The sequence below is a fragment of the Caulobacter sp. AVps18 genome, assembly GCF_058681425.1.
Window position 1 is genome coordinate 340,510 of sequence record NZ_CM178737.1, and the last position, 109,321, is coordinate 449,830.

A 109,321-nucleotide genomic window follows, 5' to 3' on the forward strand; every position below is an offset into this window, starting at 1 on the left:
AGCAGGCCCGCGAATATCTGGGCGAGCCGGTGCTGATCGGCCGCACGCGCGCCGGCCAGGCCTATGCCATCCGCGACATCTGCCCCCACCGCGCCGCCGCCCTGTCGGCCGGCCGGGTGTTTCACGAGAAGGACGGCACCGACAGCGTCGAGTGCCCCTATCACGGCTGGCGTTTCGGCTCGGACGGGGCCTGCACGGCCATCCCTTCGCTCACCGCCGATAGCGATTTCGACATCAGCAAGGTGCGGGTGCGGCGCTATCCGATCGTCGAACAGCAGGGTCTGGTCTGGATCTGGATGTCGTCGGACGCCCGCTTCAACGGCGAGCCGCCCGAGGCCCCGCCGGTCATCCCCGGCATTGTGGGCGGCAAGCCCAAGCTGATCGACCATCTGGACTATGACATCCATATCGACCACGCGGTGCTGGGCCTGATCGATCCGGCCCACGGCCCCTATGTGCACCAGCAGTGGTGGTGGCGCACCACCGCCAGCCAGCACGAAAAGAACAAGCGCTTCGCCCCGTCGCAGGCCGGTTTCACCATGGTGCGGCACGAGCCGTCCAAGAACTCCAAGGCCTATGCCATTCTCGGCGGCGAGCCCCTGACCGAGATCACCTTCCGCCTGCCCGGCCTGCGCTGGGAGCATGTGACGGTGGGCAAAAAGCAGGTGCTGGCCCTGTCGGCCATGACCCCGATCAACGCCCACAAGACCCGCATGAACCAGATCATGTGGTCCGATCACTGGGCCTTCACGGCGCTCTATCCGATCATCCGCGTCGCGGCCCGCGCCTTCCTGCGCCAGGACGGCAAGATCGTCGAGGTCCAGACCCCGGGCCTGAAGGCCAATCCACCGCTGATGTGGGTCGGCGACGCTGACCAGCAGGCCCGCTGGTATCACCAGTGCAAGCGCGAGTGGAACGCCAGCCGCCGCGAGGACCGCCCGTTCGTCAATCCGGTCCAGGACCAGATGCTGCGGTGGCGGACCTGAGTGGGGCGTGCATGAACAGTCCTGCGCCTGGCAAAGATCCAGATGCGGCCTTTGCAGCCATGTTCGAACCTTACGGAGACGGCTATCTCGTGCAAGCGGCGCATGGCGGCGTTTTGTTCACAGCCGCTGAACGCGATGCTCTGATTACAGGCTACCGAAAAGGGAAGCCAAGCAGGATAACAATCTTGGTAGCGACGCTCGGCACTTTAGCCGGAAGCGTCACACTTGCGATCGCTCTAATCAATCTGCAATTCTGGCTAGCAGGACCGCCCAAGACGGACACTCTACTTTATGGAATAGTAGCAATCTTTCTTATCACCCCTGCCGCCCTGCTGGCAGTCCTATTGAAAATAGCACGTCGCCAAATTGGCGTCGTGCGCCGAGAAGCAGCCCGACGTCCCGCTGTGACACCGCCGCGCCCGATACCCACACTTTGGCAAAGGCTGGACCTTCCCGTTCTCACCGGATTGGTGGCGATTGGCGGCCCACTTGGCGCTATCCAAATGGGATGGACATCCCCGGCTTGGCCATGGATCGCGGTATGGAGCGGTATAGTCGTTGTCTTGATTGTGCTGAGCGTATTGCAAGCCCGGGATCGGAAGCGAGGCTTCAAACCGCCAGGTGAAATCTGAGCGCGCTCGAGACCCTTACTCCATATCGCTGATCGCGAGCCACCAGCATGAAGCCAGTCGCCCGCCTGACCACTGCCCTCACCACCCTGCCCACGGCGCGCGGCTGGGCCCTGACCTTGGCCGTCTCGACCGTCACCCTGACCACCATGGCCGCCATCGGTTTTGCGACCGGGCTCTATCACCTGACCCCCACCCAGCCGGGCCTGGCCCTGCGGCTGCTGACGGTGATCCTCATCCCGGCCCTGGGCGAGGAGGCGGTGTTCCGGGGCCTGCTGGTGCCGGGCCGCAGCGAGACCGAGCGGCCGGCGCGGGCCATAGCCGTCTCGACCACGCTCTATGTCCTCTGGCACGTGGTGGAAGCCCTGACCTTCCTGCCCGGCGCGGCGGGCGTGTTCCTGCGGCCAGACTTCCTGCTGTGCTGCGCGGTGCTGGGCGTCGGCTGCGCGATCCTGCGCTGGCGGACCGGCTCGCTGTGGCCGGCGGTGATCCTGCACTGGGCGCTGGTGGTGATCTGGCAGACCTGGCTGGGCGGGGTCAGCGCGCTGGGCTGAGACCGCAAAAAGCCCGCCGGGCCGGGGGGCCAGGCGGGCTCTGCCGTGGAGCGCGACTGAGGGACGGGACGTCGCGCTCCGGACCTCAGTGCGCCTTAAGCGCGGTAGACATAGGCGCTGCTGACATAGCCGACGCCGACACCGTCCTGACCGACCAGGATCCAACGGCCGTCGCGGGTGCGGCCCAGGGCCTGGAAGGTCTGGCCCGCCTCAACCCCGCCGACCTTCTGACCGCGAGTCGAGGCCGAGGCGCGCAGGTTCAGGTTCGAGCGGGCGACATACTTGCCCTTGATCTGGGTGACCGGCTGGGCTTCGACCGAGGTGGCGAAGTTGACGCCATAGGCCTTGTAGGCGCCGCCGGCGGCGTTGGCGGCTTCCGACTTCTGCATCGAGCAGCCGACGAAAGAGCCCGCGCCGGCCCCGACGACCGCGCCGATGGCGGTGCCGGTGCCCTGGTCGTTCTTGGCCAGGTTCGAACCGGCCGCCGCGCCCAGCAGGGCGCCGATCACCGCGCCGGTTTCCTGCTTCTTGCCGGAAGCCTTGCAGCCGACGACGCCGCCCAGGCGCTGTTCGACAGCGAAGGCCGAGGGGGCCGAGACCAGGGTCATAGCGCTGGCGGCCAGGCCCAGGGTCAGGGCGGCGGTCTTGATCTTGCTGGTGATGGTCATGGTCGTAAGTCCTTCGTCCCGTTTGAAAGTGTCCGGGGTCATCAACCCCGTGAGACAGACCATGACAGGGTGAAGCTGAACGCTGCCGTGGACCGCACCGACAGATTTCGTTCATGTTGGAAAAAAGTTTGCGGGCGGGGTGTGGGGGAGCCTTTGACGAGGAAACTCCGGCGAACCACGCCCCCGTTTTGCGAGAGCTGCGCGCTCGCCAGTCCGCCGTCATTCCTGCGCTGGCAATCCAAAGTGGCGCTTCCTCCTCGATAGTTGAGACGCTAAGCCTCGTTGATGCGCATCGTAGTTATCGGGGCCTATGGGCTCATCGGCTCATATGTATCCGCCCGGTTGGCGGCTGACGGGCATGCGGTCATCGGAGTGGGGCGCGACATTCAAGCGGCCCTGCGTCGCTTCCCTGCTCTGGAATGGAAGCGCGCCGATTTGGCCAAAGCCTCGGTCGCAGAATGGGCGACAATGCTCGCTGACGCCGATGCCGTGATCAACTGCGCGGGTGCCTTGCAAGACAGTCCTCGCGACGACCTGAGGGCCGTTCATGTCGAAGGGGTTCAACGCCTCATAGAGGCCTGCGAGAGGATCGGCGTTCGCCGACTCGTGCACATCTCAGCTGCGGGGGTTGAGCCGGGACGAAAGACGGCCTTCAACGCCACAAAGCTGGAGGCCGAGACCCTACTCGCGCAGAGCTCGCTAGAGTGGATCATCCTGCGGCCCGGCCTGGTATTCGCGCCGGCTGCCTATGGCGGTACGGCCTTGCTACGCGGCTTGGCTGGGTTCCCCAGCGCAAGCCCGGTGGTCTTTGGAGACAGCCGCGTCCAGATCGTGGGGGCAGAGGATCTGGCGGTCGCGGTGGCCCTCTGCCTGAAGCCGGAAGCGTCGACACGCGTCAGCCTGGACCTGGTCCATGATGAGGCGCTGACGTTGATCGATCTGGTGGGACGACTGCGTGGATGGCTTGGCCTGCCACCCGTGAGGACGATCCGCCTACCGCTGATCGTAGCCCGCGCGACTGCAGCGGCCAGCGACGCCCTGTCGTGGCTAGGCTGGCGTAGCCCAATGCGCACCGCCGCATTGGAGCAACTGAAGATGGGCGTTCGTGGCCAAGCCCAAGACGCGGCGCGCCTGGGATGGACGCCACGATCCTTCGACGCTCTGCTGGCCGCTGCTCCCTCGAGCGTGCAAGAGCGCTGGTTCGCCCGCGCCTATTTCGCCAAGCCCGCTATCCTGACTTGCCTGTTTGCCTTCTGGCTGCTGTCAGGGCTGATCGGCCTGACGGTAGGCTTGAAAGACGCCATTGCCGTTCTGACCGTCTCTGGCATGGACAGGGGGTTGGCGGCCAGCGCGGTGATCGCAGGCAGTCTGGTAGACATCGCTCTGGCACTGGCGCTGGTCTGGCGACCAACCGCTGGCCGAGCCTTGCAGGGCATGCTGCTGGTGACGATCGGTTATCTGCTCGGCGGTGCCCTTGTGCGCCCCGACCTATGGCTCGACCCGATGGGGCCGCTGCTCAAGAGCATTCCCGCCGCCTTTCTGGCTATGGCAGCATTGGCTACGCTGGACGAACGCTGATGGACCTCTACATCCTGCTGAAGATCGCCCACGTCATCGGCGCGACGGTGCTACTGGGGACCGGGGCGGGCATCGCGTTCTTCATGCTGATGGCCCACCGCACGCGCGACCCGGCACTGATTGCTCACACCGCCAGAATAGTCGTGCTGGCCGACACCGTCTTCACGGCCTCGGCGGTGATCCTGCAACCCGTTACGGGAGCGGGTCTGGCCCATCTGGCTGGCTATCGGCTGTTCTCGGGATGGATCGGACTAAGCCTGGTTCTCTATGTCGTGACAGGCTTATGCTGGCTGCCTGTCGTATGGATCCAGATCAAGCTCGGCGAGCTTGCCCGACAGGCCGTCGCCACCGGCACGCCTTTGCCGGACTCCTATTTCCGGCTGTTCAGGTTGTGGCTCGTCCTGGGCTTCCCGGCCTTTGCGGCGGTGCTGGGTATCATCTGGCTTATGGTGGCCAAGCCGAGCCTATAGGGGCGGCGAGCTGTGCCTTTGCCACGCTGAAGCGACGTGCGGCGTGTTTAGCTCTGACAATTGTCGCCCAGAGCCCCCAAACCCACACCCCCGCTTGCCTCCCCCCGATTCCCGCCCCACCTTCGGGGCATGAGCGACCGATCCGCAGGCCTCGCCCCGTCGAAATTGACCGCCGTGCTGGGGCCGACCAACACCGGCAAGACGCATCTGGCCGTCGAGCGCATGCTGGGCCACGCCAGCGGCATGATCGGCCTGCCGCTGCGACTGCTGGCCCGCGAGATCTATGACCGCATCGTAAAGCTGCGCGGCAAGGCGTCGGTGGCCCTGATCACCGGCGAGGAGAAGATCGTGCCGCCGCGCGCGGCCTATTTCGTCTGCACCGTCGAGGCCATGCCCCTGACCCGCGAGGTCGAGTTCGTGGCCATTGACGAGATCCAGCTGTGCGCCGATCCCGAGCGCGGCCACATCTTCACCCACCGCCTGCTGCACGCCCGGGGCCGGTTCGAGACCATGCTGCTGGGGGCCGGGACCATGGCCCCGCTGGTGCGCCGCCTGCTGCCCGACGCCGAGATCGTCTCGCGCGAGCGGTTCTCCAACCTGTCCTATGCGGGCTCCAAGAAACTGACCCGCCTGCCCCGGCGCAGCGCGGTTGTGGCTTTCTCGACCGACGCCGTCTACGGCATCGCCGAACTGATCCGCCGCCAGCGCGGCGGCGCGGCCGTGGTCATGGGCTCACTCAGCCCCCGCACCCGCAACGCCCAGGTGGCGCTGTACCAGTCGGGCGAGGTCGATTTCCTGGTGGCCACCGACGCCATAGGCATGGGCCTGAACATGGATGTCGACCATGTGGCCTTTGCCGGGCTGCGCAAGTTTGACGGTGTGCGCACCCGCTGGCTGCACGCGCAAGAGGTGGGCCAGATCGCCGGCCGGGCCGGCCGCTACACCCGCGACGGCACCTTTGGCGTGACGGGCGACTGCGACGAGATGGACGAGGATCTGGTCGAGAGCGTGGTCAACCACCAGTTCGAGCCGATCATCGCTGCGGAGTGGCGCAGCGCCCGGCTGGACTTCGGCTCTCTGCCCCTGCTGCTCAAGTCGCTGGGCCAGGGGCCGGGCCGCGCCGGTCTGACCCTGTCCAACGAGGCCCTGGACGAGCGCACCCTGCGCAAGCTGTCCCAGCAGGACGACGTGGTGGCCCGCTGCAAGGCCGACCGCTCGGCCCTGCTGCGCCTGTGGGACGTGTGCCAGACCCCCGACTTTCGCAAGACCACCGAGGACGACCACCAGCGGATGGTCCGCACCCTGTTCGACGACCTGACCACGGGCAGGAAGCGCCTGCCTGAAGACTGGATCAACACCCAGTTCAAGGCGCTGGACCGCACCGACGGCGAGATCGACAGCCTGGCGGCGCGGCTGTCGGGGGTGCGCACCCTGGCCTACATCGCCAACCGCGGCGACTGGCTGGCCAATCCCGTCCACTGGCAGGGCGTGACCCGTCAGCTGGAAGACCGGATCAGCGACACGCTGCACGAGAAGCTGATGGCCCGGTTCATCGACCGGCGCACCAGCGTGCTGATGCGCCAGCTGGGCGAGCGCGAGGTGATGCTGGCCGGGGTCGGGCAGGACGGCGCGGTGACGGTCGAGGGCCACGTCGTGGGCCATCTGGCCGGCGTGACCTTCACCCCCGAAAAGGGCGCCAGCGCGCTGGAGGAAAAGGCCCTGCGCAACGCCGCCGTGCGCGCGGTGGGTCCCGAGATCGCCCGTCGCCTGGGGGCCCTGGCCGCCGAGCCCGACGACGCCTTCGCCCTCAGCCCCGACGGCGCGATCCTGTGGCGCGGCGAGATGGCCGGTGCGGTGCGGTCTGGTCTGCCGCTGCTGTCGCCCCGCGCCCGGCTGCTGGGCGACCTGGGTCCCGCCACAGTGCGCGAACGGGCCGAGCGGCGGCTGGACGCCTTTCTGGCGTCTCAGGTCGACCGCCACCTGGCCCCGCTACGCCGGCTGGAGAGTGGTCTGGCGGGCAGCGCGCTTCGCGGCCTGCCGCGCGGTCTGGCCCACCGCCTGCTGGAGGCCGGCGGGGTGCTGGACCGGCGGCCGCTGGATCCTGAGCTCAAGGCCCTCAGCCAGGCCGAGCGGCGGGCCCTGAAGGGGCTGGGCGTCAAGATCGGAGCCTTCAGCCTGTTCCTGCCTGCCATCCTGCGACCCGAGGCCATCGCCTGCGCGCGGGCCCTGGCACCGGGCGGCTGGCGCGGCGATCTGGGCCAGCTGGCACCCCTGCCCTCCCCGCCACCCTCGCCCCACGCCCTGTCGGCCAGTGGCCTGCGGGCCGTCGGCGGCTTTACCGCCCCGGTCGAGATGCTGGAACGGCTGGACGACCTTTTGCGGGCTCAGCAGGTCCCCGGCGGGGTGGTGCTGACCGATGCGGCCCGCGAGACCCTGGGCTGGACCGCGCCCCAGGCTGCCGCCGTGCTGCGGGCGCTGGACTATACCCCCGCCATCCGGCCCAAGGCCGACGCGCCCATGGTCTGGAAGCGTCGCGGTGCCGCGCGGCCCGAGCCCAAGCTCGCGCCCCGCCCCGACTCGCCCTTCGCCGCCCTGGCCAGGCTCACCGAGCCGCCGCCGCGCCGCAAGCGCCCCCGTCGCCGCAAGGCCGCCGCTTCTTGAGCGAGGAGGCCGACGCCTGCCGCGCCGATGTCTGGCTGTGGCGCGCCCGGTTCTTCAAGACCCGGTCGCTGGCCTGCCGGTTCGTCGAGGAAGGCCGCATCAGGCTGACCCGCAACGGTGTCGAAAGCCGCATCGACAAGCCCTCGCGAACCCTGAAGCCGGGCGATCTGCTGGTGTTCGGGATCGGCGGACGCCTGGTCTCGGTGCGCGTGCTGGCGTCCGGCGAGCGCCGGGGACCCGCTGTCGAGGCCCGGGGACTGTACGAGACGGTGGAAGGCTGATCTCTCCCCTAACCCACAAACCCCGTCAAAAACCCCGGCACATCCGCTGCCGGCATCGGGCGGCTGAAGTGGTAGCCCTGCACCTGGTCGCAGCCGTGGCCGGTGAGGATGTCGAGCTGGGCCTGGTCCTCGACGCCTTCGGCGACGACCTTCATGCCCATGGAGGTGCCTAGCGTGATCACCGCCCGGACAATGGCGTCGTCCTCGGCGTTCTGAACGAAGGACTTGTCGATCTTCAGGCGATCAATGGGGAACTGGCGCAGATTGGCCAGGCTGGCATAGCCGGTGCCGAAATCATCGAGGGCGATCATCACGCCCACATCGTGCAGCTTGCGCACCGTGTCGCTGACCACGTCGGCGCCCCAGCCCATATAGACGTTCTCGGTGACCTCGATGGTCAGGCGGTCGCAAGGCACGTTCCAGCGGGCCAGGCGCTCCTGGATCTCCTCGGCCAGCCGGCCGCTGCGGAACTGGACCGACGAGATGTTGACGGCGACACGGCCAAATTCGACACCGGTGTCCAGCCACTCACGCATCTGCTTCAGTGCGGTCTCGAGGGCCACATCGCCCAACTTCAGCGACAGGTCCTGGTCCTCGAAGGCAGCCATGAAGTGGAACGGCGCCAGTATGCCCTGCTCGGGGTGGGCCCAGCGCATCAGGGCCTCGAAGCCCACCACGCCGCCGCCCGAGCGCACATCAACCACCGGCTGATAGAACAGCACAAATTCGTTGGCGGTGATGCCGGCCCGCACGTCGCGCAGCAGCTCGATCCGCTGCTCCAGCTCCGAACGCATTGAGGGCTGGAAGACCACGCTGCGATTGCGCCCTTCATCCTTGGCCCGATAGAGGGCGATGTCGGCGTTCTTGACCATGTGGCTGGGGTCGGCGTCGGGATCGCCGTGCAGGGCCGCGCCGATGCTGGCGCTGATCGTGAAGCTGCGCCCGCTGTGCTCAATCGGACGCTCCAGAAGGGACTGCAGGGCCTGGATCGGGCGAAGCATGTCGGCCTCACCGTGCAGGCCGCGCAGGATCACCGCAAACTCGTCGCCGCCCAGTCGGGCCACGGTATCGTTGCTACGGAAGGCATGCTGCAGCATGTCGGCCAGGCGCTTGAGCAGGGCATCGCCCGCGTCATGGCCCAGGGTGTCGTTGATGTCCTTGAAGTGATCGACGTCGATCATGATCAGGCCGAACATCTCGCCCAGCCGCTCGGAGGCGGCAACCGCCTCCTGGAACCGGTGCTGGAAAAGCGTGCGGTTGGGCAGGCCGGTCAGGGCGTCGCGGAAGGCCAGGCTCTCGACCGCCTCGATCTGGCGACGGCGGTCGGTGATGTCCTTGAACAGATTGACCAGCCGCTCGGGTTCGCCGTCAGGGCCGGCCAGAACCCGGCTGGCTGAGCGCACCCAGGTCTCTTCGTCATCGGGCCGGGCCAGCCGGAACTCAAAGACCCCCGTCTCGCCCAGCGGCCGGGCGGCCACGGCAGCGGCAATCCGGTCGCGGTCCTCGGGGTGGATGATATCCAGGGGATCGCCCTCGAACCTGCAAAGGGCCTCAAGTTCGGGCGTCGAGCCGATAAACGTCAACTCACCGGTCTTCAGGTCATATTCGCGCACCAGCAGGCTGTCCATCTGCAGCGCCATGCGCAGACGTTGCTGGTCGCGCTCGGCCCGCAGGGTGGCCTCGGCAACGCCGGTAACGTCGCGGGCGGTGACCATCACCGCATAGGGCTCCTGGCCTTCGTCGCGGCAGGCCGAGAACTCGGCGCGCCAGATCCGCTGCACCCCGGCGGCGTCGAGGATGGGCAGATAGCGTGAAAAGGCCTCGCCTTCGCGGGCGCAGCGCTGCAGCGACGCAGTGTCTTCCGGGCCGACCAGAAGGCCGCTGACCGCGTCGCCGGGCCGCAGGCCGCGCGAGAGCCCCTGCTCAATCCAGGCGGGGCTGGCGGCCAACAGACGCAGATCAACGCCGAGCAGGGCCGCAGCGAACGGCACCTGTTTGATGAAGCCGGCGAAAAGGCCAGCGCGCGATTCTACCTCGTGGCCCTGTCCGGGCATCGACTGGCTCCCGGCTCGTGAAGACCACCTGGCCTGCGCGCTGGACTTAATCATAGGGCCGGGTTCCCGACATTGTTTTTGTTGAACGTTTCCTCAACCGCAGAATGACGTTCTTTAGATAAGAAAGCGTGTGCGTGGGTGGAGGCCTCGGTGGCGTCCTGTCGCAGCAAGGACCGCGCTTCGGTCGCTCGCTGGCGCCCTCTCTGGCGCCTTGCCGAGAATTCCTGCGCCCCCTGCACGCCAAGCCGCATTGACAAGCGGGCCTGCGCCTTCGAAAACGCCCGCGCCGAACGCCGTCAGCACCAATCGAGTTCTCGATGACCTACATCGTCACCGACGCCTGCATCCGTTGCAAATACATGGACTGCGTCGAGGTGTGTCCGGTCGACTGCTTCTACGAGGGCGAGAACTTTCTCGTCATCAATCCGGACGAATGCATCGACTGCGGCGTCTGCGAACCCGAGTGCCCGGTGGACGCGATCAAGCCCGACACCGAGGACGAGGCCGACGGCAAGTGGCTGCGGATCAATTCCGACTACGCCAAGGTCTGGCCCAACATCACGGTCAAGGGCGAGCCGCCCGCCGACCGCGATGACTTCGAGCGCGAGACCGGCAAGTTCGAGAAATACTTCAGCGAAAAGCCCGGCACGGGCTCCTGATCGGGGCGTCTACGCCTCTGCAAACCGGTGCAAGCCTTTCATGAGGCTTAATTTTATGATACTGTCGCAGCCGACGTGACGGTTGCGATCCTTTGCGGCTGCCCGTCTCGTTGAAGAAAGCCGTTAAGCCGGCGCGCCCGATCGAAGGCGAAGGGTGTCTTAGAGGTTCATTTCCAAATCCTGACTGGCCTGGCTCCGCACCCCTGATTTCGCGGATGAGAGGCTGTCGCCATAGCGGATGCGGAATGACGGTGTTCCGGGCCCTTGGGGCCCGCATTGATGAGGACGAACATGAGCAAGAGCGGTCTGGAATTCTCGGTCGGCGATCACGTCGTTTACCCCGCGCACGGCGTGGGCAGCATCCAGGGCGTCGAGACCCAGGAAGTGGCCGGAATGTCGCTCGAGGTCTACATCATCACCTTCGACCACGAGAAGATGACCCTCCGCGTTCCGACGAAAAAGGCCAAGACGGCCGGCCTGCGTCCCCTGGCCGAAGGCAATGTGGTGAGCCAGGCCCTGACCACCCTGAAGGGCCGCGCCCGCGTCAAGCGCACCATGTGGTCGCGCCGCGCCCAGGAATACGAAGCCAAGATCAATTCGGGCGACCTGATCTCGATCGCCGAGGTCGTTCGCGACCTGCACCGCGCCGAGAACCAGCCGGAACAGTCCTATTCGGAGCGCCAGCTCTATGAATCGGCTCTGGACCGCATGGCCCGCGAGGTCGCTGCCATCGAGCGTATCGACCGCGAAGCCGCCATCGGCATCCTGACCAAGTCGCTGGTCAAGACCGTGGCCGCCGCCGCCTGATCCAGCCGCTTTGGCGGTTTCGACGTTCAAGACGCCCTCCGCCTCTGGCGGGGGGCGTCTTTGTTTGGGCTCATACCGACGGCCGTTGATCCTGACCTCGTAGGGCCCAAATCTGAAAACACCCCGTCACCCTGGGACTTGTTCCCGGGGTGACGAGGCATATGGAGCGCAAGGAGTCGAGCTCAGCGGCGCTTGGTATCAGGCTCTGGCCAGCTCAGACTCTGGCCAGCTCCGCCTCGACCTGGCCCAGGCGCTCCTTGCCGAAGAACATCTCGTCGCCGACGAACAGGGTCGGAATGCCGAACGCCCCGCGGGCCGCGACGGCCTCGGTGCAGGCCACCAGCTCGGCCTTGACCTCCGGATCGCCGGTCGCGGCCAGCAGAGCCGCCCCGTCCAGACCCGCCGCATCCGCCGTGGCCACGAATACCGCCGGATCGTCCAGCTTCAACCCCTGCTCCCACATGCCTTTCAGCATGGCCTCCAGATAGGCCGCCTCAACCCCGGCCCGCCGGGCCGCGACCAGGCCGCGCATCAGGATCAGGGTATTGACCGGAAAGTGCGGGTTGAACCGGAAGTCCGTAAGTTCGTGCGCGGCGATGAAGCGCCGGGTCTCCAGCATCTCGTACTCCATCTTGCCCTTGATGCCGCCGAACGCGAGCATAGGGGCCTGGTTGCCGGTCAACTTGAACAGGCCACCCAGCAGGCAGGGCACGATGCGGACCTGCGCGCCCTGACGGGCGGCGAGGGCCGGAAGCAGCCTCCACACCAGATAGGCGTTGGGGCTGCCGAAATCGAAGATGAAGTCGACCGTCTTGCTCATGATGATGCTCCTTACCAGGCCTCGGAATGGGGGCGCAGGTCGATCTCGTGGGTCCAGGCCGAACGGGGCTGGTTGTGCAGCCAGACATAGTTGGCCGCGATCTCGTCGGGCTTGAGAATCTCGTCGCGCTCCAGCAGGCCTTGCACGTCGGTGCGCATCTGGCGGGTGAACACGCCGTCGATCGCCCCGTCAACCACCACATGGGCCACGTGAAGGCCCCTGGGGCCCACTTCACGGGCCAGGCTCTGGACCATGGCGCGCAGGGCCGCCTTGGCCGAGGCGAAGGCCGCAAAGCCCTCCTTGCCCCGCAGCGAGGCGCTGGCTCCTGTAAACAGGATCGTGCCCCGGCCGCGCGGCAGCATCACCCGGGCCGCCTCGCGCCCGGTCAGGAAGCCCGCGAAGCAGGCCATCTCCCAGACCTTGGAGAACACCTGGGCCGTGGTCTCGACGATGCCGAAGCGCACATTGGCCCCGATGTTGAAGACCACCACCTCCAGCGGACCGACATCCGCCTCGATCTGGTCGAACAGAGCGACCATCTCGCCCTCCTGACGAGCGTCGACGCCATAGGCGTGGGCCCGGCCACCGCCGTCGCGGATTGTCTGGGCCAGGGCCTCCAGCTGGTCGAGATGCCGGGGACGGCGGGTCATGCAAACCGTGTAGCCCTCGGCTGCAAAGGCCCGGGCGATCGCGCTGCCAACCCCGTCGCCGACCCCTACCACCAGGCACGCGCCCTTGCCGGTCGTCGTCATGGCCATCTCCCTCAATCTCTTGCGATCAAGGTTCGTTTTTAATCAGAACGGAGTCAAACGCCGATTACGGACCAGACAGCAAAAACCCCGCGCCGTTGCCGACGCGGGGTTTTCGATAGGCTCTGCTCGGTAGGCGAAATCAGCTGATCTTTTCGACCTGGCTGTATTCCAGCTCGACCGGGGTGGCGCGGCCGAAGATCGAGACGGTGACGCGCAGGCGGGCCCGCTCTTCGTCGACCTGCTCGACCGAGCCGTTGAAGCTGGCGAACGGACCGTCGGTGACGCGAACATTCTCGCCGATTTCGTACAGGACCACCGTCTTGGGACGCTCGACGCCCTCTTCGATGGCACCGACGATGCGCTGGACTTCTTTTTCCGAGACCGGCTGCGGCTTGGACGCGCTGCCCAGGAAGCCGGTGACCTTCGGGGTATTCTTGATCAGGTGATAGGCTTCGTCAGACAGGTTCATCTTGACCAGCACATAGCCGGGGAAGAACTTGCGCTCGGCATTGACCTTGCGGCCACGACGGATCTCGACGACGTCCTCGGTCGGAACCAGGATTTCGGAGAAGCTGTCTTCCAGCCCCTGGCTCTTGGCCTGTTCGCGGATGCTCTCGGCCACCTTCTTCTCGAAATTCGAGTAGGCGTGGACGATGTACCACTTGTGGTTCGGGTTCGACGCGGTTTCGGTGCTCATCGTCTCTATCTTATCCCGAGGTGGCCAGCTTCAGCAGCTGGTTCACGGCGAAGCCCAGGCCACCATCGACGGCCAGGAAGAAAACCGACGCCAGAACCACCATCATGAAAACCATCACCGAAGTGATCCAGGTTTCCTTGCGGGTGGTCCAGGTGATCTTGCGGCCCTCGGCGCGCACTTCGCGGAAGAACTGCACCGGGCTGGTGCGCTTCTTCGGAGCCGCAGCGGCTGCGGGCGCCGAACCTGCGGGTGCGAGCGCCGCCGCCGTCTTCGCGGCGCGGCTCTTGATCGCGGACGGGCTGGAACCCGGTTTCCTGGCCATGCTCTTGAGGCTCACGACTTTCCAATACGACGAGAACGAAAAGCGTCCCGTCGAAGACATATAATGGCAGGAGTGGGGGGACTCGAACCCACGACTTTCGGTTTTGGAGACCGACGCTCTACCAGCTGAGCTACACTCCTGCAGACCATGGCCCCTTGCGGGTCCCGGTCTCTGAACAGATGGCAGCGCATCGGAAGCCTTCAAGGGCTGTCGGTGCGCGGGTCCATCGCCAGAGCCGCGCCATTTAGCAGGGTCGACCGCACCGGGCAAGCGGCCCTGCGGCTGAGTCTGGTCTGTTTGACGGTCCAGCGGTCAGAAAGCCCGGAAAGCCGGATCAAAACGCGGGCTCGAACGTTGGCTCTGCATGACCTCTTCACCCGATTCCAGGACCGCCGCGCCCGCTTCGAACGCGCGCCCCTCCAACCCCGAAGTCGAGAACGAGAATCAGCGTTCGCCCGGCCAGGACGGCAAGGCACCACGCCCGGCGACCGAGCCGAAGGGCGCGCAGGACTCCAGCCAGTCGCCCAAGACCCGCACCGATCCGGGCTCCGGCGAAGGTGCCTGACGACGTCAACCAGTCAGCCTGACAGGCAGGCGACACCGGCCAGAACGACTAACATCGCCCCGGCCGTCGCCAGATCGGGTCCTAGCCCGCCTTCTTTTCGGTCTTCTCGGCCGAGGCGGCCGTCGAAGGCGCGCCGCACTGGATGTTGAGGTACGACCAGGTCACGTCCGTCAGCTGGCGGCCGCACTCGGTATTCTTGCCCTGATCCTTGCCCTGCAGTGAGATCGCCACGCCCTTGGCCGGGTCCGGCGCCGGGCTGGCGGCGCTGATGTCGTAGTAGCCGCCAGCGCGCCCCTTCACGACCAGACACGACGTCGTCTCCACGGGGCGCACGCATCCCGAGGCGGTGACGGACTTTCCTTCGATAACCACTTGCTGGGCCATGGCGACCTTGGTCGTCGCCCCGCCGTCGCTGCAACCAGCCAAACCAAACGCCACCAGACCGGCCGCTGCGGCGGCCCCTGTGAACCACTTCCGCATACGTTCCTCCCGTATCGTTGGCTTCGCGAACGAAGCACCGTGACTCTGCGCCCGGATTCAGGGGTCGGCAATCACAATTTTGACACTTTCCAAAAAAGAGAACGACAGTTTTTGACACTGTTGCGAAATATTTTCCCGCCGTGCGAAAAGATGAGTGAAGTTGACATCCGCCCCCCTCTTCTCACATGAGACAGGCGTCGCCTCAGGGCCGTGGCGGCGCCCCCGGCATTATCGCGCCTGATGGCGCGCGACAGGATCGACACCCAAGATGACGGCCACCGCGATCAGCCCCCCAATCAAGGACTCCGCCCAGCACATCGAGACCGTGCTGTGGGTCAAGCACTGGACCGACCGCCTGTTCAGCTTCGCCATTACCCGCCCGGCCAGCTTCCGCTTCCGCTCGGGCGAATTTGTGATGATCGGCCTGCCGCCCCGCGAAGAGCTGGGCGAGAAGAAGCCGATCCTGCGGGCCTATTCGATCGGCTCGCCCAGCTTCGCCGAGGAACTTGAGTTTTTCTCGATCAAGGTGCCCGACGGCCCCCTGACCTCACGCCTGCAGCAGATCCAGCCCGGCGACCAGGTGCTGCTGGGCAAGAAGCCGACCGGCACGCTGGTGCTCGACGCGGTGCGCCCGGGCAAACGCCTGTTCCTGTTCGGCACCGGCACGGGCCTGGCGCCCTGGCTGTCGGTGGCCCGCGACCCCGACGCCTATAGCCGCTTCGAGCAGGTGATCGTCGCCCACGGCGTGCGCGAAGTGCAGGAACTGGCCTATCGCGACTTCTTCACCTCGGAGATCTTCGAGGACCCGCTGGTCGGCGACGAGGCCCGCGCCCAACTGACCTATCTGCCCACCGTCACCCGCGAGCCGTTCGAGCGTCAGGGCCGCTTCACCGACCTGATCGCCAGCGGCCAGCTGTTCCGCGACCTGGGCCTGGATCAAACCACCTTCGATCCCGAGCACGACCGCGCCATGCTGTGCGGCTCGATGGCCATGATCAAGGACACCGCCGCCCTGCTGGAAGCCCACGGCCTGACCGAAGGCTCCAACGCCGAACCCGGCGACTTCGTGATCGAGCGGGCGTTCGTGGGGTAGGGTTGAAGGCGGCTGTCGACCTGCCATTCCCTCTCCCAGAGGGAGAGGGCGGGGCCCGCCGCGACGCGGTGGGAGGGTGAGGGGTTACGAGGCTGGCCGGCGTGCCGGCACGCCGTCGAACGCCGTAACCCCTCACCCCAACCCTCTCCCTATGGGAGAGGGAGCACGGTCTGAAACCCGGCCCGGATCCGGTTTTTGTTCTGCCGCCAAGGAAAGCCCGCCGCCCCGTGACGACACCGCCCTCCCTCAAAAACCTCACCGTCGAGGACGCCCGCGCCCGGATGCTGGCCGGGGCCGCATCGCTGGGCGTCGAGACCGTCGAGCTCACCGCCAGCCTCAACCGCATCCTCGCCGCACCCGTCGACGCCACGCGCCACCAGCCGCCGTTCGACGCCTCGGCCATGGATGGCTGGGCGGTGCGGCGGCAGGACGTGGTTCCCGGCGCGGTGTTCGCCATTGTCGGCGAGAGCGCCGCCGGCCGGGCCTACGGCGGGACCGTGCAGGCCGGTCAGGCCGTGCGGATCTTCACCGGCGCCCCCGTGCCAGCCGGGGCCGACATGGTGGTGATCCAGGAAAACGCCGTGCGCGAGGGCGACGCCCTGCGCTTCACCCTGCCCGAGCGCCTCAACAGCAACATCCGGCTGGCCGGCGGTGACTTCAAGGCCGGCGAGCGGCTGCTGGAGGCGGGGCTGAAGCTCGATCCCTGGCGGCTGTCCCTGGCCGCCGCCGCCGGACGCGGCACGCTGGAGGTTCACCGCCGGCCCCGCGTCGCCATCCTGGCCACCGGCGACGAGCTGGTCGCGCCCGGTCAGACCCCAGCCGAAGACCAGATCTTCGAATCGGGCTCGTTCGGCCTGGCGGCCCTGGTCGAGGCCTGGGGCGGCGAGGCGGTCCGCCTGAAGGCGCAGGGTGATTCCCTCGAGGCCATCGCCGCCGCCGTGGCGGGCGCCGCCGCCGACCTGGTGGTGACCATCGGCGGGGCCTCGGTGGGCGACTATGATCTGGTCAAGCCGGCCCTTTCGACCCTGGGCCTGACCCTCAAGGTCGAGACCATCGCCATCCGTCCGGGCAAGCCGACCTGGTTCGGGGATCTGGCCCCAATAAACGGGGGAACCGGCCGCCGCGTGCTGGGCCTGCCGGGCAATCCGGCCTCGGCCCTGGTCTGCGCCGAGCTGTTCCTGCGTCCGCTGCTGGCGGCCCTGAGCGGCGCAGATCCTGCCCTGCCGATGATCGCCGCGCGCCTGGCCCGTCCCCTGCCCGGCAACGGCCCCCGCGCCCACTGGATGCGGGCCAGTCTCGAGATCGACGCCGAAGGGCGGGCCGTGGCCGCGCCGTTCGGCGACCAGGACTCGTCCCTGATCGGGGTGTTCTCGCGCGCCAATGCGCTGATGACCCGTCCGGCCGATGCCGAGGCCGCAGAGGCAGGCGATCTGGTGCAGGTGCTGCCGCTGGGCCGCGCCTGAAGCGCCTGACCCGCGACGCCGCCTTTAGGGCGTGCTAATCGCCTAGATGTTGTCCGGCAGCCGGCCGGACGCCACGAGACGAGGGCTAGGTATGGGTCGCGCCGGAAAGATCGCCACGCACGTCCTGCTGGCCTTTCTCGCCCTGCTCATCGCTCAGGTTCTGGCCACCGGCCACAGCCCCCTGGCCCTCGAGTCCCTGGCGCGCGGCGGGCTGTTTGCCGCCTGCGCCCTACTGGTCGAGCTGCTGTTCCGGGTCGAGAAGGCCCCCTGGCGGTTCGTGGCGGCCAGCGACATGCTGCGGCTGGTGCGCTCGGCCCTGCTGACGGTCCTGACCTTTGCCCTGGTCACCCACCTGATCTCGCCCGAGCTGGACGGCGGTTTGCGCACCCTGGCCGGTGCCTTCGTGATCCTGGTGGCCCTGCTGTCGGGCCTGCGCATCGGTCGCCGGGCCCTGCACGAGCGGGTGCTGTTGTCCTCGATCCTGACCCTGCGCCCCGCCCCCGCCCATCCGGCCCTGCCGCGCCTGCTGATCGTGGGCAGCGCCGCCGAGGCCGAGGAATTCCTGCGCGCCCCGGCCAGCCTGGGCGAGCGCTACAGCCCCGTGGGCATCCTGACCTCGAAGGCCCGCGATACCGGCGACGAGCTGCGCGGGGTCTGCGTGCTGGGCGCTATCGACGAGTTCGATACCGTGTTGGCCCAACTTCGCGACGGTGGCCTGTCGCCCTCGGCCGTGCTGTTTCTGGGCGAGACCCCGATGCCAGCCTTCGGGGCCGAGCGTCTGGGCCGGCTGAAATCCGAGGGCGTGCGCCTGCTGCGCCAGCACGGCGTCGTCGAGATGGGCCATGGCGGCGCGGCCCTGCGCGAGATCGGGCTGGAGGAGCTGCTCAGCCGCGCCCCGGTGCGTCTCGACCCTGAACCCATCCGCGCCCTGGTGGCCGGCCGCCGGGTGCTGGTCACCGGGGCCGGCGGCAGCATCGGCTCGGAGCTGTGCCGCCAGATCGCCGCCAGTGGCTGCGCCCAGCTGGTCCTGGTCGACGCGTCGGAAGCCAACCTCTTCCACATCGACCGCGAGATCGGCGAGGCCTGGCCCACCCTGCCCCGGCGCGAGGCCCTGTGCGACGTGCGCGATCCAGCCCGGCTGGCCGCGATCTTCACCGCCGAGAAGCCGCAGATCGTCTTCCACGCCGCCGCCCTCAAGCACGTGACCCTGGTCGAGAACCATCCCTGCGAGGGCGTGCGGACCAATATCCTGGGCACCCGCAATGTGGCCGCCGCCGCGCGCGCGTGCGGCGCGGCGCATCTGGCCCTGATCTCGACCGACAAGGCCGTGGCCCCCTCCAGCGTCATGGGCGCCACCAAGCGTGTGGCCGAGGCCGTAGCCCGCCAGCACGGCGACAAGGCCGGCCTGCGCGTCAGCGTCGTGCGGTTCGGCAATGTGCTGGGCTCGGCCGGATCGGTGGTGCCGATCTTCCAGCACCAGATCGCGCGCGGCGGGCCGATCACCCTGACCCATGCCGAGGTCGAACGCTATTTCATGACTATCCCCGAGGCTGTGCAACTGGTGCTGCGGGCCGTGGCCCTGTCAGCCGACGACGTCGCGCCGCCCGACAGCGTGCTGACCCTGGAAATGGGCGAGCCGGTCAAGATCATCGAACTGGCCCGCCGGATGATCGCGCTGCAGGGCCTGGTCCCCGAGCGCGACATCGCCATCCGGATCACCGGCCTTCGCCCCGGCGAGAAGCTGACCGAGACCCTGGTCGATATCAACGAGATCGCCGCGCCCAAGGCCCCCGGCATCCGCCAGGCCACCCCGGCCGCGCCCCTGCCCCATGTCGACGACGCCACCCTGGCGGGGCTGGAAGCCGCCGCCCTGGCCGGCGACGAGACCCGCGTCCGCACCCTGCTGTTTGCCCTGGTCGAACGCCTGCGCCAGACCCATCCGGGCCAGCCGGTGAAGGTGGTGGCGGGGGTTTAGAGCGGCTGCGCTGCCCCCTCAGTCGGCTTTGCCGACAGCTCCCCCAGAGGGGGAGCATCTAAGGCGCCGAGCAGATGCTCCCCCTCTGGGGGAGCTGTCCCGGAGGGACTGAGGGGGCCAGCGCCGCCTTTCGTCAGTGAAAATCCCGGCTCCGCTGCAACCGTCCTGACACCCGGGACCGCACGCGCGGCGCAGGTGCCGTCGGGTCTTCCTTCAGTCGCCCAAGCTCGGCCGTCAGGTCGGTGAAGCGTTCGGCCACCACGTGGATCACGCCATCGGCGGCCTGAACCTTGCCGTGCACCACCACGAAGCTGGCGGTCATCACCAGGCTGCGATCGGCCTCAAAGCGGTCCTTCCAGATCACGGCATTGGCCACGCCCGTCTCGTCCTCCAGGGTCATGAACACCACGCCCTTGGCGGTGCCCGGCCGTTGGCGGATCAGCACGATGCCCGCCACCGAAACCCGCCGCCCGTCCTTCAAACCCGGCAGAGCGGCGGCAGGGATCACCCCCATGCCGTCCAGCATCGACCGGAAGAAGCCGCACGGATGGGCCTTCAGCGACAGGCTGGTGGTGCGATAGTCCTCGGCCACCTCCTGGGCCGCGCTCATGACCGGCAGGGCGACGGCGGCCTCGAACAACGGCAGCCCCGCCAGCAGCGGTGCCTGGACAGGGGCCTTGGCCTCGCCCTTGACGCCCTTGACCGCCCACAGGGCCTCGCGCCGGGTCAGGCCCGCCCCGGCAAAGGCGTCAGCCTCGGCCAGCAGCTCCAGGGCCCGCTGCGGCACCCCCGCCTGGGCGAAGTCGGCCGGCGTGCGGGCCCCCTCGTCGCGGGCCTTTTTCAAGGGCGCGATGTCGAGCCCCTCCCGCAATCCCTTGATCTGCCGCAGCCCCAGCCGCACGGCCTTCCAGTGCGGGCGGGTTTGCGGGTTTGAGATCTTGTCGGGACGCCTTTGCTTTTCACCGTCATCCCGGGGCTTGTCCCCGGGACCCATGTCGCAGCTCTCACGGGAGGAGATCATCGGGCCCGATCCGTGCGGCGGACAAATGGGTCCCGGGGACAAGCCCCGGGATGACGGCGATAGAGGCTCCAGCGTACAGTCCCAGTCACTGGCCAGCACATCGACCGGCAGCACCACCACCCCGTGCTCGCGCGCATCGCGCACCAGCTGCGACGGCTGGTAGAAGCCCATCGGCTGGGAGTTGATCAGGGCCGCGCAGAACACGTCCGGCCAGGCCCATTTGATCCAGGCCGAGACATAGACCAGCTTGGCAAAGCTGGCCGCGTGGCTTTCGGGAAAGCCGTAGTGGCCGAAACCCTCGATCTGCTTGAAGCAGCGTTCGGCAAAATCGCGCTGATAGCCGCGTGAGGCCATGCCCTCGACGAACTTGTCGCGATATTCGGCCGGGGTGCCCAGGTTCTTGAAGGTGGCCATGGCCTTGCGCAGGCCGTCGGCCTCGTCGGGCGTGAACTTGGCCGCCTCGATGGCCAGACTCATGGCCTGTTCCTGAAACAGCGGCACGCCAAAGGTCTTGCCCAGAATGGCCTTCAGCTCGTCGGGCGGGCCATGCTCGGGCGAGGGCGCGGGCCACTCCACCGGCTCGATCCCCTGGCGGCGACGCAGATAGGGATGGACCATGTCGCCCTGAATGGGCCCCGGCCGCACGATGGCCACCTGGATCACCAGATCATAGAACTCGCGCGGCCTCAGCCGGGGCAGCATCGACATCTGGGCCCGACTCTCGACCTGGAACACGCCCACCGAGTCGGCCTTGCACAGCATGTCATAGACGCCCGGCACCTCGCGGGGCACGTCAGCCAGGTCGACAATCGGCTGGCCGTGATCGGCCCGCAACATGCCGAAGGCTCGCTGGATGGCGGCCAGCATGCCCAGGGCCAGGATATCGACCTTCATCAGCTTGAGGCTGTCGATATCGTCCTTGTCCCACTCGATGAAGGTGCGATCCTTCATGGCCGCGTTGCCGATCGGCACGGTCTCGTCCAGCCGCCGCTTGGTCAGCACAAAGCCGCCGACGTGCTGGGACAGGTGGCGCGGCGTGCCCAGCAGCTCGGACGCCAGGGCCACGGCGCGGGCGATCTCGGGGGCCTCGGGATCCAGGCCCGCCTTGCGGATATGCTCCTGCGGCATGCCGTCGCCCCAGCTGCCCCAGACCGTGGCGGCCAGCACGCTGGTGACATCCTCGGTCAGACCCAGGGCCTTGCCCACATCGCGAATGGCGCTGCGCGGCCGATAGTGGATCACCGTGCCGCACAGGGCGGCATAGTCGCGGCCATACCGGCGATAGACGTACTGCATCACCTTCTCGCGATGCTCATGCTCGAAATCCACGTCGATATCTGGCGGCTCGCCGCGATTTTCCGAGATGAAGCGGGTGAACAGCAGCCGGTGCTCGGTCGGATCGATCGAGGTGACGCCCAGGCAGAAACAGACCGAGGAATTGGCCGCCGACCCGCGCCCCTGGCACAGAATGCCCATGCTGCGGGCCTCGCGCACGATGTCGTGGACCGTGATGAAATAGTTGGGATAGTCCATCTTGCCGATCAGCCGCAGCTCCTCGACCAGCTGGATCTTCACCGCCTCGGGCACGCCGCCGGGATAGCGCCAGGCCGCGCCGGACCAGGTCAGGTCGGTCAGGTGCTGCATGGCGGTCTTGCCGGCTGGCACCCGCTCATCGGGATACTCCTCGCGCAGCTGGCCCAGATCAAAGCCGATGCGCTCGACGATCTCCAGGCTGCGCTCCACCGCGCGGGGCCAGCGCTCGAACAGACGGGCCATCTCGCCGGGGGTCTTCAGGTGCCGCTCGGCATTGGCCTGCAGCCGAAAGCCCGCCTCCTGCACCGTGCAGTGCTCGCGCACGCAGGTCATGACGTCCTGCAGGGGCCGCCGCTCGGGGCCGTGATAGAGCACGTCGTTGGTGGCGACCATCGGCGCGCCGGCCGCCTGGGCCAGGGCCTCCAGCCGGGCCAGCCGCTGCAGGTCGCGGGCCGCATAGGCCCGGCTGGCCGCCAGCCAGACCCGGCCGCGCAGGTCGCCGGCCATGCGGTTCAGGTCCCGGACAAAGGCCTCGTCCAGCTTGGCCGGCGGGACGATCAGGGCCAGCTGCTCCTCGGCATGGCCCAGGAAATCCTCCCAGTGCAGTTCGCACAGGCCCTTGCCCGCCCGCCTCTGGCCCACGGTCAGCAGCCGCGTCAGCCGCCCGAACGCCTCGCGGTCGGACGGGTAACACAGCAGGCTGGGCGTCCCGTCGGCGAAGTCCAGCCGGCAACCGGTCAGGGCCCGCACCTTCAACGTCTGCGCCGCCGCCCAGCTGCGCACGACACCGGCCAGGGTGTTGCGATCCACGATCCCGACCGCTGCCAGCCCCAGCCCCTCGGCCGTGACCATCAGCTCGCGGGCATGCGAGGCCCCGCGCAGGAACGAGAAGTTGCTGGTGGTTTGGAGTTCAGCATAGGCGGTCATCCGTAGATGCTCCCCCTCTGGGGGAGCTGTCCCGGAGGGACTGAGGGGGCCTTCTCGGCATAGGCCCGACTGGCCCCCTCCGTCGGCTCCGCCGACACCTCCCCCAGAGGGGGAGGATCAAGAACGCCCTCAACCAAACAGGCCATGGATCCACCACTTCGGCACCTCGTCGCCGCCAAACAGACCCTGCCGGAAGATCCAGAACCGGCCGCCGGCCTCGTCCTCGACGCGGTAATAGTCGCGCACCCGGCCCGGGCCCGTGGTCTCGAACTCGGCCCGCCACCATTCCTGGGCGATGCGCTCGGGCCCCTCGGCGCGGCGGACGCGGTGCGCGCGGCCGCGCCAGGTGAACTGGACCGGCGGGTCGTCGGGCACCTTGGCCAGGGCGGTGATCGCCTCGGGACGCTTGAACAGGCGCACCGGGCGGGGACGGCCCGGGTCCCAGATCTCGGCGGACGGCGGCGCCAGCGGCGCGCGGCGGATCACGGCGCGTTCGGGGACGTGGCTCTCGTGCGGATCGGCTCGCCAGACCCGGCCCTCGCCCAGCCGGTTGACCAGCCGGTCGACCAGCGGGGCCAGGGTCTCGTCCAAGCCCGCGCCGGCCTGCGCATCGAGCCGCGCCTGGGTCGCCGACAGCGGCTCGACCCCGGCGGCGAACACCGTGACCACCTCGATGCCGAAGCCGGGGTCGATGACCTCCAGCCGGGGAACCAGCAGCCGGGTCAGGCGGGCGGCGTCGCGCCCGGCCCGCGCCAGCCCGGCCCGGGCGGCCATCGCCTTGCCGTCCAGCCGGTGGAAGGCCACCTCGAAGCGCCGAGCCCCCTGACCTTCGGCCTCCAGCCGCCGGCAGATCAGGGCGGTGATGTCGCCGGTGGCCCGGGCCAGATCGTCAGGCGTGCTGATCGGCTCGGCGAAGGCCAGGCGCGCGAACCATGGACTGGCCGGCCGGCGAAACACCAGGGCCTCGCCCGCCGCGCCCAGGGCCTGGTCCAGGCGCTGGGTCAGGTTCAACCCAAAGCGCTTGGCCAGCTGGGCGCGCGGCAGGCCCAGCAGCTGGCCGATGCGATAGAGGCCCAGGCGCGGCAACTGGGCGGTGGCCGTCTCGTCCAGCCGCAGAGCCGCGACCGGCAGATCGGTCAGCAGGGCGCGCTGGCCATCGGGCGGCGCGATCTGGCCGCCTTCGCCAAACCGGGCAAGCGCCCAGGCCGCGCCCGCCGTATCGGCGATGGCCGCCCGGGCCGGAACGCCCCAGCGGGCCAGTCGCGCCATCAGGTCAGCCAACATCAGGGCCTCACCGCCCCACAGATGGTCGGTGCCGGTAATGTCGAGAAACAGACCGTCGTCCCCGTCGATCGCCACGGCCGGCGAGAACCGCACGCACCAGTCGCTCAGGGCCTCCAGCGCCGTCCGGTCAGCGGCGGGGTCGTGCTCGACCGTGACCAGATCCGGAGCCAGGGCCAGGGCGTCGGCGACCTTCTGGCCGGGATGCAGGCCCAGCCGCATGGCCGCCTCGTCGAGCGCCACCAGCCGCCGGGTGCCGGCCTCGGTAGCGATCAGGGCGAGGGGGGGCGGCGATCCTCCCCCTGAAGGGGGAGGTGTCCGCGCAGCGGACGGAGGGGGAAGACGAACGACTGTTGGGGCGACTTCCCCCTCCGGCCCTTCGGGCCACCTCCCCCTCTGGGGGGAGGATTTCTCACCCCGCCCGTCGGAAGCCCGTCGCAGCCAGGTCGTGATCGGCCAGTTGGGGCACCAGACGGAAAGAATGCGGGCCATCATCGGCCTCCGGGGACTCCAAAATCCAGACGCCGGGGCGACCGCCCCGGCAGCGTTCAAGCTCGACCCGCCAGCGCGGCGGGCCCAGGCCAGGATCGCCCGGCGGCGGCTGGCTGGGGGCCCCGGCGATGCGCCAGCGGCTGAAGGCCGAGGAGCCCGACACCGTTCGCGCCCGCCCGGCCGCCCCGCCATAGGGCCGGCGATGCAGCAGCACCCCGAAACTGCCGCGCTTCTCGCAGGCCAGCTGCAGACGACGCCCGGCCTTCAGCTCCGGAGCCTCCGCCTCGCCGACGGCGGCGGCGACCCCGACGGTCGACAGAGCGTCCTCCAGCACCGACAGCACCTCGGCCTCGTCGCGGGCCTTGACCTGGATCAGCCGCTCGGTCGGGAAGCCCAGCCCCGCCAGACCCGGGGCATGCAGGTCATCGCGCCGCATCACCCAGACCACCGCCCCGCTGGCCAGCAGCGGCCGGGTCAGGCGGGCGACGAAGGCGGCGGGGGCGGCGGCGGTCTCGTCCTCCAGCCCGTCACCCATCACCTCGTGCCAGCAGCCCGACGGCAGGCCGCCGCCCGGAAAACAGCTGTCGATGGCGGGCTCGCCAAAGCTCAGGACCGGTGTCGGAGTCCGAGTCCCTGCTTCCAGAGCAGCGATCCGGCCCTTCAAAGCCACAAGACGCGCCTGGCGCGATCCGGGCATGGTTCCAATCCTCTTTGTTCCACTTTTGTTCTGATCTTGCAGGGTTGGAGAGTCAAGCCGGGACCGTCATTGTGCGTCAAACGGTCGTATGAACCGTGAGCCGGGAGCTCCCATGACCTTCAAGCGCGTGCTGATCGCCAATCGCGGCGAAATCGCTGTCCGCATCGCCCGCGCGGCGGCTGAGCGGGGGATCGGGAGCGTGGCGGTGTTCGCCACCGACGATGTGGCAAGCCCGCACGTGGAGGCCGCCGACCAGAGCGTCGCCCTGTCCGGCACGGGGGCCAAAGCCTATCTCGACATCGCCGCCGTGATCGCAGCCGCCCAGGCCAGCGGGTGCGACGCCCTGCATCCCGGCTATGGCTTCCTGTCGGAGAATGCCGACCTGGCCCGGGCCTGCGCGGCGGCCGACATCACCTTCATCGGCCCCTCGCCCACGCATCTGGAGACCTTCGGCGACAAGGCCGCCGCCCGCGCCCTGGCCCAGCGGCTGGGCGTGCCGCTGATCCCGGGCACGGGCGCGCTCGACCTGGCCGGGGCCCGGGCCTTCCTGGCCGAGCACGGGGCGATCATGCTGAAGGCCCGGGCCGGCGGCGGCGGGCGCGGCATGCGGGCCGTGCTGGATCCGGGCGAGCTGGACGCCGCCTTCGCCGCCTGCGCCCGTGAGGCGAAAGCCGCCTTCGGCGACGAGGGACTCTATGCCGAACAGCGCATCGACCGGGCCCGCCATATCGAGGTGCAGATCGTCGGTGACGGCGTGTCGGTCTTGGCCGTCGGCGACCGCGACTGCTCGCTGCAGCGCCGCAACCAGAAGCTGGTCGAGATCGCCCCGGCCCCCAACCTGACCGAGGCCACACGTACGGCCATGGCGACGGCCGCCCAGGCCCTGTGCGCCGGCTATCGGGGTCTGGCGACCGTGGAATATCTGCTGGATATCGAGACCGGGGCCTTCGCCTTCATCGAGACCAATCCCCGGCTGCAGGTCGAGCACACGGTCACCGAAGAGGTCACGGGCCTGGACCTGGTCGGCCTGCAGTTTGCCCTCGCCGCCGGAGCGACCCTGGCCGAGCTGGACCTGACCACGGCCCCGCCGCCGGTCGGCGTGGCCATCCAGGCGCGGGTCAATGCCGAGACCCTGAACGCCGATGGCCAGGTGAAGCCCTCTTCGGGCACGCTGAGCGCCTATGCCCTGCCCGGCGGACCGGGCGTGCGGGTGGACGGCGCGGGTGCCGTCGGCCTCAGGCTCGGCGGGGCCTATGACAGCCTGCTGGCCAAGGTGATCGCCCGCGGCCGCAGCGCCCGCGAGGCCGTCGCCCGGCTGAACCGAGCGCTGGCCGAGTTCACGATCACTGGCGTGGCGAGCACCGCCCCGCTGGTGCGGGCGATCCTGGAGACCCCGGAGGCGGCGACCGGCGCAGCCACCACCCGCTTCATTGAGGATCACGCCGCCACCCTGTCGGCCCGCGCCAAAGCCCTGTCGCCCGTCGTCGTCCAGGCCGAGACCGCCTTCGAGACGCTGGACGGTGCCGTCGCCGTGGCCGCCCCCCTGGCGGCCACAGTCGGCGCGATCAGCGTGGCCGAGGGCGAGTTGGTCCGGCCGGGCCAGGCCCTGGCCGTGCTGGAGGCCATGAAGATGGAGCATCTGGTCGTCGCCACCGCCGGCGGCCGGGTGCTGAAGCTCGCCGCCACCCCGGGCCAGACCGTGGCCGAGGGCCAGCCCCTGATCTTTCTGGAACCGGTCGAGGTCGAGGCCGCAGAGGCCCAGGACGCCGCCGTCGAGGATCTGGACGCCATCCGCCCGGATCTGGCCGAGGTCATCGCCCGCCACCGCTTCACCCTTGATGAGGCTCGCCCCGAGGCGGTCGCCCGCCGCCGCAAGACCGGCCATCGCACGGCGCGGGAGAACATCGACGACCTGGTCGATCCCGGCAGCTTCTTGGAATACGGAGCCCTGGCCATCGCCGCCCAGAAGCGGCGGCGCACCACTGAAGACCTGATCGCCAACACCCCGGCTGACGGCCTGATCACCGGGATCGGCACGGTCAATGGCGGCCTCTTTGCGCCCGACAGGGCCCGCACGGCGGCCCTGGCCTATGACTTCACCGTGCTGGCGGGCACGCAGGGGGCGATGAACCACCGCAAGACCGACCGGCTGATGGCGCTGATCGCCGACCAGAAGCTGCCGGTGGTCTGGTTCGCCGAGGGCGGCGGCGGCCGTCCGGGCGATACCGACACCACCAGCGTGGCCGGGCTGGACGTGCCGACCTTCCGCAGCTTCGCCCAGCTGTCAGGGATCGTGCCCAAGATCGCCATCGTCGCCGGCCGCTGCTTTGCCGGCAATGCCGCCATCGCCGGGCTGTCAGAGATCATCATCGCCACCCGGGACTCCAACCTGGGCATGGGCGGGCCGGCCATGATCGAGGGCGGCGGGCTGGGGGTGTTCAAGCCCGAGCAGATCGGCCCTTCGGCTCATCAGTGGGCCAATGGCGTCATCGACATCCTGGCCGAGGACGAGGCCCACGCCACGCAGCTGGCCAGGCAGGCCCTGTCCTATTTCCAGGGTGCCCTGCCGACCTGGACCGCCCCCGACCAGCGCCGTCTGCGCAATGCCATCCCGGAAAACCGCCTGCGGGTCTATGACGTGCGCGCCCTGATCGCCGGACTGGTCGACGAGGCCTCGTTCCTGGAACTGCGCGGCGGCTTTGCGGCCGGCATGGTCACCGGCCTGATCCGCATCGAGGGCCGGCCCATGGGCCTGATCGCCAATGATCCGCGCCATCTGGGCGGGGCCATCGACTGCGACGGGGCCGAGAAGGCCGCGCGCTTCCTGCAGCTGTGCGACGCCTTCGCCCTGCCGGTGCTCAGCCTCTGCGACACGCCCGGCTTCATGGTGGGACCGGGCAGCGAGGACGCCGCCGCCGTGCGCCGGGTCAGCCGCCAGTTCATCGCCGGCGCCAAGCTGCGCTCGCCCCTGTTCACTGTCGTCACCCGCAAGGGCTATGGCCTCGGGGCCCAGGCCATGGCTGGCGGCAGTTTCCACAGCCCCGCCTTCATCGCCGCCTGGCCCACGGGCGAGTTCGGCGGCATGGGCCTGGAGGGCGCCGTCAAGCTGGGCTACCGCAAGGAGCTGGAGGCGTTGAGCGACCCCGCCGAACAGAAGGCCCTCTATGACCAGTTGGTCGCGAGGCTCTATGCGGCCGGAAAGGCCACCAGCATGGCCGCCGCCCTGGAAATCGACGCCGTGATCGACCCGGCCGACACCCGACGCTGGGTGGTCGGCGGGCTGGACGCGGCGGCAGGGATGGCCCGGCCTTGGGCGGTGCGGGTGGATAGCTGGTGAGGGGGAGCGGGCTCACGAAGCGGACCTTTCGGGAGGCCGCTGGAGGTGGTTTCGAGACATTTCAGACCAGCGTAAACTCTGATCCTGCCGTCCAGCGCGCTTGCCGCCCTGTTCAGCGTATGAGAGTTAGGTAGATGATCACAACTTTTACGCTGGATGCATATGACTGTCTGGTTCCTGGCTACGATGCTGGCGTTGCAGAGTGCCCCAGCCCTTTCCCCTGAAGCCACCGCTCGCATTGCTCCAGTCGCGGCGGCAATCCGGTCGGAGCAACAGAGGCAGGCTGGCTTGCCGCCTCCGTCTGGAGTCGCCGAAAAACTCGTGCGGATGGTGGCTATCGAACAGGCCGGGCGCAAAGCGGCCATCATCGTCGATTTGCACGATCTCCCCAAACCCGAGCGGGACGCCGCCACGGCAGCGATGTGGGCACCCATCACGGCGGTCGACAAGGCCAACCAAGCAGACTTGCTCGCCATGTTGCCGCCTGAGGGCTGGTTTTATACGAGCAAATACGGCTCGGCAGCTTCAAGGGACGCGTTCCTGATCATACAACATGGCGACCTTGATCTGTGGCGCCGGTTCGTTCCCGTGCTGGAGCCCCTCGTGGCTAAGGGAGAGGTCTCCGGAGAAACCTACGGCATGATGTTCGACCGCTTGGCGATCAATGAGGGGCGGCCGCAGCGCTATGGCAGTCAAATGACGTGCAGAGCCGGCAAGCTTGTCGTCGATCGGCTTGAGGACCCTCCTCGCGTCGATGAGCGCCGTAGGGCGATAGGATTTCACCAGACACTTGCTGAGTACGAGCAACTCTTCGCCAACTACCCACCCTGCTAGGCATTGGGTCTGACGGCCGGAGCATCCGCTAGTTCCCCGTCCTGCGTCCAACGTCCGACTAGGGTCATGAACGAAGACTGGGACCGCTCCGCAAACCGGACATTCATGTGCCGTCTAGGAAGCAGGCCTTCTGAGGGGCCGATAAGGGTGGTTAGTGCGCCATAGCTCTTAGCGCGTGGCCCTTGGGAAGCTCGGATTCAGGCACGTTTTTCAATAGTCGCGATGACATCGATAGGGCGCGCTCAATGAGATTTTCGTCTGTCATTTCATCCAGACACTCAACGACTAGCCAGCGCGCGCCTATTGGATCGGGACATGAGGCACAGAATAAAAGGAGAGCCGCATCAGCGTATGCGTCCATGGTGCCAGCAGGCTGCATGAGTATATCTAGCAAGCTGGACAGAAGCTGCCTCTTCTTTTGCTCGTCAGACTCAACCACTAGCCCCTCCACATAGCTTACCATGGCAGCATAGCTTCGCTCGTCAATGTCCGCTCAGGGTCGGGAGCGGAAACGCGCACAACGCCAGAAACCAGACCTTCGCCCCCTGTTCAGAGGCCGGAGGCCGAAAGCTTCCATGCAACATCGTCTGCGGCGACAAGTCCTTCTCCCGCAAGGGGAGAAGGCTTGGGTCCTGCCAGGCTCGGGAACAGGTTTCCCCTCCCCCCGAAAGCCGACGCCCCGCGTCCGGCTCATCCTTAAATCTCCTGGAGGCTGCAGCGTGCCGGTCTGCGACGCCAGGATCACAACCCCGGCCTAGAACTTCGTCCGCTTCTGCCAGGTGGCGATAACCATCGGGGCGAACACCGCGCCGATGCCGCAGGCGTCGGCCAGGATGTCGCCGCGCGAGGCGTCGCGGCCGATGATCGGCAGGGCCTGCAGCACCTCGATCAGGATGCCGAAACCCAGCAGCACGCCACCGATCCGCCAGAAACGGCTGGCCGGCAGGGCGATGACCGCCAGGGTGGTCAGAACATAGAAGACGATGAAGTGCTTGGCCTTGTCCCAGGGGATCAGGCCCACGCTGTCGTCGCCCGGCAGCAGGGCCTGCCACAGGGCATAGGCGCACGCCGCCGCGAACACCGCAAAGGCCAGCCGGTTGATTTTGCGGTTGGAAAACAGCGTCATGAAACGGGAGCCTGTCAGAACGGAAACGAGCGCCGCCGTAACCTTCGGAAATGTCCGGAAGATGACGACGACGCCCGCTATAGCCGACGGAGGTTGCGATAGTCCTAGAAGGTCAGGGCGCGGGCTTCCTTGACGTGCGGAAGCGCCTGAATCTTGGCCAGCAGGGCCGCATCCGGAGCCTGATCGACGCCGACCAGGGCGATGGCGTCCTCGTCGGCCGAGACGCGACCCAGGTTGAAGGTGGCGATATTGACGCCCGCCTCGCCCAGCAGCATGCCCAGCGCGCCGATGAAGCCCGGCTTGTCGAGGTTGTTGATATAGAGCATGGCCGGCGAGAAGGCCGCGTCCAGTTCCATGCCCTTGACCTCGACCACACGCGGCGCGCCGGCGATCACCGTGCCGGCAAAGGCGCGCTTGCCCTTTTCGGTGGTGATGGTGATGCGCATCAGGCTGTCATAGGTGGGGCTGACTTCCTGGCGGCTCTCGGAGACGGTGATGCCGCGCTCCTTGGCCACGGCAGGCGCGGAGACCATGTTGATCTCGGCCAGCATGGGTTTCAGGATCCCCGACAGGGCGGCCGAGGTCATCGGCTTGACGTTGAGGTTGGCGACCTCGCCCTCATAGGCGATGTCGATGGCCTTGATACCGAAGTCGACCATCTGGCCGGCCAGGGCCCCGATCTTTTCCGCCAGGGCCACGAAGGGCTTCAGCTTGGGCGCTTCTTCAGCCGTGATCGACGGGCTGTTCAGGGCGTTGGTGACGGCGCCGGTCAGCAGATAGTCGCTGACCTGCTCGGCGACCTGCAGGGCCACATTTTCCTGGGCTTCGCTGGTGCTGGCACCCAGGTGCGGCGTGGCCACGACGCGGTCCGACCCGAACAGCGGGTTTTCCTTGGCCGGCTCGGTGACGAAGACGTCAAAGCCGGCGCCGCCGACATGGCCACTGTCGAGCAGGGCGCGCAGGGCAACCTCGTCAACCAGGCCGCCACGGGCGCAGTTGACGATCAGCACGCCCTTCTTGGTCTTGGCCAGGTTTTCGGCCGACAGGATGTTGCGGGTCTTGTCGGTCAGGGGCGTGTGCAGGGTGATGACATCGGCGCGGGCCAGCAGGTCGTCCAGCTCGACCTTCTCGACGCCCATCTCGATGGCGCGTTCGGGCGACAGGAACGGGTCGTAAGCGACGACCTTCATCTTCAGGCCCAGAGCCCGGTCGGCGACGATGCCGCCGATATTGCCGGCACCGATCAAGCCCAGCGTCTTGGCGTAGAGCTCCACGCCCATGAAGCGGTTCTTCTCCCACTTGCCGGCCTGGGTGCTGGCGTCGGCGGCCGGCAGCTGGCGGGCCAGGGCGAACATCATGGCGATGGCGTGCTCGGCCGTGGTGATCGAGTTGCCGAACGGGGTGTTCATCACCACGATGCCCTTGGCGGTGGCGGCGGGGATGTCGACATTGTCGACGCCGATGCCGGCCCGGGCGATGACCTGCAGCTTGTTGGCAGCGGCGATCACGTCCTTGTCGAGCTTGGCGCCCGAGCGGATGGCGATGCCGTCATAGTCGCCGATGACGGCGATCAGTTCGTCTTTCGACAGGCCGACCTTGATGTCGAAATCGACGCCGCGGTTCTTGAAGATGTCGACGGCGGCGGGGCTGAGCTTGTCAGCGATAAGGACGCGGGGAGCCATGGTGGGGTGTTCCTTAATTCGGTAGCGCGGAATCGACGGCGAGCCAGGTCGCGATGTCGTCCGGCGAGGGGGAGGAAGGTCCCAGGCGCCAGGCGAGGGCGATCGGCAGCCTGGCGTCGGGAGGTGTTTGTTGCAGGTTCAGGCGAAGGCTGGAGGGTCCGTAACTGGCCCAATCCGTCTGGAAGCCCTTGCGGGTCAGCCACTCAAAGTCGCGGGTCGCAACACTGAGACGGCCGCCGGCGAGATCGAACGTAATGCATTCGAGATTCTCGCCGGATTCCGGATCGCCTTCGCCGTCGAAGCTGAGCTCGACCGTCAGATCTTTAGCGGGGCGCGTGAGGACGATTTCGATCAGGGACGTCTCGATCCGTGTCCCATCCTGCATCGTCCGCGATGCCTCGCCTTGCTCGATCCGGGTGCCCCCATCATCGCCCGAAAGCGTGATGAGAACAGGGCCGAGCGGTGTGACGATCCGCTCTTCCATCGAAGCGGCTTAGGCGACGACCAGCTCGGCCGAGACCGTGGCGAAGGCCCAGTCCAGCCAGGGGGTCAGGGCTTCCAGATCCGAAGCCTCGACCGTGGCCCCGCACCAGATGCGCAGGCCGGCCGGGGCGTCGCGATAGCCGCCGATATCGAGGGCGGCACCCTCTTTTTCGAGCAGGCTGGCCAGCTTCTTGGCGAAGTCGGCCTGGGCGTCTTCCGGCAGGGCGGCGATGGCGGGATCGACGACCTTCAGGCACACCGAGGTGTTGGAGCGGATGTCCGGCGTAGCGGCCAGAAAATCGACCCAGGGGGTGCGCTCGACCCAGTCAGCGATCACGGCCAGGTTCTGGTCGGCGCGCGACTGCATGCCTTCCAGACCACCGATGGACGCCGCCCACTTCAGGGCGTCGAGGGCATCTTCCACGCAGAGCATGGAGGGGGTGTTGATGGTCGCGCCTTCGAAGATATCGAGGGAAACCTTGCCGCCCTTGGTCATGCGGAACAGCTTGGGCATCGGCCAGGCGGGGGTGTAGCTCTCGAGGCGGGCCACGGCGCGGGGCGACAGGATCAGCACGCCATGCGCGCCCTCGCCGCCCAGGGCCTTCTGCCAGGAGAAGGTCACGACATCCAGCTTGGTCCAGTCCAGTTCCTGGGCGAAGGCGGCGCTGGTGGCGTCGCAGATGACGATGCCTTCGCGGTCGGCGCTGATGAAGTCAGCGTTCGGGACGCGGACGCCCGAGGTGGTGCCGTTCCAGGTGAAGACCAGATCCTTGGCCGGATCGACCTTGGTGGTGTCAGGCAGCTGGCCATAGGGCGCGTCGAGCACCTCGACGTTGGGCAGCTTCAGTTGCTTGGTCACGTCGGTGACCCAGTCCTTGCCGAACGATTCGAAGGCCATCAGTTGCACCGGGCGAGCGCCCAGCATCGACCACATCGCCATTTCGACGGCGCCGGTGTCGGAGCCGGCGACGATACCGATCAGGAAGTCGGCGGGGACTTCCAGCACGGCGCGCGTCTGGTCGATGGCAGCCTTCAGGCGGCCCTTGCCCAGCTTGCTGCGGTGTGAGCGACCCAGCACGGCGTTGCGGAGATTTTCGGGGGTCCAGCCGGGCCTTTTGGCGCACGGGCCGGAAGAGAACTCGGGGCGAGCCGGGCGTTGCGCCGGCTTGGCGAGGGTAGTCATAGCGATGTCTCCCATCCTTACAGATGGACAGCGCCCCGTTGGGGGGGCGTGGCCCGCCGGCGAGAAACTCTGTTTCAAACCGAAATGCAAGGACGGAATTTGTCGCGGGGGTCGGTTATCCCCACAGATTCGGCAATTATTTTCCGAGCACAGCGCGTTTACGCGCGGCCATGATCGCACCGAACAGGATGCAGACCAGCACGCCCAGCGTGTCGATGTTGTTGACTGTGGAGTAGAGATTGTCGTGCGGGCGATCCGCCACCAGATAGTAGGCGTGAAGGCTGAACTGCACAGCCTGCAGGATCATGGCCCCACCCAGCCAGACGCTGGCATGGCGCAGGGCCAGAAACAGAAAGCCCATCGCCAAAAGGGCCTCATCAATGAGAAGCAGGATGGGTCGCCACTCTTCACTCGCAAACCGGTGCACCGCCATTGCCGCCAACGCCGCGAGCAGCACAAAGACGATTCCCAGGCGCTCTGGCCGGCCGCCCTTGATCCACGCAAAACCGCAGATCGCGAGAACCAGTCCCCAAGCCAAAACGGGAATGATCGATGAGTACATGAAAAAGGCCTCTAACCGAGATTAGAGGCCTTTGGCGTTAAACTATTGCAATGTTCGTCAGATCGCTTCGCGAACCGAACGAACCTCCGCCAGACCACGGGTGGTTTCAGGGGGCTTGTCTTCAATGCCGACCATCTTGGTACGGACGCCGATACGCAGTTTCACGTCGTTGAGTTCGCCGTGCATTTCGACCATCGCCGAGCGGGCCTGGCCCAGGGCGGCGAGCGCTTCCACCAGCTTGGCGCTGGCGCGGTCGCCGACCACGGCCGACAGACCGATGTCCTTGCGCGCCTTCAGCATGTCGGCCATCAATTCGGCCGCTTCCACCATCGCCGCGTCAATCGCGTTTTCCGTTGCGAACAACTTGTTCGCCACGCGCTGTGCCACAAAAACCTTTTCCACGCCCATACTCCACTTGAGGAAACCTGTCGAAAAGGTAAACAAAGTCTTAACGGCTTCGCAATCGTTAATACGCGTTAGCGTTGTTTTGTCGCGCTTGATCGGGCCTTGGAAGCGAAACGTTAGGGTTGTGCCGTCAAACTGGGTGCTGGTTTTGATCCGGACGGCCCATGTACGACCCGCTCCGCAGTCCTGAAACACCGACGCACGCGCCTTTGCAGGCGCGAATCGCTGGCGTGGCGCTCCTCACCACGGTCATCGCTCTGGTCGTGGCCTGCGCCTGCTTCATGGTTCAGCAATGGAGCGTGGCGCGACAGGAGGCCCGGGCCAATCATCAGGTTCTGACCCAGATGGTCGCCATCGGCGCAACCGCGCCCCTTGCGGCCGGTGACCTGGCCGGCGTTCGTCAGGCGCTGAAGGCCGTCGACGATGCGCCGCACTTGGCCGGTGCCCGCATCCTGGATCTTCACGGCAAGGTGCTGGCCCAGGTGGGCACCGCGCCGGTCACAGACGAAGCGGTCCAGACCCTGCGTCGCGACATCACCCTGGACGGCCGGCGACTGGGCGCCCTGGTACTGACCGCCCACGAGCCTCGTCTCAGTGAGATTCTGGCCCGCGACCTGGCGCTGACCGGAACGCTGTTCTTCGGCTCGGCCGGCCTGGCGATCCTGCTGGCCAACGGCCTGGCCCGGCGCATGACCCGCCCGATGCAGCGCCTGACCGAGGCCATGCAGGGCGTGGCCGCCGACGGCCGCTTCCAGCCCGTGGACCAAACCAGCGAAGACGACGTCTTCCACAGCCTGACCGAGAGTTTCAACCAACTGGTCGCCCGGCTGGAGCACAATGACCACGACCTGCGCGGCGCCATGGCGCAGCTGGTCAAGGCGCGCGACGACGCCAACGCCGCCAATGTGCTGAAATCCCACTTCCTGGCCAATATGAGCCACGAGATCCGCACCCCCCTGAACGGCGTACTGGCGATGGCCGAAGTCATGGCCATGGATGATCTGAAACCCGCCCAGCGCGACCGCCTGGCGGTGATCCGCGACTCCGGCGGTCTGCTGCTGGCCGTGCTCAACGACGTGCTGGACCTGTCGAAGATCGAGGCCGGTCGCCTGGATCTGATCCCCGCAGACTTCGACCTGGGCACCCTGGCCTCGACCCTGCGCGACGGCTACATGGCCGAGGCGCGCGCCAAGGGCCTGGCGTTCGAGGTGGCCGTGGCAGCCGAGGCCCAAGGCATCTGGCGCGGCGACGCCGATCGCCTACGGCAGATTCTCGGCAACCTGGTCTCCAACGCCCTCAAATTCACCCCGGCCGGCGCGGTGGCCGTGCGCTTCGCCTCAGCCGAGGACGGTTCGGGCCTGCGGATCGACGTGGCGGATACAGGCATCGGCATCGCGGCCGACATGCAGACCCGCCTGTTCGACAAGTTCGTCCAGGCTGACAATTCGACCACGCGCGAGTTCGGCGGTTCGGGCCTGGGCCTGGCCATCTGTCGCGAACTGACCGCCCTGATGGGCGGCGGCGTGGCCGTGCAGAGCCGCGAGGGCCAGGGCTCGACCTTCACTGTCGTGGTGGCGATGCCGCGCGGCGAGGCGAGCGCCACCCTTGCGCCGCCGCTGGACGCCGCCGCTCCGGTGGAGCCCCCCAGCGACAGCGCCCGTCCGCGCCTGCGGGTGCTGGCCGCCGACGACAATCCGACCAACCAGAAGGTCATCGAGGCCGTGCTGGCCCCGCTCGGCGCCCTGGTCGAACTCGTCGATGACGGCGCGGCCTGCGTCGAGGCCTGGAAGCGCGGATCGCACGACATCGTTCTGATGGACATCCACATGCCCGTCTTGGACGGGGTGGAGGCCGCCCGCGCCATCCGCGCCCTGGAGATCGCCCACGGCCGCCGCCGCACGCCCATCGTGGCCGTCACCGCCAACGCCCTGGCCCATCAGGTCGAGGGCTATCTGGCCGCCGGCATGGACGGCCACGTGGCCAAGCCCATTGAGATCACCAAGCTCTACGCCGCCATCGAGGCGGCCGTCAGCGCCGCGCGGCTGGCCGACGCCGCCTGATCCCAATGTGAACGCCAGACAACGAGCGGCTCAGAACCGCTTCAGGCTGGACGTGGTGTCTTGTGTTCAACGCCGCTCAACGGAGCGGCGCAACGTCACAAGGAACCGAACCGATGAAAAAGATCATCCTGTCGATCACTGCGGTCACGGCCCTGGCCGCCGCCGCCCTGCCCGCCGTCGCCTCGGCCCAGTCGATCAACCAGCGCCAGGATCGCCTGGAATGGCGGATCGAGAAGGGCGAGCGCAACGGAACCCTGACCCGCCGCGAAGCGCGCCGCCTGACGATCGAACTGCGCGAGACCCAGCGCCTTGAAGCCCGCTATCGCCGGGATGGCCTGAGCCGCTGGGAACGCGCCGATCTGGATCGCCGCTTCGACCGGATCAGCGCCCAGATCCGCTATGAGCGCCAGGACCGCGATCGCGACTACGGCCAGGGCTACGGCGAAGGCTACGGCCACGACCGTCCGCATCGCTGGTAGGCTTTGAAATCAGGCCGGCTCCAACCGGAGCCGGCTTTCGATCACCGTCACGCCGCGGCCGCGCAACAGAACGCGCGCGCCGCGGTTTTCGCAGTCCAGGTCGCCGCCCCGCCCCGGATAGGCCTGGTGGAAACTCAGGGTCTGTCGCCCCAGCTTGTCGGCATAGAGCGGCGCAAGGATGCAATGCGCCGAGCCCGTGGTCGGGTCTTCAGGGATGCCAAAGCCCGGTGCGAAGAACCGGCTGACCACCGCATAGGGCCGGCCGGGATCGGCTGTGGCGACCACCACCACCTGGCCTGGCCCCCCGCTTGCCTCGCCCTCGATACGCTTGAGGGCCATGATGTCGGGGCTCAGGTCCCGCACGACGGCTTCGCTTTCGAGCACCGCCACCAGATAGGTGCCTGCCCACATCTCGACCGGCGTCGCGCCCAGCGCCTCGGCCAGACCCTCAGGCACGGCCGTGCGGCGCGGCGGGTCGGACGGAAAGTCCATCTCCAGCCGCTCGCCGTCGCGGCGCACGGTCAGCGCGCCCGACAGGGTGTCGAAGGTCAGCAGCGGCGCCGCGACGCCCAGTTCCTCAAACAGCGCATGGGCTGCCGCCAGGGTAGCGTGGCCGCACAGCGGCGCCTCCAGGGCGGGGGTGAACCAGCGCAGCCCGAAGCGGGCCGGATCTGCAGTTTTCAGCAGGAAGGCGGTTTCGGCCTGATTGTTCTCGGCGGCCAGGGCCTGCATCCAGGCGGTGGACGGCCACTGGTCGAACGGCTCGACCACGCAGGCCGGGTTGCCCTTGAACGGGCCGGCGGCGAAGGCGTCGATGGTCCACTGGCGCATGGCGCGGGCTCCTCTGGCGGATGGCCTCGACAGTGCTAGTTCGCATTGATCCATGGATCAAAGATTACATTGTCATGGTGACAATTATGGCCACCGCTCATCCCCGCTTTCGCCGGGATGACAAGCTCGGCTACCCTTCCACCCTGATCTCCGGCCACCGCGCCTTGGCTGAGGCCGTGGTGCGTTCCCAGCCGCCCGCGCCCTTCAGCCGCAGGGGATTGGGCCGCAGGTGCATGGCGAACAGGTCCTCCAGGCCGAACGGCGCAAAGACGCTGAGGCTGTCGTCGGCCTCCATCCGCACGCCCACGCAGAAGGCGGTGGCGACAAAGCGCTTGAGGGCCGCCGCGCTGGTTTCCAGCGGCGGATAGGGCTCGTCGGCCCCGAACTTCTGCTCGAACCACAGATGCACACGGGCCTGGTTGCGCACCTCGACCAGCTCGCGCAGCGGCGGCTCGAAGGCGGCGGCCACGCGCCGGATCACCACATCCTCGGCCTCATAGGAGGTGTCAGAATCGTCGTGATAGGCGAGGTCATAGTCCTTGATGCCGTAGTCGGGCGCGCGACCGGTCAGATGGTTCCAGACCGGCTGGTAGATCGCCCCGGAAAAGACCATCGCGTCGGGCAGGTCCAGATCCCGCGCGACCCGCAGCACGTGCATCGTGGTCGGGACGCCTTGGACGATCTCAATAAGGCGTTCTTCCAACGTCATCAGGTGCCCTCTGCGTATCGATGAGGATGGTTTGTCTGGACTCCCAGGGCGCTTTAATCGCAGCCAGATTTTGGGGTCTCGTGCAAAAATTATTGGGAACGCCGTCGATGACCGCCTTATCGGATCCGACCAAAGATCGAACAGCAATTACACGGCAATCCTTCAGCCGAACAACGACCGTTTCATACGAGCCCACGACCATCCCCGATATATTCAGGCCTTGGAAACGAGGACAAAATTCTCTCAGCCTCGAATTATCGGCCGAGCTCTTTATCGAACTCAATAAAGAAACGTAGCCTAAATTATCGAAAAAAAGACCAGGACTAGGTTCATGGACGCAGGTGAGATCGGCTCCGTCACGAAATGCTTCAGATAGATTGATCGGCGCTTCGGGATACGAAACATGTATCGCCTCGACGCGTACACATCCGATCAATGACAGGCTCGTCAATCCAAGGGCGAAGGCAAGCACGTGCTTCGTCATCTCCGCAGCGCCCACCCATGGTCCAGCGGCCCATGCCCCGCGCCGAAGCCCGGAGCGCGCAGCATGGCCTCGTGCACATAGTTCCAGGCCCGGGCGACGGCCTGTTCCAGCGGCAGGCCCTGGGCGAGGCCGGCAGCGCAGGCGCTGGCCAGGGTGCAGCCGGTGCCGTGGGTGTGGCGGGTGTCGATCCGCTCGCCCTCGAAGCTGGTTTCGCCGGACGGGGTCATCAGCACATCGACCATCCGGTCGCCCCCCTCCTGACTTGGCAAGATATGGCCACCCTTCATCAGCACGGCCCGTGCGCCCATGGCCAGCAGAGCCTCGCCGGCCCGGCGCAGGTCGTCTGTGGTCTCGACCGTCAGACCCGTCAGGGCGGCGGCCTCGGGCGCATTGGGGGTCAGCAGGGCCGCGCGCGGGATCATCAGGCTTTTCACCGCCCCGATGGCGGCCTCGGCCAGCAGGCTGGCCCCGCCCTTGGCGACCATCACCGGATCGATGACGGCCGGAACGCCCCTGGCATGGTCCAGAGCCGCCGCCACGGTCTCGACCACCGCCACATCGCCCAGCATGCCGGTCTTGATGGCGTCGGCCCCGATGTCGTCCAGCACCGCCCGGGCCTGGGCGGCGATGATCTCCAGCGGGATCGGATGCACGCCGGTGACGCCCAGGGTGTTCTGCACGGTCACCGCCGTGATCGCCGTGGCCGCATAGCCGCCGAGCGCGGTGATGGTCTTGATGTCGGCCTGGATGCCCGCGCCGCCGCCGGAATCCGATCCGGCGATGACGAGCACACGGCCCTGAAAGGCTTGGGTCATGTCTGAGGTCATAAGGGGGAATCGGCTGCCACGGGAGACCCCGCGCGCCCAACCTTGCTTTCCGGGGGCTGCGCGACTAGGTTCCGCGCCCAATTCCCCGATCTTTCTTACCGCCGTACGCACTTCCCCCGCCGTCTTCGCCTTTCAACAGAAGGGCGTCGCCGCTGCGCAGGGGGACCTATGAGGATAACCCGCCTTGGCCACCCCCTCCGCCCTTCTGAACGTGATGATCGACGCTGCCCGCAAGGCGGCCCGGGGCCTGGCCCGCGACTTCGGCGAGGTCGGCGAACTTCAGGTGTCCAAGAAGGGCGCGGCCGATTTCGTCAGCAATGCCGACCTCAAGGCCGAGCAGACCATCTTCGAGATCCTGGAAAAGGCCCGCCCCGGCTACAGCTTCCTGGGCGAGGAACGCGGCCTGATCGAGGGTACCGACAAGACCCACACCTGGATCGTCGACCCGCTGGACGGCACCACCAACTTCCTGCACGCCATCCCGCACTTCGCCGTCAATATTGCCCTGCAGCGCGAGGGCGAGGTGGTGGCCGGCGTCACCTATAACCCGATCAGCAACGACCTCTTTTGGGTCGAAAAGGGCAAGGGCGCCTTCCTGGGCGCCGAAAAGCGCCTGCGCGTCGCGGCCCGCCGCACTCTGGATGAAAGCGTGCTGGCCACCGGCGTGCCGTTCCTGGGCAAGCCCGGCCACGCCCAGTTCCTCAAAGAGCTGCACCAGATCAGCCAGAAGGTCGCCGGCGTGCGCCGCTTCGGCTCGGCGGCGCTGGACCTGGCCTGGGTGGCCGCCGGTCGCTTCGACGGCTACTGGGAGCGCAACCTGCAATCGTGGGACGTCGCGGCCGGCGTGCTGATGGTCACCGAGGCCGGCGGCAAGGTGACGACCATCGAGGAGCACGGCAATCCGGTGGACGGCACCTCGATCCTGGCCACCAACCAGGATCTGCATCCCCTGGTGCTGGAGCGCCTGCGGGCGGTCTGACGACCCTCCGCGCCCTTCCCTTCCAGACGGGGTCGCCCTCAAGCGGGGGCGCGCCCCGCTCCGTCTTCCGGTAGAAGCGCCGCCATGTCGCACAACACCTTTGGTCACCTGTTCCGCGTCACCACCTGGGGCGAAAGCCACGGGCCGGCGCTCGGCTGCGTCGTTGACGGCTGCCCTCCGGGCATCGCACTGACGCCAGAGATGATCCAGGCCTTCCTCGACAAGCGCCGCCCCGGCCAGGGCAAGTTCGTCACCCAGCGCCAGGAACCGGACGCGGTGCGCATCCTGTCGGGCGTGTTCGAGGACCCCCGCACCGACGGCCAGCGGACCACCGGTACGCCGATCAGCCTGATGATCGAAAACACCGACCAGCGCTCCAAGGACTATGGCGAGATCGCCCGGGCCTTCCGCCCAGGCCATGCCGACTATCCCTATTTCGCCAAGTACGGCGTGCGCGACTATCGCGGCGGCGGGCGCAGCTCGGCCCGCGAGACCGCCGCGCGGGTGGCGGCGGGCGCCATCGCCCGGCTGGTGATCCCCGGCGTCACGGTGCGCGCGGCCCTGGTCCAGATCGGGCCCCACGCCATCAACCGGGCCAACTGGGACTGGGACCAGTGCGAGCAGAACCCCTACTGGTCGCCCGACGCCGCGATCATCCCGGTGTGGGAAGAGCATCTGGAAAAGATCCGCAAGGCCGGCTCCTCGACTGGGGCCATTGTCGAGGTTGAAGCCACCGGCGTGCCCGCCGGCTGGGGCGCACCGCTGTATGGCAAGCTCGATGCCGAACTGGCCGCCGCCCTGATGTCGATCAACGCCGCCAAGGGTGTCGAGATCGGCGAGGGCTTTGCCAGCGCTGCCCTGACCGGCGAGGACAATGCCGACCAGATGCGGATGGGCAATGACGGCCCGATCTTCACCAGCAACCATGCCGGCGGCGTGCTGGGCGGTCTCTCCACCGGTCAGCCCGTGGTGGCCCGCGTGGCGTTCAAGCCGACCTCCTCGATCCTGATCCCGCGCGAGACGGTCAATGAGGCGGGCGAAGACGTGGAACTGCGCACCAAGGGCCGCCACGATCCCTGCGTGGGCATTCGCGGCGTGCCGGTGGTCGAGGCCATGACGGCCTGCGTGCTGGCCGACGCCTTTCTGCGCCACCGCGCCCAGACCGGCGGCGGGGTCTTCTCACCGGGCCAGAGCGGGCGCGGCTAAAACCCGATTTGTGGAGATCTGACCACTGAAAACGTTGGGTTTTTCAGCTTGACCTTACAGATTGCAGAACTGTAGTACTGCGCCACGTCCCGGCCGTCGGAAAAAAAGCCAAGAAAAATCAGCGCAGAAGCGCGTCGACAAAAGTGAACGCGTGCGCTTCGATCTCCTCAACATCCTGCTCGTCGATGACAACCAGCACATGCGGCTGTTGTTGACCGAGATGCTGCGCGCCATCGGCGTGCGCAACATCCATGAGGCGGTCAATGGCGAGGAAGCCCTCAACAGCCTGCGCCGCACCCCCATCGATATCGTCATTTCCGACCTGAAGATGGGCACCCTGGGCGGGATCGACTTCGTCACCCTGCTGCGCCGCTCGTCCAGCAGCCCCAATCCCATGGTACCGGTGCTGATGGTCACGGGCCACTCGACGATGAAGCGGGTGCAGGCCGCGCGCGACGCCGGGGTCAACGAGTTCCTGACCAAGCCAGTTACCGGCCGCAACCTGGTGCACCGCCTGACCCTGCTGATTGAGGAGCCGCGCCAGTTCATCCGCACCGGCGGCTATTTCGGCCCCGACCGGCGCAGACGCACCGTGGCCAATTTCAACGGCCCCTGGCGCCGGCACGATGACGCATTGGACATCGACTTCGCCTGATACGCGGCCTTAACGTCTGTTAGCCATGATGACGCCCTGCTTGTTCGACAGGACTGCGCCATGGCCCGCAAGATCACCGTCATCGCCCTCGCCCTCGTCACCCTGGCCCTGCAAGGCTGCGCGGTCGCCATCGGCACCGTGGCCGGCACGGCCATCGGCGTCACCGGCGCCGCCGTCGGCGGCGTGGCCAAGGTCGGCGGCAAGGTTGTCGTCGCCACCGGCAAGGCCGTGATCCCCGGCGAAAGCAAGAAAGACCGCGAGCGTCGCGAATTCAACGCCTGGAAGCGCTCGCAATAGGGCGACGGAGAGCGGGCGGCCCTTCAACGATCCGAGGGGCTTGGCACCCGCTTTACATCACCTAAAATCTTGTCATCCCGGCCGCAGCGCAGCGGAGAGCCGGGACCCAGGGGCAACCGCACTGCGCCGGCCCCTGGGTCCCGGATCGCGCTTCGCGCGTCCGGGATGAAAAGGATATCGTGGCGCAGGCCCTAAACCACCCCCACCACCTCGCCCTCGCCTACCAAGCCACCCTCAGTCACGTTCACATAGACGCCGCAGAACATGTGGCCATAGTGCTCGAACAGGGCCTTGACCAGGTCGATGTCGCGCTCGGCAGTCGCCGGGTCGACATGGGTGGCCGCGCAGCGGACGATGGGCTTGAGGACCTCAGCCTGCGCCTCGCCCAGGGTCATCGACCGGCCGGTCCAGTCGTTCTCGATCCAGGCCGGCCAGCCTTCGACATAGAGATTGGCGCGAAAGCGCAGCGGGTCGACAGGGCGGCCCAGCCTGGCCTCCAGATCGCGCACGCTGGCCAGGTTGACGATGGAGACATAGCCCGACTTGCTGTCCATGAAGCGATGCGCGCCGGGGCCTTGTAGCACCCGTAGGGCGCCGCGCGCCTCTTCGCCGAGGAAGGCCGCCAGCCAGGCCTCGAACCCCGCGCGGCCGGCCGCGTCGCGCAGGTCGCCGGCAAAGTCGTCGAAGCCCGGGGCGGTCGCGCTCAGCACGCCGCTCGCCTCGTCATAGGCCGTGCGCACGGCCGCCACCTGGGCCAGTCGCGCCAGCACGGTGAAGCGCATCTTGGAGATGTGGACCGGAGCGGCGGGGTCGAAGCCGCTGGGGCCGTCTTCCACCGCATAGAGCCGGTCGCAGGGAAAACAGGCCCCGGCCACGAGGTCGGCGGTTTGCAGGCGCTCGGGCGTGAAGCCCTTTACGGGGTGGCGGTAGAGGGCGGCGATACGGGCTTCCATGGCGGCAGGGTCAGGCAGGATCGACGACGATGCAAGGGCGCGGTTGCCGGAGGGCGCGCGCGATGCTCTAGGTCCGCTGCCGCTTTTCCGGAGCCTGACATGCTGCTCGTCGTCGCCAAGGAGCGGGATCTTCCCGCTGTCGCCGCCCTGGTCAACGGGGCCTATCGCGGCGACGACGCCCAGAAGGGCTGGACCACCGAAGCGGCCTTCATGGGCGGTGAGCGCACCAGCGCAGGGACCCTCGCCGCCGATCTGGCCGCAAAGCCCGGCTCAGTGATCCTGACCCTGCGCGACGGTGAGTATGACCCGCCCTTTGCCAGCGTCTGGCTGGAGCCGGAGGCAGGCGACGTCTGGCTGCTGGGCATGCTGGCGGTGGACCCGGAGCGCCAGGACGGCGGCGTCGGCCGCGCCCTGATCGAAACGGCGGAGGCCTATGTCCGCGCTCGCAGCGGCAAGACGATCAGGCTGACCGTCATCGACATCCGCGACACCCTGATCGCCTGGTACGAACGCCGGGGCTACCAGCGCGCCGGCTTCGAGCCCTTTCCCTATAACGACCGCCGGATCGGCGACACCAGCGGGGAACTGCGCTTCGTGGTGATGGAGAAGGCGGTCTAGCGCCCTTGCCTATTCCGCTCTTCCCCGTTTTCGCGGGGAAGAGCGGCTATTGAACAGACTGCGGCAAAAGCCATCCCGCCTTAGCTGCCGGGTGTAGCCAGCGGACGCGCCTCTCGCGTCTTCCACAGCGACCAGCCGACGCCGGCGGCCAGGATGGCAAAGGTGATCGACAGCGACAGGGCGGCGGGGAACTTTTCCCAGCCCAGGGCGTCGGCGATGAAGATCTTGCCGCCGATAAAGACCAGCAACACGGCCAGGGCCTGCTTGAGATAGGCGAAGCGGTGCAGCACGGCCGCCAGGGCGAAGTAGAGGGCCCGCAGGCCCAGGATCGCCATGATGTTGGAGGTGTAGACGATATAGGGGTCGGTGGTGATGGCGAAGATCGCCGGCACCGAGTCGACGGCGAACACCAGGTCGGCCAGCTCCACCAGCACCAGGGCCAGGAACAGCGGCGTGGCCAGGCGGGCGACCTTGCCGGTGCGCGAGTCGATGCCCTGAACAAAGAAGCGGTCGCCCTCCAGCTGGTCGCTGATGGGCATGACGCGACGCAGCCATTTCAGGGCGGGGTTATTGGTCAGGTCCATGGGCTTGTCGCCCGCGAACAGCATCTTGATGCCGGTCAGGATCAGGAAGGCGGCAAAGATGTACAGCACCCAGCCGAACTGGCTGACCAGGGCCGCGCCGACGCCGATCATGATGGCCCGCAGCACGATCACCCCCAGCACGCCCCAGAACAGCACCCGGTGCTGCAGGGCGGGAGGAATGGCGAAGAAGCCGAAGATCAGGGCGATGACGAAGACATTGTCGATGGCCAGGCTTTTCTCGATCACGAAGCCGGTCAGATATTCAATGCCGGAGGTCGCGCCCAGTTGCATCCAGACCAGGCCGCCAAAGCCCAGGCCCAAACTGATATAGACCGCCGACATCAGCAGGCTTTCGCGGACGCCGATCTCGCGGGTCTTGCGGTGCAGAACGCCGAGGTCAAAGGCCAGCAGCGCGACGACGGCCAGCATGAAGCCGGCCCACATCCAAAGGGGCTTGCCGATCACCGGCAGGTATAAAAAGTCCATGATCAGGTTCTAGTCCAAGTTGCCGCCACAACTGCGCTGTCAGAGCCGCAGATAGCAGGCGAAAAATTCAGAAAAAAGACAGTCGGGGCACGCTCAGACCCGGATGTCGAGCATGCCCCGGTTCAAGGGTCGCGAGGCCGGCGCACGCTCAACGGAGTCTGGCGGCGACACGGGCTTGGCGGTTGGCTGGCTGGCGTGCGAGGCCGCCTGAACAAGGGTCTGCTGCGCCAACTGCAGCGACACCCAGGGGATCGCAGGGCTATAGCCGCCGACTCTCATCGCCGGCCTCCTGCGGTTATCAGCTCGAACTGGATGGGGTCCAGGCCCAGCAAGGCGCAGATGCGCAGCAGCACATCGCGCTCCTCGGCGTCGAGGCCGCCATCGGCCACGGCCACGGCGCAGGCCGAGTTGACGATCACCCGCGCCGCATCATCGCGGCCGCGCAGACGACGAATCGCCATCTCGGCATCAAAGCGGGCACCTTCGGGGTCCCGCTCGAAGCGCTGGTCCAGGCCCTCGAAGGCCTCCAGAGCATGTTCGACACCGAACACCGCCAGGGCCGCCAGGCCGCGCATGCGCTCCAGCATCCGCCCTCTCTCCTCCGGGGTGACCCAACCATCGGCATGGGCAACCAGGGCGCAGGCGGCAACCAGGGCGTCCAGCTGCTCCAGCTGGGACGGAGTCCAGGTGTCGGTGATCGGCATACGCTCGGCGTGAACTGAATTCATTGGCATCTAGGGCTCTCCTCTGTTGGGAGGGCGCGCCCGATACCGGACTTGCTGGGCAGCTGGGGGAAACGACCCTCTGGACCCGGCATCGAGCGCACCCGATGCGGTCCGACATCACGATCGCACTTTTCAGCACGACGATCGTCAGAGGGGCCCGGCCCGCTTTAGACAGATTGAACTTTTCTGCCGACTTGGCAAGGCCCGGGCTGATTGATCTTGAAAATAGCCTCAATGAGTTTTTGCAATGATGCCGATCAGGCCGCGCTACCGCCGCGCGTCATCGGCTCCAGCCTTTGCCGGTCAAGAGCCGAGAGGATGTAGTCGGCGAGACGCTCGGCCGCAGGCGGCGCGGCGCCCCGTGCCTTGATCAGGGCGATCTCGGCGTCCTCCAGGCGCGGCAGCCCCTCGGTCAGAATGGTCAGGTCATTCGGCGCCATTTCCCGTGGCAGGACGCTGAGACCCAGCCCCCCACGAAGGGCGGCCAACTGCCCGGCCAGCGAGGGGCTGGTATAGGCGGCGCGCCAGGCCCGCCCTTCCGCGTCCAGCGCCGCGATGGCGCGCTTGCGATAGACACAGGGCGACGGCGCCGCGACCAGCGGCATCGGCCCGGCGCGCTGGGCCAGTTCCGCGTCCAGGGCCACCCAGACCAGCGGCTCGCGCCAGACCCGCACGCCCAGATCCGGCCCCAGGGGCTCACGCTTGACCAGCGCCATGTCCAGCGTGCCCTCGCGCAGCCTGTCCAGCAGGTTCAGCGTCAGATCACAGGTCACCGTCAGGGCGACCTTGGGATGGCTGCGTGCGAAGGCGCCCAGGACCGTGGGCAGATGCAGGGTGGCGAAGTCTTCCGGCGCGCCCAGTCGCACCTCGCCCTCGACATCATCGGCCGCCAGACCGGCCAGGATCTCGTCATTGAGCCGCAGCAGCCGCCGGGCCTGGGGCAGGAACGATTCGCCCTGCTCGGTCAGGACGACATGACGCGGATCCCGCGACAGCAGGGACTGCCCCAGTTGATCCTCAAGACGGCGGACCTGCAGGCTGATGGCCGATTGCGAACGCCCCAGCCTTCCCCCTGCCCGAGTAAAGCTGCGTTGCTCGCAGACCACCAGAAAGGTGCGGACCAGATCCAGATCCAGGTTTGTCTGACGGGGCATGGCGATCCATCATGAGGATTTCTGATTATAAAGATAATCAGAATTAACAAGGGAAATCAACTCGACCCCTCTAGACCCACCGCGCGCCGCCAGGGCGTTGAAGGCCGGAGCCTTGAGTGGATATCCTGAGTGAGACCCTTGCCGCCGCCAGCGGCAATCTGCTGCAGCCGGCTGTGCTGTTTTTCGCCCTTGGCCTGGCCGCGGCGCTCGCCCGCTCCGACCTGGCCCTGCCCCGCGACGCCGCCCGGACCCTTTCGCTGATCCTGATGCTGTGCATCGGCTTCAAGGGCGGGGTCGAGGCGCGGGCCCACGGTCTGGACGCCGGATTTCTCAAGGCTGCAGGTCTTGGCCTCGCCCTCAGCGCTCTTATGCCCCTGCCCGCCTACTGGTTTCTGCGACGGGCCGGCCTGAGCAGCCTGACCGCCGCCGCGACAGCCGCCCATTATGGCTCTGTATCCGTGGTGACCTTCGCGGCCGCCCAAAGCTATCTGAACTCGGTCGGACTGGCGCCGGGCGGCTATATGTCGGCGGTCCTGGCCCTGATGGAGACGCCGGCCCTGCTCACCGCCATCGCCATTGCAGCCTTTGCGGATCGCCAGTCGGCTGACCGCGCGCCGGTCGGCAAGCTGGCGCATGAGGTGCTGTTGAACGCGGCCAGCGTCATCCTGATCGGCAGCTTCCTGATCGGCCTGCTGACCGGGCCCTCGGGCGGGGCCAGGCTGGCGATCTTCTCCGGCCCGGTCTTCCAGGGTCTGTTGTGCCTGTTTCTGCTGGATCTGGGCGTCAAGGCCGGGCGGCAATTGCTGTCGGTCAAGGGCGTGACCCTGCCGGTCCTGGCCATGGGCTTTTTGCTCCCGCTCCTGGGCGCAGCAACAGCCCTGGGCCTGGGACACCTTGCCGGCCTCAAAGCCGGCGACCTGGCGGCGCTGGCGGTGCTGGCCGGTTCGGCCTCCTATATCGCCGCACCCGCCGCCATGAGCCTGGCCCTGCCCAAGGCCGACGCCGGGGTCTATCTGACCCTGTCGCTGGGCGTGACCTTCCCGTTCAACCTGACCCTGGGCATTCCCCTCTATGCCCTGGCCGCCACGGCCCTGAGCGCGCAGGGGAGCCTTTTCTGACGGGCTGTGAAGGGGTTTACCCCGCGATCAGGGCCGCGCGCTCGGCGGGGGTGATGTGCCGCCAGCTGCCCTCGGGCATGTCGCCCAGGGTCAGAGACCCGACGCGAACCCGGAACAGGTCGACGACCTTCAGCTCCAGCAGCTCGCACATCCGGCGGATCTGACGGTTGCGGCCTTCCTGCAGGGTGATGCTGAAGCGCTGGTCGGAGATCATCTCCACCCGGGCTGGGCGCAGTTCGCGGCCATCAAGCTCAAGGCCAAAGCGCAGCAGTTCCAGCTTTTCCTCGGTGATCTCACCCATCACCGCGACGCGGTATTCCTTTTCCAGCTCTGACTGCGGGCCGATCACGGCCTTGGCCACCACACCGTCTTCCGACAGCAGCAGCAGGCCGCGCGAGTCCTTGTCGAGGCGTCCGATCGGCGGCAGCAGGTCGCCGCTGCCGGGGATCGGGCCATCACCGCGCCACAGATTGGCGCGGGTCAGCAGGCGGGCGGCCGGCACCTCCCCGGCTTCCGGCTGAGCGGACACAAAGCCGACCGGCTTGTGGATCAGCACCGTCAGGCTGGCGTCGAGCTTGGCGGTGGCGCGGTCGGCCAGCACGAGCGTCTGGCCCGGCAGGATCTTGCGACCCACGTCCTCCACAACCGCACCGTCGATGGACACCAGGCCGTCGGCGATCAGGGCCTCGGCCTCGCGGCGCGAACACACCCCGGCCTGGGCCAGCCACTTGTTGACCCGCTGGGGCTCGCCCTCGTCATAGGTGCGGGAAAAGGCCATCAGTTGTAGCCGTCTTCCAGGGTGGCCAGACGCGCGGCCTGGTCCTCGGCGATCAGCGGCTTGATGACGTCGTCCAGGGCCTCGCCCTCCATCACCTTGCCCAGATTATAGAGCGTCAGGTTGATGCGGTGATCGGTCACCCGGCCCTGCGGGAAGTTGTAGGTGCGGATGCGTTCGGAGCGGTCGCCGCTGCCCACCTGGCCCTTGCGCGCGTCGGAGCGGGCGGTGTCGAGGGCCTCGCGCTGCATGTCGTAAAGGCGCGCCTTCAGGTTCTTCATCGCCCGGGCGCGGTTCTGGTGCTGCGACTTTTCCGACGAGGTCACCACCACGCCCGTGGGCAAGTGGGTGATGCGGACGGCGGAGTCGGTCTTGTTGACGTGCTGACCACCGGCCCCCGACGAGCGGTAGGTGTCGATGCGGATGTCGCTTTCGTTGATCTCGATCTCGACATCCTCGACCTCGGGCAGCACCGCGACGGTGGCGGCCGAGGTGTGGATGCGGCCCTGGGCTTCGGTGGCCGGCACGCGCTGCACACGGTGCACGCCGCTCTCGAACTTCCAGCGACCAAACACGCCGTCTCCGGTGACCGAGGCGATGATTTCCTTGTAGCCGCCCATTTCGCCTTCCGAGACGCTGTCGATCTCGACCTTCCAGCCCTGCAGCGTAGCGTAGCGCTGGTACATGCGGAACAGATCGCCGGCGAACAGGGCCGCTTCGTCGCCCCCTGTGCCAGCCCGCACTTCAAGGATGGCCGAGGCGTTCTCGTCCTTGTCCTTGGGGGCCAGCATCAGGGCCAGGTCATGTTCGAGGGCGGGCAGCTTTTCGTCGAGGGCGGCGATCTCGTCGCGGACCATGGCGGCCATTTCCGGGTCGCCGGCCATCTCGTCCAGCTCGGCGCGCTCGGCGGCCAGCTTGGCCAGGGTCTGCACCGCCTCGGCCACCGGGCGCAGTTCGGCGTGCTCCTTGGAGAGCTTGACGATCTCGGCCCCGTCGCTGGCGGCACCCATCCGGGCCTCCACTTCGCGGAAACGGTCAAGAACCTGGTCGAGTCGGGCCTGGGGCAGTCGCAAGGGCAGTGTCACATGTTTGAGAGGGCGCGGGCGGTCTCTGTACCGCCCGCGCGCCTCGACGTCACCCCGGCGTGAAAACGTCTACTTCGGATAGGTCAGGGTTTCGGTGATGTTCGCATCGCCGCTGACCGAGATCTTGACCTGATCGAAGCTCGGCACGCCCTTCAGGGGCGAGGCGCTGGACATCGACCAGCCCTCGACCGGCTTGCCGTCGGCGCCGTTGGTCATGCTCCAGCTGCTGTCGGCATCGTGCAGGACCGAGACAGCATAGTCGCCAGGCGGAACGTTCGGCAGCTTGACCTTCAGCTGGCCGCTGGCAGCACCGTCCAGAACCACGCCGGCGGTCTGGGCAGGCTGCATGAACTGATCGCGGCTTTGCACGGTGACCAGGATCTTGCCGCCCCGCGGCTGAACGCCGTCCAGGGTGAGGTTGATGGTTCCGGCGCTGGCGGCGCTGCCGGCCAGGGTGGTGACGATGAGGGCGGCGGTGGCCGCGATGAGGCGTTGCATGATGATGGGCTCCCTACGGCTCGATTGCCGGTAGAGAACTTTTAAATTCAAAGTACGTGGTTTAGCAAATTACAATGGAGTCATGGTGAGGCTGTCCGCGCCACGTCCTGTGACGGCGCACAGGACGTGGCGCGGAGGCTGACGTCAGGCACCCAGGGCGTAGGGGCCGCTCTTGTCCAGCGCCGCCGTCCAGGCGGGACGGGCGTGCATGCGTTCGATCCAGGCGGCCATGTGCGGATAGTCGGCCAGCTTGCCCATCGCCTTGGCGACCTCGGGAACGAAGCTCATCTGGATGTCGGCCCCGCTCAACGCGTCGCCGACGAAGAAATCGCGGCCCGCCAGGCTGTCATTGACGAAGGCCAGATGGTTGGCGATCTCGGACTGGATGCGCGGATGCAGCGGGGCACCCGCCTCGCCCAGACGGCCGACATACATGTTGAGCATCAGGGGCAGCATGGCCGAGCCCTCGGCATAGTGCAGCCACTGCTGATACCGGTCATAGTCAGCCGACGCCGGATCGGGGGCCAGACGGCCCTCACCGTGGCGACGGATGACATAGTCGATGATCGCGCCGGACTCGATCACGGTCAGGTCGCCTTCTGGGGTCTTGTCCACGATGACCGGCGACTTGCCCAGCGGATGCACGTCGGTCAGCGACGGCGGAGCCAGGCGGGTCTGCTTGTCGCGAGTGTGCAGGACGAGGTCGTAGGGCAGGCCCAACTCCTCCAGCAACCACAGGATGCGCTGCGACCGGGATTCGTTGAGGTGGTGAACGACCAGCATGTTTCTTCCCTTTTTTGCGCCCTTTGCTGCACTGCGGCATTGCTCGCAGATGCGAAAAGGGTCAGGATAAAAGAAAACAACTGTTTGGCGCAGGGGAGCAAGCTATGACCGACACGGTCGCACAGGAAAACACCTCGATCATTCTGCCGGGCCTGACGGGCCTGCTGCGCGACGCAGCCACGGCGGCACAGGCCTTCGTCAGCAAGGTGCATCCGCTGGTCAAGGCGAAGATCGCCGGCCCGACGGGCAAGGTTGATCGTACACTGGCCGATCTGGAACAGCACGCCGTGCACGGCTTTGGCTGGTATGCCGCCTATGCCGAGCTGCTCAACCAGGTCGCCGGCTGGGCCGAACGCCTTGAGGCCAGTGGCCGGTTCACCGAGATCGAGGCCCTGCTCGCTCAGCTGCTCTTTTCGGAATACTGCACCCAGATGGTCGGCGGCATCGCCATGAACCAGGGCGAAGTGATCCGTCCCGTCGACCTGACCGACGATCGCGGCGTAATGAACCTGCTGTTCGCCCCGCCCCTCGTCACCCTGATGACCAAGGGCGGCGGCCAGGCCGTGAAGAGCGCGATCGCCAAGCGTCTGGCCGAGGCGCGCGGCCGCCCCACCCTGGAAAATACCGGGCTGGACGAAACCTTCGAGATGATCCGCGACCAGTTCCACGCTTTCGCCGAGGAAAAGGTCACGCCCTTCGCCCACCAATGGCACCTGAAGGACGAGCTGATCCCGCTGGAGCTGGTGGAAGAGCTGGGCGCCCTGGGCGTGTTTGGCCTGACCATCCCCGAGGAATACGGCGGCAGCGGCATGGGCAAGACCGCCATGTGCGTGGTCTCCGAAGAGCTGTCGCGCGCCTGGATCGGCGTCGGCTCCCTGGCCACCCGTTCGGAAATCGCCGGCGAGCTGATCCTGACCGGCGGCACTGAAGCGCAGAAGCAGTACTGGCTGCCCAAGATCGCCAGCGCCGAGATCCTGCCCACGGCCGTCTTCACCGAGCCCAATACCGGCAGCGACCTGGGCGCCCTGCGCACTCGCGGCGTGCTGGACGGCGAGCAGTATGTCGTTACCGGCAACAAGACCTGGATCACCCACGCCTCGCGCGCTGACGTGATGACCCTGCTGGTCCGCACCGATCCGGCCACCACCGACTATCGCGGCCTGTCGATGCTGCTGGCCCCCAAGCCGCGCGCCACCGACCAGCAGGACTTCCCCGCCGACGGCATGAGCGGCGGCGAGATCGGCGTGATCGGCTATCGCGGCATGAAGGAATATGAGCTCGCCTTCGACGGCTTCACCGTGCCCAAGGAAAACCTGCTGGGCGGGGTTGAGGGCCAGGGCTTCAAGCAGCTGATGGCCACCTTCGAAAGCGCCCGCATCCAGACCGCCGCCCGCGCCGTGGGCGTGGCCCAGTCGGCGCTGGAGGTGGGCCTGTCCTACGCCCTGGACCGCAAGCAGTTTGGTCAGGCGATCTTCGAATTTCCCCGCGTGGCCAACAAGCTGGCGATGATGGCGGCCGAGATCATGGGCGTGCGCCAGCTGACCTATTTCGCCGCCGCCCAGAAGGACGAGGACAAGCGCTGCGACATCGAGGCCGGCATGGCCAAGCTGATCGCCGCCCGCGTGGCCTGGGCCGCCGCCGACAACGCCCTGCAGATCCACGGCGGCAACGGCTTTGCGACCGAATACGCCATCAGCCGCATCCTGGCCGACGCCCGCATCCTCAACATCTTCGAGGGCGCCGGCGAGATCCAGGCCCAGGTGATCGCGCGACGCCTGCTGGACGGCGGGAATTAGGTCTTAGCGCCAAAGACAGCTGTCATCCCGGACGAGCGCAGAGCGCGAAGATCCGGAACCGTCGCCTGAGCGCCGTGCTTGTGGCGGTCCCGGATCGGCGCCCGGCTTTCGCCAGGCTTGTCCGGGATGACAGCTGCTTTTCGTTGTTATGCTGGTGCGGTTGCCCCACCTGACCGGGATGTCCGGTGACCACTGCCCCTTGCCGCCTCGCCAAGCATCAGCCTAGCCTGCGTCCCTCACGCCAGGGACACCCCATGATCGCCACCACCCGCCGCACCGCCCTGATCTCGGCCTTCGCCACCGGAAGCCTGGCGGCCTTCGGCACGTCGGCGAAAGCCCGCGAGACCGGCTCGGTGGCCGCTGCCGTCGATCTCTATGCCCAGCAGGTGATGGCGGCCTTCCCCGACCAGCCGGGCCTGGGGATCACCGTGGTCGAGAACGGCCAGATCACCCTGGCCAAGGGCTATGGCGTCAAGCGGCTGGGCGCGCCGGCTCGCTGTGACGAAAACACCATCTTCGGCATCGCGTCGAACACCAAGGCCATGACGGCGGCGGCCCTGGCCATGCTGGTCGAGGACGGCAAGGTGGAATGGGATGCGCCCGTCACCCGCTACCTGCCTGATTTCCAGATGAGCGATCCGGTCGTCACCAAGCTGATGACGGTGCGCGACCTGCTGGTGCATCGCAGCGGCCTGACGCTGGGAGCCGGCGACCTGATGATCTGGCCGGCCCCCACCCACAGCCGCGCCGAGATCGTCGCGGGCCTGAAGTATCTGCCGATCGGCGGCCAGTTCCGCGGCGGCTACGCCTATGACAACGTGCTCTACGTGGCCGCCGGCGAGGTTGTGGCGGCTGTCACCGGCAAGCCGTGGGACGACTTCATCCAGACCCGCATCCTCACCCCGCTGGGCATGGGCGACACCGTCACCACGCCCGCCAAGGTCGACAGGTCGCGCCGGGCCGAGCCCCACTGCCGCCTGGGCCCGCCGGTGCGGGGCCTGGGCCCCCAGACGGTTCTGCCTTTCGACGACAGCTTCGCTGCAGCCGCCGCAGCCGGCGGGGTCAATACGACGCCGGCCGACATCGGCAAGTGGATGCAGGTGCAACTGGCCCTGGGCGCCCTGCCGGACGGCAAGCGGCTCTGGAGCGAGGCGACCGCTCGCGAGATGTGGAAGCCGCAGACCATCACCAGCGCCTCTGACGGTCCGACGGCAGAGAACCCGGTGCGGCCGTCCATGCAGGCCTATGCCCTGGGCTGGTTCGTCCAGGACCATCGTGGCGAGCGGCTGCTGTGGCACACCGGCGGGCTGGCGGGCTTCATCTCGTATACGGGCCTGCTGCCGGGACGGAAGTCGGGCATCATGGTCATGACCAATGCCGAGGAGAACCCGGTGTTGCGCGCCCTGCGCTTTGGCGGACCCGACCGCCTGCAAGGCCGCAGCGACTTTGACTGGATCGCCTCCAGCAAGCGGGTGCAGGCGGAAAACGACGCCCAGACGATCAAGGATGCGGCGGCGGCGGTCACTCCCAAAGGCGCGGGGGCCAAGCCGTCCCTGCCCCTGTCGGCCTATGCGGGCGTCTATGCCGACCCCTGGTACGGCACGGTGACGATCAGCCTGTCAGGCAAGGGCAAGCAGCAGGGCCTGAAGGTCTCGTTCGACAAGACGCCCGCCCTTCAGGGCAAGCTGCTGCCGTTCGACGGCGAGACCTTCCAGACGCTGTTCGACGACCGCACCCAGGAAGACGCCTTCTTCACCTTCGACATCAAGGAGGGGGTCGTGGTCTCGGCCCTGGCCAAGGCCGTATCGCCCCTGGCCGACTTCTCGTTCGACTATCATGACCTGCGGCTGACCCGCAGATAGAGCATCGTGCGGAAAAGTGGATGCCGGTTTTCCGCAAAAACGATGCAAAAATAAAAGGTTAGAGCGAAGGGCGAGATTCTTAAATCGCGCATCTTGCTCTAGACTGTCAGCGGGGCCGCCAGCCTTCGGCCATCACGGCAATCTGGCGGTCCATGGCGGCCGACATGGCCAAGGCGTCGCCCGCCCCGCCGCTGGCGGCGGCCAGGCGGTAGTTCCAGGCATAGGCCGCCTTGAGCAGGTCGGTCACGTCCTGAAGTTCCAGGTCCTGGCGCACCTCGCCCTTACGCACGCCCTCCTGCAACACATCGATCAGCATCTGCACCAGGCGCTCGTTGCGGCCATAGGGCGTGACGCCCGGCTCGGCGCTGGGATTGTAGGAGGCGGCGATGTGGGCGAGGAACAGCTTCACCCGGCGCGTCTCGAACGCATAATGGACCGCGAAGATCGAGCACAGGCGATCAACCGTGGAGCCGCGCAGATACGGGACCACCCGGTCGAACTCGGCATAGAGATCGCCCAGTCGATGATTCATCACATGGCTGAGCACCTCGGCCTTGGAGGCAAAGGTCGTGAAGACGCTGCCGACCGAGACCCCCGCCCGTTCCGCTATGGCGCGGATGGTGGTTTCCTCGTAGCCGACGTCGTTGAACAGGTCGCGAGCGGCCTCAAGGACCTTCTCGCGCGTCGCCTGTTTCTGATCATCTCTTACGCCCAAGCCCGTCCCCCTCGAACACGCCAGCGTTGAAAAAATAGTCAGGACGCCCCTCCCTAAGGGGCGTCCCCCTGGTCAGGCGCGGGCGCCTGCGAAAATGACTTTCAGTTGAGCCGAAAGCCGCTCCAGCAGAGCATCCACCGTCCAGGCGTCGAAAACCGCCCGGCGATAATTGGCGACATACACGTCCCAGGTGATTTCAGCCAAGAGCTTTGCGTCGATGTCGCTCTTGAGCTGCCCCTGGTCGATCCCGCGCTGGGTGACTTCACCGACCAGGCGGAAGATGTGCTTGAGATCAGCGCGCGCGCGCCGCTCGGCGGCGTCGTTGCGGGTCCACGACACGGCGATGCTGGCTTGCAGCAGGGGCAGCTGGTCGAGGTGGAAGCTGTAGGCCACGCCAAACAGGCCCAGCAGGGCCGCATCGACGGTCGGCGCCGAGCGGGCGGCCTGGACCATCTGGGCGTAGATCACTTCGTAGTCAGCGGTCAGGATTTCGTCGAACAGTTCGGACTTGTCGGCAAAGCTGGCGAACACCGCACCCGTCGACATGCCGGCGGCCTGGGCGATGTCACGGATCGTGGCGCCTTCATAGCCGCGCTCGGTAAACAGGCGGCGGGCGGCCGACAGGACGCGTTCGCGCGTGCGCTGCTTGGCCAGGGCCCGGCGGGTCAGCTTCAGGGGCGCATCGATCGGCGACTCGATGTTCAGGGATACAAAGCTCATGCGGCGGCCTCCAGGCGAGCGAGGGCCGCCTCGGCGCGCTTCTCGAACTCGGTACAATATTCATCGACGACGTTTTGCAGGACGTCGGCGTAACGACGGGCCAACTGGCGGCCATCCTGCGCGGCGTCGCGCAGGTCGGTGATCAACTGACGGGCTTCCGCCAGGGCGTCTTCGCGTTCGGACGCGGAGAACGGGGCGGCGTGGGCGGCTTGCGCCATGCTGTCTTCTCCTGCCTCCCCGCTAGGGATGAAGCGTTGAACGATCCGCGGTGAGGAGGATGATCATGTTCAACGAACGCGCACTTTAAAAACCGGGAGGCGGGGCATATCGCCCTAGGCAACCGATTGCAAGACATAATCGAAATCGGGAATCACCGAACATCGGCATGGCGTTATCTATGACAGCGCTCGACAATCGTCACTGCGACAAATGCGCTCAACGAACCCGTTCGTCGAATTCGCTCATTGGACGCTGCTCAGCAAATGCGGCACCGCTATGGCAAAGCCCGGCCGCAGCCCCTATCTTCACGACATGGACAGACTGTTCGATTTTCTCGTGCCCGCGGTTCTGCTGGCGGTGCTCTCGGCGCTCGGCATGGGTCTCTATTCCCTGTTTCGGGGCGGAGATTTCGGCCGGTCCTATTCCAACAAGCTGATGCGGCTTCGCGTGGTGTTGCAGTTCGTGGCGATCATCGTGCTGGTGGCTGCATTCTGGTGGCGCACGCGCTGAATTAGAATAACGACGGTCCGCGACCCATGGTCACGCTCAACAAGATCTATACCCGCACCGGCGACGGCGGCTCGACGCGTCTGGCCACGGGAGAGCCGGTCAGCAAGGCTTCGCTGCGTGTCGAGGCCTATGGCGGGGTCGACGAGACCAACGCCTTTCTGGGCGTGGCGCGACAACACACCACGGCTGATCCCGACCTCGACGCCATGCTCGAGCGCATCCAGAATGACCTTTTCGACCTGGGGGCCGATCTGGCCACGCCAGAGCAGCATGAAAAGCCCGCCTGGGAGCCGCTGCGAATCGTCGAAAGCCAGGTCGAACGCCTGGAGCAGGAGATCGACCGCCTGAACGGCGAGCTGTCGGCCCTGACGTCCTTCGTGTTGCCGGCCGGCTCGCCGGCCTCAGCGGCCCTGCACGTGGCCCGCACCGTCTGCCGCCGCGCCGAGCGCTCGGTGGTGCTGCTGGCCCAGACCGAGGGCGAGATCGTCGGCCAGCCGGCCCTGAAATATCTCAATCGCCTCTCGGACCTTCTGTTCGTCGCCTCCCGCTGGGCCAATGACAAGGGCACCGCCGACGTCCTGTGGAAGCCCGGCGCGACGCGATAGCGCCGGACAGGTCCGCCCTTACGAGATTTACGGGTTTAAATCGCCCCGTCGCCAATGCTAGAAACCCGCCATGCAAAGAGCCGTCGAACATCGCATTGGCGTCCGGGCCCCCGCCGAACTGGTCTGGGAGATCGTCTCGGACTTCTCCACCTGGGGCGACTGGAACCCGGTCCACCCGCAGGCCGAAGGGCAGCTGAAGATCGGCACGCCGCTGACGGTGCATCACGCCCTGCCGGGCGAACCGGTGCGGGTGCTGCAGCCCATCGTCAAGGACTGGGTGCCCTACGAGCAGCTCCACTGGCGTTCCAGCCGGCTGGGCGGCTTCGTTACAGCCATCCGCTATATCGAGATCGAAAACATGGGCCCCACGAGCTCGACCTTCTCGAACGGCGAGCTGTTCGTGGGCATGCTGGTACGCTGGGTCAGCCGCGACGAGCGCCGCAAGCTCAAGGCCGCCTATGCCCAGATGGGCGAGGCCCTGCGCGATCACGCCGAGGCCCTCTGGTCGGCCCGTCAGTCCGCGCCCCTCTCAAGCCAATGATCGACGCGCTCTACAGCAGCAAGATCCTGACCCTGGTCGCCAACATCCCGCGCACCGGCCGGCTGGCTGCGCCCGACGGTTCGGCCGAGAAAACCGCCAAGCTGTGCGGCAGCCGGATCACCGTGGATGTAACCCTGGCCGAGGGCCGCGTGGTCGACTTCGCCCAAGATGTCGCCGCCTGCGCCCTGGGCCAGGCCTCGGCCGCGATTCTGGGTGCCAACGTCATCGGCGCCGACCTGGCCGAGATCGAGTTGGCGCGCGACAGCTTGAAGGCTATGCTGAAAACCAACGGTCCGCCTCCTGCGGGCCGGTTTTCGGAGCTCGCCGTGCTGGAGCCGGTCAAGGCCTACCCCGCCCGCCACGCCTCGACGCTTTTGGCGTTCGAAGCGGCGGTCGAGGCTGTCTCCCGCGCCACAGCCGCCGCACAAACGCGAACTAGCAGCGTCGGCGCGGCTTGATCCCGGCTTTTCGCGGGTGCGATAAGCTCCGTGAAGCAATCACTGCGCCGGCATGACTTTTTACGAACGCACCGTCGACCTTGGCCTGCGGGCCTACAAGTTGACGCTCTCGCCTCTCATCGGGCGTCAGTGCCGCTTTCTGCCGAGCTGTTCGGAGTATGCGGCCCAGGCGCTCAAGGATCACGGACCCGCCAAGGGGTCCTGGCTGGCGTTGCGACGGATTTGCCGATGCAATCCGTTAGGAGGATCGGGTTACGACCCGCCTCCGCCGCGCGACCCGCCACGCAAGTGGACATGTGAAGAATGATCGATCTGGTTTTCCCCGACGGCTCCTCCCGCCAGTATCCCGCCGGCTCCAGCGGCCGCGACGTGGCCGCCGCCATCTCCAAGTCGCTGGAGAAGAAGGCGCTGCTGATCAAGATCGACGGCGTTCTGCTGGACCTCGATCGTCCGCTGACCGACGATCTGCTGACCGGCGAGCGCAAGATCGAGATCGTCACGCGTGAGTCGCCTGACGCGCTGGAGGTGATCCGTCACGATACCGCCCACGTGCTGGCCCAGGCGGTGCAGGAGCTGTTCCCCGGCACCCAGGTGACCATCGGCCCCAATGTCGAGGACGGCTTCTATTACGACTTCGCCCGCGACGAGCCGTTCAGCCTGGACGATCTGCCCAAGATCGAAGAGCGCATGCGCCAGATCGTCGACCGCGACGAGAAGATCCGCCGCGAAGAGGTCGACCGCGACGCCGCCATCGCCGATTTCGACGCCATGGGCGAAGCCTACAAGGCCCAGATCATCCGTGACCTGCCGGCCAGCGACACGATCACGGTCTATCACCAGGGCGACAGCTGGAAGGACCTGTGCCGCGGGCCTCACCTGCCATCGACCAAGGCGGTGGGCAAGGCCTTCAAGCTGACCAAGCTGGCCGGTGCCTACTGGCGCGGCGACCAGAACAACGCCCAGCTGCAGCGCATCTATGGCACCTCGTGGGCCTCCGAGGCCGATCTGGCCGCCTATCTGCTGCGCATCGAGGAAGCCGAGAAGCGCGACCACCGCAAGCTGGGTCGCACCATGAACCTCTTCCACCTGCAGGAAGAGGGCAAGGGCATGATCTTCTGGCACCCCAAGGGCTGGACGCTGTATCTGGCGCTGGAGGCCTATATGCGCCGCCGCCTGGACGAGGCCGGCTATCAGGAGGTCAAGACGCCCCAGATCCTGGATCGCAGCCTGTGGGAAAAGTCGGGCCACGCCGAGAAGTTCGGCCACGCCATGTTCATGTGCGAAAGCGCCGAGGGCGAGGTCCTGGCCGTCAAGCCGATGAACTGCCCCGGCCACATCCAGATCTTCAATATCGGCCAGAAGAGCTATCGCGAACTGCCGCTGCGCATGGCTGAGTTCGGCGCCTGCCACCGCTATGAGCCCTCGGGCGCCATGCACGGCATCATGCGGGTGCGGGCCTTCACCCAGGACGACGCCCACATCTTCTGCCGCGAAGAACAGGTGACCGAGGAAAGCGCCCGCTTCATCGAACTGTTGCGCAGCGTCTATAACGACCTTGGTATGCAGCTTCACGACGTGAAGTTCTCGACGCGCCCCGAGTTGCGCGCGGGAACAGACGAGGTCTGGGACAAGGCCGAGCACGCCCTGGCGACAGCGGCGGAAGCGGCCGGCGAGCGGCTGGTCGATCAGCCCGGCGAGGGCGCCTTCTATGGCCCCAAGCTGGAGTTCTCGCTGAAGGACGCCATCGGCCGGGTCTGGCAGTGCGGCACACTGCAGCTTGATTTCGTGCTGCCGGAACGTCTTGATGCGGAGTACGTTGCCGAGGACGGCTCCAAGAAGCGCCCAGTTATGTTGCATCGCGCCATCCTGGGGTCGTTCGAACGCTTCATCGGCATTCTGCTCGAGAATTTTGCGGGCCATCTGCCGCTTTGGTTGGCACCGACCCAGGTTGTGGTGACGACAATCACCTCCGATGCTGACGATTATGCTCGTGAGGTCGTCGCCAGATTGACAAACTTGGGGATGCGCGCGGAGGTCGATCTGCGTAATGAGAAGATCAACTACAAGATTCGCGAGCACAGCCTCGCAAAGGTGCCCGTGATCGCAGTGGTCGGACGCAAGGAAGCAGAGACCGGGCAGGTGGCCCTGCGTCGTCTGGGCGGCGAGGGGCAGAACATCCTGTCGCTCGACGAGGCTGCACGCGTGCTGGTTGCCGAAGCCACGCCGCCTGATCTGGCGCGCGCCCGGGGCCTGAGCCCGGCCGCGCCGGAGGCCGCGCTGGCCTGATGAACAGCATTCTCCCGTCCTTCACGACCCTTGCCGCCGGCGCTCGCCCGGCACGACCGAACATATCGGTCGTCATGGTCGTGTACCGGACGGGAGAGGCGCTGCTCCAGAGCATCAAGCATGTGCTGGACGAGCCGCTGGTCGATGAGTTCGTGATCATCGACAACGGCTCATCGGCGCGCGACGCCGAGATGCTGCGGGCCCTGGGACTGACCGAGCCGCGCGTGATCCTGGAACAGGGCCACGGCAATGTCGGTTTCGCGCGCGGGGCCAATATGGGCGCCCAGACGGCGCGCGGCGAATACATCATCTTCCTCAATCCCGACGCCAACCTGCAGCCGGGCTGCATCGCCGCCCTGGTCACCGCCTTTCGCGGCCAGTCGACCCCCACCGTGGTCGGGGCGCGGGTGATGAACATCGACGGCAGCGAGCAGCGCGGCGGCCGCCGGGGCGAGGTGACGCCGGTCACCACCCTGCTCAGCTTTGGCCACCTGACCCAGCGCTATCCCAAGCTGGCCGGGTTCGAGATCCACCGCGAGCACGAGCCCTTGCCCCGCTCGCCCGTGCCGATGCCGACCATCTCGGGCGCCTGCTTCGCCCTGCGCCGCCGCGACTTCGAGGCGCTGGACGGCTTCGACGAGGGCTATTTCCTGCACGTCGAAGACATCGACCTGTGCTGGCGGGCCCGCCAGGCCGGCGGCCAGGTGATCTTCCAGCCCAAGGCCCAGGTCGTGCATCTGGGCCACACCAGCCTGGAACACCCGGTCAAGGTCGAGTTCCACAAGGGCGTGGGCCTGTCGCGCTACTTCATCAAGCGCGCCGACACCCTGGGGCGCTACGCCATCGCCGTGATCCTGGCCCCGGCCATCCTGCTGATGAGCATCTCGCGGCCCCTGCTGTGGAAGCTGACCGGCCGGCCGATCTAGGGCCGGGCGGCGCTTCGGGGCGGTGCGCTGGAGCGATGGGCGCGGGCGTAGTCTCTGGATTTACGGCCGGGAAGCGGACGTTGTGAGGGGCGGTGTTGGGTGGTTGTAGGACCTTAAGGTGCGCCATGGGTGGTTTTCAGGCCTCGCTCATGCTGTCTTCGAGAATGGGCAACGGCGTTGGGATCGATGGCGGCATTTTCGGAAGAAGTCATTTTGGCTCTCCAGGATGCCGCACCAGAAGGTCTACGGCGCATCGCCGACAGGCGTTGGGTCAGTGAACCGCATAGAGGAATCCGCAAGATCCTTGAGTTCGAAGCGCTGAAAGGCGCTCAGTATTCCGCGCGGTGGGGCTTCTCAGTCGACTTCGTTCCACGACTTCAAGGCAAGCGCCTATCTTGGAAGCGCACGGAAAAAGCAGCGGCGTTAGATCTTTGCATCGACCCCATCGACGTCGAAGGGAATGTACCCAAATGGTGCTCCTTCACTTCCGATGTCCGAGCCGATGGCATCAAAAAGATTGCTCGCAATGTAAGAGAACACGCTTCGCGGGATTTCGCTCGGATCAACACGCTCAATGACTTGCGCGAGTTCTTCCAACAGAGAGCGAAAATGAAGTTTCGTCGCTTTGGCTTAGCCAACTATGTACAGGCTGACCTTGCCTGGGGAATGTTGCAATTGGCGACCGGAGACCTAGAGGAAGGCGTCAGCCGAATTTCCGCCTTTTGCGAGCGGTTCGGCGTTGACCCCATGGAACCCATTCTGGTGAAAGCTAAGCAGGAAGCCTTGCAACTGCACGACGCCGGGTGATGCCGGACTAAGCTCCGACTTGGGTCGAGTCACGAATATAAGACCCTGCCAGAAACCAGACCTTGGGCGCCGGGCCGGAAAGCAGACAGTGTGAAGTTCTGTTCGGGTTCGAAGGCGGATGAAGCTCCCTCTCCCATAGGGAGAGGGTTGGGGTGAGGGGTTACGGCGTTCGACGGCGTGCCGGCACGCCGTCAAGCCTCGTAACCCCTCACCCTCCCACCGCTTCGCGGCGGGCCCCGCCCTCTCCCTAAAGGAGAGGGACGATGAACGTCCGCTCAGCCTCGACAGCTCTCGCTGTGGGATTGAAGGCGGGCTGCCGCCGGTGGGGCGGGCGCAAAAGATCCTCCCCCCGAAGGGGGAGGTGTCGCTCCCGCGAAGACGGGGGCGACGGAGGGGGTAGTGGCTGCTGACTCGGTGCGGTCTTCCCCCTCCGGCCTGACGGCCGCCTCCCCCTTCAGGGGGAGGATTTACGGGGATCCAGCGCGCTCCATCCCCGGCGTATCGCCAACGAACCCCAACCCAATCAACGCCCTGCAAAAATCTCGCATCGCGCCGTCAGACGCGCTCAAAACCACCCCCATACTGATGCCACCGGACAGCACGGGAAGGGCGCAAGGCCAGCGACCGTTGCGGCTGTCCGGGGTGGTCGAGCGGGAAGCTCAAACGATGGCGGGTCAGAACCGCCAACCCTTTCGTGTCTGGCGGCGGTCGGCCGTGGAACACTAAAACGACGTCACGTCAGGGGTCGGGCGAGCAGCAGGCCGGTTCGGGAGAGCCGGCAGTCCGGAACGGGGTCGCGCCCCGGTCCGCCCGTCGGAGGCTTCAAGGCGGCGAGGCCCAAACAAGGCTCAAGCGCTGCACGCCTCTGAAAGAACGACCACGCGGAGCGCTCGTCTTCGTCGAAACGGTATTCACGACTAACCTACATCCGGGCGAGGCCCGGGCGCTCCGCAGCCCTTCCCACACCCTCAGCGGCCCAGCCGCGTGAGGCGGTCAACACGCGCCCCGAGTCGACGGGGCTTGCCCGCTCAGGTCAGGGCGGTGAAGATCAGGGTGACCACGGCGATGTCGAAGAAGCGGATGGCGGCGGACAGCATGGAGCCCTCGTCGGCGATGAGTTCACCTTCGATTAAGCAAGACTGGCGCCAACACGACTGCGGAGGCTCGGCCCACTGATGGCGTTGTTCTTCGACAGGGACTGGTACGAGGCGCAGCTGGCGCAGCGGGGCCTGGACCGGGCCGTGCTGGCCGCCGTCGCCGGGATGGATCTCACCGCGCTTGACCTAGCGTTCAAGGACCAGCGCGAGCTGAGCGCGGCGGAACTGACGGCTTTTGCTGAACTTCTGGGCGTCACCCCCGCCGAAGCGGCCTTACGGGCCGGGGTGCGAACAGCGCAAAAGGCGCACGATGCGAGGGACGACAGGATCGCGAACCTGGAGGCGCGCGTGGCGGCGCTGGAGGCGCGGCTTTGTCGCGAAGGCGACTAGATTTCGGTCTTGTTCAGGCCGCCCGATTTGCGGCGCCGGTCAGCCTGGCCGGAATATTCTGTCCCGAGATAGGTCGAACGCGCCGAGTCGAGCACTTCCTGCCCACCGCGCAGACCCCGCTTCTGGCCGCTCTGGCCCATCAGGTGGGCGGCGAAGGCCAGATAGGACTCCCGGCGCGGCGGCTCGGGCGGCGAGGTCGCCTGTTCGTCGCGGACATAGACGACCTCCTCTTCGGCCGCCTCGGGGCGGTCGGAAGCCCGGGGCGCCGTCAGCGCCCGGCGCGTCTGGGCTGCGCGCCGAAGGGGATCGATAGGGCCGTTCATGATCCCGAGCCTAGGGCCGGGATCGTTAAGAACGGATGGTCCGGCATGGTTTCCCGCCCGTTAAGGCTTGGTGGCCAGCTTCTCGATCTGCGCCTGCATGGCTTCCAGCTGACGCTTCAGGTCGGCCAGGGAATCCTCGCTGGGCTGCGGAGCGGGGGGCGCTTCGGGGGCCTGCCCCCCGGGCGCTGCGGCCTGGGCGGCGTGGGCGGCGGCGTCCTCGGGCCGGGCATAGGCAAAGGGCGAGAACATTTTCATGGCCCGATCGAACAGCGCCATGTTCTGACGGACCTGCTCCTCATAGACGCCGATGCCCACCGGCAGCTTGGCCGCCGTCAGGCCCGGCGTGACGCCGGCGAACTGGGTGCGCATCCGTTCCTGCTGCTTGGTGAAGCTCTCCAGCGACATTTCCAGATAGCTGGGCAGGAAGGCCTGCATGGAATTGCCGTAGAAGCCGATCAGCTGGCGCAGGAACTGGATGGGCAGCAGGTTCTGCCCCCCGCCCCGATTTTCTTCTTCGAAGATGATCTGGGTCAGGACCGATCGGGTGATGTCGTCATTGGACTTGGCGTCATAGACCACGAAGTCGACGCCCTCCTTCACCATGTCCGACAGGTGATCAAGGGTCACATAGGAGCTGGACGCTGTGTTGTAGAGGCGACGGTTGGCGTATTTCTTGATGATCACGCGCTGGCCGGCGGCCTTTTCGGCACCGGCTGTGGTTTCGCCTTTTTCAGGATTCTCGGACATTTCGTTCCCTGGGACAGCGGTGTCGCCCGCTTTTCGCACCGCACTATCGCGAATGCAAAGGCAGGACGCCAGTGGTCAGAACACTTGGAGGTCGTCACAAGGCGTGAAAATGTGATCGTGACGAACGCGGTTCGGTTATGCATGGTGCTGCTGCACTGCAAAAGCACGGGCGCCGCACCTGCGAAGGCGTCACGTTAGATCGTCACGGGAGACTCGCCATGAGCGACATCGTCATCGTTTCCGCCGCCCGCACCCCGGTCGGCTCCTTCAACGGGGCGCTGTCCAGCCTGCCCGCATCAGAGCTCGGCAAGATCGCCATCGAGGCGGCCATCGCCCGGGCCGGCATCACGCCCGCCGACGTCGACGAAGTGATCCTGGGCCAGGTGCTGCAGGCCGCCGCCGGCCAGGGCCCCGCCCGCCAGGCCGCCGTCAAGGCCGGCATCCCCGTGGGCAGCCCCGCCTGGAGCCTCAACCAGCTGTGCGGCTCTGGCCTGCGCGCCGTGGCCCTGGCGGCCCAGCAGATCGCGGCCGGCGACGCCAAGATCGTCATCGCCGGCGGCCAGGAGAGCATGAGCCAGGCCCCGCACGCCCAGCAGCTGCGCAACGGCCAGAAGATGGGCGACCTGACCTTCGTCGACACCATGATCAAGGACGGCCTGTGGGACGCCTTCCACGGCTATCACATGGGCCAGACCGCCGAGAACATCGCCAATCGCTGGCAGATCACCCGCGGCGACCAGGACGCCTTCGCCGTGGCCAGCCAGAACAAGGCCGAGGCCGCGCAAAAGGCCGGCAAGTTCGACGCCGAGATCGCGCCTGTCACCATCAAGGGTCGCAAGGGCGACACCATCGTCGACAAGGACGAGTTCATCCGTCAGGGCGTGACCATCGACGCCATTTCCGGTCTGCGTCCGGCCTTCACCAAGGACGGCTCGGTCACCGCCGCCAACGCCTCGGGCCTCAATGACGGCGCCGCCGCCCTGGTGCTGATGAGCGCCGACGAAGCCAAGGCCCGGGGCCTCAAGCCCCTGGCCCGCATCGCCTCGTGGGCCAATGCCGGCGTCGAGCCCGAGATCATGGGCACCGGCCCGATCCCGGCCAGCAAGAAGGCCCTCGAAAAGGCCGGCTGGACCGTCGCCGACCTGGATCTGGTCGAAAGCAACGAAGCCTTCGCCGCCCAGTCGCTGTGCGTCGTTCGCGAGCTTGGACTGGACACCACAAAGGTCAACGTCAACGGCGGCGCCATCGCCATCGGCCACCCGATCGGTGCTTCCGGCGCGCGGATCCTGACCACCCTGCTGCACGAGATGCAGCGCTCGGGTGCCAAGAAGGGTCTGGCCACCTTGTGCATCGGCGGCGGCATGGGCGTGGCCATGTGCGTCGAAGCGGTCTGAACACACAATCGCCGATGACGACGCGCCGGGCGCTTGCCCCGGCGCGTCGGTCGCGAGAACCATAAGAAGAACCTGGGAGAGATACATGACGAGAGTTGCATTCGTGACCGGCGGCACCCGCGGCATCGGGCGGGCGATCTGTGAACGCCTGGTGGCGGACGGCATGAAGGTCGCCGCCGGCTATTCGGGCAATGAAGAAGCCGCCGCCGCCTGCGCCAAGGAGCTGGGCGTGATGGTGGTGAAGGGCAATGTCGGCTCGTTCGACGACTGCGCCGCCGCCGTAAAGAAGGTCGAGGCCGAGCTTGGCCCCATCGACGTGCTGGTCAACAACGCCGGCATTACCCGCGACGGCATGCTGCACAAGATGACCTACGAGCAGTGGTCGGAAGTCATCCGCGTGAACATGGATAGCGCCTTCAACATGACCCGCCCGGTCATCGAGGGCATGCGGGAGCGCAACTGGGGCCGGATCGTCAATATCAGCTCGATCAACGGCCAGAAGGGCCAGATGGGCCAGACCAACTATTCCGCCGCCAAGGCGGGCCTGATCGGCTTCACCAAGGCCCTGGCGCTCGAAAACGCCAAGAAGGGCGTGACGGTCAATGTGATCTGCCCCGGCTATATCGACACCGAGATGGTCGCCGCCGTGCCGGAAAACGTGCTGGCCGGCATCATCGCCGGCATCCCCGTGGGTCGCCTGGGCAAGGGTGAGGAGATCGCCGACATGGTCTCGTTCCTGGCCGGAGAGCGCGCGGGCTTCGTGACCGGTGCCACCCTGACCCTGAACGGTGGGCAATACATGGCCGCCTGATCGGCGACCTGGAGCATTTTCCGATAAGTGTGAAACGGTTATCGGATCGAAAAATGCTCTAAACTTGTGATTTAGAGCCCTTTTCGCCCGACCCTGATGAAGCCATCAGGTCGGAAAGGGCTCTAGCGCGATACGACAGCACGGCCCGGGCGGGGATCTTCGCCCGGGCCGTCATTGTGACAGTTGACGCGCCGGGTGTTTCGTCGTGAAACGCCTTCAACGCGGGGGCGTCCGGCGGACACGGCGACGATGTGGCCAAAGCCGTCCAAGAATCGCCCCACTCGGCGGGCATGACGGGTCGCATGAAGAGTTCGATGGCGGAGACTACAGGTCTGGGGGTGCGTATTGCCCTCGCGATGACCGCCGCACTCACGTTTGCGCCGGCGACGGCCAGCGCCCAGCAAGCGGCCCAGTCGCTGCGCGACGCCCTGCTGGGCCATCGCAACCTCTCCACCTCGCACCGCCCCCCCCCACCCCTGGTGGCCCGATACGTCTCCGAAAGCGGCTATGCCTTCGTGCTGGATCGCGCCACCAGCCAGGCCCTGCTGAAGTTTGACGGCAGTCCCGAGGTCTGGGTCCTGTCGTCGCAGCCCGCCCCACGCGGCGATGTGATCTACCGCAACGAGATGGGCGAGCCGGTCCTGCGGGCGACCAAGCTGGGGGGAATGACCCTCTTCACCGAAGACAACCCGATGGGCGACGCTGCGTCCCTTGCCGGCAGGGCCAGCTCAATCCAGCCGCCATCGGTGCTCTCGCCCATCGCCCTCTATCAGCGCATGGGCCAGGCCAGCCTGCGCGCCAGTCGCGCGGCTCAGCGCCAGGTGCCGTTTGAGTCGCAAGAAGCCCGACCTGAAACCTCGGTTCTGATCGCCGAGGCTGCGACCATCACCGCCGAAGCGTTCGAGCGCATCGCCCGCAAGGGGGACCGCGCGACTCTGGCCCGGATCATGCGGGTCGTTCTCGCCGAAGGCGAAAGCCCCGGCGCCACCCTGCGCAACGGGACGCTGATCATCACCTACACTCCCGGTCAGGGCGTCGCGGGGCGGCCTTCGTCAAAGCGGATCGTCAAGATCGTCAATCGCTAGAGCATTTTCCGATAAGTGTGAAACGGTTATCGGATCGAAAAATGCTCTAAACTTTTGATTTAGAGCCCTTTTCGCCCGACCCTGATGAAGCCATCAGGTCGGAAAGGGCTCTAGGAGCGTGATGTTCCTTCCCGGAACCTTCTCCAACGCCGATCTTCCCCGCTGCCCGGAGACCGGCGCGAAGTGGCGCAGCGGCAGCTTGTCAGGTCGCCTCGATACCCAGGCTCTTCAGTTCCTTGAGGAACCGCAACAGGCTGGCGTGCGAGCGTTTGAGGCTGTTGACCACGTCGGGCCGCGCCAGCGCTTCGGCCGGAACAATGAAGCCCTCGCGCCCCACCTTGCGGGCCATGCCGCGCTCAAGCATCTCGACCACCCGGCGGCGCACGGTTTCGTAGGGCAGGCCCAGCGAATCGGCGACCTGACGGATGGTGATCGGACGCCGCTCGTCGTCGGGCGGGACGTCATCCACACCGGCATAGATCTTGCCGCGCAGGTGCGAGACATTGCCCGCCCAAAGCGTGGTGAACACCAGCGAGTAAATGATGTCCACGCCATGAACATCGTTGGCGATCTCAACCCATCGCAGAATGTAGTCCGTGGCGCTGCGTGCAGCGGCACGCGCGTCCTGGTAGTCGTCCGACATCGAGAATCCTGAGCCCCCTTCGCCGAACATAGTTCCACCCGGCGAATGTGAAAAGGATTGCATGACGCGCGCGCCAAATCGTTTCGGTTTATTGCGGCAGATCAGGTCAGGCTGGGGTGCCAATCGGGCGGGGCCAGCTCGAAGCCCTCGAACCGAAAGCCCGGGGCGACGGTGCAGCCGACCAGGGTCCAGGCGCCCAGGCTGACGGCAGTCTGCCACCACAGGGTCGGCACCACCACCTGGGGCCGGCAGCCGGCCCGCAGGTCGGGACCCAGCACATGGGCGGTCGCGCCCCTGCCGTCGGGCGGCGACAGCGTCAGGGAGATCGGCGCACCGGCGTGATAGTGCCAGATCTCGACCGCATCCACCCGGTGCCAGGCCGACATCTGCTCGGCTTCGAGCAAATAGTAGATCGCCGTCGAGGCCGGGCGGCCGTCGACACCGGCCGCGTCCTCGAAGGTCCGTCGATACCAGCCGCCCTCGGGATGGGGCTGCAGATCGAGCATGCGGATGATCTCGCGGGCGCCCAGGTCGCCGGAAATGCCGAGGGGTGTGCCGGTGCCGCTCATCCCTTGAACCCGTCCTTGGCGGCGCGGATCTGCGCGAAGGCCTCGGCCGGCTCCAGGCCGGGGCGCAGCAGCGGCGCGCGCAGGAAAGGATTGGTCGTCTTTTCCAGCCCGATGGACGTCGGCACCGTCGGCTCGCCCCGCTCACGGGCCGCGAACACCTGGTCGGCGCGGGCCTTCACGGCGGGGTCCTCATCCACCGACAGGGCAAAGCGGGCGTTGGAGGCGGTGTATTCATGGGCGCAATAGACAGTGGTGGCGTCCGGCAGGGCGGTCAACTTGGCCAGGGAGGTCCACATCTGCTCGGCTGTGCCCTCGAACAGCCGGCCGCAGCCCAGGGCAAACAGGGTGTCGCCGACGAAGGCGACGGCGTCGGCGGCGTCGTAGAAAGCGATATGGCCCAGGGTGTGCCCGCCGGTGTCGATGACGCCAAGGCGGGTTTCGCCCAGTTCCACCACGTCGCCCTCGACCACCGCTCGGTCCAGCGGCGCGATGCGGGTCACCTCCTGCGGGCCCACGATGGCGGCGCCGGTGGCAGCCTTGATCGCCGCGTTGCCGCCGGCGTGATCAGGGTGCCAGTGGGTGTTGAGGATCAGGTCCAGCGTCCAGCCCAGCTTGTCCAGTTCCGCCAGGATGGCGTCGGCGTCGGGCGTGTCGATGGTCGCGGTCTTGCCCGTGGCGTCATCGCGCACGAGAAAGCCATAGTTATCGGACAGGCAGGGGAACTGGTGAACGGTCAGCGACATGGACGGCCTTGCTGTTGCGGAGGGCGGTGACGCGGGCCACGCCAACGCCTACATAAATGAACTGGCCGCCCTGGAGACTCAATGCGTCGCGACGTGCTCGATCTCAGAGCCTTCTACGCCACCCCCCTGGGGCGCGCGGCGCGGCTGATGCTGGCCCGCAAGATCGACGAGGCGTGGGGCGATACGCGCGGCCTGGACGTGCTGGGTCTGGGCTATGCCACACCCTTCCTCGACTCGGCCCGTCCCAAGGCCCGGCGGGTGGTGGCCGCCATGCCCGCCACCCAGGGGGTTGAGATCTGGCCCTATGGCGGGCGCAATCAGACCTGCCTGGTCGAAGAGACCGCCCTGCCCCTGCCCAACGCCATGTTCGACCGGGTTCTGGCCGTCCACGCCCTGGAAGAGGCTGACGATCCCGCCGCCGTCCTGGCCGAGATCGGGCGCGTCATGGCTCCCACCGGCCGGCTGATCGTGGCCGTGGCCTCGCGCGACGGGGTCTGGGCGGGCGCAGAGAGCACCCCCTTTGGCCACGGCCGCCCCTTCAGCCGCAGCCAGCTGGAGCGGCTGATCCGCGATGCTGACCTGGAACCCGCCGGCTGGACCCGCGCCCTCTACGCCCCGCCCATGGCCATGGCCGCCGGCTGGGCCGAAGGATTCGAACAGGTCGGCGCGCGTCTGTGGCCGCGCTTCGCCGGGCTGATCCTGATGGAAGCCATCAAGCAGACCTTCGCGGTCAAGCCGCGCGGCCATCGGGCCCGCGCCCGGGTGTTCGCCCCGGGCGTCCTGGCTCCGACGCCAGCGGGGTCCGCCGCCGCCCGGACGGCGCCTGTCGGAAAGGCGCCTTCGACCAATCCGCGCGGATCGCACTTGGAGCCTTCGCGTTCAAAGCCTAGCTTGGGTTCGTAAACTCTGTTTCGCTGCGGGAGCCGCGCCATGAAAATGATCGTCGCCATCATCAAGCCCAGCCGGCTGGACGCGGTTCTCGAAGCGGTCACGGAGGCCGGAGCCTCCGGCCTGACCGTCACAGAGGTACGCGGCTATGGCCGGCAAAAGGGCAAGACCGAGGTCTATCGCGGGGCCGAATACGAAGTGAAGCTGCTGCCCAAGGTGAAGCTGGAAATCGCCGTGCCGGCCGACGTGGTCGAATCGGTGGTCGAGGCCCTGCAGCGCACCGCCAACACCGGCAAGATCGGCGACGGCAAGGTGTTCGTCATGGACCTGGAACAGGCCCTGCGTATCCGCACCGGCGAGCGCGACGCCGCCGCCATCGCGGGCTGATCGCCCGTCGAACCCGACACACCGGTACGCCCTCGAAACGTCGCGGAGCCATGGCAAGGCTTCGCGCGTTGTCGCAGTTCACCGCGATAGGAGCGTCATGGGCGAGCGTCCTTCCGAGTTTCGGCCGGATCAGAACTGCTGGCGGGTCGAAACCGCCGACAGGCTGGCCCTGTTCATCGACAACGACGAGACCTTCGATGCGCTGAAGCCGCTACTGCTGGCGGCCAAGCGCTCGATCTGGATCCTGGCCTGGGTGTTCGATCCCCTGACCCGGCTGGACCCCGACCGCGTGCGCAAGAGCCGCGATCCCGAGCACGCCGACCGCATCGGCCTGATCCTGCGTCGCCAGGCGGCCCTGAACCCGGCCCTGGACGTGCGCATCCTGACCTGGGACATGCCTTTCCCCATCGCGGCGGCCCAGATGTTTGGCCCCCAGCGGGGCGCGGCCTTCTTCGCCGGCTCGCGGGTCAAGTACCGGATGGACAACACACTGCCGGCCTCGGCCTGCCATCACCAGAAGGTGGTGGTGATCGACGGCGTGGCCGCCCTGCTCAGCGGCGGCGATATCGGGGTGGACCGCTGGGACACCTGCGAGCATCTCGACAACGATCCCCGCCGCCGCCTGCCCACCGGCCGCCGCTATCCGCCCCGACACGAGGTGGCCATGCTGGTCGATGGTCGCGCCGCCCGGGCCCTGGGCGAGATGTTCATCGACCGCTGGCGCAATGCCACCGGCGAGGCCCTGACAATGCCGGAACGCCCCGACGACGACCCCTGGCCAGAGGACCTGCTGCCTGACCTGCGGCGCGTCGAGGTGGCCATTGCCCGCACCCAGGCCGCGTGGAAGGGCCGTCCCGAGATCGTCGAAAGCCTGATGCTGCACCTGGCCGGCATACGGATGGCCAGGCGGCTGATCTATCTGGAGAACCAGTACCTGACGTCGCCGATCATCGTCGAAGCCCTGGCCGAGCGCCTGGCCGAGCCGGACGGGCCCGAGGTGGTGACGGTCGGACCCGCCCGCAGCCCCAGCTATTTCGACCAGATCACCATGGACAGCGCCCGCACCTCGGCGATCAACCGTCTGCGCGAGATCGACGTCCACGGGCGATTCTCGGCCTTCAGCGCCCATACGCCCAGGGGCGGGCCGATCATCGTCCACTCCAAGGTGGCGATCATGGACGACACCATGCTGCGGGTCGGCTCGGCCAACCTCAACAACCGCTCCATCGGCCTGGACACCGAATGCGACCTGGCCTTCGAGGGCAGGGACGAGTTAAGCCGTGAGGTGATCCGCGCCTTCCTCGCCCGGCTGATCGGCCATTTCCTGGCCCGCGAGTCGCTGGATGTCCTGATCGCGATGGAACAGGAGGGCGGGCTGGCTGCGGCGATAGACGCGCTGGACCGCAAGGACGGGCTGCCGCGCCGCCTCCAACCCGTGCACACGCGCCGTCTGACCGGCGTTCAACAGTTCATCGCCGACTGGAACCTGGGCGACGCCCTCTCACCGGACGACGCCTGGCGCCCCTGGGGCCGCCGCGCCCGACTCAGGCAGGATCTGCTGCGCCTGACAAAGCCGCCCCCGGCCCTGCCGGATCACCTTCAGCCCTGAGCGCCAGGTCGACCACCAGCGGCAGGTGATCTGAAGCGACACGTGCCCGACTGTCATAAGGCGAGCGCACAGCGACCGTCTCCAGGCCCTTGGTCAGGAAGACATGGTCGATACGCATGAAGGGAAAGCTCGAGGGAAAGGTCGCCGTGGCCGCCCGAAGCGGCCCGCCGCCCTGGATCTGGGCGTCGCGCAGGGCGGCCCGCAGCATCCGGTAGGTGGCCGAATAGGGGGTAGCGTTGAAGTCGCCCAGCAGTATGCCGGGCGCGGTCCACTGGTCCGAGGCCATCCAGCGCTCGCCCAGCAGGGCTGCCGCCTGCCGCTTCTGCTCCTGCGGCACCAGGCCAAGGTGGGTATTGATGATCTGCACCGGCGTGTCGCCGACCATCACCTCGATCCACAGGGCGCCGCGCGGCTCCAGCCCCGGGATGCGGCGATACAGCGGCAGGCCCTCAGCCTTGATCCGCCGCTCGGGCAGCGCGGTCAGAATGGCATCGCCATAGAGCTCTTCTTCCACGGTCATGGCCGGGTGGAAGTGGAAGCTCATCTTCAGCAGTTCGGCCAGCCGGTGGGCCTGGTCCTCGCGCCGGGTTCGCACCCGGCCGACATCCAGCTCCTGCAAGGCTACAACGTCAGGACTTTCGGCGGCTATGACCTCGGCGACGCGCTCGATGTCGAGGCGGCGATCCGTGCCCACGCAGCGGTGGACGTTGTAGGTCATCAGGCGAAGCGTCATCCGTCAAACAGATCGCCTGAAACCGGCGGAGGTTCCCTGGCGGCCCGACCCGCCGGTTCGGGCGAAGTGCGGCTGAGCATGAACAGGCAGCTTTCCGCCCGCCAGTTCTCGAGCGGACTGGCCGGATCGATCGAACGGGCCGGTCCCTGACCGGCGAAGGCGGCGCAGGCGTCGATCCGCACGCCCAGGTCGTCGGCAAGGGCCAGGAAGTCGACCAAGGTGCAAAGATGGATGTTGGGCGTCGACCACCAGGGCATGGGCAGGGCCTTGGTCTCGGGCATGCGCCCCCGGCTCAGCAAAGACCAGCGCACCCGCCAATGGCCGAAATTGGGGAACGAGACGATGGCCCGGTCGGCAATCCGCAGCAGTTCGTCCAGCACATGGCGCGGCTGGCGGGTGGCCTGCAGGGTCTGGGACAGGATGGCGTAGTCGAAGGTCTTGTCGGGAAAGTGGTCCAGGTCCTGGTCGGCGTCGCCCTGCACCACCGACAGGCCCCGCGCCATACAGGCGGCCACGCCGCTGGCGCTGATCTCAAGGCCCCGGCCGTCGACCTGCTTTTCGTGGCCCAGCAGGTCCAGCAGAGCGCCCTCGCCGCAGCCTACGTCCAGAACGCGCGAGCCGGGACGGACCAGGCGCAGGATTTCGCGGAAGTCCTCGCGGGTTGTCATGATCACGCCAGCCCCCGATCCCGCTCGACCGAGCCCAGGAACCCCGTCAAGGCCGAGTCCATCACCGGCTCGTCCAGCAAAAAGGCGTCATGGCCCTTGTCGCTCTCGATCTCGACGAAGGCCACGCGACAGCCGGCGGCCGTCAGGGCCCGTACGATGTGGCGGTTCTCGGCGGTGGGATAAAGCCAGTCGCTGCTAAAGCTGAGAACGCAGAAGCGCATGTGCCGCGCCTTGGTGAAGGCATTGGCCAGCACCCCGCCATGGCTGGCGGCGATGTCGAAATAGTCCATGGCCCGGGTGATGTAGAGATAGCTGTTGGCGTCGAACCGGTCGACAAAGCTGGCCCCCTGGTGGCGCAGATAGCTTTCCACCTGGAAGTCGGCGTCAAAGCCCCAGGACAGGCCATCGCGTTGCAGTTCGCGGCCAAACTTCCGCTGCAGGGCCGGTTCGGACAGATAGGTGATGTGGGCGGCCATCCGCGCCACGGCCAGGCCCTTTTCGGGCCGCGTGCCATGATCGGCATAGGCACCGCCGCGCCAGTCGGGATCGGCCATGATCGCCTGACGGCCCACCTCGTGGAAGGCGATGTTCTGGGCAGAGTGCCGCGAGGCCGAGGCAATGATCACCGCGCTGGCCAGCCGATCAGGATAGTCCACCGCCCACTGCTGCACCTGCATGCCGCCCATCGACCCGCCGACCACGGCGAACAGCGTCTCAACCCCGAGGGCCTTCACCAGCATCGCCTGGGCGCGAACCATGTCAGCGATGGTGATCACCGGGAATGACAATCCCCAGGGCTTGCCCGTCGCCGGATTGATCGAGGCCGGGCCGGTCGAGCCCATGCAGCCGCCGACCACATTGCTGCAGATAATGAAATGCCGGGCCGGGTCCAGCGGCTTGCCTGGCCCCACCAGACGCAGCCACCAGCCGGGTTTGCCTGTCGTTGGGTGTGGCGAAGCCACGTGCTGGTCGCCGGTAAGGGCATGGCAGATCAGGACGGCGTTGGATTTGTCGGCGTTCAGTTGGCCATAGGCCTGGTAGGCGACCTCCAGCCCCTCAATGACACCGCCCGAATCGAGGCGCAGGGGTTCGCTCGCCGGAAACCGCCAGGTTCCGCCGTCAGAAAGCGCGCATGAGGCCAGATCGACGTCAGCCATGACCGCCTTGGACCGCTTGACGAAGAAGGTGTCAACCGCGCGCTTCCGGTGCGACCGTGTGGAGGCTATGGAGAGCGCATGGACCGTCTGATCCTCATGCGCCACGGCCAGGCCGAGCGACACGCCGCGACGGGCGGCGACTTCGAACGCGGCTTGACGCTGCGCGGGCGCGAAGACGCGTCTCTGATGGGCCAGTTGGCCGCCGGTCTGGGCGCCCGGCCCGATCTTGTGCTGGTCTCTTCGGCCCGCCGCACCCGCGAAACCTGGGCGGCGATTTCGGTCGCCTTTCCCGATGCCAGGGTCGATGTGCGCCGCGATCTCTATCACGCCGAACCCGAGGATGTGGTCACGGCCCTGGAGGACGAGGCCGAGGGCTCTGGCGTAGTCATGGTGATCGGCCACAATCCGGGCCTGCACGAACTGGCCCTGCGGCTGGCGGTGCAGGGCGGAACGCCGCCGGCGAAAATGAACGTGCTGCGCAGCCGCTTCCCCACCGCGACCACCGCCGTCTTCGCTTTCGGATCGGGCGGGCCGCCCGTGCTGGAGCATCTGCTGTATGCGGCCGAGCACGGCGGAACGGGCGCGGAATGACCCTGATTTACAAGATACTATCCCGCGCAGAGTGGCAGGCTGCCGAAGCTGCCAGACGCTTTGACGGCTCGGCCGTCGATCTGGCTGATGGCTTCATCCACTTTTCCGGCGCCGACCAGGCCCAGGCGACAGCGGCCAAGTGGTTCGTCGGCCAGGCCGACCTGCTGTTGCTGGGTGTCGAGGCCGACGATCTTGGCGAGGCGCTGAAGTGGGAAGTCTCGCGCGACGGGGCGCTGTTCCCGCACCTCTACAGGCCGCTTCTGGTGTCAGAGGTCGTCAGCCGCAAGGCCGTCGATCTGGACGCTGACGGCGTGCCGCAACTGGGCCTTCTATCCGCATGAGTCTGCACGACATCGCCGCCCGCGCCCTGCACGTGCTGGATCCCGAAGACGCCCACGGCATGGCGATCAAGGGGCTGAAGATGGGCCTGGGTCCGCGCGACAGCGGCCCGTCCGACCCGGTGCTGTCGATCAGCCTGGCGGGCCTGACCCTGCCCAGCTGCGTCGGCCTGGCCGCCGGCTTCGACAAGGACGCCGAGGTTCCCGACGCCATGCTGGCGGCCGGCTTCGGCTTCGTCGAGTGCGGCACCGTCACCCCCCTGCCCCAGGCCGGCAATCCGCGCCCGCGCCTGTTTCGCCTGACCGACGACCAGGCGGTGATCAACCGCATGGGCTTCAACAACAAGGGCCTGGACGCCTTCGCCGCCGGCCTGGCGGGCAGGAACGGCAGCGCCGGGATTGTCGGGGCCAATATCGGGGCCAACAAGGACGCCAGCGACCGCATCGCCGACTATGTGACCGGCCTGACCCGCCTGTGGGGACTGTCGGACTATTTCACCGCCAACATCTCATCGCCAAATACGCCCGGCCTGCGCGCCCTGCAGACCCGGGCGGCGCTGGAGGAGCTTCTGGGTCGTCTGGCCGAGACGCGGGCCATGCTGAAGACCAGCACGACCAGTGACTATCCGATCTTCCTGAAGGTCGCGCCCGACCTGGAAGACGGCGAGGTTGAGGCCATTGTCGAGACCGTGGTCGCCAACGGGCTGGACGGGATCATCGTCAGCAACACCACCATCGCCCGCCCCGACACCCTGAAATCGGCCCAGGCGGCCGAGACCGGCGGCCTGTCGGGCGCGCCGCTGCTGGAACCCTCGACCGCCATGCTGCGTCGCTTCCACGCCGCCGCGACCGGGCGCACCGCCCTGATCGGCGCTGGCGGCGTCGCCGACGGGGCTGGGGCCTATGCCAAGATTCGCGCCGGGGCCCGGGCGGTGCAGCTGTATTCGGCCCTGGTCTATGGTGGCCCGGGCCTGGTGGTTCGTATCAAGCGCGACCTGGCCGCCCGCCTGCGCGCCGATGGCTTTGCCTGCGTCGAGGACGCGGTCGGCGCCGCATGACCCGTCCGCGCGCCCTGAGGCTGCTGCGGCGCTTTGGCCCTCTCGTCGCCCTGCTGGGCCTGTTTGTCTGGGCCCTGGCCAGTGGCGTGGCAGAGCACATTTCTCTGGAAGAGCTTCGGACCCGGGGCGAGGGCCTTCGCGCCTTCGCTCAGCAAAGGCCCCTGCTGAGCCTGGGGGTCTATGTGGCCGTCTATGTGGCGACGGTCTCGATCTCACTGCCCGGCGCGCTGATCCTGTCGCTGTCGGGCGGCTATCTGTTTGGCCCGTTCCTGGGCGGAGCGGCGGCCGTCACCGGGGCCACAGGCGGCTCGACGGTGGTCTACATGGTCTGTCGCACCGCCTTTGGCGATTTCCTGCGGCGCTGGAAGAACCCGCTGCTCTTGCGGGTCGAGGACGGCTTTCGTGACAACGCCTTTTCCTACCTCCTGACCCTGCGGCTGATCCCCGCCTTCCCGCTGCTGCTGGTCAATGTGGCGGCCGGGCTGGTGGCGACACCGTTCCGTACCTTTCTGGCCGCTTCGTTGCTGGGCATGATGCCCAGCTCGTTCGTCTATGCCGGGATCGGGGCCGGTCTGGGCCACGTTTTCGCCCTGGGCGGGCCAGTTTCGGTAGGTACCCTGATGTCGCCGAGGGTCTATCTGCCCATCATCGGTATGGGGGCACTGGCCTTTCTGCCGCCGCTGTGGCGCCATTGGCGGCGCGGGCGCGTTGCCCAAGCCCCCGACGTGAAGTAACTCAAGGTCATGACCGAGCCGGTCTCGCCGCAGGAAATCCAGAGCGCGCCGCCAGGACGGCGCTTCCCGTGGCCACGCGGCCTGTCGGCGCGCCTGCTGCTGTTCACCGCCTCCGTCGTCACCCTGGCCGGCCTGATGATCCTGCCACCGACCCTGGCCGCCTATGAAGAGCAATGGCTGCTGGACCGGGTCCGGGCCGGGGAACTGGCCTCGACCATCGCCGAAAGCGATCCTGAACTGCGGGTCAGCGATCCCGTCGCCGGCCAGCTGTTCGATCAAGCCGGAGCCGTGACCGTGGCCGTTCAGGTCGATGGCGCCCGGCGTCTGGTCCTGCCACCCAAGGTCCCGATGCAGACGCCCTATCTGGTGGACCTGCGTCGGCAAAATCCCGGCTCGTGGCTGGCCGCGCCCTTTTTCACCCTGACCAGCCCGCCCGGCAGCATGGTCCGCGTGATGGCCGAACCGCGCTTCCGCAAGGCCGAGTTCGTTGAGGTGGTGTTGCCCGATGCCCCGCTGAAGGCGGAGCTGGTCGGCTATTTCTGGCGGCTGGCGGGGGTGACGATCTTCGTGGCGGGCCTGGCCGGCTTTTTTGTCTATCTGTTCCTGAACACGTTCCTGGTCCGCCCCATGCAGCGCATCACCCGTGCCATGGAGCAGTTCCGCGCCGATCCCGATGATCCGGCCGCCCGCATTGTGGTCTCGACCCGTCGCGACGAGATCGGCCGGGCCGAGCTGGAACTGGACCGGATGCAGACCGACCTGCTGACAGCGCTGGCGTCCAAGGCGCGCCTGGCGGCCCTGGGCGAAGCCGTGGCCAAGATCAATCACGACCTGCGCAACATGCTGACCAGCGCCCAGATGGCCTCGGACCGACTGGCCGCCTTGGGCGATCCCAAGGTGGCCCAGGCCCTGCCGCGCCTGGAGCGGGCGCTGGACCGCGCCATCACCCTGGCCAGCGACGTGATGGCCTATGGCAAGTCCAGGGAGCCCGCCCCGGTGGCCCGCGCCACGCCGCTGCGCGCCGCCCTCGACATGGCGGCCGAGGATTCGGGCCTGACGCCCGGCGGCGTGGCCCTGGAAACGGTGATCGACGCCCGCGAACAGGTGCTGGCCGACCCCGACCAGCTGCATCGCATCCTGACCAACCTGCTCCGCAACGCCCGCGAGGCCGTCCAGGGCGCGACGGATCGCGGCGGCAAAGGCCGCATCTTCGTGGAACTGCGGCGGGTTGAGGGCAACAGCATCCTGCGCCTGTCGGATGACGGCCCCGGCGTTCCGGCCCGGGCCCAGGCCAACCTGTTTCAGCCGTTCATGGGCTCGGTCCGGCGCGGCGGCACCGGCCTTGGCCTGGCCATCGCCCGCGAACTGGCCCAGGGCCACGGAGGCGATCTCGTCCTGGTGGAAACCGGCCCTGGTGGCTCGGTATTCGACCTGACGCTATCGGGTGCCCCGGAGCCTCTGAGCGAGGCCACCAGGACGCCCATAGTGCAGGGCGAGGCCTCACCGGTCCAGGACCGGCAAGGCCTCTAAAGCGCGTTCCGAAAAGTGGGAACCGGTTTTCGGAACGAAACGCGCGTGAAAACAAGAAACTAGAGCGGGTGATCTGATTCCATCAGATCACCCGCTCTAAAGTCCATCAGCGCTTGATCGACAGCGCCACGCCGACAAAGCGCGGCTCGCCGGCGATGAAGGTGGGGATGCCGAAGGCGTCACCCGTATTGCCCGCATCCTTGATGTAGTCCTGTTCCAGCAGGTTGGTGGCGAACGCCTCGATCTTGATGGCGCTGTCCTTGCTGGGCTGATAGCCGATGCGCAGGTTCATCAGGCCATAGGCCTTCTGCTTTTCGTCCTGGATCACGTCGCCCGTGGTCTGCAGCGCGGCCCGGTCGTTGGCATTGTCGAAAAACACCTCCGACTGCCACGTATAGGTCGGGGTGATCGTGAAACGGCCGATCGGCGCGTCGAACGCCACATTGGCACCCAGCGAGAAGCTGTCGTCGGGCGACAGGCGGAAGCGGTTGTCCTTGAACAGACCGTTGCCGAAGCGGGCCTTGCTGTGGGCATAGGTGCCGAACACCGTGGCATTGCCCGTGATCTGGAAGGTCGTCTGACCTTCAAAGCCGGTGGCCGAAGCCTCGCCCGCATTGGTCGAAACGACCTGGCCGGACGGCAGACGGATCGAGGTCTGGAAGTTCTCGTAGTCATAGCGATAGACCGCGCCCTCCAGGGTCAAACGACGATCCATGAGGGCGACCTTGGAGCCGATCTCGTAAGAGATGACTTCTTCGGCCGGGATCTCGGTGAACCGCGCCGCAGCGCCGGGAACGGTGTTGCCGCCCTGAACGACCTTGGGGCGACGGCCGGTGGCGACCGAAGCATAGAGGTTGGCGTCAGGGGTAACGGCGTAGCGACCGACGACCCGGTAGGTGATGCCGTTGTCGGTGAAGCTCTTGTACTGGGCCTGACCATTGGTGGTGGGCTGCACGAACAGGCCGCGCGGCGTGGTCGGCGTGCTACCGCCCAGCACCGAGCCGCCATTGCCCAGCACCACGCCGTAGCCGCTTTCCTTGTCGTCATAGGTGTAGCGCAGGCCGGCCGCCAGCTCGAGCTTCTCGGTCGCCTTCCAGGTCACATCACCATAGGCGTCATACGACTTGGTCTTGCCGTAGTTGGTGAAGGTTTCCAGGTGCTGGCTCTTGAGCGCCGCAAAGTTCGGGATCGCGTTGATCACGGACATGCCGGCGACGTTGGGTCGCACGAAACCCGGGATCGCGCCGGCCCGGGCGGCGAACACCTTTTCGTTGAACAGCAGCGGCACGCGCTGGCTGCCGTCTTCCCAGAAGTAGCTCAGGCCACCAAACGCGGTGACCGAACCGCCGGCGTCATAGTTCAGGCGCAGGTCCTGGCTGGCCGACTTGCCCTGGGCGTCTTCAGCGAAGGTGAACAGCGGCAGCGAGAAGCCGTCGGCGTCGAAGATCTCTTCGCCCGCGAAGCGGCGGAAGGCGGTCGTCGAGGCCAGCGAGAACGCGTCGTTGATCTTGTAATTGGCCAGGCCGGTGACGCTGAACACGTCGCGCTCGAGACCCAGCTTCTGGTCGTTCTCGAAGCCGGCCACGGTCGCCAGGGCGGCGCCCGAATTGCGGCCCAGATCACCCAGCACCGCGCCCGTGGTCGGGTCGGTCGGCAGGTAGGTCAGCGACTTGAACGAGGTGCCCGACGGGCTGTCGGACTGGTAGTTGACCAGCAGGTCGGCGTCGAAGCGCTCGGTCGGGCGCCAGTTCAGCGCGACGCGCACCGCCGTGGTCTGGGTCGAGTTGAAGTCCTCGCCCACCAGCAGGTTCTTCACATAGCCGTCGCGGTGCTTGATGCGGCCGGCGACGCGGATCGACAGGGTGTCGGTGACCGGGGCGTTGAACATGCCCTCGGCCATCATGTAGCCGAAGTTGCCGCCCTCGAAACGCGCCGAGGCGGCGTAGCCCGGACGGGCCTTGGCCTGGATGATGTTGACCGCGCCGATCAGCGCGCCGCGACCATAGAGGGTCGATTGCGGGCCCTTGGCCACTTCGACACGCTCAAGGTCGAACAGCTCGACATAGGAGCCGCGCGACTTCGAGATCGAAACGCCGTCCTGATAGACCGAAACGCGCGGCTCGTTGGTGGCCTCGCCGGAGTCCGAGGTGATGCCGCGCATCACGAAGCCCGGATTGTTGGGCGACTGGTTCTGAACCTCGAAGCCCGGAACGAACAGCGACAGCTCCTCGAATTCCTGAACGCCCAGCATCTCGAGCGTCGAGCCCGAATAGGCGGTCAGCGAGACCGGCACGTCCATCGCCTTCTGTTCGCGCTTCTGGGCGGTGACGACGACCTGCTCGACCTGAGCGGCATCAGCCGGCGCATCGACGTCGGCGGCGACGGCCATGGAAGCGACGCTGAGCGCCAGAACACTGGTGGCGGACATCAGCAAGGTGGTGTGGATCGCGCGCATCGATTATCCCCTTCGACGGTAAGCTGGAACTCAAGGTCCCGGCGGATAGGCGCCGCTCGTGTCGGACGCGCGACGAGATTGCGACGGAGCGATGAAACACCCTTGAGCCCGCTGGACGACGATACAGACGACATCGAGACCGATGCGCAGGCGCCACAAACCGAGGCCAGGCTTGAGGTTGCGCTGACCGAGGATGACGCTGGGGAACGCCTGGACAAGATCCTGGCGACGCGGTTCGAGAGCCTTTCGCGCGCGCGCCTGCAGGCCTTGATCGCCGACGGCCGACTCAGCCTGGAGGGCCGGGCGGTAACCGATGGCTCGCAAAAGGCCCGCCCGGGCCTCTACCAACTCCAGATCCCGGCCCCGATCGCCGCCGAACCCTCGCCCGAGGACATCCCCCTGACCGTCCTCTACGAGGACGCCTACCTGATCGTGGTCGACAAGCCCGCCGGCATGGCCGCCCACCCGGCCCCCGGCAACTATACCGGCACCCTGGTCCATGCCCTGCTGCACCACTGCCGGGGCAGCCTGTCGGGCGTCGGCGGGGTCGCGCGGCCCGGCATCGTCCACCGGCTGGACAAGGAAACCTCCGGCGTCATGGTCGCGGCCAAGACCGACGCCGCCCATCAGGGCCTGTCGGCGCTGTTTGCCACCCACGACATCGACCGCCTCTACATCGCCCTGACCCGCGGCGCGCCCTATCCGGCCCACGGCACGATCCAGACCCAGCTGGGTCGCTCGCCGCACGACCGCAAGAAGATGGCGATCCTCAAGAGCGGCGGCCGCGAGGCCATCACCCACTATCGCGTCGAGGAAGCCTTTGGCCCGGCCGACAAGCCGGTGGCGGCCCGCGTGGCCTGCCGGCTGGAGACCGGCCGCACCCACCAGATCCGCGTCCACCTGGCCAGCAAGGTCGCACCCTGCCTTGGCGACCCGGTCTATGGCGGCGGCCCACCAGCGGCGGGCGTGAAGGCCGTGATCGAAGAGATCGGTTTTCAGCGCCAGGCCCTGCATGCCGCCGTGCTGGGATTTGTGCACCCGATCACCGGCGAGACCCTGCGCTTCGAAACCGCCCTTCCCGCCGATATGGCGGCGCTGCAGGCCGGCCTTCTGGCCCTTTGAGCCGGCGCAGCTTGCAGCTTGGCAACAAACGCGCCCTAATTGGGCTGACAACAGGGCCTAGACCCATGACCATGCCCTGCTTGCGGAAACTCAGATGACCCCGACGCGACCGATCCTCGCCGTTCTGGCCGCCCCCATCCTGGTCGTCATGGCGCTGGGCGGCACAGCCTTGGCCCAAACGGTCGCCGACGCCGACGAAGCCGTTTCGACCGCCGCCCGCAAGATCGACCTGACAGAAGCCGAACAGGCCGCAAAGCTCCAGGCGGCCAAGGCGGCCGCGACGCCCGCGCCACGCGCCCTGACCACCGAGGAACAGATCGCCGCCTGGCTGGCCGCCTCACCGCCCGTTCGCCTTGATGACAATGCGCCTGGCGTGACGGGGCGCGATGCCGATGAGCCTCGCAGGATGCACGGCTCGGCTGGAGTGACCATCGGCACCGGCGGCTATCGCAGCGCCTATGTCTCGACCCTGATCCCGATCGGCGAAACCTCGACCCTGGGCATCGCCGTCTCTCAAACCGACTTTGGCAAGACCGCCGTCTTCCAGCCCTATGACGACTATGGCTATGGCGGCGGCTATGCCGGAGGTCGTTATGCCGAAGGTAGGGGCTGGAGCGGTGACTCCGTCAACTACGGCCATCCCGGCCGCTGGAGTCGGGGCGGCAAGCAGCAGTCGCTCGCCGTCTCTCTGGCGGTCGGCGGCGAGAGCAAGGGCCCACCCGAGGGCTGCGCCCCGGCCTTCCGCACCGACGGCCGCTATGTCGAGCCGCTGTGGGCCACAGAGATGCGCGGCGACCGCAACCCCTGCGCTCCGGGCGGCACTCGCTGATCACCCCGCAGGGCCAACCGCGTTCGCTGATGCTTAAGAGCTTTAGGTCAAGTTAGGCGGATCGGGACCTATCAGGCGTTCGCATGCAGCCGGAAATCATCGCTCACCGCCATCCCGCCACGGGCACGGTGACCTATCTCGTCATAGATCCGGCCACGCTGCTTTGCGCGATCGTTGATCCAGTGCTGGACTTCGATCCTGATACCCAGGCGATCGACACCTCCTTCGTGGATGCGATCATCGCCGAGATCCGCGCCCGAGACATGGGTCCGACCTGGATTCTCGAGACCGGCCTGCACACCGCTCACATGTCAGCGGCGGGCCACCTGAAATACGAGACCGGCGCCTCGGTCTGTATCGGCGCCGAGGTTCTGAACAGCCTCAAGCGTCTTGCGCCGGCCCTGGGCGAACACGGCGTTGACCTGGACGGCTGGGACTTCGACAAGCTGGCCCAGGACGGAGAAGTGATGCCGATGGGCGGGCTGGAGATCACCGCCCACGCCGTCAGCGGCCGTCTGCCCGGTGCCATGGCCTATCAGATCGGCGCGGTCCTGTTCACCGGCGACGCGGTGCTGGCCCCCGATCTGGGTGCCGGCCGCTGCGACCTGTTCGGCACCGACGCGGCTGACCTCTATGCCGCTGCCCGGCGCCTGCTGGCCCTGCCCGACGACACCCGCCTGCTGGCTGGCTGGACCGACGCCGCCGGCCGTGAGACCACCACCGTGGCCCAGCAGCGCGCCGAGAACACCCAGCTACGCGATGGGCTCGACCTGGAGGCCTTCCTGGCCGCCCGCCAGGCGGCCGACGCCGCATTGCCGCCCGCGCCCTACGCCGCCCAGGCCCTGCGCGTGGCCATCCGCTCGGGCAAGCTGCCGCCCGAAGACGAAGACGGCCGCCGCTTTCCGCCGACCGATCTGGGTTCGCTTTAGCCAATTGGCCATCGGCCAGGCCCTGCCCTGCCGGCCGCACACTGAGGGTTTTTCACCCCCGCATGCGACCGCGACACAATGCGCGCAATAGGGACTTGCGTTACCGCGACGACGCCGCTAGGTATCGCGCCCTCGACCTCGGGCGGTTCTTAAAAGCTCCCGAACGGCACCCATGGAGAGGTGGCAGAGTGGTCGAATGTACCGCACTCGAAATGCGGCGTGCCTGGAAGGGCACCGTGGGTTCGAATCCCACCCTCTCCGCCACTACCCTGTCCCAGCCTGGATGAACGCCTCTGCGGGAACCCGACATCCCTCTGTATAGAAAGAGGATTTCGGACTTGCGACTCAGCGGGCCTGACTCGACATCCTCGGGGACGCCTGACCGCCTCAGTTGATGTCCGTCTTCTTCGGGGCCGGGGGCGGTAGCGGGGCCACCTTAATGCCGTCTTCGATCAGGGCCTTGGCTTCGGCGGGGGTGGCCTGGCCGTAGATGCCGCGTTCTTCCGACTTGCCCTCGTGGATGTCGCGGGCCTCCTTGGCGAAGGCGTCGCCGACATTGTCGAAATTGTCCTCGACGTGTCGACGTACCTCGCCCAGGGCCGTCATCATCATTTCGCGCATGCTGGGATCGACGGCCGGAGCGACAGGCTGGGCCTTCGTGCCGCGCACAGCCGGAGCCATGATCTGTTTCGACACCCCGCTTGAGCCGCAAACCGGGCATTCGACCAGGCCGCGCGTGCTCTGGTCGTCATAGTCGGACGACGAGCCGAACCACCCCTCAAACGTGTGGGCGGCATCGCACTGGAGCGCGTACTTGATCATGATTTTGAGATCAGGGCCCGACGAAGGCGCGGGCGTTCTTGAGGGCGGGGATAGCCGCGCGGGCCTTGGCCGCAGCGGAAAGATCAAGATCGGCCAGAAGCACGCCGGGCTCGTCATGGTCAAGCACGCCGAGGATCTCGCCCCACGGGCCGATGGCGATGGAGCGGCCCCAGGTGCCGCGCCCGTCCTCGTGGAAACCGCCTTGCGCGGCGGCCAGCACGAACGAGCCGGTCTCGATGGCCCGGGCCCGCAGCAGCGCCTCCCAGTGGGCCTCACCGGTGGGCCGGGTAAAGGCGGCAGGAGCCGTCAGTATGGTCGCGCCCTTCAGGGCCAGGGCCCGGTGCAGGGCTGGAAAGCGCATGTCGTAACAGATGGTCAGGCCCAGAACGCCAAAGGGCGTCTCGACGACCACCGCCCGCTCGCCCGGCTCATAGGCCGCCGACTCTCGCGCCGTTTCTCCGGTAGGGAGGTCGACGTCGAACATATGCAGCTTGTCATAGGTGGCGACGATGGCACCGGTCGGGTCGATTACCGCCTGGCGGTTCGCCGCCTTGCCGCCCGCCTCGCGCGTAACCAGGGCCGAGCCGACATCGATCCAGACGCCCAGTTCCACGGCCAGATCGCGAAGGCCCTGAACGACGATGTCGTCTTGCAGCGACGTGAGCGACGGCAGCAGCTTGGCCCGGTCCTTCTGCACCACATTGGTGCATTCCGGCGTCAGGATAAACTGCGCCCCGCCTGCTGCGGCCTCGCGCACCAGCGGCGCCACATGGGCCAGGGCGGCCGCGTGGGTGGCCGGGGTGCGGGTCTGGATCAGGCCGACCCTCAAGGACGCAGGCTGGATCATGCGGTGAGAAGACCGTCCAGCTTGCCCTCGCGCTCCAGGGCCATCATGTCGTCGCAGCCGCCGATGTGCTGATCGCCGACGAAAATCTGCGGGAAGGTGGCGCGGCCACCCGAGCGCTCCATCATTTCCTGACGCAGCTTGGGGTCCATGCCGGCCTCGACCTCGGTGAAGTCGGCGGCCTTTTCGCCCAGCAGCTTCAGGGCGCGGGCGCAATAGCCGCAGAACGGGCGGGTGTAGATGGTGACGTGAGCCATGGCGGTGTGAATCTCTCCTTGGACCTTCATATAGGATGCGCGTGCTGTTCTGTAACGCGCGCGACGACGGCGAGTGTCACCTGGGCCGCGCCGGCGGCCATCAGGGCCCGCGCGCAACCCTCGGCCGTCGCCCCTGTGGTCAGGACATCATCGACCAGCAAGATCTTTCGACCGATCACCTGGTGGCGGCGGGTCTCGGGCACGACGAACGCGGCGGCGACGTTGCGGCGGCGGCCCACCGCCGACTTGCCACCCTGGCTCACAGTATCGCGCCGGCGCACCAGGGCGTCGGGCAGGTAGCGGGCGCCGCTGAGCCCCGCCAGCGGCCGGGCGATCTCGGCGGCCTGGTTGTAGCGTCGGCGCAGCAGGCGGCCCGGGTGCATGGGCACCGGCGCGATGGCGTCGGCCTCGTCCAGCAAGGGGACGGCGGCGCGCGACAGCCAACGGGCGAACAGGCCTGAGAGGTCCGTGCGGTCGGCATGTTTCAGCTTCAGGATCAGGTCGCGCGAGTGCTCGTCATAGACGCAGGCGGCGCGGACCCGGGCAAAGGCGCGCGGACGGGCCAGGCACAGGGCGCAATGCTGCACGGCGCCGGTGTCGAACGGCTGGGCCGCGCCGCAGCCGTCACAGACCGGATCGTCGAGGAAGGTGACCTTGCTCCAAGCTTCGGATGACAGGCCGCTGCTGAGCGCCGGACCGCCATCGAAGGCGCGGGGCGGCAGAACCAGATCCAGCAAACCGCGCCCCAGCCCTGCCAGACGCGGTCCGAGCGCACGCGCGGCTTTCCATTGGCCTCCGGAATCGCCATGTTCCGCCCACATGACCACCACGCCCCTTCTCTTCGACCGCGCCCTGCACCGCACCCGGCTGGACCGCGCCGCTCCAGACTATGCCAGCGCCGACTTCCTCAAGCGTCGGGCGGCGCAGGATGTCGTCATGCGGCTGGAGACGATCCTGCGACGGTTTCCCGTCGCCGTCGATCTGGGATCGCGAAACGGCGCGTTTGCTCAGGCTCTGTCGCAAAGCGATGCAGCGGCCAATATCGATGTGCTGTTCCAGACAGACCTGTCAGCTCGGATGCTGGCCGGCCGCTCCGGCGCGCGCGTCGCCGCCGATGAGGAGCGCCTTCCGTTCGGCGACGACACGCTGGACCTGGCCGTCTCGACCCTGGCCCTGCACTGGACCAATGACCTGGTCGGGGCCCTGATCCAGATCCGCCGGGCGCTGCGGCCCGACGGTCTGTTCATCGGCGCGATGTTCGGCGGCGCCACACTGACCGAACTTCGTCAGGTGCTGTTGCAGGCCGAGGACGAGATCAGTGGCGGAGCCTCGTTCCGCGTCTCGCCCTTCGCCGACGCCATTGATGCGGCGGGCCTGCTGCAACGCGCCGGCTTCGCGCTACCCGTGGCGGACGTGGACAGGGTCAAGGTGCGCTATGGCCACCCCCTGGAACTTCTGCGCGACCTGCGACGCATGGGCGAGACCAGCGTCCTGCTGGACCGCTCGCGCAAGCCGCTGAGCCGCCGGGTGCTGCTGCGGGCGATGGAGCTCTATGTCGAACGCTTCGCCGAGGCGGACGGCCGTGTTCCCGCGACCTTCGAGATCGTGGCGGTAACGGGTTGGGCGCCCCATGAGAGCCAGCAGAAACCCTTGCGGCCGGGCTCGGCCAAGATGCGGCTGGCCGATGCGCTGGGCGCGCAGGAGCAGTCGGCGGGGGAAAAGCCGGTCTAGCTCGCGGCCGCCGTCATCGCCGTGCCGGCCTTGTCGAAGCTGGTCCTGATCGCGCCACTCAGCACCGAGACGGCGCTGATGATGGCGATGCAGATCAGCGCCACCAGCACGCCCACCTCGACGGCGGTCGCGCCGCGTTCATCGCGCCAAAAGGCCTTCAGAGCAGATCGCGCAGCCAGGCGACCAGCGGCACGTCGGCCGGCGGCATCGGATAGTCGGCGAGCTTGTCGGGTTTCACCCATGCCAGGGCCTCGTGCTCCTTGCGCGTGACCAGGCCCTCCCAGCGCCGCAGCAGGTAGAGTGGCATCAGGAGGTGAAAAGACTCGTAACTGTGCGACGCAAACACGAACGGGGCCAGACAGGCCTGGGCGACCTTGATGCCCAACTCTTCTTCCAGTTCGCGGATCAGGCATTGCTCGGGCGTCTCGCCGGCCTCGACCTTGCCCCCAGGAAACTCCCACAGCCCCGCCAGGGCCTTGCCCTGGGGTCGCTGGCAGATCAGGACGCGGCCATCGACATCAATCAGGGCGGCGGCGGCGACAAGGACGATGGGCTTGGTCATGAGGGCGGGTTTGGCGCGAGGCGGCGCGGGTTGCAAGAGGTTGGGACACAGCCTCAATCCCCCGCCCCTTGACTTCGCACCTGCGAAAGAGGATAAGCCCGCTGCGCCCATAGGCGCTATCGGCGCTCCAGTCGCGTGAAGGTCCGTTTCGGACCAGCCTGTCGAGCGCCATGAAACTTTCCATAAGACCGCCCGGGCCACGCGGGGCGCTCCCCAACCGACCCGTCCCATGGACGAGCCGCGCGAGGACCGCGCGCGCCGTCATGCGGCAATGTCTGAAAGACAGCCAACTTGACTCAATTTACTGACCTTGGCCTGGCCAAGCCGCTTCTCAAGGCCCTGGCCGACAAGGGCTACACCACCCCCACCCCGATCCAGGCGCAAGCCATCCCCACGGTCATGACCGGCCGCGACCTGCTGGGCATCGCCCAGACCGGCACCGGCAAGACCGCCGCCTTCGCCCTGCCGATCCTGCATCGCCTGGCCGAAGACAAGAAGCCCGCCCCGCGTCGCGGCTTCCGCTGCCTGGTGCTGTCGCCGACCCGCGAGCTCGCTACGCAAATCGCCGAAAGCTTCCGCGACTACGGCAAGCACATGGGTCTGACCGTCGCCACCATCTTCGGCGGCGTGAAGTATGGCCCGCAGATGAAGGCCCTGGCGGCCGGCGTCGACGTGGTCGTGGCCACCCCGGGCCGCCTCATGGACCACCTGGGCGAAAAGAGCGCCATCCTGTCGGGCGTCGAGATCTTCGTGCTCGACGAAGCCGACCAGATGCTGGACCTGGGCTTCGTGGTGCCGATCCGCAAGATCGCCAGCCAACTGCCCAAGGAACGCCAGAACCTGTTCTTCTCGGCCACCATGCCCAGCGAAATCGGCAAGCTGGCCGGCGAGCTGCTGAAGAACCCGGCCCAGGTCTCGATCACGCCGCAAGCCACCACCGTCGAGCGCATCGAGCAGTCGCTGATCTTCATCGAAGCCCAGCGCAAGCGTCCGCTGCTGGCCGAACTTCTGGCCGACAAGGCCGTGGAACGCTCGATCGTCTTCACCCGCACCAAGCGTGGCGCTGACCGGGTGGCCAAGTATCTGGTCGCCAGCGGCATCGAAGCGGCCGCCATCCACGGCGACAAGACCCAAGGCCAGCGTGAGCGGGCCCTGGCCGCCTTCAAGGCCGGTCAGGTCAAGGCCCTGATCGCCACTGACATCGCCGCCCGCGGCATCGACGTGAATGACGTAAGCCACGTGTTCAACTTCGAACTGCCCAATGTGCCGGAGTCCTATGTCCACCGCATCGGCCGGACCGCCCGCAAGGGCAAGGACGGCATCGCCATCAGCTTCTGCGCCGATGACGAACGCACCCTGCTGCGCGACATCCAGAAGGCCACGCGTCAGACGATCCCGACCTTTGATCGTCGCAACGACAAGAGCCTGGCGGCCGCTGCAGCCGTGGCTGACAAGCTGGCCCCGCCGGAGAAGTATGTCGATCCGCGCCGCGCTGATCCCCGTAACAACGTTCCCAGCGAACTGCGCCGCCAGCGCAATCGTCCGGCCCGTAGCGGCGAAGCCGGCAAGGGTGGCGGCGGCGGTCAAGGCCAAGGCCGTAATGGCGGAGGCGGCGGTCGCAGCGGTGCGTCGAACGCTTCGGCCAAGCCGGGCGGCGGCGATTTTCGCGGCCCCAAGCGTGGCGGCGGTGGCGGCGGCGCGGTGACAGCGGTGGAAACCCGTTGGACGCCCATCGACTGATCCAGGCCACAGCCTGATCGATTTGACGGCCATTTTCGCGGGCGACTGCGGAAGTGGCCGTTTTTCGTTGCAGGCCTCCCCGGATCGAGACCCCACGCCTGCAAGCGACCATACGGTGCTTGAAACTCCCTACGGCTTGGGGTCACCTAGCGTCGGGACCGGCCTGCGACCGGTTGGGAGGGGACATAAGCGATGGCGGACGCGAAGCCGCGCGCCGGATCGACTCTGACCCGTATCGCGGGTGGAGAGATGATTGGACGTGTTCGCACGTTCGACTGGTCAAGCACACCGCTGGGTCCGATGGACGCCTGGCCCCCCAGCCTGAAGCTGGCGGTCGACATGATCCTGGCCACCAACTTCCCCATGGCCCTGCGTTGGGGTCCGCAGATGTGCCTGATCTACAATGACGCCTACGCGCCGGCCCTTCACGATCTGCATCCCCGTGCGCTGGGCATGCTGTTCACCGAACACTCGCCAGACGTCCAGGCCAGCCTGCGGACCATGCATGAAGACATCCTGTCAGGTGCCAGCGGCGGCTATGCCTTCGAAAAGCTGCCCCTGAACGTCAGACGGGACGGCGACGCGGCTCCGCGCCTGGCCTATTTCACCGTAAGCTACAGCCCCGTGCCCGACGCCACGTCCGAGACCGGGGTCGGCGGGGTTCTGATCACCGCCGTCGAGATCACAGACACCATCGAGATCGAAAAGGCCCTGCGCGACACCGAGCGGCGCTATCGCATGGCCATCCAGGCGGCGGGCGGCGTCGGGGCCTGGGACTGGGACATCAAGGCCAACAAGGTCTATGCCGACGCCGGCTATGCCCGGCTTCACGCCCTGTCGCCCGAATTTGTCGATGCGGGCCTGCCCGTTTCGAGCTTCACCCAGGCGGTTCATCCGGACGACCGCGACCGCATCCGCGACATCAGCCTGGCGGCTATGGAAACCGGCGGCGACTTCGCCGACGAATACCGCCTGATCCAGGCCGACGGCTCGATCCGCTGGGTCCACGCCCGGGGCAGCTGCGTTCTGGATGAGGACGGCACCCCGCTGCGCAACAGCGGCGTCGTGCTGGACATCACCGAGCGCAAGACCGTCGATGCCGCCCTCCAAGCCGCCCGGGCCGATCTGGATCAAGCGGTCGAGGCCGCGCGCATGGGCCGCTGGGACCACAACCCCGCCACCGGCCAGCGGTTCTGGGATGACCAGGCCCGGGCGATCTTCGGTGTCGCAGTCGACAGCCCCAATACGCAGGACGCTTACGAACGCCAGATCCACCCGGACGACCTGGAGATGGTGCAGAGCGCCGTCGCAGCCGCCCTCGACCCGACAGGCGACGGCAAGATCAATCTGGAATACCGCATCAAGCGCGCCAGTGACGGTGCCCTACTGTGGATCGAGACCTTCGGCCGGGCCTATTTCGACAAGGATGTCTGCATCCGCTTCGTCGGCGTCGTTTCAGACGTCAGCGAGCGCAAGGCCGCCGAGATGCACCTGGCGCGGCAGGAAGAGACCCTGCGCCTGGCCGTCGACGCCGCTGATGTCGGGGTCTGGGAACTGGACATGGAAACCGAGCAGCTTGTCTGGTCGGACCGCTGCTATGCGATGTTTGGTTTGCCGCCAGACACGCCGGTGAATCTGAATGACTTCTACGCCAGTCTTCACCCCGATGACCAAGCGCGGGCCATTGAAGCCATCCAGGCGTCGCTAAACCCGGCCCTACGCGCCGAGTACACTGTCGAACTGCGCGTGATCGGACGGGAGGACGGCGCCGAGCGCTGGATCAACGCCCGGGGCGAAGTGGTGTTCTCTCCAGACGGCAAGCCTCTTCGGTTCCTGGGGGCGGTCGTCAATATCACTGACCGCAAGCGGGCCGAGCTGCACCTGCGGCTGCTGGTCAACGAGCTGAACCACCGCGTCAAGAACTCGCTGGCCACCATCCAGGCCATCGCCGCCCAGAGTTTCAACGGCTCGCGCTCGCTGCCCGAAGCGCAGGAGGCCTTCACCAACCGCATCGTCGCCCTCGCAGAGGCCCACGATCTGCTGACCCGCGAGAACTGGGAAGGGGCCGAACTGCACGACATCGCCGCGCGCCTGGTTTTGCTGCACGGGGGCGCGGCGCGGTTCGAGCTGAAGGGTCCTTCGATCCGCCTGTCGCCTCGCACGGCCCTCTCGCTCTCCATGGCCCTGCACGAACTGGCCACCAACGCGGTCAAGTACGGTGCCCTGTCGGCGGAAACGGGACGGGTCGTGATCAGCTGGGGACTGGCGCCCGGTGGCGGCGGCGAACGGCTGGATCTGACCTGGGTCGAAAATGGCGGCCCGCCTGTTTCCCCACCGACCCAGCGGGGCTTTGGTTCACGCCTGATCGAGCGGGGCCTGGCTGCAGAACTGTCCGGCGAAGCCTCGATCCTGTTCGAGCCCAGCGGCGTCATCTGCAAGATCCGGGCGCTCCTGGACGCCTGAAGAGCTAACTGGCCATACGCAACGTGCGGGCAATCTGGTCGCCGCTGCGGCGCATGGCCATCAGCAGGGCCCCGGCCACGATCAACGGCAGCAGCGCCCAGACGGTCAGCCCGGCCACCGCCAGGCCCGTGGCGCCCGATATCAGGCCCGCAATCAGGAACTCGGCCAGTGTGGCGTACCACGACGCCCCGCGCCGCCGGCGGAAGTCGGCGCGCTTGCTGGGCTTCTGGTGCCAGACATTGATCTGCGCGCAGGCGAAGGCCGACAGGCCCGCGCCAATGGCAGTGATCAGGCCGGTCAGGGGCTGGAACCAGGCCAGGGCCAGGATCGGCCCGGCCAGCAGCACAGCCACCGGGATCAGGGCGGCCACCAGCTTGGCCCGCCAGAGCACGCTGGTCGATGTGGGCGAGACCGCCAGCAGGTCAGGGGTGTCCTCGGCCGAGAGTGTAATCCAGGCCAGGCTGCCGGCCACCTGCCCGGCCATGAACACGACGATCCCCGCCCCGCCGGCCAGGGCCGCAGCCTCGACCTTCGAGGCCGAGCGCGCCAGCACCAGGGCCAGCGGGATCAGATACAGCACCCGCAGCAGCACCTGCGACAGCAGGGTGGCGTCGCGGCCGATCAGGCGCAGTTCCTTGCGCACCGTGGCCTTGAAGGCACCGGCTGCGAAGGCACCGGCCGGCTTGGCCGGCCCCTTGGCGCGGCGCGACGAGGCCCCCTGCGCGGCGGCGGCGGCGTCGGAGAAGCGTCGGCCAAGGGCGTTGGCGGCCAGCCAGAACAGTCCCCCGCCCAACGCCAGCAGCCCCAGCAGCGGCAGGGGCTGGCCGACCATGGCCTGCAGCGGCAGGCTGGCCAGCGGCGGTAGAACCAGGCTGCCGTCGCTGGCCGAACGGGCGATGCTGGCGAACAGGTTCTCGCTGGCCGCCTCGCCCATCAGGTTGCGATACTGGCTGGCCAGGAAGAAGGCCGCGCCCACCAGGGCCGCCAGCACCTGGGCCACCGTGCGGGTGCGACGCGGCCCGATCAGGGCGAACAGGGCCATGGCCAGGAACAGGCCCAGGGCCGTCGCGATCAGGGCCAGGGCAATTAGCACCCCAAACAGCCCCGCCCAGGCCGGATGTCCAAAGATCACCGAAGGCAGCAGCAGGGGCGCGGCGAAGACCAGAAAGATCAGCGCCACATTGGCCGCCACGCCCAGAGCGCGCACCAGCAGCACGCGGCGCGGGTCCAGCGGCGAGGAAAACAGCAGGTCCAGATCGCCGCGCTCGTACAGGGCCTCGGCCGAGGCGCTCAGCGTCTGGGACAGCATCAGGGTCAGCACCACCGCGCAGGCCAGATCGGCGATGATGATCGACAGCGGCGTGATCGGCACCTCGTGGCCATGAACGGCCAGGGCGATCAGCACGCCGCCCAGGCAGGCGAAGGCGAACAGAACGGCCAGGCCGATCAGGGCGCCGGGCCCCTTGCCGGCCCGGCCGGCGCGAAAGCCGCGCCAGGCCAGGCGGATCTCGTGGGCCAGCAGCCAGAGCGTGCCGGCGGGCTTGAACAGGCTCACGCGGACGCGCCCTCTGCGGTCAGTTGCAGGAAGACGTCTTCCAGGGTGCCGGCGCCGTCACCCGCCTTGGCGCGCAGCTCGTCCAGCCGCCCCTCGGCCAGCAGGCGGCCTCCGGCGATAATGCCGATCCGGTCGGCCATGCGCTCGGCCACTTCCAGGATGTGGGTGGTCAGGATCACCGTGCAGCCGGCCTCGACACGGGCCTGCAGCATGTCCTTGACCAGCCGCGCGGCGGCGGCATCCAGGCCGGTCAGGGGCTCGTCGAGGATCAAGAGCTTGGGATCGTGGATCAGGGCGCCGGCCAGGGCTACCTTCTGTTTCATGCCGCGCGAAAAGCCTTCGCACCGCCGCCGCGCCTCGTCGGCCAGACCCAGCTGGGCCAGCAACTGCTCGGCCCGCGTCTTGGCGAGCGCCGGATCGACGCTCCACAGGCCGGCCACGAACTCCAGATATTCCAGAGGGGTCAGGCGGTCATAGATCATCGCCTCGTCGGGAGCCCAGGCGATCAGGGCCTTGGCCCCGGCCGGGTCCTGGCGCGCATCGATCCCGAACACGCTGATCTCGCCCGTATCGGGCTTGGTCAGGCCCGCCACCATCCGCAAGGTCGTGGTCTTGCCCGCCCCGTTTGGACCCAGCAGGGCATAGAGCTCACCCGCATGCACGGTCAGGTCCAGATCGGACACGGCCGGCTTGGCGAAGGTCTTGTTCAGACCCCGCACGATCAAGGCTTCGGTCAAAGGTGTCGTTCCCCACGCAACTTGCGCAGGCATGAGAACGTGATTGCAGGGTGGTGTTCAAGCCGCGAAGGGTTGCTAGTTCGGCGGACTGACCGCCTCCAGCTCAAACGCCGCATCCAGCGTCGCGTCATCGGCGACCGCGCCGGTCAGGGCGGCGGCCAGAACGGCGTCAAGGGAGGTCCAGACGAAGGCAAGCTGCTCCAGCACGGCCGGCAGGCGGTCGGGCTCGAAGCCGGGATAAAGGTCTTCCACCAGCCACAGCCCGGTCAGGACATCGAAGCCAAACCGGCAGCCGATCAGGCGGAATTGGGCGCGGGCGACCGTCTCGAACAGGGCGTCCAGGGTGCGGGCCTGATCGAGGTCTTCACCATCCAGAACCTGACAGCGCACCTGCAGCCAGCCGTTTTGCGGAAACAGATAGAAGGCCCCGCCGTCCTCGGCGCCGGACACCTCCAGGCCGTTGTCGATCTCGCTGACGAGATAGCCGGCTTCGCGGCAGGCATCGGCGATTTCGGACAGGTTTATGGGGATGGGCGGCATTTCAACGGCCATAGCGCGTGGTCTCCCTGTTCAAGGATAGTCGGATCAACCTTCGTTGGCAGGCAAAAGGTCAATCGGCTCGCAAGCGGGCGTGTCGAACAAGAACTCGCGACCGGCATCCTCGGCCCAGTGACAATGCTTATGCCACCAGTCGGCGGCATCAGGCCTTCGAGCTGAAAGAAGTTTCACGGCGACGGCGGATTCGACCACGTAGCCCGTCTCCCTGACGATACGCCGGGCCCATTTCGCTATGATCCAGCCGATGCAAGACCGGGGACCCGAAAGCACCCCTACGGTTGGAACCGTTTGTTCGCGCGGATCGCGTAACGGTAACTCGCACCCTATCCAGGCCTCGCGGACCCAGAGTGGCGCTTCACCGATGGGGGCGCTGACAATTCGGATTCCGGACACCATCCCCTAGCTCCGGTAATCCCCGTTGATCGCCACATACTGCTTGGTCAGATCGCAGGTCCAGACTGTGGCCGTGCCCTTGCCGACGCCCACGTCCACCGAAACCTCGAACTCCGGCTTCTTGACGTAAGCGCTCATCGCCGCCTCGTCATAGTCGGCCGAGATCAGGCCGTCGCGGGCGGCATAGAGGTCGCCGAAGCGGACATTGATCCGCTCGCGGGCCACCGGCTCGTCAGCGCGGCCCACGGCCATGACGATCCGGCCCCAGTTGGCGTCCTCGCCGGCGAAGGCGGTCTTGACCAGGGGGCTTTCGGCGATGGTGCGGGCGATCTTGCGGGCGCTGGCCGGGCTCTCGGCACCGTTGACGGTGATCTTGACGAACTTGGTCGCCCCCTCGCCGTCGCGGACCAGCTGCAGGGCCAGGTCCAGCAGCACGCCTTCCAGCTTTTCGCGGAAGTCGGCCAGGCGACGGTCACCGGCCCGGTGGATCTTGGGCGCGGTCGACTGGCCGGTGGCGAACAGCAGCAGGGTGTCGTTGGTCGAGCGGTCGCCGTCCACCGTCACGCAGTTGAAGGTGGTGCGCGTATAGAGGCTGACCAGGGTCTGCAGGGCGGCCGGGGCGATCTTGGCGTCGGTGGCCACGAAGGCCAGCATGGTGGCCATGTCTGGCGCGATCATCCCCGAGCCCTTGGCGATGCCGGCGATCTTCACCTCATGGCCGTCGATCATCGCCGTGGCATAGGCCCCCTTGGGGAAGGTGTCGGTGGTCATGATCGCCGCCGCAGCGCCGGCCCAGGCGTCTTCGGTCAGGCGTGTCTCGACCTCGGGCAGGCGGGCGGTGATCTTGCTGTCGTCGAGAATGACGCCGATCACACCGGTCGAGGCCATCATCACGTCGCGCTGGCGGCAGTCGAAGCGCTTGCCCACGGCCGTGGCCACGCGGCGCACCGCATCGGCTCCGGGCTTGCCGGTGAAGCTGTTGGCGCAGCCGGCATTGACCACCAGGGCCCGCACGTCGGCGCCGCCGCTGGCGGTCAGCTGACGCTTGCACCAGTCGACGGGCGCCGAGCCGACGCCGTGCCGGGTAAAGACACCCGCCGCGCTGGTGCCCTCGGCAAAGCGCATCAGCAGCAGGTCTTCGCGCTCATGCTTGTAGAAGCCCGCGCGGCCGGTGGCGATCTCGACGCCGGGGATCGGCGGGATCAACGGAAACGGCACGGCCAGCGGCGAGATGGCCAGGCCCGGCTTGCCCGGCGCAGCGGCGGCGGCCGGCGCGGCGGCGGCCTCGCGCTTTTCGGCGCGGCGCAGGCCCGCGCGCTTGAAGGCCGTCGCCAGCGGGTCTAGCGCCCGCTCCAGGGTCTGGCCCACGCGCTCGACCGCGCCGGGCGCATGGACTGCGGGCTCGTTGGCAGGGACTTCGGCCGCGCCGGCGTCAGCGGAGGTATCGGTCTTGCGGGGCATGGTTCGCCTCGATCAGTTCTTGTTCGGCGCGGCGGCCGGTGCGGGGGCTTCGGGCGGGGCGGAGGCTGGTTCCTGCGGCGCGCCGGGCAAGTCCTGGGCCTTGCCGGTCAGCAAATCCACCTTGGCGCCGCCGCGCAGTTTTTCCAGCAGGTCACGAACCTGGTCATAGGTCAGGAAGCGCACGATCTGCGGACGGGCGGCCTCCAGCGTGATCGGCTCTTCCATGCGCTTGTCCTCGACACGCAGGATGGCCCAGCCGCCCTCTGTGGCGAAGGGCCCGATGATGTCGCCCTTCTTGGCGGTCTTCAGGGCGCCGGCATAGGCCTCGGGCATCACGTCGACGGTGAAATAGCCCAGGTCCCCGCCGTTGAAGCGCGTGGCCTGGTCGGTAGAGCGCTCCATGGCCAGGGCGTCGAACGAGGCGCCGCTCGCCAGGAGTTTCTTGATGCTGTCGCCCTCGGCCTGGCTGGCGACCAGGATCTGGCGGGCCCGAATCTCTTCTGAGCGCTTGGACAGCTTCTGCTGCTCGGCATAGAGGCGGCGGATGGCGTCTTCGTTGACGGCCTTTTCCACCACGCTCTCGACCAGCATGTCGCCCAGGATGCGTTCACGGGCGGCGGCCAGGCGGCGTTGGGCGACGGGGTCCTTGTCCAGCTTGCGCTTGAGCGCCTCGGCGGCCAGCAGCTTCTGGTCGACCACCTCGTCCAGGCGCTGGCGGAACAGTTCGCTGGAGATATCCAGCGGTTCGCCTTCACTGATCAGGCCCTGGGCCACGGCCTCGCGCTTGACGTCGGACGCCCAGACCGCATGACCATTGACCTTGGCCACAGCGGTATCGCCCGGCTCAGGCGGCTTCTCGGCGCTCTTGTCCTGCCCGCAGGCGGCCAGGAGCAACACCGTCGCGACCAGAGCGAAAAGGGCGGAAACGCGGGACTTGGCTTCAATCATGGGGGGCCTATCTCGAGCTTGCTCTTCCCCAGCGCTCTAGCGCGGTTTATCGTTCAGAGGAAATAGCTTCGCGAAACGTGCGGAAAAAGCTGCCCGGCAAGCGTTTTGGGAAAACGGAACCGCCAATGGGCGAACGGCAAATCTCGATCGCTCTGGGCTTTGGTGGGGCACTTTTCGTCTGGCGCATCTTGGATGGCGTCAGAACGGGCGTACTGAAAGGCCCGACGGGCTTCAAAGACGCTGAAGTCCGTCGCAGCGAGCGGCCTGTCCGGTTCAAAATCGATCTTTGGGCGCTGGGGATCTGTGCTGGACTGTGCTTCCTCGGCGCACTTCTTCTCGAGGTGTTTGTCGTCGGGAGATAAGGACAAGCGACACCCGCCCTCGCGTTGACACCCGCAGGGTCGGTGCTTAAGTCTCCCGCGCGCGTTGAGAAGCCAGTTTCCACTGGCTCCATCGCCTCCATTTTACCGTAGTGAAGGCCCCAAAGCCCTAGCACCGGCCCTCACAGACACGTCTCGGATCCCCTATTCATGCTCGGCTTCGCCAAAAAGCTCTTCGGCTCTTCCAACGACCGCAAGGTCAAGACGATGACCGCCCGCGTCGCGAAAATAAACGCGTATGAGCCGGAGTATGCCTCCCTGAGCGACGAGGCCCTGAAGGCCAAGACCGTCGAGTTCAAGGCGCGCCTGGAAAAGGGCGAGACCCTCGACGACCTTCTGAACGAAGCCTTCGCCGTCGTGCGCGAGGCAGGCAAGCGCGCCCTGGGCATGCGCCACTTCGACGTGCAGCTGGTGGGCGGCATGGTGCTGCACTTTGGCGGCATTTCGGAAATGCGCACCGGCGAGGGCAAGACCCTGGTCGCCACCCTGCCCACCTATCTCAACGCCCTGGCCGGCAAGGGCGTGCACGTCATCACCGTGAACGACTATCTGGCCAAGCGCGACGCCGACTGGATGGGCCAGCTCTATAACTTCCTGGGCCTCTCGTACGGCGTGATCGTCAACGGCCTGAGCCAGGGCGAGCGCCAGCGCGCCTATCGCAGCGACATCACCTACGGCACCAACAACGAATTCGGCTTCGACTATCTGCGCGACAACCTGGTCTACAGCGTCGACGAGATGGTCCAGCGCGGCCACCACTTCGTGATCGTCGACGAGGTCGACTCGATCCTGATCGACGAGGCGCGCACGCCGCTGATCATCTCGGGCCCGACCGAGGACCGCAGCTCGCTGTATCTGACCATCGACGCCCTGATCAAAGAGATGATCAAGGACAAGTCGACCTACGATCACGACGAGAAGCAGAAGCAGGTCATCCTCACCGAGGAGGGCCAGGAAAAGATCGAAGAGATCCTGATGTCGGGCGGCCATCTGGCCGAGGACACCGCCGGCCTCTATGACGCCGCCAACATCTCGGTGGTGCACCACGTCAACCAGGCCCTGCGGGCCAATGTGCTCTACACGCGCGACAAGGACTATATCGTCAAGGGCGACGAGATCGTTCTGATCGACGAGTTCACCGGCCGCATGATGACCGGCCGCCGCCTGTCGGAAGGCCTGCACCAGGCCATCGAGGCCAAGGAAGGCGCCGCCATCCAGCCCGAGAACCAGACCCTGGCCTCGGTGACCATCCAGAACTATTTCCGCCTCTATACCAAGCTGTCGGGCATGACCGGGACGGCTTCTACGGAAGCGCAAGAATTCGACGACATCTACAAGATGGGCGTCAGCGAGATCCCGACCAACCGCGTCATCCAGCGCATCGACGACGACGACGAGGTCTATCGCACCGAGCGCGAGAAGAACGAGTCGATCCTCAAGCAGATCGCCGACTGCCACCTGCGCGGACAGCCGATCCTGGTCGGCACGGTTTCCATCGAGAAGTCCGAAGAGCTGTCCAAGCTGCTGTCGACCTTCAAGTGGGAGCGCGACGGCAAGCCCCAGACGGGCATTCCCCACCAAGTTCTGAACGCCCGCTTCCACGAGCAGGAAGCCGGCATCGTCGCTGACGCCGGCGTGCCCGGCGCGGTGACCATCGCCACCAACATGGCCGGCCGCGGCACCGACATCCAGCTGGGCGGCAATGTCGACATGCGCATGGCCAGCTGGCGCCAGCAGCAAAAGGGCCTGGGCCTGACCATCGACCATGAGGACGAGATCGCCCAGCGCGTCGCCCTCGAAGCCGAGATCGCCGACGCCAAGAAGCGCGCCCTGGAGGCCGGCGGCCTGTTCGTGCTCGGCACCGAGCGCCACGAAAGCCGCCGTATCGACAACCAGCTGCGCGGCCGTACCGGCCGTCAGGGCGATCCGGGCCGGTCCAAGTTCTTCCTGTCGTGCGAGGACGACCTGCTGCGCATCTTCGCCGGCGAGCGCCTGGATGCGATCATGCGCACCTTCGGCGTCCAGGAAGGCGAGGCGATCACCCACAAGTGGCTCAACAACGCCATCGCCACCGCCCAGAAGCGCGTCGAGCAGCGCAACTACGAGATCCGCAAGAACCTCCTGAAGTACGACGACGTCGTCAACGACCAGCGCAAGGCCGTGTTCGAGCAGCGCCAGGAGTTCATGGAATCCAGTGACCTGTCCGGGATCATCCACGAGATGCGCCGCGACGTGGTCGATGACCTCGTTTTGCGTCACCTGCCGCCCAAGGCCTATGCCGAGCAGTGGGACATCGAGGGCCTGACCGAGCGCGTGAAGGCCGTGTTCGGCATGGACCTGCCGCTGGCCGAATGGGCCGCCGAGGAAGGCATTGCCGACGAGGAGATGCGCGAGCGCCTGACCAAGGCCGCAGACGACTACGCCGCCCAGCGCGAAGAGATCATCACGCCCGAGCAGATGCGCCAGGTGGAAAAGAGCTTCCTGCTGCAGATGATCGATCTGCAGTGGCGCGAGCACCTGATGCACCTGGACCACCTGCGTAACGTCATCGGCCTGCGCGGCTATGGCCAGCGCGATCCGCTCAACGAGTACAAGACCGAAGCCTTCAGCCTGTTCGAAAAGCTGCTGGGCGACCTGCGCACCAACACCACCCGCTGGCTGATGACGGTCGAGATCGCCTATGCCGAACCCGAGCCCCTGCACACGCCGGAAAACCTGATCGAGGTCCATATGGACCCGCTGACCGGCGAGAATGTCGCTGTCGCCGGGGCCCTGCCCGAGGGCCTCTCGCCCCAGCAGCGCGAAGCCCTGCCCGTCTCGGTCCTGCCCGCCGGCTGGGAAAACACCAGCCGCAACGGCGCCTGCCCCTGCGGCTCGGGCAAGAAGTTCAAGCACTGCCACGGCGCGCTGGTCTAGGCTTTATTGCCCGCTCTCCCCGGCGAAAGCCGGGGCCCAGCTCGAACCCGTGACTGCGGGTTGGAGCTGGCTAAGCTTTAGGCGCATTACCCCCAGAGGCTCAGGATGAATCTGGACCCCGGCTTTCGCCGGGGAGAGCGGGTGGAGGATTGACGGGTGCGCTCCTGCCCGGCCTAGCTAGGCCTACAATGATCGGAAAACTGTCCATGCGCCTGGCCGCCATCGTCGCCGTGTTCGCCCTCGCCACCGCAAGCCCCGCAGCCGCCGCGCCCAAGACCTTCCGGCAACTGCTGGACATGCCCCGCGCCCAGCCCACAGCCCACATCCCCTACGGCACCGAGCCCGAACAGTTCGGCGATCTGTGGCTGCCCGCCGGCCCCGGCAAGCACCCGGTCGTCGTGCTGATCCATGGCGGTTGCTGGCAGGCCAAGTATCCCAGCGTCGAGCTGATGGCCTATATGGCCAAGGACCTGCAGGGGCGCGGCTATGCGGTCTGGAACCTGGCCTACCGCCGGCTGGGCGAGCCGGGCGGCGGCTATCCGGGCACCTTCGCCGACGTGGCCAACGGCCTGGACAAGCTGCGCACGCTGGCACCGCAGCATCATCTGGACCTGAAGCGGGTGGTGGTGGCGGGCCATTCGGCCGGCGGACACCTGACCACCTGGGCGGCGGGCCGCGATCGCCTGCCCAAGGCCAGCCCCCTGCGCGTGGGCAAGCCCCTGAAGATCCGGGGCGCGGTCAGCCTGGCCGGCATCAACGACCTGGCCGCCTATCGCGCTACCGGTCCCGACGCCTGCGGCGGGCCCGACACCATCGATCAGCTGACCGCCGGTGCCGCGCTGCCGGACCGCTATGCCGACACCTCGCCGCCGGCCTTCCTGCCGATAAGGACGCCTCTGGCGGTGATCTCCGGCGCGCTGGATCCCATCGTGCCGCCGGTGTTCGGCGTGGAGTTCGCGGCCCGGGCCAAGGCGACGGGCGACCGGGTCGAGGAGATCACGATTGCCGACGCGGGTCATTTCGAACTGATCGACCCGACCTCGGCGGCGTGGGCGCGGATCGTGGGGGTGATCGACCGAATGGCGGGCAAATAAGGTTCCGCACGCTTCCCCGTTTTTCAACCGTCATTCCCGCCCTTGTGGCGGGAACCCCTGGTTCAGCTTGCACGTGAAGCGCCAGCGAAGTGCGCGCGCACTTCGCCTCTCCGGCACTTGCGGCGGACAGAGGGGTTCCCGCCACAAGGGCGGGAATGACGGTGCTATTTTGGAAGGCTAGGGCCGCACCACACACCCCGTCTCGGGCCCTGCCCGGCCTTCCAGCACCGCCAGATAGGTCGCTGCGATCGCCTCCTGGCCCACCCCGGTCTCGACCTTCAGCCAGCGCCCGGCGTCGGCGACGAAGGCGCTCCAGGCCGCGCCGTAGCGGCTCTCGAAGCCGCCGGGGCCCCAGTCTTCCTGGCGCTTCTTCACGCGGTCGGGGGCGAAGAACAGGATCGGCTTGGGACCGGGCAGATCGCCCGCGCCGCGCGCAGCCTCCCAGTGCGTGCCGCCGACCAGGCAGGAATAGGCCAGGTCGTCGCCGAACCGGCGGTGAACCGCGCCCAGCACGCCGGCGTCGCCCGCGAAGTCGACAAAGACCGCCGGCGTGGCGATCGGCACCGTGGGAAAGTCGTCATAGGTCACGACCTGGTCGTAGAAGCCTAAGCCCTCGACGAAGGCGACATTGCGCGCCGAGGTCAGGCCCACCACCTTGGGCCCGCCCCGCTGCTTGAGCAGGAAGGCCAGGCCGATGGCGGTCTTGGACGAGGCGCTGGACAGGATGATCGACCCGGCCCCGAACATCGCGTGCTCGTCCAGGAAGTCGTCGATCAGAAAGCCGGTGATGAACAGCGGCTGCAGCAGGGACCGCAGCGCCTCGGTGCCGTCCTCGGCGCCAACAGCCGTGTACTGATTATAGACTGCCGCCAGGTGCTGGCGGTGCGGCGCGGCGTCGGCGAATCCGCCGCGCGTCTTGCGGGGCTGCACCGTCAGATGGCTCGACATCGGATAGTAGCCGTAGAAGCGCTGGCCAACCCCGATGTCGGGATGGCCTGAGGCCTCGACCGTCGCGAAACCCCAGACCGGCACGCGGCCAAAGCCCTCGGCCGCCGGAAAGAAATCCCAGTAACGCATGGCCTCGCCGAACACGGCATAGGTGATGTTGTTGGCGGTCAGGGCGAAGCTGTCGACGGCCAACCGCACCTCGCCTTCAGCCAGGTCCGGAAGCATCGCGGGGCGGAACTCGCCCTGGCGCAGATTGCTTTTGGCGACGACGAAATCCCAGGCCATGACGCCCTCCCTGTGTTTGAGCAAACTAGGCCGCGAGGCGGCGCAGAAGTCAAAACAATCGTTTGAACTTGTCACGGGGGACAATGTTTTCATTGCGATCAGGCCCCTGAAGCGCGAGACGCGGACGGTCAGCTTCGTGATCGGATCGCCATGACCACCGCCCCCCTGCCCCTGCGCCACTTTCTGCTGGCGCTGGCCGTGGTGGCGGTCTGGGGCACCAATTTCGTGGTCATTCGCGTGGGGCTGGATCACCTGCCGCCGCTGCTGTTCGCCACCCTGCGCTTTACGCTGGTGCTGCTGCCGATGGCCTTCTTCGTCAAGCGGCCGGACGTGCCGTGGCGCAACCTGGCGGCCTATGGCGTGCTGATCGGAGCCGGGCAGTTCGGGATGCTGTTCCTGGCCATGAAGGGTCACATCTCGCCGGGCCTGGCCTCGCTGGTGGTGCAGACCCAGGTATTCTTCACCATCGGCCTGGCCATGAAGATCAGCGGCGAGCGCGTTCAGCCCTTCCAGATCGTGGCCCTGCTGCTGGCCGCCAGCGGCATCGTGCTGATCGCCGCCCACGGCGGCGGGTCGGCCACCCCGCTGGGCGTCGGGCTAGTGCTGCTGGCCGCCGCCAGCTGGTCGGGCGGCAATATCGTGGCGCGTCAGGCCGGCAGCGTGAACATGCTGGGCTATGTGGTCTGGGCCAGCCTGTTCTCGATCCCGCCGCTGTTTCTCATGTCGCTGTGGCTGGAAGGCTGGCCGGCCATGGTCGCGGGCGTCCTAGGCGCCGACGCCCTGACCTGGGCGGCGGTGCTGTGGCAGGCGGTGGGCAACACGATGTTCGGCTATGCAGCCTGGGGCTGGCTGCTGGCCCGCCACCCGGCCGCCACCGTCGCGCCCCTGGCCCTGATGATCCCGGTGTTCGGCATGGGGGCCTCGGCCCTGCTGCTGGGCGAGGGCCTGCCGGGCTGGAAATTGGCGGCCGCAGCGCTGGTGCTGACCGGTCTGGCGGTGAACATGCTGTGGCCCAAGGTGCGGGGACGGTTTCAGGCGCGGCCCTAGGCCTCTGGGCGCGATCAGTCTTGAAACGAGGGACCCTGCCGGTGCTGGCGAACCCGATGGTCGGTAGCGCAAAGCGGACGTTGGGATCGTCTGTTTGGGGTGGTTATGCGGGCGTCGGCTTCAAGCCGTTAGCGCCCTAGTTCCTTGCCCTGGCTTGAGTGGCTTGCACGCACTCGTCGCATCTTTGATCTAGCGCTGCGGGGGTGTCTAATAGTCGATCACTCCGAAATCGAAGCGGCCCCATAGGCTCTCCGAGCAGCGGCGCGCGTAGGCGCGGCTGTCATCGATAGCGAAGCCGGAACATCGAATAAGCCCGTATAATCCGTTCGCGACGACTGGTTGTTGTGTGAAGTAGCCGGTCAATCTGCCCAGTGCGAAGGTTTACGGCATCTAGGCTCAGGTTATGAGCGATGTTCCTGTGTCGGAAATCCGCGACAGCCTTGCGGCGTGAGGAGTTCATGACTCTAATGCCCAACTCCAACCCGTCGCCTATGTCGCGCGAGAAACTACGGCGAACGGTCTCCCGAGCATTGCGGGCTGCTCTCGCTCGGATCAGGTCCCTAAGGTCATTATCGAGCCCATTGACCAAGTGGGCCTCCGCTGCTCGACGATCCAAGAGGCGGCGCTTGTAGAGCGCGCGCAGGACGTCCTGCTCTGCCACGATCGCTATGATCGTCGGAACACTGAGCCGGTCAGCCGCCGGGCCATCCCAGATTGCAGCTAGTCGGATGATCTCGTGATGCAACGTGGCGCGCTGCAAGTTTTTGAAGGCCTTAGCTGCGTGCGACTGGGGTATTTGCTGCGACAGGCGATTGCTTCGCACCACAATTCGGTTGTTCTCATGGGTCTGGCAAACGTCGATGACATAATTCCCCAGGCCCTGAACCTTGGAACTGGCGAGTTCGATCCGTTCGTCCACGGAACGCTTTCTGAGCTTCTTGACGAACGACTTCTCTTTTTCGCTAAACAATCTGACCCTGCCCATCATCATGCAACGAACGCCAGCCTAAGCGCGCGTACTGATAACGGGTCAAGGAGCAAAGGTTTTAGGCCGGCATCAGAAGCGTCCAACTAGGGTCGGAGGCACGCTTTGCCTTCCCTCCCGAAAGCGGACGCCCCGCGTCCCGCTCATCCTTAAATCTCACGGTGATTGTCTCGCCGTGAGATTTAAGGATGGCCCCGTTTGCGGGCGAAGGGGGGCTGTGTTCCTCGGCCGACGCCGCAGGCCCCCTCCTGACCTGCTTCGCAGGTCGTCCTCCCCCCTTGCGGGGGGAAGATGAGATCCGCACCGTTCATCTTCCCCCTCCGGGGGAAGACGGCTGCGTAGCAGCCCGTAGGGGGCAAGTACGGGGATAGACCGCGCTCAATCCCCATGGTTCTCAGAACAAACTCCAACCTAATCAACAGCCTGTAAAAAACTTGATCGCGCCCATCCTCCGCGCTCAAACCACCCCCATACTTAATCTCACCTGACAGCACGGGAAGGGCGCACGTACGGCGACCGTTGCGGCTGTCAGGGGTGGTCGAGCGGGAAGCGCCCGTCGGCCGTCGTTGAAGGCCCGGCAGGGTCTGGTGGAGCGGATCGGTCCTTGCGGGGGCCGGACGCGTTGAAGCCGGACCGGGACCGCCGGGATCTCCCTTTGGCGACGCCCGCACGATGCGCAGCAGGCATGGGCTGAAATCGCCCATGCGGTCTGGACGGGGTCGCTATCCCCTCCACCCGTCGGGGGCCTAAAGTCGGAAGCGGGTTAAAACCCCGCGCCCCGAGGGCTCACCGGATAACGGCTGCGCGGAGCGTCTGTCTTCGTCGAAACGGTATTCACTATCCCATCCTCCGGGCGAGGCCCGGACGCTCCGCGACCCTTCCCACCCCCATCGCAGCGAAAGCGCGAGGCTATGGGCCCGTGTCTTCTTCCTTCTCG

General features: G+C 67.1%; 110 protein-coding genes, 2 tRNA genes and 3 pseudogenes (1 of these 115 cut by a window edge). 58 read left to right on the plus strand and 57 right to left on the minus strand.

Going from position 1 to position 109,321, the window contains the following annotated elements; genetic code table 11:
• The 3 genes in view from ACW179_RS01525 to ACW179_RS01535 are tightly spaced (at most 47 nt apart) and all read left to right on the plus strand, a layout consistent with a single transcriptional unit that may run on beyond the window.
• A protein-coding gene (locus ACW179_RS01525; protein WP_492062258.1) for a Rieske 2Fe-2S domain-containing protein crosses the window boundary here: on the plus strand, window positions 1-986 show its 3' portion. It extends 133 nt beyond the left edge of the window; the window shows 986 of its 1,119 coding nt (coding positions 134-1,119); the start codon falls outside the window, past its left edge; the stop codon is at window positions 984-986.
• Between the two features lie 11 nt (window positions 987-997).
• A complete protein-coding gene (locus ACW179_RS01530; RefSeq protein WP_492062260.1) occupies window positions 998-1,618 on the plus strand; it encodes a hypothetical protein in 621 nt (206 codons plus the stop codon).
• A 47-nt stretch (window positions 1,619-1,665) separates the two neighbouring features.
• Window positions 1,666-2,169, plus strand: a complete 504-nt coding sequence (locus ACW179_RS01535) for a CPBP family glutamic-type intramembrane protease (protein ID WP_492062261.1) — start codon at window positions 1,666-1,668, stop codon at window positions 2,167-2,169.
• Between the two features lie 95 nt (window positions 2,170-2,264).
• Here ACW179_RS01535 and ACW179_RS01540 read toward each other — a convergent pair whose 3' ends face one another.
• Entirely contained in the window at window positions 2,265-2,837 is a 573-nt protein-coding gene (locus ACW179_RS01540) for an SH3 domain-containing protein (protein WP_492062263.1), read from the minus strand.
• Between the two features lie 285 nt (window positions 2,838-3,122).
• On the opposite strand from ACW179_RS01540, the gene ACW179_RS01545 reads away from it, so the two are divergent.
• The 4 genes from ACW179_RS01545 to ACW179_RS01560 all read left to right on the plus strand — a co-directional run bounded on the left by ACW179_RS01545 (window position 3,123) and on the right by ACW179_RS01560 (window position 7,827).
• The gene (locus ACW179_RS01545; protein WP_492062265.1) at window positions 3,123-4,415 is read left to right on the plus strand and encodes an SDR family oxidoreductase; all 1,293 of its coding nucleotides are present in this window, start codon (window positions 3,123-3,125) and stop codon (window positions 4,413-4,415) included.
• Complete coding sequence (locus ACW179_RS01550) at window positions 4,415-4,885, plus strand: DUF2269 family protein (protein WP_492062267.1); 471 nt, start codon at window positions 4,415-4,417, stop codon at window positions 4,883-4,885. Before ACW179_RS01545 ends, ACW179_RS01550 begins: the two co-directional genes overlap by 1 nt.
• 129 nt (window positions 4,886-5,014) lie before the next feature.
• Entirely contained in the window at window positions 5,015-7,546 is a 2,532-nt protein-coding gene (locus tag ACW179_RS01555; protein WP_492062269.1) for a helicase-related protein, read from the plus strand.
• The gene (locus ACW179_RS01560; protein ID WP_492062271.1) at window positions 7,543-7,827 is read left to right on the plus strand and encodes an RNA-binding S4 domain-containing protein; all 285 of its coding nucleotides are present in this window, start codon (window positions 7,543-7,545) and stop codon (window positions 7,825-7,827) included. Before ACW179_RS01555 ends, ACW179_RS01560 begins: the two co-directional genes overlap by 4 nt.
• A gap of 8 nt (window positions 7,828-7,835) precedes the next feature.
• On the opposite strand, the gene ACW179_RS01565 is transcribed toward ACW179_RS01560, so the two are convergent.
• On the minus strand, window positions 7,836-9,881 hold the full coding sequence (locus ACW179_RS01565; RefSeq protein WP_492062273.1) for a putative bifunctional diguanylate cyclase/phosphodiesterase: 2,046 nt from the start codon (window positions 9,879-9,881) through the stop codon (window positions 7,836-7,838).
• A gap of 317 nt (window positions 9,882-10,198) precedes the next feature.
• On the opposite strand from ACW179_RS01565, the gene fdxA reads away from it, so the two are divergent.
• A complete protein-coding gene (gene fdxA / locus ACW179_RS01570; protein ID WP_492062275.1) occupies window positions 10,199-10,540 on the plus strand; it encodes a ferredoxin FdxA in 342 nt (113 codons plus the stop codon).
• 291 nt (window positions 10,541-10,831) lie between these two features.
• Window positions 10,832-11,347 (plus strand): CarD family transcriptional regulator, encoded by a 516-nt coding sequence (locus ACW179_RS01575; protein WP_492062277.1) that lies wholly within the window; start codon window positions 10,832-10,834, stop codon window positions 11,345-11,347.
• Between the two features lie 214 nt (window positions 11,348-11,561).
• On the opposite strand, the gene ACW179_RS01580 is transcribed toward ACW179_RS01575, so the two are convergent.
• The 5 genes from ACW179_RS01580 to ACW179_RS01600 form a co-directional block, all read right to left on the minus strand.
• The gene (locus ACW179_RS01580; RefSeq protein WP_492062279.1) at window positions 11,562-12,167 is read right to left on the minus strand and encodes a 2-hydroxychromene-2-carboxylate isomerase; all 606 of its coding nucleotides are present in this window, start codon (window positions 12,165-12,167) and stop codon (window positions 11,562-11,564) included.
• Window positions 12,168-12,178: 11 nt separating this feature from the next.
• Window positions 12,179-12,919 (minus strand): SDR family NAD(P)-dependent oxidoreductase, encoded by a 741-nt coding sequence (locus ACW179_RS01585; RefSeq protein ID WP_492062281.1) that lies wholly within the window; start codon window positions 12,917-12,919, stop codon window positions 12,179-12,181.
• Between the two features lie 139 nt (window positions 12,920-13,058).
• Window positions 13,059-13,616 carry a transcription termination/antitermination protein NusG gene (gene nusG, locus ACW179_RS01590; RefSeq protein ID WP_492062283.1) on the minus strand — a complete coding sequence of 186 codons (558 nt, stop codon included), beginning with the start codon at window positions 13,614-13,616 and terminating at the stop codon, window positions 13,059-13,061.
• 10 nt (window positions 13,617-13,626) lie between these two features.
• Window positions 13,627-13,938 (minus strand): preprotein translocase subunit SecE, encoded by a 312-nt coding sequence (gene secE / locus ACW179_RS01595; RefSeq protein WP_492064237.1) that lies wholly within the window; start codon window positions 13,936-13,938, stop codon window positions 13,627-13,629.
• Between the two features lie 64 nt (window positions 13,939-14,002).
• Window positions 14,003-14,078, minus strand: a tRNA-Trp gene (locus tag ACW179_RS01600).
• Between the two features lie 224 nt (window positions 14,079-14,302).
• On the opposite strand from ACW179_RS01600, the gene ACW179_RS01605 reads away from it, so the two are divergent.
• Window positions 14,303-14,503, plus strand: a complete 201-nt coding sequence (locus ACW179_RS01605; protein WP_492062285.1) for a hypothetical protein — start codon at window positions 14,303-14,305, stop codon at window positions 14,501-14,503.
• A gap of 81 nt (window positions 14,504-14,584) precedes the next feature.
• On the opposite strand, the gene ACW179_RS01610 is transcribed toward ACW179_RS01605, so the two are convergent.
• On the minus strand, window positions 14,585-14,983 hold the full coding sequence (locus ACW179_RS01610; protein ID WP_492062287.1) for a hypothetical protein: 399 nt from the start codon (window positions 14,981-14,983) through the stop codon (window positions 14,585-14,587).
• Between the two features lie 185 nt (window positions 14,984-15,168).
• Between ACW179_RS01610 and ACW179_RS01615 the strand changes: the two are divergent.
• Window positions 15,169-16,076 (plus strand): annotated as a pseudogene (locus tag ACW179_RS01615) (ferredoxin--NADP reductase).
• A 28-nt stretch (window positions 16,077-16,104) separates the two neighbouring features.
• Here ACW179_RS01615 and ACW179_RS01620 read toward each other — a convergent pair.
• Window positions 16,105-16,212 (minus strand): annotated as a pseudogene (locus tag ACW179_RS01620) (hypothetical protein); the annotation flags it as partial.
• Window positions 16,213-16,303: 91 nt separating this feature from the next.
• On the opposite strand from ACW179_RS01620, the gene ACW179_RS01625 reads away from it, so the two are divergent.
• Window positions 16,304-17,539: a molybdopterin molybdotransferase MoeA gene (locus ACW179_RS01625; protein ID WP_492062289.1), complete on the plus strand. Its 1,236-nt coding sequence runs from the start codon at window positions 16,304-16,306 to the stop codon at window positions 17,537-17,539.
• A gap of 91 nt (window positions 17,540-17,630) precedes the next feature.
• Window positions 17,631-19,514, plus strand: a complete 1,884-nt coding sequence (locus ACW179_RS01630; protein WP_492062291.1) for a polysaccharide biosynthesis protein — start codon at window positions 17,631-17,633, stop codon at window positions 19,512-19,514.
• Between the two features lie 133 nt (window positions 19,515-19,647).
• Here ACW179_RS01630 and ACW179_RS01635 read toward each other — a convergent pair whose 3' ends face one another.
• From ACW179_RS01635 to ACW179_RS01645, 3 genes are all read right to left on the minus strand, one after another.
• Window positions 19,648-22,995: an error-prone DNA polymerase gene (locus tag ACW179_RS01635; protein ID WP_492062293.1), complete on the minus strand. Its 3,348-nt coding sequence runs from the start codon at window positions 22,993-22,995 to the stop codon at window positions 19,648-19,650.
• A gap of 129 nt (window positions 22,996-23,124) precedes the next feature.
• Window positions 23,125-24,549, minus strand: a complete 1,425-nt coding sequence (locus tag ACW179_RS01640) for a Y-family DNA polymerase (RefSeq protein WP_492064238.1) — start codon at window positions 24,547-24,549, stop codon at window positions 23,125-23,127.
• 139 nt (window positions 24,550-24,688) lie between these two features.
• Window positions 24,689-25,465, minus strand: a complete 777-nt coding sequence (locus ACW179_RS01645; RefSeq protein ID WP_492062295.1) for an ImuA family protein — start codon at window positions 25,463-25,465, stop codon at window positions 24,689-24,691.
• Between the two features lie 112 nt (window positions 25,466-25,577).
• Here ACW179_RS01645 and ACW179_RS01650 point away from each other — a divergent pair, with 112 nt between their 5' ends.
• Entirely contained in the window at window positions 25,578-28,802 is a 3,225-nt protein-coding gene (locus ACW179_RS01650) for an acetyl-CoA carboxylase family protein (RefSeq protein WP_492062297.1), read from the plus strand.
• A gap of 162 nt (window positions 28,803-28,964) precedes the next feature.
• Window positions 28,965-29,636, plus strand: a complete 672-nt coding sequence (locus ACW179_RS01655; protein WP_492062299.1) for a DUF6624 domain-containing protein — start codon at window positions 28,965-28,967, stop codon at window positions 29,634-29,636.
• 754 nt (window positions 29,637-30,390) lie between these two features.
• Here the strand turns inward: ACW179_RS01655 and ACW179_RS01660 are convergent.
• The 6 genes from ACW179_RS01660 to ACW179_RS01685 form a co-directional block, all read right to left on the minus strand.
• Window positions 30,391-30,762: a VanZ family protein gene (locus ACW179_RS01660; protein WP_492062300.1), complete on the minus strand. Its 372-nt coding sequence runs from the start codon at window positions 30,760-30,762 to the stop codon at window positions 30,391-30,393.
• A gap of 104 nt (window positions 30,763-30,866) precedes the next feature.
• The gene (gene serA / locus ACW179_RS01665) at window positions 30,867-32,444 is read right to left on the minus strand and encodes a phosphoglycerate dehydrogenase (protein WP_492062303.1); all 1,578 of its coding nucleotides are present in this window, start codon (window positions 32,442-32,444) and stop codon (window positions 30,867-30,869) included.
• A 13-nt stretch (window positions 32,445-32,457) separates the two neighbouring features.
• The gene (locus ACW179_RS01670) at window positions 32,458-32,928 is read right to left on the minus strand and encodes a hypothetical protein (protein ID WP_492062305.1); all 471 of its coding nucleotides are present in this window, start codon (window positions 32,926-32,928) and stop codon (window positions 32,458-32,460) included.
• A gap of 9 nt (window positions 32,929-32,937) precedes the next feature.
• The gene (locus ACW179_RS01675; protein WP_492062307.1) at window positions 32,938-34,110 is read right to left on the minus strand and encodes a phosphoserine transaminase; all 1,173 of its coding nucleotides are present in this window, start codon (window positions 34,108-34,110) and stop codon (window positions 32,938-32,940) included.
• Between the two features lie 136 nt (window positions 34,111-34,246).
• Window positions 34,247-34,672: a hypothetical protein gene (locus ACW179_RS01680; RefSeq protein ID WP_492062309.1), complete on the minus strand. Its 426-nt coding sequence runs from the start codon at window positions 34,670-34,672 to the stop codon at window positions 34,247-34,249.
• Between the two features lie 57 nt (window positions 34,673-34,729).
• Entirely contained in the window at window positions 34,730-35,272 is a 543-nt protein-coding gene (locus ACW179_RS01685) for a hypothetical protein (protein ID WP_492064369.1), read from the minus strand.
• Here ACW179_RS01685 and ACW179_RS01690 point away from each other — a divergent pair.
• Both ACW179_RS01690 and ACW179_RS01695 read left to right on the plus strand, forming a co-directional pair.
• On the plus strand, window positions 35,242-37,137 hold the full coding sequence (locus tag ACW179_RS01690) for an ATP-binding protein (RefSeq protein ID WP_492062311.1): 1,896 nt from the start codon (window positions 35,242-35,244) through the stop codon (window positions 37,135-37,137). The two genes, ACW179_RS01685 and ACW179_RS01690, sit on opposite strands and share 31 nt — an antisense overlap.
• Before the next feature lie 113 nt (window positions 37,138-37,250).
• On the plus strand, window positions 37,251-37,616 hold the full coding sequence (locus tag ACW179_RS01695; RefSeq protein ID WP_492062313.1) for a hypothetical protein: 366 nt from the start codon (window positions 37,251-37,253) through the stop codon (window positions 37,614-37,616).
• A gap of 9 nt (window positions 37,617-37,625) precedes the next feature.
• Here the strand turns inward: ACW179_RS01695 and ACW179_RS01700 are convergent, their stop codons facing one another.
• The 4 genes from ACW179_RS01700 to thiD all read right to left on the minus strand — a co-directional run bounded on the left by ACW179_RS01700 (window position 37,626) and on the right by thiD (window position 40,455).
• Window positions 37,626-38,447, minus strand: coding sequence for a PhzF family phenazine biosynthesis protein (locus ACW179_RS01700; protein WP_492062315.1), 822 nt, complete (start codon window positions 38,445-38,447; stop codon window positions 37,626-37,628).
• A gap of 130 nt (window positions 38,448-38,577) precedes the next feature.
• Complete coding sequence (locus tag ACW179_RS01705) at window positions 38,578-39,156, minus strand: nucleotidyltransferase family protein (protein WP_492062319.1); 579 nt, start codon at window positions 39,154-39,156, stop codon at window positions 38,578-38,580.
• Window positions 39,131-39,640 (minus strand): hypothetical protein, encoded by a 510-nt coding sequence (locus ACW179_RS01710; RefSeq protein ID WP_492062321.1) that lies wholly within the window; start codon window positions 39,638-39,640, stop codon window positions 39,131-39,133. Before ACW179_RS01710 ends, ACW179_RS01705 begins: the two co-directional genes overlap by 26 nt.
• Window positions 39,637-40,455 carry a bifunctional hydroxymethylpyrimidine kinase/phosphomethylpyrimidine kinase gene (gene thiD, locus ACW179_RS01715; protein WP_492062327.1) on the minus strand — a complete coding sequence of 273 codons (819 nt, stop codon included), beginning with the start codon at window positions 40,453-40,455 and terminating at the stop codon, window positions 39,637-39,639. Before thiD ends, ACW179_RS01710 begins: the two co-directional genes overlap by 4 nt.
• A gap of 196 nt (window positions 40,456-40,651) precedes the next feature.
• Here thiD and ACW179_RS01720 point away from each other — a divergent pair, with 196 nt between their 5' ends.
• The 5 genes from ACW179_RS01720 to ACW179_RS01740 all read left to right on the plus strand — a co-directional run bounded on the left by ACW179_RS01720 (window position 40,652) and on the right by ACW179_RS01740 (window position 43,773).
• A complete protein-coding gene (locus ACW179_RS01720) occupies window positions 40,652-41,446 on the plus strand; it encodes an inositol monophosphatase family protein (RefSeq protein WP_492062332.1) in 795 nt (264 codons plus the stop codon).
• A gap of 84 nt (window positions 41,447-41,530) precedes the next feature.
• Entirely contained in the window at window positions 41,531-42,652 is a 1,122-nt protein-coding gene (aroC, locus tag ACW179_RS01725; RefSeq protein ID WP_492062337.1) for a chorismate synthase, read from the plus strand.
• A gap of 151 nt (window positions 42,653-42,803) precedes the next feature.
• Complete coding sequence (locus tag ACW179_RS01730; RefSeq protein ID WP_492062342.1) at window positions 42,804-43,307, plus strand: response regulator; 504 nt, start codon at window positions 42,804-42,806, stop codon at window positions 43,305-43,307.
• A gap of 60 nt (window positions 43,308-43,367) precedes the next feature.
• Window positions 43,368-43,604 (plus strand): hypothetical protein, encoded by a 237-nt coding sequence (locus tag ACW179_RS01735; protein ID WP_492062344.1) that lies wholly within the window; start codon window positions 43,368-43,370, stop codon window positions 43,602-43,604.
• A gap of 40 nt (window positions 43,605-43,644) precedes the next feature.
• The gene (locus ACW179_RS01740) at window positions 43,645-43,773 is read left to right on the plus strand and encodes a hypothetical protein (protein ID WP_492062346.1); all 129 of its coding nucleotides are present in this window, start codon (window positions 43,645-43,647) and stop codon (window positions 43,771-43,773) included.
• A gap of 22 nt (window positions 43,774-43,795) precedes the next feature.
• Here ACW179_RS01740 and ACW179_RS01745 read toward each other — a convergent pair whose 3' ends face one another.
• Complete coding sequence (locus tag ACW179_RS01745) at window positions 43,796-44,557, minus strand: MOSC domain-containing protein (RefSeq protein WP_492062348.1); 762 nt, start codon at window positions 44,555-44,557, stop codon at window positions 43,796-43,798.
• Between the two features lie 99 nt (window positions 44,558-44,656).
• Here ACW179_RS01745 and ACW179_RS01750 point away from each other — a divergent pair, with 99 nt between their 5' ends.
• Window positions 44,657-45,175: a GNAT family N-acetyltransferase gene (locus ACW179_RS01750; RefSeq protein ID WP_492062349.1), complete on the plus strand. Its 519-nt coding sequence runs from the start codon at window positions 44,657-44,659 to the stop codon at window positions 45,173-45,175.
• A gap of 80 nt (window positions 45,176-45,255) precedes the next feature.
• Here the strand turns inward: ACW179_RS01750 and ACW179_RS01755 are convergent, their stop codons facing one another.
• From ACW179_RS01755 to ACW179_RS01770, 4 genes are all read right to left on the minus strand, one after another.
• Entirely contained in the window at window positions 45,256-46,245 is a 990-nt protein-coding gene (locus ACW179_RS01755) for a TerC family protein (protein ID WP_492062351.1), read from the minus strand.
• A 93-nt stretch (window positions 46,246-46,338) separates the two neighbouring features.
• Window positions 46,339-46,524 carry a hypothetical protein gene (locus tag ACW179_RS01760; RefSeq protein ID WP_492062354.1) on the minus strand — a complete coding sequence of 62 codons (186 nt, stop codon included), beginning with the start codon at window positions 46,522-46,524 and terminating at the stop codon, window positions 46,339-46,341.
• Complete coding sequence (locus ACW179_RS01765; protein ID WP_492062356.1) at window positions 46,521-46,979, minus strand: tellurite resistance TerB family protein; 459 nt, start codon at window positions 46,977-46,979, stop codon at window positions 46,521-46,523. The genes ACW179_RS01760 and ACW179_RS01765 overlap by 4 nt, the downstream gene beginning before the upstream one ends.
• A gap of 248 nt (window positions 46,980-47,227) precedes the next feature.
• Window positions 47,228-48,124 (minus strand): LysR substrate-binding domain-containing protein, encoded by an 897-nt coding sequence (locus ACW179_RS01770; protein WP_492062359.1) that lies wholly within the window; start codon window positions 48,122-48,124, stop codon window positions 47,228-47,230.
• A 116-nt stretch (window positions 48,125-48,240) separates the two neighbouring features.
• Here ACW179_RS01770 and ACW179_RS01775 point away from each other — a divergent pair, with 116 nt between their 5' ends.
• Complete coding sequence (locus ACW179_RS01775; protein ID WP_492062363.1) at window positions 48,241-49,242, plus strand: sodium-dependent bicarbonate transport family permease; 1,002 nt, start codon at window positions 48,241-48,243, stop codon at window positions 49,240-49,242.
• A 16-nt stretch (window positions 49,243-49,258) separates the two neighbouring features.
• Here the strand turns inward: ACW179_RS01775 and ACW179_RS01780 are convergent, their stop codons facing one another.
• From ACW179_RS01780 to ACW179_RS01795, 4 genes are all read right to left on the minus strand, one after another.
• Complete coding sequence (locus tag ACW179_RS01780; RefSeq protein WP_492062365.1) at window positions 49,259-50,020, minus strand: pseudouridine synthase; 762 nt, start codon at window positions 50,018-50,020, stop codon at window positions 49,259-49,261.
• The gene (gene prfA / locus ACW179_RS01785; protein ID WP_492062367.1) at window positions 50,020-51,090 is read right to left on the minus strand and encodes a peptide chain release factor 1; all 1,071 of its coding nucleotides are present in this window, start codon (window positions 51,088-51,090) and stop codon (window positions 50,020-50,022) included. The genes ACW179_RS01780 and prfA overlap by 1 nt, the downstream gene beginning before the upstream one ends.
• 81 nt (window positions 51,091-51,171) lie before the next feature.
• Entirely contained in the window at window positions 51,172-51,600 is a 429-nt protein-coding gene (locus ACW179_RS01790; RefSeq protein ID WP_492062369.1) for a DUF2141 domain-containing protein, read from the minus strand.
• Between the two features lie 144 nt (window positions 51,601-51,744).
• Window positions 51,745-52,383, minus strand: coding sequence for a glutathione S-transferase family protein (locus ACW179_RS01795; protein WP_492062371.1), 639 nt, complete (start codon window positions 52,381-52,383; stop codon window positions 51,745-51,747).
• Window positions 52,384-52,487: 104 nt separating this feature from the next.
• Here ACW179_RS01795 and ACW179_RS01800 point away from each other — a divergent pair, with 104 nt between their 5' ends.
• Both ACW179_RS01800 and ACW179_RS01805 read left to right on the plus strand, forming a co-directional pair.
• Complete coding sequence (locus tag ACW179_RS01800) at window positions 52,488-54,179, plus strand: acyl-CoA dehydrogenase family protein (RefSeq protein WP_492062373.1); 1,692 nt, start codon at window positions 52,488-52,490, stop codon at window positions 54,177-54,179.
• Window positions 54,180-54,433: 254 nt separating this feature from the next.
• Window positions 54,434-56,041: a serine hydrolase gene (locus ACW179_RS01805; RefSeq protein WP_492062375.1), complete on the plus strand. Its 1,608-nt coding sequence runs from the start codon at window positions 54,434-54,436 to the stop codon at window positions 56,039-56,041.
• A gap of 106 nt (window positions 56,042-56,147) precedes the next feature.
• Here ACW179_RS01805 and ACW179_RS01810 read toward each other — a convergent pair whose 3' ends face one another.
• The 3 genes from ACW179_RS01810 to ACW179_RS01820 all read right to left on the minus strand — a co-directional run bounded on the left by ACW179_RS01810 (window position 56,148) and on the right by ACW179_RS01820 (window position 57,694).
• Window positions 56,148-56,756, minus strand: coding sequence for a TetR/AcrR family transcriptional regulator (locus tag ACW179_RS01810; protein ID WP_492062377.1), 609 nt, complete (start codon window positions 56,754-56,756; stop codon window positions 56,148-56,150).
• A gap of 72 nt (window positions 56,757-56,828) precedes the next feature.
• On the minus strand, window positions 56,829-57,476 hold the full coding sequence (locus ACW179_RS01815) for a TetR/AcrR family transcriptional regulator (protein ID WP_492062379.1): 648 nt from the start codon (window positions 57,474-57,476) through the stop codon (window positions 56,829-56,831).
• A complete protein-coding gene (locus ACW179_RS01820) occupies window positions 57,473-57,694 on the minus strand; it encodes a CC0731 family SpdR-regulated protein (protein WP_492062381.1) in 222 nt (73 codons plus the stop codon). The genes ACW179_RS01815 and ACW179_RS01820 overlap by 4 nt, the downstream gene beginning before the upstream one ends.
• A 313-nt stretch (window positions 57,695-58,007) precedes the next feature.
• Between ACW179_RS01820 and ACW179_RS01825 the strand changes: the two genes are divergently transcribed.
• The 10 genes and pseudogenes from ACW179_RS01825 (at window position 58,008) to ACW179_RS01870 (ending at window position 65,315) form a co-directional block, all read left to right on the plus strand.
• Window positions 58,008-58,205, plus strand: a complete 198-nt coding sequence (locus ACW179_RS01825; protein WP_492064239.1) for a twin transmembrane helix small protein — start codon at window positions 58,008-58,010, stop codon at window positions 58,203-58,205.
• Between the two features lie 26 nt (window positions 58,206-58,231).
• Window positions 58,232-58,810, plus strand: coding sequence for a cob(I)yrinic acid a,c-diamide adenosyltransferase (locus ACW179_RS01830; RefSeq protein WP_492062383.1), 579 nt, complete (start codon window positions 58,232-58,234; stop codon window positions 58,808-58,810).
• A gap of 70 nt (window positions 58,811-58,880) precedes the next feature.
• Window positions 58,881-59,351, plus strand: a complete 471-nt coding sequence (locus tag ACW179_RS01835) for an SRPBCC family protein (RefSeq protein WP_492062385.1) — start codon at window positions 58,881-58,883, stop codon at window positions 59,349-59,351.
• Window positions 59,348-59,809, plus strand: coding sequence for an iron-sulfur cluster assembly scaffold protein (locus ACW179_RS01840; RefSeq protein WP_492062387.1), 462 nt, complete (start codon window positions 59,348-59,350; stop codon window positions 59,807-59,809). The genes ACW179_RS01835 and ACW179_RS01840 overlap by 4 nt, the downstream gene beginning before the upstream one ends.
• 52 nt (window positions 59,810-59,861) lie before the next feature.
• Complete coding sequence (yidD, locus tag ACW179_RS01845) at window positions 59,862-60,116, plus strand: membrane protein insertion efficiency factor YidD (RefSeq protein ID WP_492062389.1); 255 nt, start codon at window positions 59,862-59,864, stop codon at window positions 60,114-60,116.
• Entirely contained in the window at window positions 60,113-62,095 is a 1,983-nt protein-coding gene (thrS, locus tag ACW179_RS01850; RefSeq protein WP_492062391.1) for a threonine--tRNA ligase, read from the plus strand. The genes yidD and thrS overlap by 4 nt, the downstream gene beginning before the upstream one ends.
• A complete protein-coding gene (locus tag ACW179_RS01855) occupies window positions 62,095-63,021 on the plus strand; it encodes a glycosyltransferase family 2 protein (RefSeq protein WP_492062393.1) in 927 nt (308 codons plus the stop codon). The genes thrS and ACW179_RS01855 overlap by 1 nt, the downstream gene beginning before the upstream one ends.
• Window positions 63,022-63,207: 186 nt before the next feature.
• A complete protein-coding gene (locus ACW179_RS01860) occupies window positions 63,208-63,828 on the plus strand; it encodes a hypothetical protein (protein WP_492062395.1) in 621 nt (206 codons plus the stop codon).
• A 152-nt stretch (window positions 63,829-63,980) separates the two neighbouring features.
• A pseudogene (locus ACW179_RS01865) lies at window positions 63,981-64,076 on the plus strand (hypothetical protein); the annotation flags it as partial.
• A gap of 927 nt (window positions 64,077-65,003) precedes the next feature.
• Window positions 65,004-65,315, plus strand: a complete 312-nt coding sequence (locus tag ACW179_RS01870; protein ID WP_492062397.1) for a DNA-binding protein — start codon at window positions 65,004-65,006, stop codon at window positions 65,313-65,315.
• On the opposite strand, the gene ACW179_RS01875 is transcribed toward ACW179_RS01870, so the two are convergent.
• Both ACW179_RS01875 and phaR read right to left on the minus strand, forming a co-directional pair.
• A complete protein-coding gene (locus tag ACW179_RS01875) occupies window positions 65,312-65,638 on the minus strand; it encodes a hypothetical protein (RefSeq protein WP_492062398.1) in 327 nt (108 codons plus the stop codon). The two genes, ACW179_RS01870 and ACW179_RS01875, sit on opposite strands and share 4 nt — an antisense overlap.
• 60 nt (window positions 65,639-65,698) lie before the next feature.
• A complete protein-coding gene (gene phaR / locus ACW179_RS01880; RefSeq protein WP_492062400.1) occupies window positions 65,699-66,385 on the minus strand; it encodes a polyhydroxyalkanoate synthesis repressor PhaR in 687 nt (228 codons plus the stop codon).
• Window positions 66,386-66,603: 218 nt separating this feature from the next.
• Here phaR and ACW179_RS01885 point away from each other — a divergent pair, with 218 nt between their 5' ends.
• The 3 genes from ACW179_RS01885 to ACW179_RS01895 all read left to right on the plus strand — a co-directional run bounded on the left by ACW179_RS01885 (window position 66,604) and on the right by ACW179_RS01895 (window position 69,675).
• Window positions 66,604-67,779 carry an acetyl-CoA C-acetyltransferase gene (locus tag ACW179_RS01885; protein WP_492062402.1) on the plus strand — a complete coding sequence of 392 codons (1,176 nt, stop codon included), beginning with the start codon at window positions 66,604-66,606 and terminating at the stop codon, window positions 67,777-67,779.
• Between the two features lie 85 nt (window positions 67,780-67,864).
• Entirely contained in the window at window positions 67,865-68,590 is a 726-nt protein-coding gene (locus ACW179_RS01890; RefSeq protein ID WP_492062404.1) for a beta-ketoacyl-ACP reductase, read from the plus strand.
• A 314-nt stretch (window positions 68,591-68,904) separates the two neighbouring features.
• Window positions 68,905-69,675 (plus strand): DUF4908 domain-containing protein, encoded by a 771-nt coding sequence (locus ACW179_RS01895; RefSeq protein WP_492062406.1) that lies wholly within the window; start codon window positions 68,905-68,907, stop codon window positions 69,673-69,675.
• A 202-nt stretch (window positions 69,676-69,877) separates the two neighbouring features.
• On the opposite strand, the gene ACW179_RS01900 is transcribed toward ACW179_RS01895, so the two are convergent.
• The 3 genes from ACW179_RS01900 to gloB form a co-directional block, all read right to left on the minus strand.
• Window positions 69,878-70,318, minus strand: a complete 441-nt coding sequence (locus tag ACW179_RS01900) for a hypothetical protein (protein WP_492062408.1) — start codon at window positions 70,316-70,318, stop codon at window positions 69,878-69,880.
• 101 nt (window positions 70,319-70,419) lie between these two features.
• Window positions 70,420-70,887, minus strand: a complete 468-nt coding sequence (locus ACW179_RS01905; RefSeq protein WP_492062411.1) for a cupin domain-containing protein — start codon at window positions 70,885-70,887, stop codon at window positions 70,420-70,422.
• Entirely contained in the window at window positions 70,884-71,630 is a 747-nt protein-coding gene (gloB, locus tag ACW179_RS01910) for a hydroxyacylglutathione hydrolase (protein ID WP_492062413.1), read from the minus strand. Before gloB ends, ACW179_RS01905 begins: the two co-directional genes overlap by 4 nt.
• Window positions 71,631-71,711: 81 nt before the next feature.
• Between gloB and ACW179_RS01915 the strand changes: the two genes are divergently transcribed.
• The 3 genes from ACW179_RS01915 to ACW179_RS01925 all read left to right on the plus strand — a co-directional run bounded on the left by ACW179_RS01915 (window position 71,712) and on the right by ACW179_RS01925 (window position 74,514).
• A complete protein-coding gene (locus tag ACW179_RS01915) occupies window positions 71,712-72,533 on the plus strand; it encodes a class I SAM-dependent methyltransferase (protein ID WP_492062415.1) in 822 nt (273 codons plus the stop codon).
• Window positions 72,534-72,560: 27 nt separating this feature from the next.
• Window positions 72,561-72,905: a P-II family nitrogen regulator gene (locus ACW179_RS01920; RefSeq protein WP_492062417.1), complete on the plus strand. Its 345-nt coding sequence runs from the start codon at window positions 72,561-72,563 to the stop codon at window positions 72,903-72,905.
• 97 nt (window positions 72,906-73,002) lie between these two features.
• A complete protein-coding gene (locus tag ACW179_RS01925) occupies window positions 73,003-74,514 on the plus strand; it encodes a phospholipase D-like domain-containing protein (RefSeq protein WP_492062419.1) in 1,512 nt (503 codons plus the stop codon).
• Here the strand turns inward: ACW179_RS01925 and ACW179_RS01930 are convergent.
• The 3 genes from ACW179_RS01930 to metX are packed head-to-tail and all read right to left on the minus strand — an operon-like array spanning window position 74,450 to window position 77,072.
• On the minus strand, window positions 74,450-75,247 hold the full coding sequence (locus tag ACW179_RS01930; protein WP_492062421.1) for an endonuclease/exonuclease/phosphatase family protein: 798 nt from the start codon (window positions 75,245-75,247) through the stop codon (window positions 74,450-74,452). The genes ACW179_RS01925 and ACW179_RS01930 overlap by 65 nt on opposite strands.
• A complete protein-coding gene (gene metW, locus ACW179_RS01935; RefSeq protein WP_492064240.1) occupies window positions 75,244-75,915 on the minus strand; it encodes a methionine biosynthesis protein MetW in 672 nt (223 codons plus the stop codon). The genes ACW179_RS01930 and metW overlap by 4 nt, the downstream gene beginning before the upstream one ends.
• 2 nt (window positions 75,916-75,917) lie before the next feature.
• The gene (gene metX / locus ACW179_RS01940) at window positions 75,918-77,072 is read right to left on the minus strand and encodes a homoserine O-acetyltransferase MetX (RefSeq protein ID WP_492062424.1); all 1,155 of its coding nucleotides are present in this window, start codon (window positions 77,070-77,072) and stop codon (window positions 75,918-75,920) included.
• Window positions 77,073-77,150: 78 nt separating this feature from the next.
• On the opposite strand from metX, the gene ACW179_RS01945 reads away from it, so the two are divergent.
• From ACW179_RS01945 to ACW179_RS01965, 5 genes are read left to right on the plus strand one after another with little or no spacing between them, the layout of a single operon-like run.
• Window positions 77,151-77,663, plus strand: coding sequence for a SixA phosphatase family protein (locus ACW179_RS01945; RefSeq protein ID WP_492062427.1), 513 nt, complete (start codon window positions 77,151-77,153; stop codon window positions 77,661-77,663).
• Entirely contained in the window at window positions 77,660-78,004 is a 345-nt protein-coding gene (locus ACW179_RS01950; RefSeq protein WP_492062431.1) for a DUF952 domain-containing protein, read from the plus strand. Before ACW179_RS01945 ends, ACW179_RS01950 begins: the two co-directional genes overlap by 4 nt.
• The gene (locus ACW179_RS01955) at window positions 78,001-79,059 is read left to right on the plus strand and encodes a quinone-dependent dihydroorotate dehydrogenase (RefSeq protein WP_492062433.1); all 1,059 of its coding nucleotides are present in this window, start codon (window positions 78,001-78,003) and stop codon (window positions 79,057-79,059) included. Before ACW179_RS01950 ends, ACW179_RS01955 begins: the two co-directional genes overlap by 4 nt.
• Window positions 79,056-79,793 carry a TVP38/TMEM64 family protein gene (locus ACW179_RS01960; protein ID WP_492062435.1) on the plus strand — a complete coding sequence of 246 codons (738 nt, stop codon included), beginning with the start codon at window positions 79,056-79,058 and terminating at the stop codon, window positions 79,791-79,793. The genes ACW179_RS01955 and ACW179_RS01960 overlap by 4 nt, the downstream gene beginning before the upstream one ends.
• A 9-nt stretch (window positions 79,794-79,802) precedes the next feature.
• Window positions 79,803-81,323, plus strand: coding sequence for an ATP-binding protein (locus tag ACW179_RS01965; protein ID WP_492062438.1), 1,521 nt, complete (start codon window positions 79,803-79,805; stop codon window positions 81,321-81,323).
• A gap of 106 nt (window positions 81,324-81,429) precedes the next feature.
• Here ACW179_RS01965 and ACW179_RS01970 read toward each other — a convergent pair whose 3' ends face one another.
• Complete coding sequence (locus tag ACW179_RS01970; RefSeq protein ID WP_492062441.1) at window positions 81,430-83,778, minus strand: TonB-dependent receptor; 2,349 nt, start codon at window positions 83,776-83,778, stop codon at window positions 81,430-81,432.
• A gap of 102 nt (window positions 83,779-83,880) precedes the next feature.
• Here ACW179_RS01970 and ACW179_RS01975 point away from each other — a divergent pair, with 102 nt between their 5' ends.
• The 4 genes from ACW179_RS01975 to ACW179_RS01990 all read left to right on the plus strand — a co-directional run bounded on the left by ACW179_RS01975 (window position 83,881) and on the right by ACW179_RS01990 (window position 86,922).
• Window positions 83,881-84,900 carry an RluA family pseudouridine synthase gene (locus ACW179_RS01975; protein WP_492062443.1) on the plus strand — a complete coding sequence of 340 codons (1,020 nt, stop codon included), beginning with the start codon at window positions 83,881-83,883 and terminating at the stop codon, window positions 84,898-84,900.
• Between the two features lie 94 nt (window positions 84,901-84,994).
• Window positions 84,995-85,729, plus strand: coding sequence for a hypothetical protein (locus ACW179_RS01980; protein ID WP_492062445.1), 735 nt, complete (start codon window positions 84,995-84,997; stop codon window positions 85,727-85,729).
• An 83-nt stretch (window positions 85,730-85,812) separates the two neighbouring features.
• On the plus strand, window positions 85,813-86,658 hold the full coding sequence (locus ACW179_RS01985) for an MBL fold metallo-hydrolase (protein ID WP_492062447.1): 846 nt from the start codon (window positions 85,813-85,815) through the stop codon (window positions 86,656-86,658).
• A 174-nt stretch (window positions 86,659-86,832) separates the two neighbouring features.
• Window positions 86,833-86,922, plus strand: a tRNA-Ser gene (locus ACW179_RS01990).
• A gap of 123 nt (window positions 86,923-87,045) precedes the next feature.
• On the opposite strand, the gene ACW179_RS01995 is transcribed toward ACW179_RS01990, so the two are convergent.
• Genes ACW179_RS01995 through ACW179_RS02010 form a run of 4 tightly spaced genes read right to left on the minus strand, consistent with a single transcriptional unit; the run spans window position 87,046 to window position 89,402 of the window.
• Window positions 87,046-87,480, minus strand: a complete 435-nt coding sequence (locus ACW179_RS01995) for a DUF1178 family protein (RefSeq protein WP_492062449.1) — start codon at window positions 87,478-87,480, stop codon at window positions 87,046-87,048.
• Window positions 87,481-87,490: 10 nt separating this feature from the next.
• Window positions 87,491-88,327 carry a carbon-nitrogen hydrolase family protein gene (locus tag ACW179_RS02000; RefSeq protein WP_492062451.1) on the minus strand — a complete coding sequence of 279 codons (837 nt, stop codon included), beginning with the start codon at window positions 88,325-88,327 and terminating at the stop codon, window positions 87,491-87,493.
• A complete protein-coding gene (grxC, locus tag ACW179_RS02005) occupies window positions 88,324-88,581 on the minus strand; it encodes a glutaredoxin 3 (RefSeq protein WP_492062453.1) in 258 nt (85 codons plus the stop codon). The genes ACW179_RS02000 and grxC overlap by 4 nt, the downstream gene beginning before the upstream one ends.
• A gap of 26 nt (window positions 88,582-88,607) precedes the next feature.
• Window positions 88,608-89,402 carry a ComF family protein gene (locus ACW179_RS02010; RefSeq protein WP_492064241.1) on the minus strand — a complete coding sequence of 265 codons (795 nt, stop codon included), beginning with the start codon at window positions 89,400-89,402 and terminating at the stop codon, window positions 88,608-88,610.
• On the opposite strand from ACW179_RS02010, the gene ACW179_RS02015 reads away from it, so the two are divergent.
• Entirely contained in the window at window positions 89,401-90,312 is a 912-nt protein-coding gene (locus ACW179_RS02015) for a methyltransferase domain-containing protein (protein WP_492062454.1), read from the plus strand. The two genes, ACW179_RS02010 and ACW179_RS02015, sit on opposite strands and share 2 nt — an antisense overlap.
• On the opposite strand, the gene ACW179_RS02020 is transcribed toward ACW179_RS02015, so the two are convergent.
• Window positions 90,309-90,554 (minus strand): Flp family type IVb pilin, encoded by a 246-nt coding sequence (locus ACW179_RS02020; RefSeq protein ID WP_492062456.1) that lies wholly within the window; start codon window positions 90,552-90,554, stop codon window positions 90,309-90,311. The two genes, ACW179_RS02015 and ACW179_RS02020, sit on opposite strands and share 4 nt — an antisense overlap.
• Window positions 90,470-90,874 (minus strand): 8-oxo-dGTP diphosphatase MutT, encoded by a 405-nt coding sequence (mutT, locus tag ACW179_RS02025; RefSeq protein ID WP_492062458.1) that lies wholly within the window; start codon window positions 90,872-90,874, stop codon window positions 90,470-90,472. Before mutT ends, ACW179_RS02020 begins: the two co-directional genes overlap by 85 nt.
• A gap of 291 nt (window positions 90,875-91,165) precedes the next feature.
• Between mutT and ACW179_RS02030 the strand changes: the two genes are divergently transcribed.
• Together ACW179_RS02030 and ACW179_RS02035 are read left to right on the plus strand one after the other, a co-directional pair.
• Window positions 91,166-92,614, plus strand: a complete 1,449-nt coding sequence (locus ACW179_RS02030) for a DEAD/DEAH box helicase (RefSeq protein ID WP_492062460.1) — start codon at window positions 91,166-91,168, stop codon at window positions 92,612-92,614.
• Between the two features lie 192 nt (window positions 92,615-92,806).
• Window positions 92,807-95,077: a sensor histidine kinase gene (locus ACW179_RS02035; protein ID WP_492062461.1), complete on the plus strand. Its 2,271-nt coding sequence runs from the start codon at window positions 92,807-92,809 to the stop codon at window positions 95,075-95,077.
• A 4-nt stretch (window positions 95,078-95,081) separates the two neighbouring features.
• Here the strand turns inward: ACW179_RS02035 and ACW179_RS02040 are convergent, their stop codons facing one another.
• The 6 genes from ACW179_RS02040 to ACW179_RS02065 form a co-directional block, all read right to left on the minus strand.
• Window positions 95,082-96,632: a putative ABC transporter permease subunit gene (locus tag ACW179_RS02040; protein ID WP_492062463.1), complete on the minus strand. Its 1,551-nt coding sequence runs from the start codon at window positions 96,630-96,632 to the stop codon at window positions 95,082-95,084.
• A complete protein-coding gene (locus ACW179_RS02045) occupies window positions 96,629-97,402 on the minus strand; it encodes an ABC transporter ATP-binding protein (RefSeq protein ID WP_492062465.1) in 774 nt (257 codons plus the stop codon). The genes ACW179_RS02040 and ACW179_RS02045 overlap by 4 nt, the downstream gene beginning before the upstream one ends.
• Window positions 97,403-97,444: 42 nt before the next feature.
• Window positions 97,445-97,921, minus strand: coding sequence for a hypothetical protein (locus ACW179_RS02050; RefSeq protein ID WP_492062469.1), 477 nt, complete (start codon window positions 97,919-97,921; stop codon window positions 97,445-97,447).
• Window positions 97,922-97,954: 33 nt separating this feature from the next.
• A complete protein-coding gene (locus ACW179_RS02055; RefSeq protein ID WP_492062471.1) occupies window positions 97,955-98,119 on the minus strand; it encodes a hypothetical protein in 165 nt (54 codons plus the stop codon).
• 207 nt (window positions 98,120-98,326) lie between these two features.
• Entirely contained in the window at window positions 98,327-99,781 is a 1,455-nt protein-coding gene (argJ, locus tag ACW179_RS02060) for a bifunctional glutamate N-acetyltransferase/amino-acid acetyltransferase ArgJ (protein ID WP_492062473.1), read from the minus strand.
• 12 nt (window positions 99,782-99,793) lie between these two features.
• Window positions 99,794-100,729: a peptidylprolyl isomerase gene (locus ACW179_RS02065; protein ID WP_492062475.1), complete on the minus strand. Its 936-nt coding sequence runs from the start codon at window positions 100,727-100,729 to the stop codon at window positions 99,794-99,796.
• A 77-nt stretch (window positions 100,730-100,806) separates the two neighbouring features.
• On the opposite strand from ACW179_RS02065, the gene ACW179_RS02070 reads away from it, so the two are divergent.
• From ACW179_RS02070 to ACW179_RS02080, 3 genes are all read left to right on the plus strand, one after another.
• Window positions 100,807-101,091 (plus strand): hypothetical protein, encoded by a 285-nt coding sequence (locus ACW179_RS02070; protein ID WP_492062477.1) that lies wholly within the window; start codon window positions 100,807-100,809, stop codon window positions 101,089-101,091.
• 168 nt (window positions 101,092-101,259) lie between these two features.
• On the plus strand, window positions 101,260-104,025 hold the full coding sequence (gene secA, locus ACW179_RS02075; protein WP_492062479.1) for a preprotein translocase subunit SecA: 2,766 nt from the start codon (window positions 101,260-101,262) through the stop codon (window positions 104,023-104,025).
• 206 nt (window positions 104,026-104,231) lie between these two features.
• On the plus strand, window positions 104,232-105,119 hold the full coding sequence (locus ACW179_RS02080; RefSeq protein WP_492062481.1) for an alpha/beta hydrolase family protein: 888 nt from the start codon (window positions 104,232-104,234) through the stop codon (window positions 105,117-105,119).
• Between the two features lie 177 nt (window positions 105,120-105,296).
• Here the strand turns inward: ACW179_RS02080 and ACW179_RS02085 are convergent, their stop codons facing one another.
• Entirely contained in the window at window positions 105,297-106,352 is a 1,056-nt protein-coding gene (locus ACW179_RS02085; RefSeq protein ID WP_492062484.1) for a DUF2855 family protein, read from the minus strand.
• Between the two features lie 150 nt (window positions 106,353-106,502).
• Between ACW179_RS02085 and ACW179_RS02090 the strand changes: the two genes are divergently transcribed.
• Entirely contained in the window at window positions 106,503-107,399 is an 897-nt protein-coding gene (locus ACW179_RS02090) for an EamA family transporter (RefSeq protein ID WP_492062486.1), read from the plus strand.
• Between the two features lie 280 nt (window positions 107,400-107,679).
• Here ACW179_RS02090 and ACW179_RS02095 read toward each other — a convergent pair whose 3' ends face one another.
• Window positions 107,680-108,390 carry a hypothetical protein gene (locus tag ACW179_RS02095; RefSeq protein ID WP_492062488.1) on the minus strand — a complete coding sequence of 237 codons (711 nt, stop codon included), beginning with the start codon at window positions 108,388-108,390 and terminating at the stop codon, window positions 107,680-107,682.
• Window positions 108,391-109,321 lie beyond the last annotated feature (931 nt).

Bases quoted from the DNA above. Each gene is read 5' to 3' on its own strand.
- ACW179_RS01530 (WP_492062260.1), top strand. From the start codon at position 998: ATGAACAGTCCTGCGCCTGGCAAAGATCCAGATGCGGCCTTTGCAGCC.
- ACW179_RS01535 (WP_492062261.1), top strand. From the start codon at position 1,666: ATGAAGCCAGTCGCCCGCCTGACCACTGCCCTCACCACCCTGCCCACG.
- ACW179_RS01540 (WP_492062263.1), bottom strand. From the start codon at position 2,837: ATGACCATCACCAGCAAGATCAAGACCGCCGCCCTGACCCTGGGCCTG.
- ACW179_RS01545 (WP_492062265.1), top strand. From the start codon at position 3,123: ATGCGCATCGTAGTTATCGGGGCCTATGGGCTCATCGGCTCATATGTA.
- ACW179_RS01550 (WP_492062267.1), top strand. From the start codon at position 4,415: ATGGACCTCTACATCCTGCTGAAGATCGCCCACGTCATCGGCGCGACG.
- ACW179_RS01555 (WP_492062269.1), top strand. From the start codon at position 5,015: ATGAGCGACCGATCCGCAGGCCTCGCCCCGTCGAAATTGACCGCCGTG.
- ACW179_RS01565 (WP_492062273.1), bottom strand. From the start codon at position 9,881: ATGCCCGGACAGGGCCACGAGGTAGAATCGCGCGCTGGCCTTTTCGCC.
- fdxA (WP_492062275.1), top strand. From the start codon at position 10,199: ATGACCTACATCGTCACCGACGCCTGCATCCGTTGCAAATACATGGAC.
- ACW179_RS01575 (WP_492062277.1), top strand. From the start codon at position 10,832: ATGAGCAAGAGCGGTCTGGAATTCTCGGTCGGCGATCACGTCGTTTAC.
- ACW179_RS01580 (WP_492062279.1), bottom strand. From the start codon at position 12,167: ATGAGCAAGACGGTCGACTTCATCTTCGATTTCGGCAGCCCCAACGCC.
- ACW179_RS01585 (WP_492062281.1), bottom strand. From the start codon at position 12,919: ATGACGACGACCGGCAAGGGCGCGTGCCTGGTGGTAGGGGTCGGCGAC.
- nusG (WP_492062283.1), bottom strand. From the start codon at position 13,616: ATGAGCACCGAAACCGCGTCGAACCCGAACCACAAGTGGTACATCGTC.
- secE (WP_492064237.1), bottom strand. From the start codon at position 13,938: ATGGCCAGGAAACCGGGTTCCAGCCCGTCCGCGATCAAGAGCCGCGCC.
- ACW179_RS01605 (WP_492062285.1), top strand. From the start codon at position 14,303: ATGACCTCTTCACCCGATTCCAGGACCGCCGCGCCCGCTTCGAACGCG.
- ACW179_RS01610 (WP_492062287.1), bottom strand. From the start codon at position 14,983: ATGCGGAAGTGGTTCACAGGGGCCGCCGCAGCGGCCGGTCTGGTGGCG.
- ACW179_RS01630 (WP_492062291.1), top strand. From the start codon at position 17,631: ATGGGTCGCGCCGGAAAGATCGCCACGCACGTCCTGCTGGCCTTTCTC.
- ACW179_RS01635 (WP_492062293.1), bottom strand. From the start codon at position 22,995: ATGACCGCCTATGCTGAACTCCAAACCACCAGCAACTTCTCGTTCCTG.
- ACW179_RS01645 (WP_492062295.1), bottom strand. From the start codon at position 25,465: ATGCCCGGATCGCGCCAGGCGCGTCTTGTGGCTTTGAAGGGCCGGATC.
- ACW179_RS01650 (WP_492062297.1), top strand. From the start codon at position 25,578: ATGACCTTCAAGCGCGTGCTGATCGCCAATCGCGGCGAAATCGCTGTC.
- ACW179_RS01655 (WP_492062299.1), top strand. From the start codon at position 28,965: ATGACTGTCTGGTTCCTGGCTACGATGCTGGCGTTGCAGAGTGCCCCA.
- ACW179_RS01660 (WP_492062300.1), bottom strand. From the start codon at position 30,762: ATGACGCTGTTTTCCAACCGCAAAATCAACCGGCTGGCCTTTGCGGTG.
- serA (WP_492062303.1), bottom strand. From the start codon at position 32,444: ATGGCTCCCCGCGTCCTTATCGCTGACAAGCTCAGCCCCGCCGCCGTC.
- ACW179_RS01670 (WP_492062305.1), bottom strand. From the start codon at position 32,928: ATGGAAGAGCGGATCGTCACACCGCTCGGCCCTGTTCTCATCACGCTT.
- ACW179_RS01675 (WP_492062307.1), bottom strand. From the start codon at position 34,110: ATGACTACCCTCGCCAAGCCGGCGCAACGCCCGGCTCGCCCCGAGTTC.
- ACW179_RS01680 (WP_492062309.1), bottom strand. From the start codon at position 34,672: ATGTACTCATCGATCATTCCCGTTTTGGCTTGGGGACTGGTTCTCGCG.
- ACW179_RS01690 (WP_492062311.1), top strand. From the start codon at position 35,242: ATGTACGACCCGCTCCGCAGTCCTGAAACACCGACGCACGCGCCTTTG.
- ACW179_RS01695 (WP_492062313.1), top strand. From the start codon at position 37,251: ATGAAAAAGATCATCCTGTCGATCACTGCGGTCACGGCCCTGGCCGCC.
- ACW179_RS01700 (WP_492062315.1), bottom strand. From the start codon at position 38,447: ATGCGCCAGTGGACCATCGACGCCTTCGCCGCCGGCCCGTTCAAGGGC.
- ACW179_RS01705 (WP_492062319.1), bottom strand. From the start codon at position 39,156: ATGACGTTGGAAGAACGCCTTATTGAGATCGTCCAAGGCGTCCCGACC.
- ACW179_RS01710 (WP_492062321.1), bottom strand. From the start codon at position 39,640: ATGACGAAGCACGTGCTTGCCTTCGCCCTTGGATTGACGAGCCTGTCA.
- thiD (WP_492062327.1), bottom strand. From the start codon at position 40,455: ATGACCCAAGCCTTTCAGGGCCGTGTGCTCGTCATCGCCGGATCGGAT.
- aroC (WP_492062337.1), top strand. From the start codon at position 41,531: ATGTCGCACAACACCTTTGGTCACCTGTTCCGCGTCACCACCTGGGGC.
- ACW179_RS01735 (WP_492062344.1), top strand. From the start codon at position 43,368: ATGGCCCGCAAGATCACCGTCATCGCCCTCGCCCTCGTCACCCTGGCC.
- ACW179_RS01745 (WP_492062348.1), bottom strand. From the start codon at position 44,557: ATGGAAGCCCGTATCGCCGCCCTCTACCGCCACCCCGTAAAGGGCTTC.
- ACW179_RS01750 (WP_492062349.1), top strand. From the start codon at position 44,657: ATGCTGCTCGTCGTCGCCAAGGAGCGGGATCTTCCCGCTGTCGCCGCC.
- ACW179_RS01755 (WP_492062351.1), bottom strand. From the start codon at position 46,245: ATGGACTTTTTATACCTGCCGGTGATCGGCAAGCCCCTTTGGATGTGG.
- ACW179_RS01760 (WP_492062354.1), bottom strand. From the start codon at position 46,524: ATGAGAGTCGGCGGCTATAGCCCTGCGATCCCCTGGGTGTCGCTGCAG.
- ACW179_RS01765 (WP_492062356.1), bottom strand. From the start codon at position 46,979: ATGCCAATGAATTCAGTTCACGCCGAGCGTATGCCGATCACCGACACC.
- ACW179_RS01770 (WP_492062359.1), bottom strand. From the start codon at position 48,124: ATGCCCCGTCAGACAAACCTGGATCTGGATCTGGTCCGCACCTTTCTG.
- ACW179_RS01780 (WP_492062365.1), bottom strand. From the start codon at position 50,020: ATGGCCTTTTCCCGCACCTATGACGAGGGCGAGCCCCAGCGGGTCAAC.
- ACW179_RS01790 (WP_492062369.1), bottom strand. From the start codon at position 51,600: ATGCAACGCCTCATCGCGGCCACCGCCGCCCTCATCGTCACCACCCTG.
- ACW179_RS01795 (WP_492062371.1), bottom strand. From the start codon at position 52,383: ATGCTGGTCGTTCACCACCTCAACGAATCCCGGTCGCAGCGCATCCTG.
- ACW179_RS01800 (WP_492062373.1), top strand. From the start codon at position 52,488: ATGACCGACACGGTCGCACAGGAAAACACCTCGATCATTCTGCCGGGC.
- ACW179_RS01805 (WP_492062375.1), top strand. From the start codon at position 54,434: ATGATCGCCACCACCCGCCGCACCGCCCTGATCTCGGCCTTCGCCACC.
- ACW179_RS01815 (WP_492062379.1), bottom strand. From the start codon at position 57,476: ATGAGCTTTGTATCCCTGAACATCGAGTCGCCGATCGATGCGCCCCTG.
- ACW179_RS01820 (WP_492062381.1), bottom strand. From the start codon at position 57,694: ATGGCGCAAGCCGCCCACGCCGCCCCGTTCTCCGCGTCCGAACGCGAA.
- ACW179_RS01825 (WP_492064239.1), top strand. From the start codon at position 58,008: ATGGACAGACTGTTCGATTTTCTCGTGCCCGCGGTTCTGCTGGCGGTG.
- ACW179_RS01830 (WP_492062383.1), top strand. From the start codon at position 58,232: ATGGTCACGCTCAACAAGATCTATACCCGCACCGGCGACGGCGGCTCG.
- ACW179_RS01835 (WP_492062385.1), top strand. From the start codon at position 58,881: ATGCAAAGAGCCGTCGAACATCGCATTGGCGTCCGGGCCCCCGCCGAA.
- ACW179_RS01840 (WP_492062387.1), top strand. From the start codon at position 59,348: ATGATCGACGCGCTCTACAGCAGCAAGATCCTGACCCTGGTCGCCAAC.
- yidD (WP_492062389.1), top strand. From the start codon at position 59,862: ATGACTTTTTACGAACGCACCGTCGACCTTGGCCTGCGGGCCTACAAG.
- thrS (WP_492062391.1), top strand. From the start codon at position 60,113: ATGATCGATCTGGTTTTCCCCGACGGCTCCTCCCGCCAGTATCCCGCC.
- ACW179_RS01855 (WP_492062393.1), top strand. From the start codon at position 62,095: ATGAACAGCATTCTCCCGTCCTTCACGACCCTTGCCGCCGGCGCTCGC.
- ACW179_RS01860 (WP_492062395.1), top strand. From the start codon at position 63,208: ATGGCGGCATTTTCGGAAGAAGTCATTTTGGCTCTCCAGGATGCCGCA.
- ACW179_RS01870 (WP_492062397.1), top strand. From the start codon at position 65,004: ATGGCGTTGTTCTTCGACAGGGACTGGTACGAGGCGCAGCTGGCGCAG.
- ACW179_RS01875 (WP_492062398.1), bottom strand. From the start codon at position 65,638: ATGAACGGCCCTATCGATCCCCTTCGGCGCGCAGCCCAGACGCGCCGG.
- phaR (WP_492062400.1), bottom strand. From the start codon at position 66,385: ATGTCCGAGAATCCTGAAAAAGGCGAAACCACAGCCGGTGCCGAAAAG.
- ACW179_RS01885 (WP_492062402.1), top strand. From the start codon at position 66,604: ATGAGCGACATCGTCATCGTTTCCGCCGCCCGCACCCCGGTCGGCTCC.
- ACW179_RS01890 (WP_492062404.1), top strand. From the start codon at position 67,865: ATGACGAGAGTTGCATTCGTGACCGGCGGCACCCGCGGCATCGGGCGG.
- ACW179_RS01895 (WP_492062406.1), top strand. From the start codon at position 68,905: ATGGCGGAGACTACAGGTCTGGGGGTGCGTATTGCCCTCGCGATGACC.
- ACW179_RS01900 (WP_492062408.1), bottom strand. From the start codon at position 70,318: ATGTCGGACGACTACCAGGACGCGCGTGCCGCTGCACGCAGCGCCACG.
- ACW179_RS01905 (WP_492062411.1), bottom strand. From the start codon at position 70,887: ATGAGCGGCACCGGCACACCCCTCGGCATTTCCGGCGACCTGGGCGCC.
- gloB (WP_492062413.1), bottom strand. From the start codon at position 71,630: ATGTCGCTGACCGTTCACCAGTTCCCCTGCCTGTCCGATAACTATGGC.
- ACW179_RS01915 (WP_492062415.1), top strand. From the start codon at position 71,712: ATGCGTCGCGACGTGCTCGATCTCAGAGCCTTCTACGCCACCCCCCTG.
- ACW179_RS01920 (WP_492062417.1), top strand. From the start codon at position 72,561: ATGAAAATGATCGTCGCCATCATCAAGCCCAGCCGGCTGGACGCGGTT.
- ACW179_RS01925 (WP_492062419.1), top strand. From the start codon at position 73,003: ATGGGCGAGCGTCCTTCCGAGTTTCGGCCGGATCAGAACTGCTGGCGG.
- ACW179_RS01930 (WP_492062421.1), bottom strand. From the start codon at position 75,247: ATGACGCTTCGCCTGATGACCTACAACGTCCACCGCTGCGTGGGCACG.
- metW (WP_492064240.1), bottom strand. From the start codon at position 75,915: ATGACAACCCGCGAGGACTTCCGCGAAATCCTGCGCCTGGTCCGTCCC.
- metX (WP_492062424.1), bottom strand. From the start codon at position 77,072: ATGGCTGACGTCGATCTGGCCTCATGCGCGCTTTCTGACGGCGGAACC.
- ACW179_RS01945 (WP_492062427.1), top strand. From the start codon at position 77,151: ATGGACCGTCTGATCCTCATGCGCCACGGCCAGGCCGAGCGACACGCC.
- ACW179_RS01950 (WP_492062431.1), top strand. From the start codon at position 77,660: ATGACCCTGATTTACAAGATACTATCCCGCGCAGAGTGGCAGGCTGCC.
- ACW179_RS01955 (WP_492062433.1), top strand. From the start codon at position 78,001: ATGAGTCTGCACGACATCGCCGCCCGCGCCCTGCACGTGCTGGATCCC.
- ACW179_RS01960 (WP_492062435.1), top strand. From the start codon at position 79,056: ATGACCCGTCCGCGCGCCCTGAGGCTGCTGCGGCGCTTTGGCCCTCTC.
- ACW179_RS01965 (WP_492062438.1), top strand. From the start codon at position 79,803: ATGACCGAGCCGGTCTCGCCGCAGGAAATCCAGAGCGCGCCGCCAGGA.
- ACW179_RS01970 (WP_492062441.1), bottom strand. From the start codon at position 83,778: ATGCGCGCGATCCACACCACCTTGCTGATGTCCGCCACCAGTGTTCTG.
- ACW179_RS01980 (WP_492062445.1), top strand. From the start codon at position 84,995: ATGACCCCGACGCGACCGATCCTCGCCGTTCTGGCCGCCCCCATCCTG.
- ACW179_RS01985 (WP_492062447.1), top strand. From the start codon at position 85,813: ATGCAGCCGGAAATCATCGCTCACCGCCATCCCGCCACGGGCACGGTG.
- ACW179_RS01995 (WP_492062449.1), bottom strand. From the start codon at position 87,480: ATGATCAAGTACGCGCTCCAGTGCGATGCCGCCCACACGTTTGAGGGG.
- ACW179_RS02000 (WP_492062451.1), bottom strand. From the start codon at position 88,327: ATGATCCAGCCTGCGTCCTTGAGGGTCGGCCTGATCCAGACCCGCACC.
- grxC (WP_492062453.1), bottom strand. From the start codon at position 88,581: ATGGCTCACGTCACCATCTACACCCGCCCGTTCTGCGGCTATTGCGCC.
- ACW179_RS02015 (WP_492062454.1), top strand. From the start codon at position 89,401: ATGACCACCACGCCCCTTCTCTTCGACCGCGCCCTGCACCGCACCCGG.
- ACW179_RS02010 (WP_492064241.1), bottom strand. From the start codon at position 89,402: ATGTGGGCGGAACATGGCGATTCCGGAGGCCAATGGAAAGCCGCGCGT.
- ACW179_RS02020 (WP_492062456.1), bottom strand. From the start codon at position 90,554: ATGGGTGAAACCCGACAAGCTCGCCGACTATCCGATGCCGCCGGCCGA.
- mutT (WP_492062458.1), bottom strand. From the start codon at position 90,874: ATGACCAAGCCCATCGTCCTTGTCGCCGCCGCCGCCCTGATTGATGTC.
- ACW179_RS02035 (WP_492062461.1), top strand. From the start codon at position 92,807: ATGGCGGACGCGAAGCCGCGCGCCGGATCGACTCTGACCCGTATCGCG.
- ACW179_RS02045 (WP_492062465.1), bottom strand. From the start codon at position 97,402: ATGCCTGCGCAAGTTGCGTGGGGAACGACACCTTTGACCGAAGCCTTG.
- ACW179_RS02050 (WP_492062469.1), bottom strand. From the start codon at position 97,921: ATGGCCGTTGAAATGCCGCCCATCCCCATAAACCTGTCCGAAATCGCC.
- argJ (WP_492062473.1), bottom strand. From the start codon at position 99,781: ATGCCCCGCAAGACCGATACCTCCGCTGACGCCGGCGCGGCCGAAGTC.
- ACW179_RS02065 (WP_492062475.1), bottom strand. From the start codon at position 100,729: ATGATTGAAGCCAAGTCCCGCGTTTCCGCCCTTTTCGCTCTGGTCGCG.
- secA (WP_492062479.1), top strand. From the start codon at position 101,260: ATGCTCGGCTTCGCCAAAAAGCTCTTCGGCTCTTCCAACGACCGCAAG.
- ACW179_RS02080 (WP_492062481.1), top strand. From the start codon at position 104,232: ATGCGCCTGGCCGCCATCGTCGCCGTGTTCGCCCTCGCCACCGCAAGC.
- ACW179_RS02085 (WP_492062484.1), bottom strand. From the start codon at position 106,352: ATGGCCTGGGATTTCGTCGTCGCCAAAAGCAATCTGCGCCAGGGCGAG.
- ACW179_RS02090 (WP_492062486.1), top strand. From the start codon at position 106,503: ATGACCACCGCCCCCCTGCCCCTGCGCCACTTTCTGCTGGCGCTGGCC.
- ACW179_RS02095 (WP_492062488.1), bottom strand. From the start codon at position 108,390: ATGATGATGGGCAGGGTCAGATTGTTTAGCGAAAAAGAGAAGTCGTTC.